The 113156-nt window shown below is 71.2% G+C and carries 104 protein-coding genes, 5 tRNA genes and 1 pseudogene (1 of these 110 running past the window's edge); 75 read left to right on the forward strand and 35 right to left on the reverse strand.

The genetic code is table 11. The annotated features are described in order from the left end of the window. From ACZ4Z1_RS33265 to ACZ4Z1_RS33280, 4 genes and pseudogenes are all read right to left on the reverse strand, one after another. A pseudogene (locus ACZ4Z1_RS33265) lies at positions 1-158 on the reverse strand (ATP-binding protein); the annotation flags it as partial. Further along, on the reverse strand, positions 139-549 hold the full coding sequence (locus tag ACZ4Z1_RS33270; protein WP_003986417.1) for a DUF742 domain-containing protein: 411 nt from the start codon (positions 547-549) through the stop codon (positions 139-141). The pseudogene ACZ4Z1_RS33265 and the gene ACZ4Z1_RS33270, both read right to left, overlap by 20 nt. 97 nt (positions 550-646) lie before the next feature. Continuing rightward, positions 647-1060 (reverse strand): roadblock/LC7 domain-containing protein, encoded by a 414-nt coding sequence (locus tag ACZ4Z1_RS33275; protein ID WP_468490490.1) that lies wholly within the window; start codon positions 1058-1060, stop codon positions 647-649. 9 nt (positions 1061-1069) lie between these two features. Next, positions 1070-4849 carry a sensor histidine kinase gene (locus ACZ4Z1_RS33280; RefSeq protein WP_468490392.1) on the reverse strand — a complete coding sequence of 1260 codons (3780 nt, stop codon included), beginning with the start codon at positions 4847-4849 and terminating at the stop codon, positions 1070-1072. Between the two features lie 639 nt (positions 4850-5488). Here ACZ4Z1_RS33280 and ACZ4Z1_RS33285 point away from each other — a divergent pair. From ACZ4Z1_RS33285 to ACZ4Z1_RS33300, 4 genes are all read left to right on the forward strand, one after another. Then, positions 5489-5710 (forward strand): hypothetical protein, encoded by a 222-nt coding sequence (locus ACZ4Z1_RS33285; protein WP_468490393.1) that lies wholly within the window; start codon positions 5489-5491, stop codon positions 5708-5710. An 85-nt stretch (positions 5711-5795) separates the two neighbouring features. Next, positions 5796-6557 (forward strand): fumarylacetoacetate hydrolase family protein, encoded by a 762-nt coding sequence (locus ACZ4Z1_RS33290; RefSeq protein WP_468490394.1) that lies wholly within the window; start codon positions 5796-5798, stop codon positions 6555-6557. Next, positions 6550-8028 carry a glutamate--tRNA ligase gene (gene gltX, locus ACZ4Z1_RS33295; RefSeq protein ID WP_468490395.1) on the forward strand — a complete coding sequence of 493 codons (1479 nt, stop codon included), beginning with the start codon at positions 6550-6552 and terminating at the stop codon, positions 8026-8028. The genes ACZ4Z1_RS33290 and gltX overlap by 8 nt, the downstream gene beginning before the upstream one ends. Before the next feature lie 245 nt (positions 8029-8273). After that, positions 8274-8423: a hypothetical protein gene (locus ACZ4Z1_RS33300; protein ID WP_468490396.1), complete on the forward strand. Its 150-nt coding sequence runs from the start codon at positions 8274-8276 to the stop codon at positions 8421-8423. Positions 8424-8579: 156 nt separating this feature from the next. Here the strand turns inward: ACZ4Z1_RS33300 and ACZ4Z1_RS33305 are convergent, their stop codons facing one another. Next, positions 8580-8879 (reverse strand): hypothetical protein, encoded by a 300-nt coding sequence (locus tag ACZ4Z1_RS33305; protein WP_468490397.1) that lies wholly within the window; start codon positions 8877-8879, stop codon positions 8580-8582. A gap of 131 nt (positions 8880-9010) precedes the next feature. Between ACZ4Z1_RS33305 and ACZ4Z1_RS33310 the strand changes: the two genes are divergently transcribed. The 8 genes from ACZ4Z1_RS33310 to ACZ4Z1_RS33345 all read left to right on the forward strand — a co-directional run bounded on the left by ACZ4Z1_RS33310 (position 9011) and on the right by ACZ4Z1_RS33345 (position 11731). Beyond that, positions 9011-9865 carry a helix-turn-helix domain-containing protein gene (locus ACZ4Z1_RS33310; RefSeq protein ID WP_468490398.1) on the forward strand — a complete coding sequence of 285 codons (855 nt, stop codon included), beginning with the start codon at positions 9011-9013 and terminating at the stop codon, positions 9863-9865. Positions 9866-9875: 10 nt separating this feature from the next. After that, positions 9876-10079 (forward strand): DUF397 domain-containing protein, encoded by a 204-nt coding sequence (locus tag ACZ4Z1_RS33315; RefSeq protein WP_468490491.1) that lies wholly within the window; start codon positions 9876-9878, stop codon positions 10077-10079. Positions 10080-10393: 314 nt separating this feature from the next. Further along, complete coding sequence (locus tag ACZ4Z1_RS33320) at positions 10394-11125, forward strand: HAD family hydrolase (RefSeq protein WP_468490399.1); 732 nt, start codon at positions 10394-10396, stop codon at positions 11123-11125. Between the two features lie 87 nt (positions 11126-11212). Beyond that, a tRNA-Gln gene (locus tag ACZ4Z1_RS33325) sits at positions 11213-11284 on the forward strand. Positions 11285-11324: 40 nt separating this feature from the next. Continuing rightward, positions 11325-11397 (forward strand) — tRNA-Glu (locus ACZ4Z1_RS33330). 63 nt (positions 11398-11460) lie between these two features. Further along, positions 11461-11533 (forward strand) — tRNA-Glu (locus ACZ4Z1_RS33335). A gap of 16 nt (positions 11534-11549) precedes the next feature. Next, a tRNA-Gln gene (locus tag ACZ4Z1_RS33340) sits at positions 11550-11621 on the forward strand. A 37-nt stretch (positions 11622-11658) separates the two neighbouring features. Continuing rightward, positions 11659-11731 (forward strand) — tRNA-Glu (locus ACZ4Z1_RS33345). 86 nt (positions 11732-11817) lie between these two features. Here the strand turns inward: ACZ4Z1_RS33345 and ACZ4Z1_RS33350 are convergent. Then, complete coding sequence (locus tag ACZ4Z1_RS33350; RefSeq protein WP_468490400.1) at positions 11818-12465, reverse strand: MerR family transcriptional regulator; 648 nt, start codon at positions 12463-12465, stop codon at positions 11818-11820. A gap of 85 nt (positions 12466-12550) precedes the next feature. Between ACZ4Z1_RS33350 and ACZ4Z1_RS33355 the strand changes: the two genes are divergently transcribed. After that, positions 12551-13033 (forward strand): DUF4188 domain-containing protein, encoded by a 483-nt coding sequence (locus ACZ4Z1_RS33355; RefSeq protein ID WP_468490401.1) that lies wholly within the window; start codon positions 12551-12553, stop codon positions 13031-13033. A gap of 72 nt (positions 13034-13105) precedes the next feature. Here the strand turns inward: ACZ4Z1_RS33355 and ndgR are convergent, their stop codons facing one another. Continuing rightward, the gene (ndgR, locus tag ACZ4Z1_RS33360; RefSeq protein ID WP_003984709.1) at positions 13106-13822 is read right to left on the reverse strand and encodes an IclR family transcriptional regulator NdgR; all 717 of its coding nucleotides are present in this window, start codon (positions 13820-13822) and stop codon (positions 13106-13108) included. A gap of 172 nt (positions 13823-13994) precedes the next feature. Between ndgR and leuC the strand changes: the two genes are divergently transcribed. The 5 genes from leuC to ACZ4Z1_RS33385 all read left to right on the forward strand — a co-directional run bounded on the left by leuC (position 13995) and on the right by ACZ4Z1_RS33385 (position 17588). Beyond that, positions 13995-15425, forward strand: coding sequence for a 3-isopropylmalate dehydratase large subunit (leuC, locus tag ACZ4Z1_RS33365; protein ID WP_468490402.1), 1431 nt, complete (start codon positions 13995-13997; stop codon positions 15423-15425). A 6-nt stretch (positions 15426-15431) separates the two neighbouring features. Next, the gene (gene leuD, locus ACZ4Z1_RS33370; RefSeq protein ID WP_468490403.1) at positions 15432-16025 is read left to right on the forward strand and encodes a 3-isopropylmalate dehydratase small subunit; all 594 of its coding nucleotides are present in this window, start codon (positions 15432-15434) and stop codon (positions 16023-16025) included. A 135-nt stretch (positions 16026-16160) separates the two neighbouring features. Next, positions 16161-16406, forward strand: a complete 246-nt coding sequence (locus ACZ4Z1_RS33375) for an SCO5555 family protein (protein ID WP_468490404.1) — start codon at positions 16161-16163, stop codon at positions 16404-16406. A 125-nt stretch (positions 16407-16531) separates the two neighbouring features. Continuing rightward, positions 16532-17242 (forward strand): HU family DNA-binding protein, encoded by a 711-nt coding sequence (locus ACZ4Z1_RS33380; RefSeq protein WP_468490405.1) that lies wholly within the window; start codon positions 16532-16534, stop codon positions 17240-17242. Between the two features lie 124 nt (positions 17243-17366). Beyond that, positions 17367-17588: a hypothetical protein gene (locus ACZ4Z1_RS33385; RefSeq protein WP_468490406.1), complete on the forward strand. Its 222-nt coding sequence runs from the start codon at positions 17367-17369 to the stop codon at positions 17586-17588. Between the two features lie 69 nt (positions 17589-17657). Here ACZ4Z1_RS33385 and cofC read toward each other — a convergent pair whose 3' ends face one another. Further along, positions 17658-18344 (reverse strand): 2-phospho-L-lactate guanylyltransferase, encoded by a 687-nt coding sequence (gene cofC, locus ACZ4Z1_RS33390; protein WP_468490407.1) that lies wholly within the window; start codon positions 18342-18344, stop codon positions 17658-17660. Positions 18345-18484: 140 nt separating this feature from the next. On the opposite strand from cofC, the gene ACZ4Z1_RS33395 reads away from it, so the two are divergent. From ACZ4Z1_RS33395 to ACZ4Z1_RS33405, 3 genes are all read left to right on the forward strand, one after another. Beyond that, entirely contained in the window at positions 18485-19321 is an 837-nt protein-coding gene (locus ACZ4Z1_RS33395) for a lysophospholipid acyltransferase family protein (RefSeq protein WP_468490408.1), read from the forward strand. Continuing rightward, the gene (locus tag ACZ4Z1_RS33400; protein ID WP_468490409.1) at positions 19318-20319 is read left to right on the forward strand and encodes an NAD(P)H-dependent glycerol-3-phosphate dehydrogenase; all 1002 of its coding nucleotides are present in this window, start codon (positions 19318-19320) and stop codon (positions 20317-20319) included. Before ACZ4Z1_RS33395 ends, ACZ4Z1_RS33400 begins: the two co-directional genes overlap by 4 nt. A 146-nt stretch (positions 20320-20465) precedes the next feature. Further along, positions 20466-21602 (forward strand): D-alanine--D-alanine ligase family protein, encoded by a 1137-nt coding sequence (locus ACZ4Z1_RS33405; RefSeq protein WP_468490410.1) that lies wholly within the window; start codon positions 20466-20468, stop codon positions 21600-21602. An 18-nt stretch (positions 21603-21620) separates the two neighbouring features. On the opposite strand, the gene ACZ4Z1_RS33410 is transcribed toward ACZ4Z1_RS33405, so the two are convergent. Continuing rightward, positions 21621-22112: a DUF3515 domain-containing protein gene (locus tag ACZ4Z1_RS33410; RefSeq protein WP_468490411.1), complete on the reverse strand. Its 492-nt coding sequence runs from the start codon at positions 22110-22112 to the stop codon at positions 21621-21623. 8 nt (positions 22113-22120) lie between these two features. After that, positions 22121-22354, reverse strand: a complete 234-nt coding sequence (locus tag ACZ4Z1_RS33415; RefSeq protein ID WP_030018372.1) for an Lrp/AsnC family transcriptional regulator — start codon at positions 22352-22354, stop codon at positions 22121-22123. 209 nt (positions 22355-22563) lie between these two features. Here ACZ4Z1_RS33415 and ACZ4Z1_RS33420 point away from each other — a divergent pair, with 209 nt between their 5' ends. After that, on the forward strand, positions 22564-23544 hold the full coding sequence (locus tag ACZ4Z1_RS33420) for a thiamine-phosphate kinase (protein ID WP_468490412.1): 981 nt from the start codon (positions 22564-22566) through the stop codon (positions 23542-23544). 46 nt (positions 23545-23590) lie between these two features. Then, positions 23591-24382: a bifunctional hydroxymethylpyrimidine kinase/phosphomethylpyrimidine kinase gene (gene thiD / locus ACZ4Z1_RS33425; protein ID WP_468490413.1), complete on the forward strand. Its 792-nt coding sequence runs from the start codon at positions 23591-23593 to the stop codon at positions 24380-24382. Between the two features lie 118 nt (positions 24383-24500). Here the strand turns inward: thiD and rpmB are convergent, their stop codons facing one another. Beyond that, the gene (rpmB, locus tag ACZ4Z1_RS33430; protein ID WP_003984695.1) at positions 24501-24686 is read right to left on the reverse strand and encodes a 50S ribosomal protein L28; all 186 of its coding nucleotides are present in this window, start codon (positions 24684-24686) and stop codon (positions 24501-24503) included. Between the two features lie 261 nt (positions 24687-24947). Here rpmB and ACZ4Z1_RS33435 point away from each other — a divergent pair, with 261 nt between their 5' ends. The 10 genes from ACZ4Z1_RS33435 (at position 24948) to ACZ4Z1_RS33480 (ending at position 34948) form a co-directional block, all read left to right on the forward strand. Then, positions 24948-26684 carry a DAK2 domain-containing protein gene (locus ACZ4Z1_RS33435; protein ID WP_468490414.1) on the forward strand — a complete coding sequence of 579 codons (1737 nt, stop codon included), beginning with the start codon at positions 24948-24950 and terminating at the stop codon, positions 26682-26684. Between the two features lie 82 nt (positions 26685-26766). Further along, positions 26767-29037: an ATP-dependent DNA helicase RecG gene (recG, locus tag ACZ4Z1_RS33440; protein WP_468490415.1), complete on the forward strand. Its 2271-nt coding sequence runs from the start codon at positions 26767-26769 to the stop codon at positions 29035-29037. 166 nt (positions 29038-29203) lie between these two features. Next, positions 29204-29788: a 16S rRNA (guanine(966)-N(2))-methyltransferase RsmD gene (gene rsmD / locus ACZ4Z1_RS33445; protein WP_468490416.1), complete on the forward strand. Its 585-nt coding sequence runs from the start codon at positions 29204-29206 to the stop codon at positions 29786-29788. Positions 29789-29814: 26 nt separating this feature from the next. Further along, positions 29815-30294, forward strand: coding sequence for a pantetheine-phosphate adenylyltransferase (coaD, locus tag ACZ4Z1_RS33450; RefSeq protein WP_468490417.1), 480 nt, complete (start codon positions 29815-29817; stop codon positions 30292-30294). A 97-nt stretch (positions 30295-30391) separates the two neighbouring features. Then, positions 30392-31489, forward strand: a complete 1098-nt coding sequence (locus ACZ4Z1_RS33455; protein ID WP_468490492.1) for a cell division initiation protein — start codon at positions 30392-30394, stop codon at positions 31487-31489. Positions 31490-31575: 86 nt separating this feature from the next. After that, the gene (locus tag ACZ4Z1_RS33460) at positions 31576-32259 is read left to right on the forward strand and encodes a YceD family protein (protein ID WP_468490418.1); all 684 of its coding nucleotides are present in this window, start codon (positions 31576-31578) and stop codon (positions 32257-32259) included. Between the two features lie 2 nt (positions 32260-32261). Next, a complete protein-coding gene (rpmF, locus tag ACZ4Z1_RS33465) occupies positions 32262-32435 on the forward strand; it encodes a 50S ribosomal protein L32 (protein WP_003951102.1) in 174 nt (57 codons plus the stop codon). A 19-nt stretch (positions 32436-32454) separates the two neighbouring features. Continuing rightward, positions 32455-33315 carry a ribonuclease III gene (rnc, locus tag ACZ4Z1_RS33470; protein ID WP_468490419.1) on the forward strand — a complete coding sequence of 287 codons (861 nt, stop codon included), beginning with the start codon at positions 32455-32457 and terminating at the stop codon, positions 33313-33315. A gap of 210 nt (positions 33316-33525) precedes the next feature. Further along, on the forward strand, positions 33526-34386 hold the full coding sequence (mutM, locus tag ACZ4Z1_RS33475) for a bifunctional DNA-formamidopyrimidine glycosylase/DNA-(apurinic or apyrimidinic site) lyase (protein ID WP_468490493.1): 861 nt from the start codon (positions 33526-33528) through the stop codon (positions 34384-34386). A gap of 322 nt (positions 34387-34708) precedes the next feature. Then, positions 34709-34948: a hypothetical protein gene (locus ACZ4Z1_RS33480; RefSeq protein WP_468490420.1), complete on the forward strand. Its 240-nt coding sequence runs from the start codon at positions 34709-34711 to the stop codon at positions 34946-34948. 22 nt (positions 34949-34970) lie between these two features. Here the strand turns inward: ACZ4Z1_RS33480 and ACZ4Z1_RS33485 are convergent, their stop codons facing one another. Continuing rightward, positions 34971-35927, reverse strand: coding sequence for a CAP domain-containing protein (locus ACZ4Z1_RS33485; RefSeq protein ID WP_468490421.1), 957 nt, complete (start codon positions 35925-35927; stop codon positions 34971-34973). Positions 35928-36062: 135 nt separating this feature from the next. Here ACZ4Z1_RS33485 and ACZ4Z1_RS33490 point away from each other — a divergent pair, with 135 nt between their 5' ends. The 4 genes from ACZ4Z1_RS33490 (at position 36063) to ACZ4Z1_RS33505 (ending at position 42467) form a co-directional block, all read left to right on the forward strand. Then, entirely contained in the window at positions 36063-36344 is a 282-nt protein-coding gene (locus ACZ4Z1_RS33490) for an acylphosphatase (RefSeq protein ID WP_468490422.1), read from the forward strand. Between the two features lie 381 nt (positions 36345-36725). Then, on the forward strand, positions 36726-36932 hold the full coding sequence (locus ACZ4Z1_RS33495; protein WP_361145746.1) for a hypothetical protein: 207 nt from the start codon (positions 36726-36728) through the stop codon (positions 36930-36932). Between the two features lie 285 nt (positions 36933-37217). Beyond that, positions 37218-40769, forward strand: a complete 3552-nt coding sequence (gene smc / locus ACZ4Z1_RS33500) for a chromosome segregation protein SMC (RefSeq protein ID WP_468490423.1) — start codon at positions 37218-37220, stop codon at positions 40767-40769. Between the two features lie 279 nt (positions 40770-41048). After that, positions 41049-42467, forward strand: a complete 1419-nt coding sequence (locus tag ACZ4Z1_RS33505) for a sugar porter family MFS transporter (protein ID WP_468490424.1) — start codon at positions 41049-41051, stop codon at positions 42465-42467. Positions 42468-42653: 186 nt separating this feature from the next. Here ACZ4Z1_RS33505 and ACZ4Z1_RS33510 read toward each other — a convergent pair whose 3' ends face one another. Beyond that, positions 42654-43643, reverse strand: a complete 990-nt coding sequence (locus ACZ4Z1_RS33510) for an LLM class flavin-dependent oxidoreductase (RefSeq protein WP_468490425.1) — start codon at positions 43641-43643, stop codon at positions 42654-42656. Positions 43644-43735: 92 nt separating this feature from the next. Then, positions 43736-45217: a purine-cytosine permease family protein gene (locus ACZ4Z1_RS33515; RefSeq protein ID WP_468490426.1), complete on the reverse strand. Its 1482-nt coding sequence runs from the start codon at positions 45215-45217 to the stop codon at positions 43736-43738. Positions 45218-45709: 492 nt separating this feature from the next. On the opposite strand from ACZ4Z1_RS33515, the gene ftsY reads away from it, so the two are divergent. Further along, entirely contained in the window at positions 45710-46954 is a 1245-nt protein-coding gene (gene ftsY / locus ACZ4Z1_RS33520) for a signal recognition particle-docking protein FtsY (RefSeq protein ID WP_468490427.1), read from the forward strand. Between the two features lie 262 nt (positions 46955-47216). Here ftsY and ACZ4Z1_RS33525 read toward each other — a convergent pair whose 3' ends face one another. Beyond that, entirely contained in the window at positions 47217-47885 is a 669-nt protein-coding gene (locus ACZ4Z1_RS33525) for a bifunctional DNA primase/polymerase (RefSeq protein WP_468490428.1), read from the reverse strand. Between the two features lie 1100 nt (positions 47886-48985). Between ACZ4Z1_RS33525 and nsdA the strand changes: the two genes are divergently transcribed. The 5 genes from nsdA to ffh all read left to right on the forward strand — a co-directional run bounded on the left by nsdA (position 48986) and on the right by ffh (position 58008). After that, positions 48986-50461, forward strand: coding sequence for a transcriptional repressor NsdA (nsdA, locus tag ACZ4Z1_RS33530; protein WP_468490429.1), 1476 nt, complete (start codon positions 48986-48988; stop codon positions 50459-50461). A gap of 430 nt (positions 50462-50891) precedes the next feature. Next, positions 50892-52340 (forward strand): ammonium transporter, encoded by a 1449-nt coding sequence (locus ACZ4Z1_RS33535; protein ID WP_468490430.1) that lies wholly within the window; start codon positions 50892-50894, stop codon positions 52338-52340. Further along, positions 52337-52675 carry a P-II family nitrogen regulator gene (locus ACZ4Z1_RS33540; RefSeq protein ID WP_365844729.1) on the forward strand — a complete coding sequence of 113 codons (339 nt, stop codon included), beginning with the start codon at positions 52337-52339 and terminating at the stop codon, positions 52673-52675. Before ACZ4Z1_RS33535 ends, ACZ4Z1_RS33540 begins: the two co-directional genes overlap by 4 nt. A 647-nt stretch (positions 52676-53322) precedes the next feature. Next, positions 53323-55848, forward strand: coding sequence for a [protein-PII] uridylyltransferase (locus tag ACZ4Z1_RS33545; RefSeq protein ID WP_468490494.1), 2526 nt, complete (start codon positions 53323-53325; stop codon positions 55846-55848). A 603-nt stretch (positions 55849-56451) separates the two neighbouring features. Then, positions 56452-58008 (forward strand): signal recognition particle protein, encoded by a 1557-nt coding sequence (gene ffh / locus ACZ4Z1_RS33550; RefSeq protein ID WP_468490431.1) that lies wholly within the window; start codon positions 56452-56454, stop codon positions 58006-58008. Between the two features lie 110 nt (positions 58009-58118). Here ffh and ACZ4Z1_RS33555 read toward each other — a convergent pair whose 3' ends face one another. From ACZ4Z1_RS33555 to ACZ4Z1_RS33595, 9 genes are all read right to left on the reverse strand, one after another. Next, positions 58119-59369: a phosphopentomutase gene (locus ACZ4Z1_RS33555; protein WP_468490432.1), complete on the reverse strand. Its 1251-nt coding sequence runs from the start codon at positions 59367-59369 to the stop codon at positions 58119-58121. Continuing rightward, entirely contained in the window at positions 59366-60562 is a 1197-nt protein-coding gene (locus ACZ4Z1_RS33560; RefSeq protein WP_468490433.1) for an alanine racemase, read from the reverse strand. Before ACZ4Z1_RS33560 ends, ACZ4Z1_RS33555 begins: the two co-directional genes overlap by 4 nt. A gap of 6 nt (positions 60563-60568) precedes the next feature. Then, on the reverse strand, positions 60569-61714 hold the full coding sequence (locus ACZ4Z1_RS33565; protein WP_468490434.1) for an aminotransferase class V-fold PLP-dependent enzyme: 1146 nt from the start codon (positions 61712-61714) through the stop codon (positions 60569-60571). Then, on the reverse strand, positions 61711-62775 hold the full coding sequence (locus ACZ4Z1_RS33570) for a phosphotriesterase family protein (RefSeq protein ID WP_468490435.1): 1065 nt from the start codon (positions 62773-62775) through the stop codon (positions 61711-61713). Before ACZ4Z1_RS33570 ends, ACZ4Z1_RS33565 begins: the two co-directional genes overlap by 4 nt. A 36-nt stretch (positions 62776-62811) precedes the next feature. Further along, positions 62812-64194, reverse strand: coding sequence for a YhfT family protein (locus ACZ4Z1_RS33575; protein ID WP_468490436.1), 1383 nt, complete (start codon positions 64192-64194; stop codon positions 62812-62814). Positions 64195-64283: 89 nt separating this feature from the next. Continuing rightward, positions 64284-64640, reverse strand: coding sequence for a DUF2620 family protein (locus ACZ4Z1_RS33580; RefSeq protein WP_468490437.1), 357 nt, complete (start codon positions 64638-64640; stop codon positions 64284-64286). Continuing rightward, entirely contained in the window at positions 64637-65008 is a 372-nt protein-coding gene (locus ACZ4Z1_RS33585; RefSeq protein WP_468490438.1) for a PRD domain-containing protein, read from the reverse strand. Before ACZ4Z1_RS33585 ends, ACZ4Z1_RS33580 begins: the two co-directional genes overlap by 4 nt. Positions 65009-65155: 147 nt before the next feature. Beyond that, entirely contained in the window at positions 65156-66103 is a 948-nt protein-coding gene (yhfZ, locus tag ACZ4Z1_RS33590; RefSeq protein WP_468490439.1) for a GntR family transcriptional regulator YhfZ, read from the reverse strand. Positions 66104-66406: 303 nt separating this feature from the next. Next, the gene (locus ACZ4Z1_RS33595; RefSeq protein WP_468490440.1) at positions 66407-67279 is read right to left on the reverse strand and encodes a methyltransferase domain-containing protein; all 873 of its coding nucleotides are present in this window, start codon (positions 67277-67279) and stop codon (positions 66407-66409) included. A 219-nt stretch (positions 67280-67498) separates the two neighbouring features. Between ACZ4Z1_RS33595 and ACZ4Z1_RS33600 the strand changes: the two genes are divergently transcribed. The 18 genes from ACZ4Z1_RS33600 (at position 67499) to ACZ4Z1_RS33685 (ending at position 85061) form a co-directional block, all read left to right on the forward strand. Further along, positions 67499-68746 (forward strand): His/Gly/Thr/Pro-type tRNA ligase C-terminal domain-containing protein, encoded by a 1248-nt coding sequence (locus tag ACZ4Z1_RS33600; RefSeq protein WP_468490441.1) that lies wholly within the window; start codon positions 67499-67501, stop codon positions 68744-68746. 248 nt (positions 68747-68994) lie between these two features. After that, positions 68995-69585 carry a hypothetical protein gene (locus tag ACZ4Z1_RS33605; protein WP_468490442.1) on the forward strand — a complete coding sequence of 197 codons (591 nt, stop codon included), beginning with the start codon at positions 68995-68997 and terminating at the stop codon, positions 69583-69585. A 155-nt stretch (positions 69586-69740) separates the two neighbouring features. Next, the gene (gene rpsP, locus ACZ4Z1_RS33610) at positions 69741-70178 is read left to right on the forward strand and encodes a 30S ribosomal protein S16 (RefSeq protein ID WP_030018410.1); all 438 of its coding nucleotides are present in this window, start codon (positions 69741-69743) and stop codon (positions 70176-70178) included. A gap of 2 nt (positions 70179-70180) precedes the next feature. Next, positions 70181-70420 carry an RNA-binding protein gene (locus ACZ4Z1_RS33615; RefSeq protein WP_003980229.1) on the forward strand — a complete coding sequence of 80 codons (240 nt, stop codon included), beginning with the start codon at positions 70181-70183 and terminating at the stop codon, positions 70418-70420. 195 nt (positions 70421-70615) lie between these two features. Further along, complete coding sequence (gene rimM / locus ACZ4Z1_RS33620) at positions 70616-71224, forward strand: ribosome maturation factor RimM (RefSeq protein WP_468490443.1); 609 nt, start codon at positions 70616-70618, stop codon at positions 71222-71224. Further along, positions 71224-72033, forward strand: coding sequence for a tRNA (guanosine(37)-N1)-methyltransferase TrmD (trmD, locus tag ACZ4Z1_RS33625; RefSeq protein WP_468490444.1), 810 nt, complete (start codon positions 71224-71226; stop codon positions 72031-72033). Before rimM ends, trmD begins: the two co-directional genes overlap by 1 nt. Positions 72034-72165: 132 nt before the next feature. Further along, positions 72166-72513, forward strand: a complete 348-nt coding sequence (gene rplS, locus ACZ4Z1_RS33630) for a 50S ribosomal protein L19 (RefSeq protein WP_003980226.1) — start codon at positions 72166-72168, stop codon at positions 72511-72513. 360 nt (positions 72514-72873) lie between these two features. Next, complete coding sequence (gene lepB / locus ACZ4Z1_RS33635) at positions 72874-73542, forward strand: signal peptidase I (protein WP_468490445.1); 669 nt, start codon at positions 72874-72876, stop codon at positions 73540-73542. Then, entirely contained in the window at positions 73535-74794 is a 1260-nt protein-coding gene (lepB, locus tag ACZ4Z1_RS33640; protein ID WP_468490495.1) for a signal peptidase I, read from the forward strand. The genes lepB (ACZ4Z1_RS33635) and lepB (ACZ4Z1_RS33640) overlap by 8 nt, the downstream gene beginning before the upstream one ends. Beyond that, positions 74736-75740: a signal peptidase I gene (lepB, locus tag ACZ4Z1_RS33645; protein ID WP_468490496.1), complete on the forward strand. Its 1005-nt coding sequence runs from the start codon at positions 74736-74738 to the stop codon at positions 75738-75740. Before lepB (ACZ4Z1_RS33640) ends, lepB (ACZ4Z1_RS33645) begins: the two co-directional genes overlap by 59 nt. Positions 75741-76071: 331 nt before the next feature. After that, positions 76072-76800 (forward strand): signal peptidase I, encoded by a 729-nt coding sequence (lepB, locus tag ACZ4Z1_RS33650; RefSeq protein ID WP_468490446.1) that lies wholly within the window; start codon positions 76072-76074, stop codon positions 76798-76800. A 49-nt stretch (positions 76801-76849) separates the two neighbouring features. Further along, entirely contained in the window at positions 76850-77338 is a 489-nt protein-coding gene (locus tag ACZ4Z1_RS33655) for an NUDIX hydrolase (protein WP_468490497.1), read from the forward strand. 38 nt (positions 77339-77376) lie between these two features. Then, complete coding sequence (locus tag ACZ4Z1_RS33660; RefSeq protein ID WP_003980220.1) at positions 77377-77685, forward strand: DUF2469 domain-containing protein; 309 nt, start codon at positions 77377-77379, stop codon at positions 77683-77685. A gap of 528 nt (positions 77686-78213) precedes the next feature. Next, on the forward strand, positions 78214-78534 hold the full coding sequence (locus ACZ4Z1_RS33665; RefSeq protein ID WP_468490498.1) for a YraN family protein: 321 nt from the start codon (positions 78214-78216) through the stop codon (positions 78532-78534). 1 nt (position 78535) lies between these two features. Further along, positions 78536-80152, forward strand: coding sequence for a YifB family Mg chelatase-like AAA ATPase (locus ACZ4Z1_RS33670; protein WP_468490447.1), 1617 nt, complete (start codon positions 78536-78538; stop codon positions 80150-80152). Between the two features lie 897 nt (positions 80153-81049). Beyond that, positions 81050-82213, forward strand: a complete 1164-nt coding sequence (dprA, locus tag ACZ4Z1_RS33675; protein ID WP_468490448.1) for a DNA-processing protein DprA — start codon at positions 81050-81052, stop codon at positions 82211-82213. A gap of 365 nt (positions 82214-82578) precedes the next feature. Continuing rightward, positions 82579-83415 (forward strand): RNA polymerase sigma factor WhiG, encoded by an 837-nt coding sequence (whiG, locus tag ACZ4Z1_RS33680; protein ID WP_468490449.1) that lies wholly within the window; start codon positions 82579-82581, stop codon positions 83413-83415. A 1106-nt stretch (positions 83416-84521) separates the two neighbouring features. Further along, positions 84522-85061: a TetR/AcrR family transcriptional regulator gene (locus ACZ4Z1_RS33685; protein ID WP_468490499.1), complete on the forward strand. Its 540-nt coding sequence runs from the start codon at positions 84522-84524 to the stop codon at positions 85059-85061. Here the strand turns inward: ACZ4Z1_RS33685 and ACZ4Z1_RS33690 are convergent. Further along, positions 85015-86415, reverse strand: a complete 1401-nt coding sequence (locus ACZ4Z1_RS33690; protein WP_468490450.1) for a M23 family metallopeptidase — start codon at positions 86413-86415, stop codon at positions 85015-85017. The two genes, ACZ4Z1_RS33685 and ACZ4Z1_RS33690, sit on opposite strands and share 47 nt — an antisense overlap. A 440-nt stretch (positions 86416-86855) precedes the next feature. Here ACZ4Z1_RS33690 and rpsB point away from each other — a divergent pair, with 440 nt between their 5' ends. The 9 genes from rpsB (at position 86856) to ACZ4Z1_RS33735 (ending at position 96836) form a co-directional block, all read left to right on the forward strand. Beyond that, the gene (rpsB, locus tag ACZ4Z1_RS33695; protein ID WP_468490451.1) at positions 86856-87758 is read left to right on the forward strand and encodes a 30S ribosomal protein S2; all 903 of its coding nucleotides are present in this window, start codon (positions 86856-86858) and stop codon (positions 87756-87758) included. Between the two features lie 109 nt (positions 87759-87867). Beyond that, entirely contained in the window at positions 87868-88704 is an 837-nt protein-coding gene (gene tsf / locus ACZ4Z1_RS33700) for a translation elongation factor Ts (RefSeq protein ID WP_468490452.1), read from the forward strand. 176 nt (positions 88705-88880) lie between these two features. Continuing rightward, entirely contained in the window at positions 88881-89654 is a 774-nt protein-coding gene (gene pyrH, locus ACZ4Z1_RS33705) for a UMP kinase (RefSeq protein WP_030017377.1), read from the forward strand. A gap of 175 nt (positions 89655-89829) precedes the next feature. Continuing rightward, positions 89830-90387 (forward strand): ribosome recycling factor, encoded by a 558-nt coding sequence (frr, locus tag ACZ4Z1_RS33710; RefSeq protein WP_030017375.1) that lies wholly within the window; start codon positions 89830-89832, stop codon positions 90385-90387. Beyond that, positions 90387-91526, forward strand: a complete 1140-nt coding sequence (locus tag ACZ4Z1_RS33715; protein WP_468490453.1) for a phosphatidate cytidylyltransferase — start codon at positions 90387-90389, stop codon at positions 91524-91526. Before frr ends, ACZ4Z1_RS33715 begins: the two co-directional genes overlap by 1 nt. A 125-nt stretch (positions 91527-91651) precedes the next feature. Then, on the forward strand, positions 91652-92758 hold the full coding sequence (rlmN, locus tag ACZ4Z1_RS33720) for a dual-specificity RNA methyltransferase RlmN (protein ID WP_468490454.1): 1107 nt from the start codon (positions 91652-91654) through the stop codon (positions 92756-92758). A gap of 245 nt (positions 92759-93003) precedes the next feature. Then, complete coding sequence (locus ACZ4Z1_RS33725; RefSeq protein WP_468490455.1) at positions 93004-94083, forward strand: thiamine ABC transporter substrate-binding protein; 1080 nt, start codon at positions 93004-93006, stop codon at positions 94081-94083. Between the two features lie 56 nt (positions 94084-94139). Further along, complete coding sequence (locus ACZ4Z1_RS33730) at positions 94140-95753, forward strand: ABC transporter permease (protein WP_468490500.1); 1614 nt, start codon at positions 94140-94142, stop codon at positions 95751-95753. Continuing rightward, positions 95754-96836 (forward strand): ABC transporter ATP-binding protein, encoded by a 1083-nt coding sequence (locus tag ACZ4Z1_RS33735; RefSeq protein ID WP_468490456.1) that lies wholly within the window; start codon positions 95754-95756, stop codon positions 96834-96836. It abuts the gene before it with no gap. A 206-nt stretch (positions 96837-97042) separates the two neighbouring features. Here the strand turns inward: ACZ4Z1_RS33735 and ACZ4Z1_RS33740 are convergent, their stop codons facing one another. From ACZ4Z1_RS33740 to ACZ4Z1_RS33765, 6 genes are all read right to left on the reverse strand, one after another. After that, positions 97043-98128, reverse strand: coding sequence for a DMT family protein (locus ACZ4Z1_RS33740; RefSeq protein WP_468490457.1), 1086 nt, complete (start codon positions 98126-98128; stop codon positions 97043-97045). Between the two features lie 132 nt (positions 98129-98260). Continuing rightward, positions 98261-99412 carry an LOG family protein gene (locus ACZ4Z1_RS33745; RefSeq protein WP_468490501.1) on the reverse strand — a complete coding sequence of 384 codons (1152 nt, stop codon included), beginning with the start codon at positions 99410-99412 and terminating at the stop codon, positions 98261-98263. 192 nt (positions 99413-99604) lie between these two features. Next, complete coding sequence (locus ACZ4Z1_RS33750) at positions 99605-100816, reverse strand: hypothetical protein (protein WP_468490458.1); 1212 nt, start codon at positions 100814-100816, stop codon at positions 99605-99607. Next, positions 100798-101529 (reverse strand): ABC transporter ATP-binding protein, encoded by a 732-nt coding sequence (locus tag ACZ4Z1_RS33755; RefSeq protein ID WP_468490459.1) that lies wholly within the window; start codon positions 101527-101529, stop codon positions 100798-100800. Before ACZ4Z1_RS33755 ends, ACZ4Z1_RS33750 begins: the two co-directional genes overlap by 19 nt. 410 nt (positions 101530-101939) lie before the next feature. Then, positions 101940-103301 carry an aspartate aminotransferase family protein gene (locus tag ACZ4Z1_RS33760; RefSeq protein WP_468490460.1) on the reverse strand — a complete coding sequence of 454 codons (1362 nt, stop codon included), beginning with the start codon at positions 103299-103301 and terminating at the stop codon, positions 101940-101942. A 2-nt stretch (positions 103302-103303) separates the two neighbouring features. Further along, a complete protein-coding gene (locus tag ACZ4Z1_RS33765) occupies positions 103304-103777 on the reverse strand; it encodes an Lrp/AsnC family transcriptional regulator (protein ID WP_003980199.1) in 474 nt (157 codons plus the stop codon). A gap of 179 nt (positions 103778-103956) precedes the next feature. On the opposite strand from ACZ4Z1_RS33765, the gene ACZ4Z1_RS33770 reads away from it, so the two are divergent. Together ACZ4Z1_RS33770 and ACZ4Z1_RS33775 are read left to right on the forward strand one after the other, a co-directional pair. Further along, a complete protein-coding gene (locus ACZ4Z1_RS33770; RefSeq protein WP_468490461.1) occupies positions 103957-105411 on the forward strand; it encodes a gamma-aminobutyraldehyde dehydrogenase in 1455 nt (484 codons plus the stop codon). A 132-nt stretch (positions 105412-105543) separates the two neighbouring features. After that, positions 105544-106728: a polyamine ABC transporter substrate-binding protein gene (locus ACZ4Z1_RS33775; RefSeq protein WP_468490462.1), complete on the forward strand. Its 1185-nt coding sequence runs from the start codon at positions 105544-105546 to the stop codon at positions 106726-106728. Between the two features lie 21 nt (positions 106729-106749). Here ACZ4Z1_RS33775 and ACZ4Z1_RS33780 read toward each other — a convergent pair whose 3' ends face one another. After that, a complete protein-coding gene (locus tag ACZ4Z1_RS33780) occupies positions 106750-107700 on the reverse strand; it encodes a hypothetical protein (protein ID WP_468490463.1) in 951 nt (316 codons plus the stop codon). 136 nt (positions 107701-107836) lie between these two features. Between ACZ4Z1_RS33780 and ACZ4Z1_RS33785 the strand changes: the two genes are divergently transcribed. Then, positions 107837-108373 (forward strand): HXXEE domain-containing protein, encoded by a 537-nt coding sequence (locus ACZ4Z1_RS33785; RefSeq protein ID WP_468490464.1) that lies wholly within the window; start codon positions 107837-107839, stop codon positions 108371-108373. A gap of 21 nt (positions 108374-108394) precedes the next feature. Here the strand turns inward: ACZ4Z1_RS33785 and ACZ4Z1_RS33790 are convergent, their stop codons facing one another. Together ACZ4Z1_RS33790 and ACZ4Z1_RS33795 are read right to left on the reverse strand one after the other, a co-directional pair. Beyond that, a complete protein-coding gene (locus ACZ4Z1_RS33790) occupies positions 108395-109111 on the reverse strand; it encodes a glycerophosphodiester phosphodiesterase (RefSeq protein ID WP_468490502.1) in 717 nt (238 codons plus the stop codon). Then, the gene (locus ACZ4Z1_RS33795) at positions 109108-110244 is read right to left on the reverse strand and encodes an adenosine deaminase (RefSeq protein ID WP_468490465.1); all 1137 of its coding nucleotides are present in this window, start codon (positions 110242-110244) and stop codon (positions 109108-109110) included. The genes ACZ4Z1_RS33790 and ACZ4Z1_RS33795 overlap by 4 nt, the downstream gene beginning before the upstream one ends. Positions 110245-110282: 38 nt before the next feature. On the opposite strand from ACZ4Z1_RS33795, the gene ACZ4Z1_RS33800 reads away from it, so the two are divergent. Beyond that, entirely contained in the window at positions 110283-111254 is a 972-nt protein-coding gene (locus tag ACZ4Z1_RS33800; RefSeq protein WP_468490466.1) for a DUF4190 domain-containing protein, read from the forward strand. A gap of 18 nt (positions 111255-111272) precedes the next feature. On the opposite strand, the gene ACZ4Z1_RS33805 is transcribed toward ACZ4Z1_RS33800, so the two are convergent. Further along, on the reverse strand, positions 111273-111920 hold the full coding sequence (locus ACZ4Z1_RS33805; RefSeq protein WP_468490467.1) for an NADAR family protein: 648 nt from the start codon (positions 111918-111920) through the stop codon (positions 111273-111275). Between the two features lie 231 nt (positions 111921-112151). On the opposite strand from ACZ4Z1_RS33805, the gene ACZ4Z1_RS33810 reads away from it, so the two are divergent. Continuing rightward, positions 112152-113156 carry the 5' portion of a gamma-aminobutyraldehyde dehydrogenase gene (locus tag ACZ4Z1_RS33810; protein WP_468490468.1) on the forward strand. The gene runs 513 nt beyond the window's last position, so only the first 1005 of its 1518 coding nucleotides appear in the window; its start codon is at positions 112152-112154; the stop codon falls past the right edge of the window.

The raw sequence follows: 113156 nt of genomic DNA on the forward strand, positions 1-113156 counted from the left end.
ACGGCTTCGGTGCGCAGCGGGTTGATCTCTGAGACGGCCCCGACGAACGTGGTCTTGCCCACGCCGAAGCCGCCCGCCACCACGATCTTCGCGGACGTGGTGGACCCGCCGCCCTGACCCGCGGCGGGCCCGGCGCCGTCAGAGCTTGCGAAGTCCACTGAGCACCCTTTCCAGCAGCGTCACATCGGGCGTACCCCCGGCCTCGGTGCTGCCGCCCGGCTGGTGGATCGCCACCATGCCGGCCTCCGCCAGGTCCGCGACCAGGATCCGGGCCACACCCAGCGGGATGTGCAGCAGCGCCGAGACCTCGGCGACCGACTTCACCTCGCGGGTCAGGTGGCAGATGCGCTGGTGCTCCGGCAGCAGACCGGGCAGCTGGGACGGGTCGGCGGTCGTGCTGACCAGCGCCTCGATGGCGAGCTGGTAGCGCGGCCGGGTCCGTCCCCCGGTCATGGCGTACGGGCGGACCAGCGGCTGGTCACCTTCGCCCCCGTACGGCGCTTGGCTGTAGGCGCCGTACGGGCCGGGCGAGGCAGGTGGCGGGGTCATGGGGTCCTCCGGACGGGACAACTGACTGTCGTCGGGTTGGGCCGGTGGGGGGTGCGGCACGGTGGTCGGTGGGTCGGGTCGTGACGTTCGGCGGGACTCAGTGCAGCAGGCTGCCCTGGAGCTCGGCGCGCAGGTCGGGCGTCAGCACGGTGCCCGCGCGGTCGACCAGCAGGGCCATCTCGTAACCGACGAGGCCGATGTCGCACTCGGGGTGCGCCAGTACGGCCAGCGACGATCCGTCGGAGACGGACATGATGAAGAGGAAGCCGCGCTCCATCTCCACCACGGTCTGGTTGACCATGCCGCCCTCGAAGATGCGCGAGGCACCCGAGGTCAGCGAGGTCAGCCCCGACGCCACCGCTGCCAGCTGATCGGCACGGTCGCGCGGGAAGCCCTCGGACATGGCGAGGAGCAGTCCGTCCGCGGAGACCACCACCGTGTGGGACACACCGGGTGTGTTGTCCACGAAGTTGGTGATCAACCAGTTCAGATTCTGCGCCGCCTGGCTCATCGGACTCAACTAACGCTCCTGCTGGTGAGTGGGGTCGACAATGCCGTGGTTGCCGGTGGAGGCGTTCTCCTCGGCCCGGTAACGGCCTTGCTGGATACCCCGACGAAGATTGGTCAGACGGCCGCGCACGTCATCGGGCGCACGCGAGACCTGCGGACCGGTCTGGTGGGACTGCTGCTGCGCGGTGCCGGCGACCAGATTGGCGCGCGGCACCCGGCGGGGCAGTCCGGAAGTGGTGACGCCGCCCGCGGCGGGCTGGCGGATCTGCTCCGCCTGCCGCCAGCGCTCGTCGTTGGGCGAGGCCCGCCACTGGCCCTGCTGGCTCTGGGCACCGCCGTCGGCGGCGGCGCCGTTCAGACCCGCGCCGGACGTACCGCCCGTGGCGGCGCCGGGCTCGCGGCGCGGCAGCGGCGGCGCCTCGGAGCGCTCCGCCGACGGGGCCGGGGGCTCGTCGGCGGCCTGCTGTGGCACGGAGCCCGCGCCGGACGCCGGGTGGCTGAACCAGTTGGACTCGATCGTGTCGAAGATCGGCGTACGGCCGTCACCGGGGCCGGCCGGCGAACCGCCGCCGAGCAGGTCCTCGGAGCCGCCGTCCTGGCGCTGCCGGTCCTGCGCCGGCAGCGCGAACTCGCCGGTGCCCTGCTGCGACCCGTTCTTCAGGTCGGCGGGCAGCGCGAACTCGCCGGTGGTGCCTGCACCCTGCTGCGGCGCGCCGCCGCCGAAGACGCTGCCGCCCTCGAAGGCGCTGCCCGCGTTCGCGTCGTAGCCGTTGCTCTCGTACGCCGTGTCGCCGTACTCGCCGAAGCCGCCGTGCTCGGTGGCCGGACGGGCGAACTGCCCGGTGTCACCGGGGCCCTGCGACGGCTCACCGCGCAGGTCGGCGGGCAGCTCGTACTGGCCGGTGGCCTGGTCGTCGCGCTGCGGCGCGCCGGCACCGAAGGCGTCCGGGCGGGCGAACTCGCCGGTGTCGCCGGGGCCGCCGGCCTGGGCGCGGTCCGCGCCGGGCGGCGGGGCGTCGAAGTCGGGACGGGCGAACTCGGCCGTGTCACCGGGGCCGCCGGCCGCCGGAGCGGCGAAGGTGCCGGTGGTCTCCGGCTCCTCGTGGCCGCGCGGCCGGTCCTGCGCCTGGCGGGGCGTCATCGGCCAGTCGTCCGAGGCGCCGCGCTCACGGCGGGCACCCCAGCTCGTGGTGCCGGGCTGCGACGGGCCGCCGGCGGCGTCCGCGCCGCCGGTCAGCTCACCGGCCGGGCCGCGCTGCGAAAGCTGCGGGCGCTCCTCACGGCGGGGCGCGCCCGTCGGGGGCGCGACCGTCGGCATCTGCGAGGTGTCACCGGCACCGGCGCCCGTACCGGGACCCGTGTCCGCACCGGCCGGCCCGCCACGGGTCGGCAGCGCCGGACGCCCGTCGCTCAGCTGACCGGCACCGGGACCACCGCTCCTCGCGGGCGGCCCGGCGGGCGCGTTGCCCGAACGGCCGCCCGGCACGCCGAACGCACCGGCACCCGGACCGCCCTGGCTGCCCGGACCACCGCGGCCCGGCAGCGCCGGACGCCCGCCGCCCGCGCCGACCTGGCCGCGCGGCTGCAGGCCGGCGAGGCGGTTGGCGGAGGCGTTCGGGGTGTGGGGTGCGGGGGCGCCCTCGACGGGGCCGGCGCCCGGCCCGCCCTTGCCGCCCGGCTGGGGCTTCTTGCCGCCCTGGGCGACGTCGACCGGCAGCATGACCAGCGCCGTCGTACCGCCCGAGTCGGACGGCCGCAGCTGGATACGGATGCCGTGCCGCAGCGACAGGCGGCCGACCACGAACAGACCCATGCGGCGGGAGACCGAGACGTCCACCGTCGGCGGGCTGGCCAGCCGCTCGTTGATCGCGGACAGGTCCTCGGGCGACAGGCCGATTCCGGTGTCGTGGATCTCGACCAGCACGCGGCCGTCGGGCAGCGCGTGACCGGTCACCTTGACCTTGGTCTGCGGGGAGGAGAACGAGGTGGCGTTCTCCAGCAGCTCGGCGAGCAGGTGCACGAGGTCGTTGACGACGCGGCCGGCGACCTCGGTCTGCGGGACGGCGCTCAGTTCGATGCGCTCGTACTGCTCCACCTCGGAGGCGGCGGCGCGCAGCACGTCGACCAGCGGCACCGGGCGCGTCCAGCGGCGGCCCGGCTCCTCGCCCGCGAGGACGAGGAGGTTCTCACCGTTACGGCGCATACGGGTCGCGAGGTGGTCCAGCTTGAACAGCGAGGACAGCTGGTCCGGGTCGGCCTCGCGGGACTCCAGCTCGGAGATGAGCGAGAGCTGACGCTGGATGAGGCCCTGGCTGCGGCGCGAGAGGTTGGTGAACATCGCGTTGACGTTGCCCCGCAGCAGCGCCTGCTCGGACGCCAGCCGGACGGCTTCGCGGTGCACGTCGTCGAAGGCCGCGGCCACCTTGCCGATCTCGTCCCGGCTGTGCACGCCGACGGACTCCACGGAGGTGTCCACGTCCTGCGGGTCCGCCTCGGACAGCTGCTTGACCAGCTCGGGCAGGCGCTCCTGGGAGACCTTCTGCGCGGTGTCCTGCAGACGGCGCAGCGAACGCACCATGGACCGGGAGACGACGAACGCGCCGACCAGCGAGATGCCGAGGACCAGCAGGATCAGCGCACCGCTGAGGATCGCTTCCTGGGTCGCCTCGTTGCGCAGCTCGCGGGACTTCTGCTCCATCTGCGAGAGCAGCGAGCTCTCGATACGGCCCATCTCGTCGATCTTGACGGTGTCGGTGTCGTACCAGTCGAGGTACTTGTAGTCCTCGCTGTGGATACCGCCGTCGCTGGCGAAGGCCCGGTGCGCGAAGGCGACGGCCGCCTTGATGTCGTCGTTGTTGCCGTCCAGACCCTTGGTCAGGTCGGTGGCGCCGGTGTAGATCTGCGAGAAGCGGTCGCGGGCCGCCTTCTCGCTGTCCTCGGCGGTACGGCCGGACTGCCGGTCGTTGGCGGACAGCTGCGGGCCGCCCTTGTGCGCGAGGCCGGCGCTGACCAGCGCCCGCTGCATGGACGCGAACTCCTTGGCGGAGGAGAACGCCGCCAGCGCACGGGTGCTGCGGATCATCTCCGGGTTGCTGGTCGCCTGCGCCATGTCCTGGGACAGCGCGAGCAGCGACTTGATCAGCTCGTTGTAGCTGCTGACCGTACGGCTGGCGTTGTCGGGGTCCTTGTACGCGTTGTTGCGGATCTCGTTGAGCGTGTTGAGCTGACGCCCGATGTCCAGCAGGGTCGCCTGCACACCGGCCATCGTCGGGTCGTCGCGCTGGACGTCACCGGTGGCCTTGTTGAACGCCTGCTTGGCCCGGTCGGTCGCCTCACGGGGCGCGACGACACTGGCGTCGTCCTTGACGTTGCCGGTGCCGGCGATCGGGCCCGCCGACTTGTCCCGCTCGACCTGGAGCGCGTCGGCCAGCTCGGTGGCCTGCCGCGTCATCTCGGTGAGCAGCTGCATCTTGTCGAGCTGGTCGATGTTCTCCAGCGACGTGTTGATGCGCATGCCGCCCAGCGTGGTCGCGGCGATGACGGGGAGCGCCAGCAGGGAGACCAGGCGGGTGCTGATGCGCCAGTTGCGCATGGCTATTCGCGCGCCGGGGCCGCTCGGCTCCTTGGCGCCCTTCGACGGCTTGGGCGAGGCGCCGTCGGCGGAGTCACCCCCGGCCGCCGGGCCGGAGCCCGGGCCATGCTGGGGCGAGGAGGCGCGGTCGCTCCCGCCGCGCAGCTCCGGGTCCGCCGTAGCTTCCCCTTGGCCCTGGCGGGCCTGGGGAGACCCCATGCCATCCCTCTTGAAACGTCCCTGCACTAGCGTCGCAACCTCTGGACCAGGCGTCCCTCCGCGTGAACGGGGGGACGGTTGTCGAGTCGTAGGGGACCGGGGCCCCCGTGTGGCGGTCGTGAGTGACCGGCGAGCTGCTCTCTCTGGCCGAGAGAGCGGCACCACCGCGCGGCGCTTCGCTGCGCCCTCTGCGCGCCGTCCGGCTGAAACCTGCGGCGGTCCGTGGAATTCCAGCACAGTGCCGGATCTCCAACAAGGGCGGTGCCGCCCCCTGTGACATGCGTGACGCAATGTACGGAACGCGTCACAAAGCGTAGAGAGTGGCGCTGACGATAACGGACTTATACCCGCGAGTCGCTCGCGCGTGCCCCCTGTCCCAGGTGCGGTGATCGGGAGCGGAACATGGGCTTCGATCCAGCAATGTCCGTTTCGCCCTTGGATGTTGATCATGGGAAATGCGGCATTTGTCACACACTTCGTGAGCAAACTCACAGGCTCCCGGTCGACTTTCCCGAAGCCGCGCGGGGAATAGCGCGCATAGCCTGACGCTTTACACAGTTGCCCGAAATGACAAGACCGCAATCCCGCGCGTGCGGGAAGCGGCCTTGTTTTCCGACGTCCTTACGCGAGGCACAAGCAGTGAAGACCACGATGATGTTCCGCAACATAGCCAACCCGCGCCGCACCACCCTCGCGCACCTCAAGGATGCCGAAGACCTCCAGAACGCCGCGGCCGAGGCACCGGAGCACGCCGTCGAGCTGCCCACCCAGACCGCCAACCCCCGCCGCACCGTCCTGATGGACGCCCCCGCGCCGCAGACCGTTCCGGCGCAGGCCGACGCCACGGACGCGGCCGTATAAGCAAGGGGAAGCGGGCCGGCCGCGCCCCCGCGATAGCCTGGAGTGTCAACTCCGGCCAGTGATCAATGAGGGGCAGCGGCAACCCGTGCGCATCGCCAGATTCTCCATCGACGGCAACGTCGGCTTCGGCGTCCTCGACGGCGACGACATCGACGTCATCAAGGGACACCCCTTCGCGGAATTCGAGCGCTCGGGTCACAAGGTCCCCCTCGACAAGGTCCGCCTGCTGCCCCCGGTCCTGCCCAACAAGGTCGTCGCGGTCGGCCGCAACTACACCGAACACGCGCGCGAGCTGGGCAACGAGGTCCCGGACGTGCCGGTCACCTTCTTCAAGCCCTCCACCTCGGTGGTCGGCCCCGGCGACCCCGTCCTGTACCCCTCCTTCTCCCAGGAGGTCCACCACGAGGCGGAGCTCGCCGTCGTCATCGGCCGCATGTGCCGCGAGGTCCCCCGCGAGCGCGTCAAGGACGTCGTCCTCGGCTACACCTGCGCCAACGACATCACCGCGCGCGACGTGCAGCAGCGCGAGACGCAGTGGGCGCGGGCCAAGGGCTTCGACACCTCCTGCCCGCTCGGCCCCTGGGTCGAGACCGAGCTGGACCCGGGCGACCTGACGATCATGTGCACCGTCAACGGCGAACAGCGCCAGCTCGGCCGCACGAGCGAGATGATCCGCTCCGTCGAGGACCTGATCGTGCACATCACCGAGGCGATGACGCTGCTCCCCGGCGACGTCGTCCTCACGGGCACCCCGGCCGGGGTCGGCCCCCTCCATGACGGCGACGAGGTCTCCGTCATCATCGAAGGCATCGGCACTCTCACCAACAAGGTGATCAAGCGTGGCTAACGCGACCCCCGTCCGCGTCCGTTTCTGTCCCTCCCCGACCGGCAACCCCCACGTGGGCCTGGTCCGCACCGCCCTGTTCAACTGGGCCTTCGCCCGGCACACCCAGGGCACCATGGTCTTCCGCATCGAGGACACCGACGCGGCCCGCGACTCCGAGGAGTCCTACAACCAGCTGCTCGACTCGATGCGCTGGCTGGGCCTGGACTGGGACGAGGGCCCCGAGATCGGCGGCCCCCACGCGCCGTACCGGCAGTCCCAGCGCATGGACCTCTACAAGGAGATCGCCCAGAAGCTGCTCGACGCCGGCCACGCCTACAAGTGCTACTGCTCCACCGAGGAGCTGGACGCCCGCCGCGAGGCCGCCCGCGCCGCCGGCAAGCCCTCCGGCTACGACGGCAAGTGCCGCGTCCTGACGGCCGACGAGATCACCGCGTACGAGGCCGAGGGCCGCGAGCCGATCGTCCGCTTCCGGATGCCCGACGAGCCGATCACCTTCACCGACCTGGTCCGCGGCGAACTGACCTTCACCCCGGAGAACGTGCCCGACTACGGCATCCTCCGCGCCAACGGAGCCCCCCTCTACACGCTCGTCAACCCGGTCGACGACGCCCTGATGGAGATCACCCACGTCCTGCGCGGCGAGGACCTGCTCTCCTCCACCCCCCGCCAGGTGGCCCTCTACAAGGCCCTGATCGACCTGGGCGTGGCCAAGGCCATCCCCGCCTTCGGCCACCTCCCCTACGTCATGGGCGAGGGCAACAAGAAGCTCTCCAAGCGCGACCCGCAGGCGTCCCTCAACCTCTACCGCGAGCGCGGTTTCCTCCCCGAGGGCCTCCTGAACTACCTCTCCCTCCTCGGCTGGTCCTTCTCCGCCGACCAGGACGTCTTCTCCATCGAGGAGATGGTCGCGGCCTTCGACATCGCGGATGTCAACGCCAACCCGGCCCGCTTCGACCTGAAGAAGGCCGAGGCGATCAACGCCGACCACATCCGCCGCCTGGACCCCAAGGCCTTCGCAGAAGCCTGCCGCCCCTGGCTCCAGGCCCCGCACGCCAACTGGGACCCGGCCGACTTCGACGAGGCGGCCTGGCAGGCCATCGCCCCCCACGCCCAGACCCGCCTGACGGTCCTCTCCGACATCACCGCCAACGTCGACTTCCTCTTCCGCAAGGAGCCGGTCGAGGACGAGGCGTCCTGGACCAAGGCGATGAAGGGCGACCCGGTGGCCCTGCTCACCACCGCCCGCGAGAAGCTGACCGGCGCCGACTGGTCCAGCGCCGACTCCCTCAAGGAAGCCGTCCTGGCCGCCGGCGAGGCCCACGGCCTCAAGCTCGGCAAGGCCCAGGCCCCGGTCCGCGTCGCCGTGACCGGCCGCACGGTCGGCCTGCCCCTCTTCGAGTCCCTGGAAATCCTGGGCAAGGAGCGGACCCTGGCCCGCATCGACGCGGCGCTGGCGAAGCTGGGCGCGTAACGAGAAGGCTTGACGCCGTACGCCGAAGGGGCTGCCACCGGGTGCCGGTGGCCGCCCCTTCGTGCATGCCGGGCCCGGGCCAGGCAGTCGCCGGATCGACGGGAATGTTCTCGGCGTCGTACGCATTGCCCGCGGCGTCCCGGAAGACCATGCCCTCCGTGTCCCCCTCCGCCAGGCGCTTGGCCAGCCGCTCCACGTGATCCAGGTAGCCGGGCGTCGCGCACGCACAGGCGAAGGGGAACCACTTGTCGACCACCCGGTCCAGCTCCGCCCGGTCGAACTCCGCCGCCGCGCTGAGCCAGTCCTGCTCGAAGTACCGCAACCAGTCCGGGCGCCGCTGCAACGCCGTACGGATCGCGTCCGGAGGCCGCTCGCAGGCGTCCCGATCCACTTGATCTCTCTGTCCACGGCCGGCGACCTCCGGTACGTGTAGGCAGGGCGGGGCCCACCGTAGGCGGCGGTGGGGCACGCATCCAGGAGATCCGGGCTTCTGCGCTCCGGCGGACGCGTCATGTCCGCCGACGGTCGAATCGGTTCGTTCTGCCCGGCCCTCATCCCGACGGCCAGACGACGCTCCCCAGAACGCCCGGCCGCAACGAGACGAACCGGGCCGCGCGCTCCGGCGCCGTCACCGACATACGGAAGCCGCCCTCCACGGCGGCGACATCCGCCCGCCCGTCCTCGTAGGCGAGCCCCCAGGCGGCGACCTGCGCGTCCCGCAGCCCGCCGACGGCGTACTCCTCGACGACGGCGAAGAGGCGGGGCGCGGTGGCGTCGACCAGCTCCTGGATCTCTTGGGCGAAGCCGTCGGGAGGGTCGGGGAGGGGTGGGGGTGGGGATACGGTGGCCATGTGAAGTCTCCTGCCTGTAGCCCAAGTTGAGGGGGCTGATGGTGAGGAGGCTAGGGCGGTTGCTGGTATGTAGGCCAACGTTTGGCTAGATTCCGTACCGCTTCCACTCCTGTGAGTGAAAGGCAGATGACATGGCCCGTGCAAAGTTTCCACCGACGGTCAGGCAACGGCGTCTGGGGGCCGAGCTGCGCCGCCTTCGGGAACGTGCGGACCTGTCCGCGACGCGCGCCGGGGAACTGTTCGGTGCGCCGCAGTCGCGCATCAGCAACATCGAGGCGGGCAACTACGCGGTCAGCGCGGACCGTGTCAGGGCGCTGGCCCGGCTCTACGAGTGCTCGGACGAGGTCCTCGTCCAGGCGCTGACCGCGATGACCGGTGGCCGTACGCGTGGCTGGTGGGACGAGTATCGCGAGTTGCTGCCTACGCCGATGGTAGAGGTCGCCGAGTTCGAACACGAGGCCACGGCGCTGCGGGTCGCTGTGCTCGTGGCCATGCCCGGTCTTCTACAGACCCCTGAACACATCCGCGCCGCGTACAACCAGAGCGTGCCTGCGCTTCGCCCGTTCGAGGTCGAACACCGCACGGCGTTCCGCATCAGGCGCCAAGGCGTCCTGTACAGGGAAGCACCGTTGCCCTACACAGCGATCATCCACGAAGCTGCGCTACGGATGGGGATCGGCGGGAGGGCCGTCGTGCGCACGCAGCTTCGGCACCTCGTGGAGATGAGCGAGCACGAGCACGTCACGATCCAGGTCGTCCCGTTCGGGCGGGCGGATTTTCCCGCAGCAGGCCAGCCGATCACCTACACGTGTGGACCCCTGCCGCAGCTTGACACCGTGCTGTTGGACACCGACCACGGCTGCGAAATCTTCTACGCGGAGGCCCATCTGGTGCGCTACCGGGCGGTGCTGGACCGTATGCAGCGGTGCGCACTCGATCCCGCCGAGAGCCGTGACTTCATCCACAAGATCGCGAAGAGCCTGTGAGGCATTGACGATGCACGACTACCAGTGGCAGAAGTCCTCGTACAGCAACGAGGGCGTGAACTGCGTGAACGTCGCCGCCGCCCCCGACGGCACCCTCCACATCCGCGAGAGCGACGTCCCCGAGGCAACCCTCACGGCCACCCGCGACGGCCTCGCCGCGTTCCTCGCCGCGATCAAAGGGCACGGGGCACACCCGCCCGTACGTAACCGCTAAGCGCGCGGGCCCGGCGGGCCGAACCCCGGCCCCCGAACCCCCACGTCACCTTCGGCGCGCGAGCGCGCCTCAGCAGACCTCGACGCGCGCTTCCCGGTAGCGTTGGCGGACGCCGATGCGGCGGTCACCAGGCTTCCGAGCCCTAGCCCGGCCACGGCCAGGCCCACCACGACGGCACGCTTCATGGCGTTCAACTCCCCGTTGGATTACGGCCGGGGCGCGGAGGGCGCCCCGGCAGGGCGACAGCATGGACCTTGACGTGCGCAGGGCAAAACCCTGGGCCCTCGGGCGGCCCACCCGGGTACGGTCGGTCCGTGACCATAGACGCCGTCCTCTGGGACGTGGACGACACCCTCTTCGACTACACGGGGTCCGACCGTGCGGGAGCGCTGCGGCATATCGAGGCCGAGGGGCTGCTCGCGCGGTACGGGGACGCCGAGTGTGCGCTCGGGCGGTGGCGGGAGTGCATGGAGGCCGCCTTCGGCCGGTTTCTGGCCGGGGAGGTGGGTTTCCTGGAGCACCGTAGGGAGCGGGCGCGGTCCTTCCTCGGGACGGTGCTGAGTGATGACGAGGCGGACGCCTGGTTCGGGCGGTACGTCGCGCACTACGAGGCGGCCTGGACACTCTTTCCGGACTCCGTCCAGGCGCTCACAGACCTGGCGCCGCTGGCCCGGCAGGGTGTGTTGTCGAACTCGTCCGTCCGTAATCAGGACCGCAAGCTGCGGGCGCTGGGTATACGCGAGCACTTCGAGGTGGTGCTCTGTGCCGACGAGGTGGGGCACGCGAAGCCGGCGGCGGAGGCGTTCTTGGCGGCCTGTGACGCCATGGGGCTGGCGCCTGAGCGGGTCGTCTACGTCGGGGACAAGCTGGACGTGGACGCGATCGGCGCGCGGGACGCCGGGCTGGGGGCGGTGTGGGTGGACCGGGCCGGGACCGGCGCGCGGGGCGCGGTGCCGGACGGGGTGACGCGGATCGGTGGGCTCGCCGAGCTGCCCGGGCTGGTGCGTGGCCTTATCGGTTTTGGAGCGTCGTCCACCTTCGGGTAATGTTCTTTCTGCGCCGCCCGGGCGGGCCGAAAGGCCGGGCCGGGAAGCGCAAGCCGAACAAGACTCCGGCAAGGGGTTGCGTTCTGGTGGGCTATGGTGTAATTGGCAGCACGACTGATTCTGGTTCAGTTAGTCTAGGTTCGAGTCCTGGTAGCCCAGCAAGAGATCTTCTGAAGCTCTCTTGATCAAGCAGTACCAGGCCCCCGTTGTGTAGCGGCCTAGCACGCCGCCCTCTCAAGGCGGTAGCGCCGGTTCGAATCCGGTCGGGGGTACAGATCCTTTCTCACCGTCACCTTCGGGTCGCTCCCGGATGCGACGACGCAAGGATCGCTAGGGCCCCCGTTGTGTAGCGGCCTAGCACGCCGCCCTCTCAAGGCGGTAGCGCCGGTTCGAATCCGGTCGGGGGTACTGGTCTATACCACCATGGGCTATGGTGTAATTGGCAGCACGAGTGATTCTGGTTCATTTAGTCTAGGTTCGAGTCCTGGTAGCCCAGCGCGAAATCGCAGGTCAACTGCGGTTCTGCAGAGCAAGCCCCCGTTGTGTAGCGGCCTAGCACGCCGCCCTCTCAAGGCGGTAGCGCCGGTTCGAATCCGGTCGGGGGTACGCGACGAAGAGGCCCTTCCCCAATGGGGGAGGGCCTCTTCGCATGGCGGACGGGCCCGCGCCGCGAGGTGCGGGCCACCGGGCCCTCAGGCGCCGCCCTGGAACCGGCGGTGCGACTCCTCGGCCTCCGCGAGCCGCCGCAGGCTCAGCAGGACCGGTTCGAGCAGTACGGTCAGCGCCACCGCGGCCTCCACCTGTTCGGCGGGCGTCTCGAACCCCTCCACCAAGTCCAGGTCGGCGACGGCCAGTTCACCGGCGAGCCGGGCGTACGGCAGCACGTTCTCGACGGCGTGCGGATAGCCGAGCCGGGCGAGCGCGGCCAGGGCGTTCACCAGCATGCCGTAAGCGGGGGAGGCCGGCCCCAGCTCCAGCCCGTACTGCCAGTCCAGGCGGCGCAGCAGTTCGTCGGCCGTCCGGCGCGCGGCGGTGGTCTCCGGGGTGTCCTCCTCGGGCCCGGGGTCGTGGGGCAGGGCCCACACGGCCGCGCCGAGGCGCATGTGGTGATCCAGTGAATCGTCCTCGACGGCGGCCAGTACCTCGCGCGCGGTGGCCACCGGCATCTTTCCGACCTGGACCAGCGCCCGCACCAGGCGCAGCCGGCGCAGGTGGGCGGCGCTGTATTCGGCGGTGGTGGTGGTGATCCGTTCGCCGGGCGGCAGCAGTCGCTCCCGGAGGTAGTACTTGATCGTGGCGGTGGGGACTCCGCTGCGTTCACTCAGTTCCGCCAGTCGCATACCGCTTGCGCCCTTCCTTGGAGAGTGCCACTATCCAAGCATGGATAGTGGCGCTATCCAAAGACTGGAGAGGTGGGAGACTGTCATGGGGGAGAAAGTCGTACCGGGGCGCATGGTGGCGGACACCGACGGGGAAGTGGTCGTCTTTCTGATCGGGATGCGCGTCAACCGGCTTCTGGCGGTGCGCAGTTGGCTGCCGGTGCTGCTCGCGATGCCGCGAATGATCAAGGAGTTGGCGCGCGAGCGGGACGCGGGAATGCTCGGCTACCGGGTGCTGAACGGCGGGCCGCGCCACTTCACCGTCGTCCAATACTGGGAGTCGCGGGAGAAGTTGTACGCCTACGCGGCCAACCCGGACATGCGGCACCGCCCCGCGTGGACGGCGTTCAACCGCCGCGCGCGGAGCGGCGCAGGGGGAGTGGGGATCTGGCACGAGACGTACGTCGTACCGGCGGGCGCGTGCAGCACGTTCTACAGCTCGATGCCGCCGACCGGGCTCGGCGCCGCGTACGGCCTCGGGGAGTCCGGCCGGCGTGGCGCGCGGAGTGCGCCCGTGAGTGCGGCGTAGGACGCGCCCTGGTACGGCCGACCGGTCGGTGCGGGCGTCGGTGCCGCCCCGGCCGGTCGGCGTTCTCGCTGGTCAGCCAGTACGCCGCAGTGCCTCGCTGAGCCGGGCGGCCGCGTCGATGACCGCCTGGGCGTGCATCCGGCCCGGGTGGCGGGTCAGCCGCTCGATCGGTCCGGAGACCGAGACGGCGGCGACCACACGGTTCGAGGGGCCGCGTACGGGGGCCGAGACCGAGGCCACGCCCGGCTCCCGCTCGCCGATCGACTGCGCCCAGCCCCGGCGCCGTACGCCGGACAGCGCGGTGGCCGTGAAGCGGGCGCCCTGGAGGCCGCGGTGCAGGCGCTCCGGCTCCTCCCAGGCCATCAGGATCTGGGCGGCCGAGCCGGCCTTCATGGGGAGCGTGGAGCCGACCGGCACGGTGTCCCGCAGTCCGGACAGCCGTTCCGCCGCGGCCACGCAGATCCGCATGTCGCCCTGGCGCCGGTAGAGCTGCGCGCTCTCGCCCGTCACGTCGCGCAGATGCGTGAGCACCGGTCCGGCCGTGGCCAGCAGGCGGTCCTCGCCGGCCGCCGCGGCCAGTTCCGACAGCCGCGGGCCGAGGATGAACCGGCCCTGCATGTCCCTCGCCACCATCCGGTGGTGTTCCAGTGCCACGGCCAGCCGGTGGGCCGTGGGCCGTGCGAGCCCGGTCGCCGTGACCAGCCCGGCGAGGGTGGCCGGACCGGACTCCAGAGCGCTCAGTACCAGAGCTGCCTTGTCGAGAACGCCGACGCCGCTAGAGTTGTCCATGCAACGATACTCACGTCTCACAGTGTGAAACGCAAGTTCAATTTTCCGGGGAAGCCGCCAATCTGTAGGCACGGCCCCCGACCAGGGCCCGGCAGGACGCCCGGAACCGGGGGACGGGCGCTGCGCACACAGTCGAGTTGGGCCGGCAATGCGGCCGGCCGGAGGGAAAGCGATGGGACGGACACTCGCGGAGAAGGTCTGGGACGACCACGTCGTCCGGCGCGCCGAAGGCGAGCCCGACCTCCTCTTCATCGACCTGCACCTGCTGCACGAGGTGACCAGCCCGCAGGCGTTCGACGGTCTGCGCAAGGCCGGCCGACAGGTGCGGCGCACCGACCTCACCATCGCCACCGAGGACCACAACACCCCCACCCTCGACATCGACAAGCCCATCGCCGACCCCGTCTCGCGCACCCAGCTGGAGACGCTGCGCAAGAACTGCGCGGAGTTCGGCGTCCGGCTGCACCCGCTGGGCGACGTCGAGCAGGGAGTCGTCCACGTGGTGGGACCCCAGTTGGGACTGACCCAGCCGGGCACCACCGTGGTCTGCGGTGACAGCCACACCTCCACCCACGGCGCCTTCGGCGCGCTGGCCTTCGGCATCGGCACCAGCCAGGTCGAGCACGTGCTGGCCACCCAGACGCTGCCGATGGCGCCCTTCCGGACCATGGCCGTGACCGTCGAGGGCGAGCTGCCCGACGGCGTCACCGCCAAGGACCTGATCCTCGCCGTCATCGCCCGGATCGGCACCGGCGGCGGCCAGGGCTACGTCATCGAGTACCGCGGCCCGGCCATCGAGAAGCTCTCGATGGAGGCCCGGATGACCATCTGCAACATGTCCATCGAGGCGGGTGCCCGGGCCGGCATGATCGCCCCCGACGCGACCACCTTCGCCTACCTCCAGGGCCGCGACCACGCGCCCCAGGGCGACGACTGGGACGCCGCCGTCGCGTACTGGAAGACGCTGCGCACCGACGACGACGCGGTCTTCGACCACGAGGTCGTCGTCGACGCCTCCGAGCTGGCCCCGTTCGTCACCTGGGGCACCAACCCGGGCCAGGGTGCGCCGCTTTCGTCGGCCGTCCCCGACCCCGCTTCGTACGAAGACGCATCGGAGCGCTTCGCCGCCGAAAAGGCCCTGGAATACATGGGGTTGACGGCCGGTCAGCCGCTGCGCGACATCCGTGTGGACACCGTCTTCGTAGGTTCGTGCACCAACGGGCGGATCGAGGATCTGCGCTCGGCCGCCGAGGTCGTACGGGGCCGCCGGATCGCCGACGGCGTACGCATGCTCGTCGTGCCGGGCTCCGTGCGGGTCGCCCTCCAGGCGGTCGAAGAGGGGCTCGACAAGGTGTTCACCGGCGCCGGTGCCGAGTGGCGGCACGCCGGCTGCTCGATGTGCCTGGGCATGAACCCGGACCAGCTGGCCCCCGGCGAGCGCTCCGCCTCCACCTCCAACCGCAATTTCGAGGGACGGCAGGGCAAGGGCGGCCGCACCCACCTGGTCTCGCCCCAGGTCGCCGCCGCAACGGCGGTTCTCGGCCACCTGGCATCACCGGCCGACCTGTCCGACGCCGACGTTCGCACGCCCGCGGGAGTCTGAACCACCATGGAAGCTTTCACCACGCACACCGGCCGGGCCGTCCCGCTGCGCCGCAGCAACGTCGACACCGACCAGATCATCCCGGCCCACTGGCTCAAGAAGGTCACCCGCGACGGCTTCGAGGACGGACTCTTCGAGGCCTGGCGCAAGGATCCGCGGTTCGTCCTGAACCAGGAGGCCTACCGGGGAGCGACCGTTCTGGTGGCCGGACCGGACTTCGGCACCGGCTCCTCGCGCGAGCACGCGGTGTGGGCCCTGCAGAACTACGGCTTCAAAGCCGTCATCTCCTCGCGTTTCGCCGACATCTTCCGGGGCAACTCGCTGAAGAACGGACTGCTGACCGTGGTGCTCCCGCAGGAGACCGTCGAGGCGCTGCAGCAGCTCGCCGAGGCGGACCCCGCGGCCGAGGTCACCGTCGACCTCGTCGGCCGGCAGGTCCGGGCACCGGGCATCACCGCCGGGTTCGAGCTGGACGAGAACGCGCGTTGGCGGCTGCTGGAGGGTCTGGACGACATCAGCCTCACTCTTCGGGAGGAGGAGGCCATCGCCACGTACGAGGCGAACAGGCCGTCGTTCAAACCGCGTACGGTAGTAGTCTGACCTCGGGTTTTTTGGCTCAAAGCCTTATTGCGTACGATGCGCCCCTTGCTAGTTGGCAGGGGGCGCATCGGCGTGTGAAGGCTGCTGTTGAGGCCCCGTGAAGCGACAACTCGCCGCAGATGGCACAATTAGCGCATGGAACGCGACGACCAACTCGAGCTCTACGGTCTCGTCGCCGACCGACTCAAGGACGCACACACACGAGTGCGGACACTGCAAGTCCCGGAGGGCGTACGCATGGCGCTGACCCGGAAGCTGCTCGTCATCACGGCGGCGGCGAAACACGATCTGGCGGACGCGGCAAGGCGTCTGGAGCGGTTCACGAACGACCTCGACGAGGGTCGTTTTCCCGAAGACGTGCACGCCGACGGAACTCCGTGAAGGTCGAGTTCGTTGCGGCACAAGGGTGATTAGCCCGTTTCGTGTTTGATTTGCGGTATATATCTGCCTAACGTGCGAAAAGGCTTGAACACTTTCGTTCCAGCAATGTCTCCGAAGGGGAAGACGTGAACAAGGCGCAGCTCGTAGAAGCCATTGCCGACAAGCTCGGCGGCCGTCAGAACGCCGCGGACGCGGTGGACGCGGTACTGGACGCAATCGTCCGTGCAGTTGTCTCCGGCGACCGCGTATCGGTCACCGGATTCGGTTCGTTCGAGAAGGTGGACCGTCCGGCCCGCTACGCCCGCAACCCGCAGACGGGTGAGCGGGTCCGGGTCAAGAAGACCTCGGTGCCCCGTTTCCGCGCCGGTCAGGGCTTCAAGGACCTGGTCAGCGGCTCGAAGAAGCTCCCGAAGAACGACGTGGCGGTCAAGAAGGCACCCAAGGGCAGCCTTTCGGGCGGATCCACCCGTACGACGGCCAAGGCCGCCGCCAAGAAGGCCACCGCCAAGAAGTCGTCGGCCGCGAAGAAGACCACGGCCACCGCCAAGAAGGCGACCCCGGCGAAGAAGACCACCACGGCCAAGAAGACCACGGCCGCGGCGAAGAAGGCCACGCCGGCGAAGAAGACCACCGCCACGGCGAAGAAGTCGGCGGCCAAGAAGACCACGGCCACCGCCAAGAAGGCGACCCCGGCGAAGAAGACCGCCACCACCGCCAAGAAGGCGACGGCCAAGAAGACCGCGCCCGCGACCAAGGCGACGGCCAAGAAGGCCCCGGCCAAGAAGACCACGGCCCGCAAGACCACCGCCAAGAAGACCACCGCCCGCAAGCGGTAATCAGCAGCGGCGACGCCACGCGTCGGGCCGGACTCCCCCCGGGGAGCCCGGCCCGCGGTGCGTCGCGCGCCGTCCGCCCGGTGTCCGGCGCGGCCCGGCCCCGGCCCCGTCTAGGCTGGTCGCCATGCAGGCCACCGCGTACACCTACGACGCCCAGACCCGTTCCGGCAGCGTGCTGCTCGACGACGGCACGCCGCTGCCCTTCGACGCGGCGGCCTTCGACGCGGGCGGCCTGCGGCTGCTGCGGCCCGGCCAGCGGGTCCGTATCGACGTCGAGGGCGAGGCCGGCAGCGGCCAGGAGACGGACGGGCGCCGCATCGTGCTCGTCACTCTTCAGACATTCTGACGGCTCTGCGGCACTTTCCTGGCGTTCCGGCGGCTTTTCGCCGCTCTCCAGAGGGTCCGGCGCCTTTCGTCACCCTCCGGGCGCCGTGACGCCTTCCGCCGCCGCGCGGTCCCGTATCCGCGGCACACAGCGGGCGGTGTGCTGCCCCACACCCAGTGCCAGCGCGGCCCGCAGATCCTCCCCGGTGTCCACGTCCCGGCGTACGGATTCGGTGTCCGCCAGCACGATCTCGTGCGCCCCCGATTCGCGGTGACGCGCCCGGGACGGCCCCCCGAAAGCGGGTGCCAATTCCACTCCCGGAGCCGCGCACAGCAGCGTCGTCCCGATTTCCGCCGCATCCGCGAGAAATGCCCGGGGAAATGCGGCGGCCGTCGACAGCACCCGCCCCAGTTCCGCGGGCCGCAACGCCGGGAGATCCGCGTTGAGCGCCGCCACGGCCGCGGCGGCGCGCCGCTGCCGTACCAGCCCCGCTCCGTACGCCAGCGCCGCGTTGAGACCACGGGCCGGCAGGTCCGCGACGATGCGCGCTCCGAGGGCCGCCAACCGCTCCCCGGCCACCGGGTCGTCCGTGACAACCGCCACATCCAGGACGTCTTCGCAGGCCAGCGCGGCCGTCACGGTGTCCAGCGCGAACGCCAGTGCCAACTGGGGCCGGAGCTGTTCCCCCGCCGCCCGGGACAGCCTGCTCTTCGCCCGTACCAGGGGTTTCAGCGGTACGACCAGGCTCCAGCCCACGTCCGATCCGTCTCTTCGCATCGCCCTCATTCTCACCTGCCGTCACCGCCATCCGTGAGCGGCGGGGTTACGGTGTTCTCGACATAGCGGGTACCTGGGGCGACACTTGTGCGGCTGCCGGGTCGCAGCAGCTCAGCAGATCCCACAAGGAGGGTGTCCCAGTGTCCCGCCGCAGAATCGGCTTCTGGTACCGCTTGGCCGCGGTCATCTGCAAACCGCCGCTCCTGGTTCTGTTCAAGCGGGACTGGCAGGGAATGGAGCACATTCCCGCCGACGGCGGATTTATCACCGCGGTCAACCACAACTCGTATCTGGACCCGCTCTCGTACGCGCACTACCAGTACAACACCGGACGGGTCCCGCGATTCCTCGCCAAGTCCGGGCTCTTCAAGGGCGGCTTCGTCGGCCTGATGATGCGCGGTACCGGCCAGATCCCGGTCTACCGGGAATCCGCCGACGCCGCGGTGGCCTTCCGCGCCGCCGTGGCCGCCATCAACAAGGGCGAATGCGTCGCCTTCTACCCGGAGGGCACCCTCACCCGGGACCCCGACATGTGGCCCATGCAGGGCAAGACCGGGGCCGCCCGCGTGGCGTTGCTCACCAAGGCACCGGTCATCCCGGTGGCGCAGTGGGGCGCCAACGAGGTGATGCCGCCGTACGCCAAGGAGAAGAAGCTGCGCCTGTTCCCGCGCAAGACCCTGCGGGTCAAGGCGGGGCCGCCGGTCGACCTGAGCGAGTTCTACGGCAAGGAGCCGACCGCCGAGGTGTTGCGCGAGGTGACCGACAAGGTCATGGCCGCCGTCACCCAGATCCTCGCCGAGGTACGCGACGAGCCGGTGCCCGCCGAGCCGTACGACCACAAGAAGGCCGTCGCCGCCCGGCGCGCCCGGAACCGGCAGACCGCCGACGCGGCCGGGGAGCGGGTGCGGAAACTGGACGAGCAGGGCGTGAAACTGGACGACCAGGCACCGAAGACACAGGAGGATGAAGGCAAGTGACGCGCTGCGCCGTCTACGGCACGGGGTCCTGGGGTACCGCATTCGCGATGGTGCTCGGTGACGCGGGCTGCGAGGTGACGATGTGGGGCCGCAGAGCGGGCCTGGTCGACGCCATCAACACCGGCCGGACCAACCCCGACTACCTGCCGGACGCTCAGCTGCCGGAGTCGGTACGGGCCACCACCGACCCCGCCGAAGCCGCACACGGCGCCGATTTCACCGTCCTGGCCGTCCCCTCGCAGACGCTGCGCGACAACCTCGCCACCTGGGCGCCGCTGCTGCCCGCCGACACCGTCCTGGTCTCCCTGATGAAGGGCGTCGAACTGGGCACCGCCAAGCGGATGAGCGAGGTCATCGAAGAGGTCGCCAAGGCCTCCGCCGAGCGTGTCGCGGTGCTCACCGGCCCCAACCTGGCCAAGGAGATCGCCGCCCGGCAGCCCGCCGCCGCGGTCGTCGCCTGCGCGGACGAAACCGTGGCCCGGCGCCTCCAGACCGCCTGCCACACCCCGTACTTCCGCCCGTACACCAACACCGACGTGGTCGGCGCGGAGCTGGGCGGCGCGGTCAAGAACGTCATCGCGCTGGCGGTCGGCATGGCCGGCGGCATGGGCCTGGGCGACAACGCCAAGGCCTCCCTGATCACCCGCGGCCTCGCCGAAACCACCCGGCTGGGCCTGGCGATGGGCGCCGACGAGCACACCTTCGCCGGCCTCGCCGGAATGGGTGACCTGGTCGCCACCTGCTCCTCGCCGCTCTCCCGCAACAACACCTTCGGCGCCAACCTCGGCCGCGGCATGACGCTGGAGGAGACCATCGCGGTCACCAAGCAGACCGCGGAGGGCGTCAAGTCCTGCGAGTCGGTACTGGATCTCGCCCGCCGGCACGGCGTCGACATGCCGATCACCGAGACGGTCGTGGACATCGTCCACGAGGGCAAGCCCCCGCTGGTGGCCCTCAAGGAGCTGATGTCGCGCAGCGCCAAGCCCGAGCGGCACTGACGGCACCGGGGCGCGCCCGGGAGGCGTACGGGCAGCCGCCCCCGGGGCCGGTCGCGCCCCCGGGCCCCGCCCGGCCCCGGGCCCGCGCCCGCTCCCGGGGCCGCGGCACCGACTCCTCCTGGGGCAGCAGGTACGCTCAACGCGATATGAGCAGTGAGACTCCTTCCCAGAAGCCCCGCGTCGCCGTCGTGTTCGGCGGGCGCAGCTCCGAGCACGCCATCTCCGTGGTCACCGCGGGCGCTGTGCTGGCCGCCATCGACCGTGAGAAGTACGACGTGCTGCCCATCGGCATCACGGCCGACGGCCGGTGGGCGCTGACCGCCGACGCCCCGGAGCGGATGGCCATCACGGACCGGAAGCTGCCGAGCGTGGCGGAGCTGAGCGAGTCCGCCGACGGCGCCGTCGTCCTGCCGGTGGACCCGACCAGCCGCGAGGTCGTCTACAGCGAGCCGGGCTCGGCGCCCAAGGCGCTCGGCGAGGTCGACGTCGTCTTCCCGGTGCTGCACGGCCCGTACGGTGAGGACGGCACCCTCCAGGGCCTCCTGGAGCTGTCCGGCGTGCCCTATGTGGGCTCCGGGGTGCTCGCCTCGGCCGTCGGCCAGGACAAGGACTACATGAAGCGGGTGTTCGCCTCCTTCGGGCTGCCGGTCGGTCCGTACGAGGTCATCCGCCCCCGCGAGTGGGAGCAGGACCCCGCAGCTGCCCGCAAGAGGATCGTGGATTTCGCCGGCGAGCACGGCTGGCCGCTGTTCGTGAAGCCCGCCAGGGCCGGCTCCTCCATGGGCATCTCCAAGGTGGACGACCTTCACGGACTGGACGCGGCCGTCGAGGAGGCACGCCGCCACGACCCCAAGATCATTGTGGAGTCGCTGCTGAGCGGCCGGGAGATCGAGTGCGGCGTCCTGGAGTTCGAGGACGGTCCGCGTGCCAGCGTCCCGGCCGAGATCCCGCCGGTCACCGCGCACGACTTCTACGACTTCGAGGCCAAGTACATCGACTCGGCCACCGGCCTGGTGCCCGCGCCGCTCACCGCGGAGCAGACCGCACGCGTCCAGGAGCTGGCTGTGGCGGCCTTCGAGGCGGCTTCCTGCGAGGGTCTGGTGCGTGCCGACTTCTTCCTGCAGGAGAACGGCGAGTTCGTGATCAACGAGATCAACACGATGCCCGGCTTCACGCCCATCTCGATGTACCCGCGGATGTGGCAGGAGAGCGGCGTGAGCTACCCGGAGCTGATCGACCGGCTCATCCAGGCGGCGCTGCGGCGCTCCACCGGACTGCGCTGAGGCGGCCGGCCGGCGTTCTCAGATCCCGGCCGGCACCGTCTTCCTGACGGCGTTCGCGAGGTCGGTGAGCACATCGACCTCCGGGGCGTACTTCCCCGGCACGCTCACCTCGACGTACGTCTTGCGCAGCACGGTCGTGAAGCGGTACCCGTCGTCCTGCTTCTCGAAGAGCCACTCGACACCGTTGACTTCCGCCGCGTCCGCACCGGGGTTGTAATGTTCACTCCCAGGCGTCAGCACGGCGGGCTTGCGTACCCCGCAGCGCAACCGGACGGCGGGATCGCCCCAGACGGCGGTGAAGTCCGAGACCGGGTCGGCGGTGCCCCGCTCCAGCCCGTCCACGGTCCGCGGCAACTCCTCGTGGAGCGACCGGCACTGCCGCGCGGAGTCGCCCTCGGGCGAGGGAGCGGAGACGGGGACCGAGGACGAGCAGCCCACCGCGGCGAACGCCACGGTGAGCAGGGCCGGAGCCAGCAGCCGGCGCGACGAGGAGATCACCCGGCCGAGCATACGGGGAGCTAGAGATGGACCACCGGGCAGGTCAGGGTGCGGGTGATGCCGTCCACCTGCTGGACCTTGGCGACCACCATGCGGCCGAGCTCGTCGACCGTGTCGGCCTGGGCCCGCACGATCACGTCGTACGGGCCGGTGACGTCCTCGGCCTGGATCACGCCGGGGATCTTGGCGATCACTTCCGCCACGGCCGACGCCTTGCCCACCTCGGTCTGGATCAGGATGTACGCCTGTACCACGGGACCTCCAGGGCGGCTTCGAGGATCATGTGGGAAGAAGGGACGCCACGGTACCGCGTCGGTGCGCGCGCCGGGGAGACCCGCGCGGGGAACGCGACGCGCGGCGCGGGGGCCGGCCACTCCGGGGGAGCGGGGGCCGGGCGCGCGGTGGCGCAGTACGGATCGGCAGCGCAGTACGGATCGTCCGTACGCATCGGAAGGGCAGCAGCATGAAGGGCACCGTGGGCGAGCTGGGAGAGTTCGGGCTGATCAGGGAGCTGACCTCCCGGCTCACCGCCACCCCGGCCGTACGGATCGGTCCGGGCGACGACGCCGCGGTGGTCACCGCGCCGGACCGCAGGGTCGTGGCCAGCACCGACGTACTCCTCGAAGGGCGGCACTTCCGCCGCGACTGGTCCACCGCCTACGACGTGGGCCGCAAGGCCGCCGCGCAGAACCTGGCCGACATCGCCGCCATGGGCGCGGTGCCCACCGCCATCCTGCTGGGCTTGGTCGTGCCCGCCGAACTGCCCGCGACCTGGGCCACCGAGCTGATGGACGGGCTGCGCGACGAGTGCCACGTGGCGGGCGCCGCCGTGGTCGGCGGCGACGTCGTACGCGGCGACACCATCACCGTCGCGATCACCGCACTGGGTGACCTGCGCAACCAGGAACCGGTCACCCGATCCGGTGCCCAGCCCGGCGACGTCGTCGCCGTCACCGGCTGGCTGGGCTGGTCGGCGGCCGGCCACGCGGTCCTCTCCCGCGGCTTCCGCTCCCCGCGTGCCTTCGTGGAGGCGCACCGCCGCCCCGAACCCCCGTACCACGCGGGCCCGGCGGCGGCCGGTCTCGGCGCCACCGCCATGACGGACGTCAGCGACGGCCTGGTCGCCGACCTCGGCCACATCGCCGAGGCCAGCAAGGTCCGGATCGACCTGCGCTCGGGCCAGATCGACATCCCCTCGCAGATGTCCGACATCGGTACGGCGGTCGGCGTGGACCCGATGCAGTGGGTGCTCAACGGGGGCGAGGACCACGCCATCGTGGCGACGTTCCCGCCGGACGTGAAGCTGCCCGCCCGCTGGAAGGTGATCGGCGAGGTGCTGAACCCGTCGGCGCTGCCGCAGGTCACGGTGGACGGGGCGCCGTGGGCGCACGCGGGCTGGGACCACTTCGGCGAGGACCCGGACGGCGATCCGGCCGGCGCCTGAGGGACCGCGGGCGGGGCCCGGGAGGGGCCCCGGTAGATTCGCCGGTATGCGCACACCTCCACGCGTCCTGACCGTCGCCGGGTCCGATTCCGGCGGCGGCGCGGGCATCCAGGCCGACCTGAAGACGATGCTGGCGCTCGGCACGCACGGCATGAGCGTGCTGACCGCCGTCACCGCGCAGAACTCGCTGGGCGTCCAGGGCGCGTGGGAGCTGCCCGCCGAGGCCGTACGGGCCCAGTTCCGCAGCGTCGTGGACGACATCGGCGTCCAGGCCGTCAAGACCGGGATGCTCTCCTCACCGGAACTGGTCGAGACCGTCGCCGGCCTGCTCGCCGGCGTGTCCGCGCCGGTCGTGATCGACCCGGTGGGCGTCTCCAAGCACGGCGACGCGCTGCTCGCCGCCTCCGCGCTGGACGCGGTCCGTACGAAGCTGCTGCCCACGGCCACCCTCGCCACCCCCAACCTCGACGAGGTCGCCCAGCTCACGGGCGTACGGGTACGGGAGGAGGCCGACATGCACCGTGCTGCCGCCGCGGTCCTCGGCCTCGGGCCGCGATGGGCACTGATCAAGGGCGGCCACCTGGCGGGCGACGCCGTCGACCTGCTCACCGACGGCACCGAGGAACACTGGCTCCGCGCGCCTCGGCACGACAACCGGCACACCCACGGCACCGGCTGCACCCTCGCCAGCGCCGTCGCCGCCCGGCTCGCGCTGGGGGACACCGTCCCGGAGGCCGTGGCGGCGGCCAAGGAGTACGTCACCGGCGCCATCGCGGGTGGATTCCGGCTGGGGGCGGGGATCGGGCCGGTGGATCACGGGTGGCGGATGCGGGGGTAGGGCGAGGAGGCCCGGTGCCTGTCGCCCGGGGCGTCGCGCGCCGCGTACGGCAAAAAGCCGGTCCACCGAAGTGGACCGGCTTTCAGGCAACCGGCGGGGCGGCGCTACGACTAGGACGTCAGCGCGAGACCTTGCCGGCCTTGATGCACGAGGTGCAGACGTTGAGCCGCTTCGGCGTGCGCCCGATGACCGCGCGCACCGTCTGGATGTTGGGGTTCCAACGACGGTTGGTACGGCGGTGCGAGTGGGAAACGCTCTTGCCGAAGCCCGGCCCCTTGCCGCAGACGTCGCAGTTGGCAGCCACGGGTCACTCCAAAGACTTCAGATGCACTTACGGTGAATCCCGACGAGCGGAGTGCATTGAACCGACCCGATTCGTCAGGAGAGGAATGGCCCGATTCGCATCGGGCAACCGGAGCAGCATACAACGACCGCTCCCGTAGAACGAAACTACCATGAGCGCCCCGGCCCCCGCCCCGGCCGCCGGGCCCCCGCGCGACTACTGTGCGGTGGATCGCAGACCGAGCCGAGCCCGCGACGGGCCGCTGGCCGAGGAGGACGAACGGTGCCGCACCCGCTCGACGCCGATGCGGTACGTACCTGGTGCGCCCTCGCGCTGACGGCCCTGGGCCGCGATCGCGAGCGGATCGACGCGATCAACGTCTACCCGGTGGCCGACGGGGACACCGGCACCAACCTCTACCTGACCGTGGAGTCCGCGGCCCGCGCGGTCGAGGCCGCCTTCGACGGCCACGGCGCCTCGGGCACCGCACCGGGCCTGGCTGACGCCGTCGGCGCCATGGCGCACGGGGCCCTGATCGGCGCACGCGGCAATTCCGGGACGATCCTCGCGCAGCTGCTGCGCGGCATGGCGGAGGTCCTGGGGGGCGACGGGAGCGGGGACGGAGCCGGGGCCGGGGACGCGTACGAGGCTGAGCCCGGCGGCCCGGCGACGGACGGCGCCCCTGGCTCGGCGGCGGCGCTGAAGCGGGCACTGCGGCGGGCGGCCGAGTCGACGTACGAGGCGGTGGCACACCCCGTGGAGGGCACGGTGCTCACGGTCGCCACCGTGGCCGCACAGGCGGCGGAGCGGGCGGACGGGACCCCGGCGGCAGTCGCACGGGCCGCGTACGAAGGCGCACGAGCCGCCCTGGAGGCGACACCGGGGCAGCTGGCGGTACTGGGCCGGGCGGGCGTCGTGGACGCGGGAGGCTGCGGCCTGGTCGCCCTGCTGGGGGCGCTGGCCGGGGCCCTCTCCGGGGAGGTGCCGACGACGGCGATCACTGTACGGCCGGACGCCCCCGCCCCGGCGGCAGGCGGCTGCCCGGCGGCGGACGGGCAGGCCCCCGAAGGGCAGCACCCGGGCGACGCGGACCCGGACGGACCGGCCTTCGAAGTGATCTACCTCCTGGAGGCCGACGACGCCGCCGTGGCCCGGCTGCGCACCCGGCTGGACGGCCTCGGCGACTCCCTGGTCGTCGTCGGCGGGGACGGGCTGTGGAACGTTCACGTCCACGTGGACGACGCGGGCGCCGCCGTCGAGGCGGGCATCGAGGCGGGCCGCCCGTACCGCATCCGCATCACCCACTTCGGGGCGGCCGAAGGCGGCCGGGCCCCCCTCCGCCGCGAGCCGGAGCCGGCGGCGCGCGCCGTGGTGGCCGTGGTGCCCGGCGACGGGCTCGCCGGACTGTGTACGGAGGCCGGCGCGACCGCGGTGACCGTACGCCCCGGAGAGCCGCCCGCCAGCGGCGAGCTGGTGCAGGCCATCCGGCAGGCGAACGCCCGCGAGGTGATGCTGCTGCCCAACGACCCCGATCTGCGGCACACCGCGGCGGCCGCGGCCGAGCAGGCCCGCACCGAAGGCGTACGGGTCGCCCTCATCCCCACCCGCGCCGCCGTCCAGGGCATCGCCGCGCTGGCCGTGCACGAGCCCGCCCGCAGCTTCGACGAGGACGTGGTGGCCATGACCTCGGCCGCGGGCGCCACCCGCTACGCGGAGCTGGCCGTCGCCGAACGGCAGTCCTGGACGATGGCCGGCGTCTGCCAGGCCGGGGACGTCCTCGGCCTGATCGACGGCGACGTGGTGGTGATCGGCTCCGGCCTGGCCGCGACCGCGGTGACCGTACTGGACCGGATGCTCTCCGCCGGCGGGGAAATGGTGACGCTCGTCCTGGGCGCGGATTTCCCCGATTCCGTCGCGGAGCGCCTGGAAAAGCACGTACGGGAGCACCATCTGGCCGTGGACACCGTCGTCTACGAAGGCGGGCAGCGCGGCGCCCCCCTGCTCATCGGCGTCGAATAGCGATGCCGGGGCGGCGCGGAAAGCCGTACCGCACCGGCGGAATTCCGGGGCCTGCCGCCGGTTGTCAGTGGCGTGGTGTGCAATGGTCTGCGTGTCCGCGCTCGACGAACCCCTGAAGAAGATCCTCGGTGGCACCACCGCCAAGGTGATGGCCGAGCATCTCGGTCTGCACACGGTCGGCGACCTGCTCCACCACTATCCGCGCAAATACGCGGAGCGCGGTGAGCTGACCCGGCTCTCCGACCTGCCGCTGGACGAACACGTCACGGTCGTCGCGCGGGTCGCGGACGCCCGCGTACTGAAGTTCAACAACGGCCGCGGCCAGCGCCTGGAAGTGACCCTCACCGACGGCAGCGGCCGGCTCCAGCTCGTCTTCTTCGGCAAGGGAATCCACAAACCGCACAAGGACCTGCTGCCCGGCCGCCGCGCGATGTTCGCGGGCAAGGTCTCGGTCTTCAACCGCAAGCTCCAGCTGGCCCACCCCGAATACGCCCTGCTGGACGGCGAGGACGGCGAGGAGGCCGTGGACGCCTTCGCGGGCCGCCTCATGCCGATCTACCCGGCCTGCCAGCAGATGGCCTCCTGGAAGATCGCCAAGGCCGTCGACGCGGTGCTGCCCAGCGCCCGTGAGGCGCTCGACCCGCTGCCGGAGGCGCTGCGTGAGGGCCGCGCCCTGCTGCCCCTCCCGGACGCCCTGGAGAAGGTCCACCGCCCGCGCACGAAGGCCGACATCGAGGACGCCCGCTCCCGCCTGAAGTGGGACGAGGCGTTCGTCCTCCAGGTCGCCCTGGCCCGCCGCCGCATGGCGGAAACCCAACTCCCCGCCACCCCGCGCCCGTTGACCCCCGGCGGCCTGCTCGACGCCTTCGACGCGAAACTCCCCTTCACCCTCACCGAAGGCCAGCAGAAGGTCAGCCGCGAAATCTTCGACGACCTGGCCACCGACCACCCGATGCACCGGCTCCTTCAGGGGGAAGTGGGCAGCGGGAAGACCATGGTCGCCCTGCGCGCCATGCTCGCCGTCGTGGACACCGGCGGTCAGGCGGCGATGCTCGCGCCGACCGAAGTGCTGGCTCAACAGCACCACCGGTCCATCACCGAAATGATGGGGGAGCTGGCCGATCAATGGGGCCTGCGCGAAGCGCAGTCCACCAAGGGCGGTGGTGGGCGACGGGAGGGCGGAATGCTCGGCGGTGCCGAGCACGGCACGAAGGTGGTGCTGCTGACGGGGTCGATGGGTGCCGCGGCCCGCCGCCAGGCCCTGCTGGACCTCGTCACGGGCGAGGCCGGCATCGTCATCGGCACCCACGCGCTGATCGAGGACAAGGTCCGGTTCCACGACCTGGGCCTGGTCGTCGTCGACGAACAGCACCGCTTCGGCGTGGAGCAGCGCGACGCCCTGCGCGGCAAGGGCAAGCAGCCGCCGCACCTCCTCGTCATGACGGCGACCCCCATTCCCCGTACGGTCGCGATGACCGTCTTCGGCGACCTGGAGACCTCCGTACTGGACCAACTCCCCGCCGGGCGCTCGCCGATCGCCAGCCATGTCGTGCCCGCCAAGGACAAGCCGCACTTCCTCGCGCGGGCCTGGGAGCGGGTGCGCGAGGAGGTCGAGTCCGGCCACCAGGCGTACGTGGTCTGCCCCCGCATCGGCGACGAGGAGGACGCGCCGAAAGGCAAGGGAGCGAAGAAGAAGGACGGGGAGGAGGCCGCCGAGGGTGCCGCGGGTGAGGACAAGCGGCCGCCGCTGGCCGTTCTGGAGGTCGCCGACCAGCTCGCCAAGGGCCCGCTCGCCGGACTGCGCGTCGAGGCGCTGCACGGCCGGATGCATCCGGACGACAAGGACGCGGTGATGCGCCGGTTCGCGGCCGGCGCGGTGGACGCGCTGGTGGCGACCACCGTCATCGAGGTCGGGGTGAACGTGCCCAACGCCACCGCCATGGTGATCATGGACGCGGACCGGTTCGGCGTCTCCCAGCTGCACCAGCTGCGCGGCCGCGTCGGCCGCGGCTCCGCCCCGGGCCTGTGCCTGCTGGTCAGCGAGATGCCCGAAGCCAGCCCCGCGCGGGCCCGGCTCGCCGCGGTGGCCGGCACCCTCGACGGCTTCGAGCTGTCCCGTATCGACCTGGAGCAGCGCCGCGAGGGCGACGTCCTCGGCCAGGCCCAGTCCGGCGCCCGTACGTCCCTGCGGATGCTCGCCGTCATCGAGGACGAGCAGGTCATCGAGGCCGCCCGGGAGGAGGCCACCTCGGTGGTCGCCGCCGACCCGGAGCTGACCGGCTATCCGGAGCTGCGGATCGCCCTCCAGGCGCTGCTGGACGCGGAGCGCGAGCAGTACCTCGACAAGGGTTGACGAGGGCGACGAGGGCGACGAGGGCTGACAAGGACTGGTAAGGGCTGACGAGGGCCGGACGGGAGGCGGGGCCGGGCCGCGCGGCCCCGTGCCGCCCGACGCCATATCGTGGGGAGTGGTCCGCGCAGGCGGGCCGCCCCATCCGCAGCGCGAAGGACCGAGACCCATGACCCGCGTGATCGCCGGCACGGCCGGCGGCCGGCGCCTGGCCGTGCCCCCCGGCAACGGCACCCGCCCGACCTCCGACCGGGCGCGCGAGGGCCTGTTCTCCACCTGGGAGTCGCTGGACGGCCCGCTGGCCGGCGCCCGGGTGCTCGACCTGTACGGCGGCTCCGGCGCCGTGGGCCTGGAGGCGCTGTCCCGCGGCGCCGCGCACGTCCTGCTGGTCGAGGCGGACGCCCGCGCCGTCCGCACCATCCGCGACAACGTCCGCACCCTCGGCCTGCCGGGCGCCGAGGTGCGCGCCGGCAAGGCCGAGCAGGTGGTCGCGGGCCCGGCCCCGGACGAGCCGTACGACGTGCTCTTCCTCGACCCGCCGTACGCCGTCACCGATGGCGATCTTGGGGAGATCCTGCTCACACTCCGCGGACGGGGCTGGTGTGCCGAGGGGGCACTCGTCACCGTGGAGCGGAGCACCAGAGGCGGTCCGTTCCCCTGGCCTGCCGGGTTCGAGGCCGTCCGGTCCCGGCGCTACGGCGAGGGAACGCTTTGGTACGGTCGCGCCGCTTCGACGTGCGACAACGCGTCATGACCGGACCGGAGAGCGAGGAACCTCAGTTGCGCCGCGCAGTCTGTCCGGGGTCGTTCGACCCCATCACCAACGGGCACCTGGACATCATTGCCCGGGCCTCCCGGCTCTACGACGTCGTCCACGTCACCGTGATGATCAACCAGGCCAAGAAGGGCCTGTTCTCGGTCGACGAGCGGATCGACCTGATCCGCCAGGCCACCGCCGAGTACGGCAACGTCCAGGTCGAGTCCTTCCACGGCCTGCTCGTCGACTTCTGCAAGCAACGCGACATCCCCGCCATCGTCAAGGGGCTGCGGGCGGTCAGCGACTTCGACTACGAGCTGCAGATGGCCCAGATGAACAACGGTCTCTCCGGCATCGAGACCCTCTTCATCCCCACCAGCCCCACCTACAGCTTCCTCTCGTCCAGCCTGGTCAAGGAGGTCGCGGCCTGGGGCGGCGACGTCTCCCACCTCGTCCCGCCCTTCGTCCTGGAAGAGCTGACGAAACGACTCGGCACCAAGTGACCTGCTGACCACCCGTCAGCAGGTGTCGGTGCCGGGCTCTGTGGACGTACAGTCGTCCCCGTTCCGTCGTACCGACCCGGAAAGTGGCGAGTCCAAGGTGGACGTGCAGAAGAAGCTCGACGAGATCGTCCGGACCGTCGGCAGCGCCCGGTCCATGCCCATGTCGGCCTCGTGCGTGGTCAACCGCGCCGAGCTGCTCGCCATGCTGGAGGAGGTGCGCGCCGCCCTGCCCGGGTCGCTCGCGCAGGCCCAGGAGGTGCTCGGCGACCGGGCGCAGATGGTCGAGGAGGCCCGTGCCGAGGCAGAGCGGATCATCAAGTCCGCCAACGCCCACCGCGGCTCGCTGATCTCCGACACCGAGGTCGCCCGGCAGTCCCAGGCCGAGGCCGACCGGATCCTGGCCGAGGCCCGCCGCGAGGCCGAGGAGATCCGCGCCGAGGCCGACGACTACGTCGACAGCAAACTGGCCAACTTCGAGGTCGTCCTCACCAAGACCATCGGCTCGGTCGACCGCGGCCGCGAGAAGCTGCTCGGCCGCGCGCCGGGCGAGGACGGCCACGCGGACGAGGACGGCGTCCAGGCCCCCGAGCGCAGCGCCGACCCGCAGACGCTCAAGGAGCGCGCCGACCGGTACGTGGACGCCAAGTTCGGCGCCTTCGAGGCCGTGCTGACCAAGACGCTGGAGGCCGTCGGCCGCGGGCGGCAGAAACTCCAGGGGGTCCGCCCGACGGACGAGCTGGGCGGCCTCGCCGAGCAGCCGGACGGCCGCCACCCGGTGCACACCGGCGACGCCGAGTACCTCGCGGGCCTCGCCGAGCTGGCCGACCCCGTACCGCCGCAGCCGCAGACCCCGCCGCAGCCCACCGTGCCGCCCCAGGCGCAGCCCGAGGTCCACCAGGACTACTACACCGCCCCGGCCTACCAGCAGCAGGACGCCTACGGCTACCCGCAGGCCCCGTACCCGCAGCAGGACCCGTACGGCTACGGCTGGCAGGACCCGCAGGCGCAGCAGCACCCGCACCAGCAGCCCTACGACCCGAACGCGGCCTACCTCCCACCGCAGCAGGCCCAGCTCCCCGGACAGGACCCCGCCGGGCGGGCGGCGCAGCCCGCCGCGCTGGACGAGACCAGCCTCTTCGACACGAGCATGATCGACCTGGAGCGGCTGCGGCAGTACGAGGAGGGGCGCCAGTAGCGGATTGGGCCTATCGGGACCGTTCCAGTATCCTGGCTCTTCGGTCGCGTGTACGTCCGCGATCTCTGCTGCCCGGTCGCCTGTCGGTGACGGGGCGGCTCGTACGTCAGCGTAGAAAGCAGGAAGCCATCAACGCCCGCCTCGACCACCGTTCCCCGCTCGTGTTCGACACGCGCGATCTGGGACGTCGTCCCGGCGCGCTGCAGCGGCTCTCCCGCACCGTCGAGGCCCCCCGGGACCTCGGCAACGAGGTCATCGGCGTGCCCGAGGGCGCGCCGGTGGAACTCGACTTCCGCCTGGAGTCCGTCATGGACGGGGTGCTTGTCACCGGTACCGCCCGTGCATCGCTCCAGGGGGAGTGCGTAAGGTGTCTGGAGCCGCTGAAGCGTGAGCTCGCAGCGGACTTCCAGGAGATGTTCGCCTACCCCGACGCCGACGCCAGGAACCGCACCGCGGAGCCCGGCGACGACGCCGAGGAAGAGGAGGACACTCTCTTCCTCGAGGACGACCTGTTCGACCTCGAACCCGTGCTGCGGGATGCGGTGGTGCTCGCACTGCCGATGCAGCCGGTGTGCCAGGACGACTGCCCGGGCCTGTGCTCCCAGTGCGGAGAGCGGCTCGCGGACGACCCGGACCACCACCACGACGCCGTCGACATCCGTTGGGCGGCACTGCAGGGACTCGCCACCGACCTGGACGGCGAGAAGGACGAAAACATGAGCGGCGACGGGCCTGAATCAGCGCGCGCCGCCGAGAAGCAGGAGAAGTAGCCGTGGCTGTTCCGAAGCGGAAGATGTCGCGCAGCAACACGCGCCACCGCCGGTCGCAGTGGAAGGCTGCGGTCCCCACCCTGGTGGCGTGCGAGCGCTGCCACGAGCCGAAGCAGCAGCACATCGCGTGCCCGAGCTGCGGCACCTACAACAAGCGACAGGTCCTCGAGGTCTGATCGGCTGGTGACAGGCTCTATGTCAGACGCCCCTACGTCACCCCGCAAGCGCGGGGCCGACACGGCAACGGCGGACACGGCCTCGTCCCACACGCTTCTGGAAGGGCGGCTCGGGTACCACCTCGAGTCCGCCCTTCTGGTGCGTGCGCTGACGCACCGCTCGTACGCGTACGAGAACGGCGGCCTGCCCACCAACGAGCGGCTGGAGTTCCTCGGGGACTCGGTGCTCGGCCTGGTGGTCACGGACACGCTGTACCGCACCCACCCCGACCTGCCCGAAGGCCAGCTGGCCAAGCTGCGGGCCGCGGTGGTCAACTCGCGCGCGCTCGCCGAGGTGGGCCGCGGCCTCGACCTCGGCGCCTTCATCCGCCTCGGCCGGGGCGAAGAAGGCACCGGCGGCCGGAACAAGGCCTCCATCCTGGCCGACACCCTGGAAGCGGTGATCGGCGCGGTCTATCTCGACCAGGGCCTCGACGCGGCGGGCGAGCTGGTGCACCGGCTCTTCGACCCGCTCATCGAGAAGTCCGCCGGCCTGGGCGCCGGCCTGGACTGGAAGACCAGCCTCCAGGAACTGACCGCGACCGAAGGTCTCGGCGTCCCGGAGTACCTGGTCAGCGAGACCGGTCCGGACCACGAGAAGACCTTCACTGCTGCTGCCCGCGTCGGTGGTGTCTCGTACGGCACCGGCACCGGCCGCAGCAAGAAGGAAGCCGAGCAGCAGGCGGCGGAGTCCGCCTGGCGGGCGATCCGCGCGGCGGCGGACGAAGCGGCCGAGCGGGCCGCGGACGCGCCGCCGGCCGGGGAGCCCGTGGTTCCCCCGGCCTCGCCGGCCGGGGAGCCCGTGGTTCCCCCGGCCGGGGAGCCGCCCGTCTCCGGCTGAGCTGCCGAGCTCGTCACTCCCGGCCGTCCGCCCCGCACAGGGGAGGGCGGCCGGGCAGTGCTTTGCGGGGGAGTGCCGCGTGCGAGGCCCGCTGTGCCGTCCCGTACCGCGTGCGGCCTGCTCCATCCCGTACCGCGCGTCCCGTCCGCACCATCCGTACCGCGTCCCCCGCCCCCCCCTCGCGGCGGACGTCCCATGACGAGGAGAGCCGTGCCCGAGCTGCCCGAGGTCGAGGTCGTACGCCGCGGACTTCAGCGGTGGGTACGGGGCCGTACCGTCGCCGCCGTCGAGGTCCTGCACCCCCGGGCGGTCCGCCGGCACACCGCCGGAGCCGTCGACTTCGCCACGCGCCTGAAGGGACAGCGCGTCGGCGAGGCCCGGCGCCGCGGCAAGTACCTGTGGCTCCCGGTCACCGACGGCCTGTCCGTCCTCGCCCACCTGGGCATGAGCGGGCAGCTCCTGGTCCAGCCGCAGGACGCCCCCGACGAGAAGCACCTGCGGGTCCGCTTCACCTTCGCCGACGAGGCCGGCACCGAACTGCGCTTCGTCGACCAGCGCACCTTCGGCGGGCTGTCGCTGCACGACGCTGTGCCCGGCGACCTCGAAGGGCTCCCCGACGTCATCGCACACATCGCCCGCGACCCGCTCGACCCGGCCTTCGACGACGCCGCCTTCCACGACGCGCTGCGTCGCCGCCGCACCACCGTCAAGCGCGCCCTGCTGGACCAGTCGCTGATCAGCGGCGTCGGCAACATCTACGCCGACGAGGCGCTGTGGCGCTCCCGGCTGCACTACGACCGCCCGACCGCCACCCTGACCCGCCCCCGCACCGCCGAACTCCTCGGCCACATCCGCGACGTGATGACCGCCGCGCTCGCCGTCGGCGGCACCAGCTTCGACAGCCTCTACGTCAACGTCAACGGCGAGTCGGGCTACTTCGAGCGGTCCCTGGACGCGTACGGGCGCGAGGACGAGCCGTGCCGGCGGTGCGGTACGGCCATGCGCCGCCGCCCCTGGATGAACCGTTCCAGCTACTTCTGCCCGCGCTGCCAGCGGCCGCCGCGACCGTGATCCTGGCCGGCCGGCTTCCGCGCGCGCCGCGTCGTAGCGCTCCTGGGGCGCCAGGTCCCGGACCCGCCGGACACCTCGGTCGCCGCGTCGCGGAACAGGCCGCGGTCTTCGCCGCCGGCCGCGCCACCGTCGGCGCCTGACCGGGCTCTCGGAGCCGGGCGCTCGCAGGTGCGGCGCGCGCCCGCCCCGCGCGCCCTGTCCCGGGCCTGGCGTCCGTACGCGGGGACACGTACACGCCGACCCACCCGCATACGCGTGCTTTCGTACGGATGGAGATGCGACCCTGTAGCCAGGGGGCCATACCTTCGGAGGTTGGGATCCGATGGCGACGAGTATGCATCTGGTCTGGAGCTCGGCGGCGCCCGGCAGCGTCGTGTACGAGACACACGCGATCGAGGTGGTCGAAGAGGGCGGCGTACACGGCGAGGTCGTCAGCGAGCGGCACGAGGTCACGGTCCGCAGCCGCGCCCACGCGGAGGAGATCGCCGCCGAGCACGACTACGAGCTCTACCGCGACGGCGAGGAGTGGGACAGCCTCCCGGAGGAGAACGGGGAAGGCTGAGCCGGTGGTGGCGCGGTCCGGTTCAGAACCCGAAGTCCTGCGTCCACCAGGGGCCGCCCGGGCCGAAGTGCGCTCCGACCCCCAGGGTCTTGTACTCGCAGTTGAGGATGTTGGCGCGGTGCCCGGGGCTGTGCATCCAGGTCTCCATCACGGCTCGGGCGTCGGCCTGGCCACGGGCTATGTTCTCGCCGCCGAGGTTGTCCATGCCCGCTTCCTCGGCCCGGTCCCAGGGGCTGCGGCCGTCCGGGTCGGTGTGGTCGAAGAAGCCGCGGCGCGCCATGTCGTCGCTGAAGTCCCGGGCCAGCCCGCCCAGTTCGCGATCGGCGGTCACCGGTGAGCAGCCCGCCTTCGAGCGTTCCTGGTTGACCAGGGTCACCACCTGCGCCTCGGCGTCCGAGGGCGCGGTGTCCGCGGGTGCGGCGGAGGCGGCCGGCGTGCTCTTCGGGGGCGCGGGGGTGGTGGTCGTACGGTCCGGCCGCTGCGTACGGTCCCGGTCGGGGCCGGCGTCGGAGCCGGTGCCGGTGTCGCCTGCGGGCGTGGACGGCTGCCGGGGGACCGGCGTGGCCGAAGGGGCCGCGGACGACGTGGGGCGCGACCGGTCCGGAATGCCCGGCCGGGTCTCGCCGCGGCTGGCCTGGCCGGTGCCGCGGTCCGTGGGCGTCACGGAGGCCGCGTCCCGCGCCGGCGTGCGGGGCAGGGAGTCGGCGCGTACCCGCTCGCCGGAGCCGCCGCTGCCGCCCCAGTCGTACTGGCCGCCGCCGGGCAGCAGGCCCGAGGCGACGGCGACCGCGCCCATCGCCACGGCGGCCGAAGCGCCGAGCAGTCCGGTGCGGACCGGTGCGTTGCGGCGTTCGCGCGCGGGGCGGTGGCCGCGGTGGCGGCCGGAGTGCGCGGGAGGTGCGGGGGCCGGGTTTCCGGCCTGGTCCGTGGCTCCGGCGGCTGCGGGCGATGCGGGAGCGGAGCGTCGATGGCGGCCCATCCACTGCCTTCCTTCTGTCCACACGAGCGTCAACGTGCCTCACTCGTAAGGGTGAGTCTCGTTGCCGGGCGACTGTACGCCATGACGTGTGGGGCCGATGTGCCCGACGAGCAATTGGCCGGTTAGCGTGCAGACATGAATGAAGATGTCCGCCTGACCGCCTGGGTGCGCGGCCGGGTCCAAGGGGTCGGCTTCCGGTGGTTCACGCGGGCCAACGCCCTGCGGATCGGCGGCCTCGTGGGTTTCGCCCTCAATCTGGAGGACGGCCGTGTCCAGGTCGTCGCCGAGGGGCCCCGCGACCGGTGCGAGGAGCTGCTGGAGTGGCTGCGTACCGGCGACACGCCCGGACGGGTCGAGGGTGTGGGTGAGATCTGGGACACTCCGCGCGGCGGTTACGACGGGTTCGCGATCCGCTGACCCGTGCGGTGGGCGGCATCCGGGAACCGGACGGCGGGCCGGTTCCGCGTGTCCTCGTCAGATGCACAGTGCAGTCATGACCTGGTGGTTGCCAACTCGGCCGACCCGTGGAAGGCTGCCGCTGTAGGGATGATCTCCACGCCCCCGAGGCGCTTTTCTGGGGAGCCGGTCCGGCGTTGCCGCGGCCTTGGGCTCCTGGGCGCCCTAAGGATACGGGGCGTGATCGTGTTGACCCTCAAACCTTTTGGTGAGACTCTGGAAGCCCCGCGCACCTTAGCTGTTTGGCATTGAGTTCGCAGGACAATGGCAAGCACCGCGGGTGCGAATCCCTCACGACCCACACCGCTTCGGTCGGTCACTCAGTGTGGAGGACCATCCATCATGGCAAAGGCGCTTCTCGGTTACGTCGGCGGCTCCGACCCCCGAGTCCTCTCCGAGATGCGACGGCTTCAGCAGCGCGTCCAGGACCTCGAATCCGAACTCATCCGGATGCAGGCCGAAAACGACATGCTGTCCGCTGCCGCACGTCACGACGACTCGATGCTTGAGGGCATCGACGTACCCCAGGCGGAGCCCGCGCTCACCTGACCCCATCCCCCGGGGCCGACGGGCTGTATCGCCAGCCGCTTGAGGCACCGCTAGCAAGATCTTCAAGGGACGCTTCGGCGTCCCTTCGTCGTTTCCGTCGCTTTTCTCTTCGGTCCCCGGGTGTCCCTCACCGTCTGATGTGCCCTGCACCTTCAGCCACGAAACCGAAATCGTCCGGCCGCCAGGGGAGCGGACGACGGGGACACGGCCGTCCCGCCCGCACCCGGCCGGGCCTCTCGTGCCGGGGCGGTCCCCGGCGGGGGCCGGGCGGTAGAGTCCAACGGCGTGCATCTCAAGAGCCTGACACTGCGAGGATTCAAATCCTTCGCCTCCGCCACGACACTGCGCTTCGAACCCGGCATCACCTGTGTCGTGGGCCCCAACGGGTCGGGCAAGTCCAACGTCGTCGACGCCCTGTCCTGGGTCATGGGCGAGCAGGGCGCCAAGTCGCTGCGCGGCGGCAAGATGGAGGACGTGATCTTCGCCGGGACGACCGGCCGGCCGCCACTGGGCCGGGCCGAGGTCTCGCTGACCATCGACAACACCGACGGCGCGCTGCCCATCGAGTACGCCGAGGTCACCATCACGCGGACGATGTTCCGCAACGGCGGCAGCGAGTACCAGCTCAACGGTGACACCTGCCGCCTCCTGGACATCCAGGAACTGCTGTCGGACTCCGGCATCGGCCGGGAGATGCACGTCATCGTCGGGCAGGGCCAGCTCGACTCCGTCCTGCACGCCGACCCCATGGGGCGCCGCGCCTTCATCGAGGAGGCCGCCGGCGTCCTCAAGCACCGCAAGCGCAAGGAGAAGGCGCTGCGGAAGCTGGAGGCGATGAAGGCGAACCTGGCGCGCGTCCAGGACCTCACCGACGAGCTGCGGCGGCAGCTCAAGCCGCTGGGCCGGCAGGCCGCCGTCGCCCGCCGGGCCGCCGTCATCCAGGCCGACCTGCGCGACGCCCGGCTGCGGCTGCTCGCCGACGACCTCGTGGCGCTGCGCGCGGCGCTGCGTGCGGAGATCGCCGACGAGGCGGCGCTCAAGCAGCGCAAGGAGACCGCCGAGCAGCGCCTGAAGGAGGCGACCCGGCGCGAGGCAGCCCTGGAGGAAGAGGTACGGACGCTGACGCCACGCCTCCAGCGGGTCCAGCAGACGTACTACGAGCTGTCACAGCTCGCCGAGCGGGTGCGCGGCACGATTTCGCTGGCCGACGCGCGCGTCAAGAGCGCGACGGCCGCCCCGCCGGAGGAGCGCCGCGGCCGCGACCCGGAGGACCTGGAACGGGAGGCGGCCCGGGTCCGTGAGCAGGAGGCCGAGCTGGAAGCCGCGCTGGAGGCGGCGAGCCGGGCGCTGGAGGACACCGCCGAACACCGCGCCGAACTGGAACGCCGGTTGGCGGACGAGGAGCGGCGGTTGCGGGACGCGGCGCGCGCCATGGCGGACCGGCGGGAGGGCCTGGCCCGGCTGCACGGGCAGGTCACCGCCGCGCGCGGCCGGGCGGCGTCGGCCCAGGCCGAGATCGGGCGGCTGGCCGTGGCCAGGGACGAGGCGCGGCAGCGCGCGGCCGACGCCCAGGAGCAGTACGAAACGCTCAAGGCCGAGGTGGACGGGCTGGACGCGGACGACGTCGACCTGGCGCGGCAGCACGAGACCGCGAAGCAGGATCTGGCCGACGCGGAGGCCGCGCTGAGCGCCGCGCGCGACGCGCTGACGGCCGCGGAACGGCAGCGCGCGGCGGTCTCCGCCCGCCACGAAGCGCTCGCCCTCGGGCTGCGCCGCAAGGACGGGACCGACGCACTGCTCGGCGCGGCCGACCGGCTGACCGGCCTCCTCGGCCCGGCCGCCGAAGTGCTGACCGTCGCCCCGGGCCACGAGGTGCCGGTGGCGGCGGCGCTCGGCGCGGCGGCGGACGCCGTGGCGGTGGCCGACCCGGCCACCGCCGCCGAAGCGATTCGCCTCTTGCGCAAGGAGGACGCGGGGCGTGCGGCGATGGTGCTGGGCGCGGGCCCGGAGCCGGCCCGCGCCGTGGACTCCGCGGGTTTGCCGCTCGCGGCCGAACTGGTCCAGGGCCCGGACGAGTTGATGCGCTCCGTGCGGTGGCTGCTGCGCGGCGTCGTGGTCGTCGGCACGTTGGAGGACGCCGAGGAACTGGTGGCGTCCCGGCCGGAGCTGACGGCGGTGACCGCCGAAGGCGACGTCCTCGGGGCGCACTTCGCGCAGGGCGGTTCGGCCGGCGCGCCGAGCCTGCTGGAGGTGCAGGCGTCCGTCGACCAGGCCGCGGCCGAAGCCGCCGAACTGGGCGAACGCTGCGAGCAGCTGACCGCCGCTCAAGAGGCCGCGCGCCAACGGCGGGACACCTGCGCACGCCTGGCCGAGGAGGCGGGGGAGCGGCGGCGCGCCGCCGACCGCGAGAAGTCCCGTGTCGCGGGGGACCTGGGCCGCCTCGGTGGCCAGGCACGCGGCGCCGCCGACGAGGCGGAGCGCTCGGCAGCCGCCGCCGCGAAGGCCGAGGAAGCACTCGAACGGGCGACCGAGGAGGCCGAGGAGCTGGCCGCGCGGCTGGCGGTGGCAGAGGAGGAGCCGGGCGACGAGGAGCCCGACACCTCCGTACGGGACCGGCTGGCCGCGGACGGCGCCAACGCGCGCCAGACGGAGATGGAGGCCCGCCTCCAGGTCCGTACGCACGAGGAGCGGGTCAAGGGGCTCGCGGGCCGGGCCGACGGTCTGGACCGCGCGGCGCGGGCCGAACGCGAGGCGCGGGCCCGCGCCGAGCAGCGCCGCGCCCGGGCCCGTCACGAGGCGGCGGTGGCGTCCGCGGTGGCCTCCGGGGCGCGGCAGCTGCTGGCGCACGTCGAGGTCTCGGTCGTCCGGGCCGAGGAGGAGCGGCTCGCTGCCGAGCTGGCCAAGCAGGAGCGCGAGCAGGCGCTGGTGGCCGAGCGCAACGCGAGCCGGGAGCTGAAGGGCGAGCTGGACAAGCTGACGGACTCGGTGCACCGCGGTGAGGTGCTGGGCGCCGAGAAGCGGCTGCGTATCGAGCAGCTGGAGGCCAAGGCCCTGGAGGAGCTGGGCGTCGAGCCCGCGGCCCTGGTGGCCGAGTACGGCCCCGACCAGCCCGTACCGCCGTCCCCCGCCGCGCAGGGCGAGGAGCTGCCGCAGGACCCGGAGCACCCGCGCAACCGGCCGGTGGCCTACGTACGGGCCGAGCAGGAGAAGCGGCTCAAGGCCGCCGAGCGGGCGTATCAGCAGCTCGGGAAGGTGAACCCGCTGGCGCTGGAGGAGTTCGCCGCGCTGGAGGAGCGGCACCAGTTCCTCAGCGAGCAGCTTGAAGACTTGAAGAAGACCCGGTCCGACCTGCTGCGGGTGGTCAAGGAGGTCGACGAGCGCGTGGAGCAGGTCTTCACCGAGGCGTTCCACGACACCGCCAGGGAGTTCGAGGGCGTCTTCGCGCGGCTGTTCCCCGGCGGTGAGGGGCGGCTGGTGCTGACCGACCCGGACAACATGCTCACCACGGGTCTGGACGTGGAGGCCCGCCCGCCGGGCAAGAAGGTCAAGCGGCTGTCGCTGCTGTCGGGCGGTGAGCGTTCGCTGACCGCGGTCGCCCTGCTGGTCTCGATCTTCAAGGCGCGCCCCAGCCCGTTCTACGTGATGGACGAGGTCGAGGCGGCGCTGGACGACACCAACCTGCAGCGGCTGATCGGGATCATGGAAGAGCTCCAGGAGAGCTCCCAGCTGATCGTGATCACGCACCAGAAGCGGACGATGGAGGTCGCGGACGCGCTGTACGGGGTGTCGATGCAGGGCGACGGCGTCTCGAAGGTCATCAGCCAGCGGCTTCACTGACTGCGAACGGGGTACCGGTGTGCCGTACACCCTTCCCGACGGCACCGGGCGAGGCGGTGGCGTGGTCCCGGCACACCACCGGCACGGTTCATAACTTGAACGCATTGCCCGCGAAGCTCCGCCGAAACAAATTCATCACGACCTATTGACTTCGAAACTTGAAGGCATAGGGTCTGCAACGTTGCTTTTACCTTCAAGTGGTGGGTACCCCCAACCTATGCGCCACTGGAAGGGCCAGCCCCCTACGCCCGGCAGCGCAGCCGGGCACTGGAGTACACGTTGACCAGCACCGCGCAGCCGACGATGCCGGAGGGCCGCAAGGCCCAGCCGGACCACCTCGGCCATGTCATCTTCATCACCGCGGCTGCCGCGATGGGCGGCTTCCTCTTCGGCTACGACAGTTCCGTGATCAACGGCGCCGTCGAGGCGATCCGCGGCCGCTACGAGGTGGGCTCCGCGGGGCTCGCCCAGGTGATCGCCATCGCGCTGATCGGCTGCGCCATCGGAGCCGCCACGGCCGGCCGGATCGCCGACCGCATCGGCCGCATCCGCGTCATGCAGATCGCCGCGGCGCTCTTCACGATCAGCGCGGTCGGCTCGGCACTGCCGTTCGCCCTGTGGGACCTGGCCATGTGGCGCGTCCTGGGCGGCATCGCGATCGGTATGGCCTCGGTCATCGGCCCGGCCTACATCGCCGAGGTCGCGCCGCCCGCGTACCGGGGGCGCCTGGGCTCCTTCCAGCAGGCCGCCATCGTCATCGGCATCGCGATCTCGCAGCTGGTGAACTGGGGCATCCTCAACCTCGCCGGCGGCGACCAGCGCGGCAAGCTGGCGGGCCTGGAGGCCTGGCAGTGGATGCTCGGCGTGATGGTCGTCCCGGCCGTGCTCTACGGCCTGCTCTCCTTCGCGATCCCCGAGTCGCCCCGCTTCCTGATCTCCGTCGGCAAGACCGACAAGGCCAAGGAGGTGCTGGCCGAGGTCGAGGGACAGGGTGTCGACCTGGACACGCGCGTCTCGGAGATCAAGGAGGCGATGCGCCGGGAGCACAAGTCCAGCTTCAAGGACCTGCTGGGCGGCAAGGCCGGCTTCCTGCCGATCGTGTGGATCGGCATCGGCCTGTCGGTCTTCCAGCAGCTCGTCGGCATCAACGTGGCGTTCTACTACTCCTCGACGCTGTGGCAGTCCGTCGGCATCGACCCGAGCAGCTCGTTCTTCTACAGCTTCACCACGTCGATCATCAACATCATCGGCACCGTGATCGCGATGGTCTTCGTGGACCGGATCGGCCGCCGGCCGCTGGCGCTGATCGGCTCCGCCGGTATGGCCGTCGCCCTCGCCCTGGAGGCGTGGGCCTTCGCCTCCAAGACCTCGGCCGGCACGCTGCCGACCGCCGAGGGCACGGTCGCCCTGGTCGCGGCCCACGGCTTCGTGCTCTTCTTCGCGCTGTCCTGGGGCGTCGTGGTCTGGGTCTTCCTCGGTGAGATGTTCCCGAACAAGATCCGTGCCGCTGCGCTCGGTGTCGCGGCGTGTGCGCAGTGGATCGCCAACTGGGCCATCACGGCCAGCTTCCCGAGCCTTTCCGACTGGAACCTTTCGGGTACCTACGTGATCTATATGATCTTCGCTCTGCTCTCGATCCCCTTCGTGCTGAAATTCGTGAAGGAGACCAAGGGCAAGGCGTTGGAGGAGATGGGCTAACACCCCCCCGCCAGCTCTTCTCCTCAGTTGTGGGCAGCTGCCCCGGCCCGTCGGACGGACCGGGGCAGCTCCTGCATTCCGGGCCGGAAGTCGGGGCAGTTCCTTTCCTCGCGAATGGTTTTCCGTTGAAGCAAAGGAGCGGGCCGGGGGTTCGGGCCTCCCGGAGATGCGGAGCGGGCCGACGCCTCACGCCTCCTTGAGGTGCGGAACGACCCGCTCCGCGAACAGATGTACGGAACGCCAGCCTTCGTCCACCGGCATCCCGCCGCACAGCGGATGCAGGATCAGCGACCCCGCGGGCCCCGCCTCCCCGGCCAGCCGCACACACTCCTCGGGCGTCACGATCCGGTAGACCCCCTCCCGGCGCAGCGCCCCGACGTCGTCGGCGGCGGACCGTACGGCCGACTCCACACCGGGGGACTGCCACGACGCGTACGTACGCGCCTCATGCAGCAGATGCCCGCCGTACTCGGCCCAGGCCCGGTCCGGATCCTCTGACACATGCAGCAGACAGGTACGGGCAGCGGGCTGGAGCACCCATCCCTCGGTCCCGTACTCGGCGCGCCGCGCGTGGTAGTACGCCTCCAGCCCGGGCAGATGCGCGCTGGGGAACAGCGGCAGCCCCAGCCGAGCGGCCCGGCGCGCGGCGGCCCGGGAACTCCCGCCGACCAGCAGCAGCGGATGGGGCTGCGTGTACGGGCGCGGGGTGATCCGCACCGTACGGCCCCGGTAGCGGAACGGTTCGCCCTTCCAGGCGGCGAGCAGCGTCTCCAGCGCCTCGTCCTGGAGCTTGCCGCGCCAGTGCCAGTCCCGGCCGTGGGCCGCGTACTCCTCGGGCCGGTAGCCGATGCCCGCCACCGTGACCAGCCGGCCGCCGCTCAGCAGATCCAGTACGGCGATCTCCTCGGCCAGCCGCAGCGGGTCGTGCAGCGGAGTGATCAGCGCGGAGACGGTGACCGTGATCCGCCGGGTGGCGCCCAGCACGGCGCCGGCGAAGGCCAGCGGCGCGGGCATCCAGCCGTTGTCCGTGGCGTGGTGCTCCTCGGTCTGGACCGTGGTCAGGCCCCTGTCGTCGGCGAAGGCCGCCATCTCGACGGCCGCCCGGTAGCGCGCGCTGAGCGGGGCGGGGGCGGGGGAGGGGTCGGCGAGGTTGAAGCGCAGGACCGTTACGGGCATGGCGAACGTCCCCTTCACCGAGGCGGTGGGCCCGGTTGGCGAAGGGGACGCTAGCTGACGTCACATCAGGTGAGAAGGGTGCGGGAGTCGAATCAGCCGACCGGCGCCGGCTTCTCGGCGGGGGCGGCGGCACCCGCGGGCACCGTCTCCTTCGGCTTCGGCAGCACCGCGAAGACCACCGCGGCGATCAGGATCGTGGCCGCCCAGCCCAGGCCGTGCCGGCCCGGCCAGGTCTCGGCCAGCGGGCCGGTGAACCAGGTGACCTTGGTCAGGCACAGCCCCACCACCAGCGCCGCGGCCCAGGCCGTCAGCGCCTGCCAGCAGAAGCCGCCCGCGTACCAGTAGCGGCTGGTGCGTCCGGTGTTCATCAGGCTGTCGCCGTCGTAGCGGACCGCCATGTTCCGGCGGCGCGCCATGTCGACGGCGTACACACCGATCCAGGCGGAGAAGGACACCGCCAGCAGGGTCAGGAAGGTGATGAACTGGCCGATGAAGTCCTTGGCCACCAACATCATGAACGCGCCGCCGACCAGGCTGATGATCGCGTTGATGCTCACCGCCAGGGCACGCGGCAGCTTGACGCCCATGGTCTGCGCCGTGAAGCCGGCCGAGTACATCGACAGGCTGTTGATCAGCAGCATCCCGACCAGCGCGGTGATCAGGTACGGCACCGCCAGCCAGGTCGGCAGCACCGAGCCGAGGAACGACATCGGGTCGGTGTTCTGGTTGGCCAGGTCCGGCTTGGAGACGGCCATGATGCCGCCCATCAGCACCATCGGTACGAGCACCAGGGCCGCGCCGGAGATGGTGGTACCGACGATCTTCTTGCCGGAGGCGGAGTGCGGCAGGTAGCGCGCGAAGTCCGGACCGGTGGGCACCCAGCTGATGCCGCCCGCCGCGATGGTGCCGATACCGGCGATCATCAGCGCGGTGCTGCCCGCCGACTGGGAGAAGATCTTCCCCCACGGCATCTCGGCGACCAGGTACACCAGCACCATGACGCTGAAAACGCTGAACAGGTACGTCGAGTACTTGTTGCAGACGTTGAGGGCTTTCCGGCCCATGCCGCTGACCAGGAACGTCGTCGCGACGAAGAGCAGCAGCGTGATGACGGTGAGGACGTTGTTGGCCTCGATGCCGAACAGCAGCTTCAGCACGGTGAGCACCGCGTACGCGCCGCTGACCGCGTTGATCGTCTCCCAGCCGAACCGGGCCACCCACAGGATCGCGCCGGGGAAGTAGTTGCCCCGCACGCCGAAGGCGGCGCGGGAGAGCATCGCGCCGGGCGCGCCGCCCCACTTGCCGGAGACCGACAGCACGCCGACCATGCCGAAGGAGACGACGGAGGCGATGGCGGCCACGATCAGGACCTGCCAGAAGTTCAGGCCGTTGGTGATCACCAGGGAGGCACCCATGGTGAGCAGCAGCACGCTGATGTTGGCGGCGACCCAGGTCGGGAAGAGTTCGCGGACGCGGCCGTGGCGTTCGTGGTCGGGGACGGGCTCGATGCCTCGTTGCTCGACGGCGCCTTCGGTTTCAGGAGCGGACATGGTGTCCGTGGACGTGGTGCCCATGGTGCAGGTGTCTCCGTGCGGGTTCAGGCAGCGGCTGTGATGCCTGGCGAAGGGGAGGGGGTTGCCAGGACTCTACGCGCGTTGCGCAGCCGAGAGCTATCGTACTTTGATCCAACTTCGGTTCATGCGCCTTGTTGTGTCCAACGACGACCGGTGAGGGCCTTCGAACTCGTCCGAGCCTCCCGCCCGGTCGGTTGAGGTGCAGGTCAGACGGGGCGCCGGAGGAGCGGCGCGGCGGTGTTCGGCGCCCGGCCGACGCGGGGAAATCCGGAGGCGCGGTCGGTGTGGAGGCGTATGCAGGGTGCCGTCGGGTGGCGCCGGGCGGCCTTCCTGCGCCGGTGACCCCGTGCTCCGGGCCGTGATGCGCGATGTCCGGACTTTTCCCCCGGCGGATCGTGAGCGGGACCCGCACCGGGTGAACCCGGACAGGCGAGGTCCAGGTTCGGCGTGTGCGGTCCCGCACGGCGGGGCGTGACCGATACTGGGTGAGTTATGGAAATCGTCATCCTTGCTGTAGTCATCGCTGTGGTCGCGCTCGGCGCGATCAGCGGGCTCGTCGTCAGCAGCCGCAGGAAGAAGCAGCAGCTGCCGCCGGCCCCGCCGACCACCCCGTCCGTCACCGCGCCCCCTGCGGAGCCGCAGGTCGGTGAGGACGCCGAGACCCCCCGCGACGAAACCCGTCGCACCATAGAAGAAGTCGACCTGCCGCCGGCCGAGGCCGCGCCGGCCGAAGCCCCCGCCGAAGAGCCGGTGGCCGAGGCGCCGCCCGCCCCCGCCGCCCCCGAGGTCGAGGTCCCCGAGCCGACCGCCGGCCGGCTCGTGCGGCTGCGCGCCCGCCTCTCCCGCTCCCAGAACTCGCTGGGCAAGGGCCTGCTCACGCTGCTCTCCCGCGAGCACCTCGACGAGGACACCTGGGAGGAGATCGAGGACACGCTGCTCACCGCCGACGTGGGCGTCGCGCCCACGCAGGAGCTGGTGGAGCGGCTGCGCGAGCGCGTGAAGGTGCTCGGCACCCGCACCCCCGAAGAGCTGCGCGGCCTGCTGCGCGAGGAACTGCTCAAGCTGATCGGTACGGACCAGGAGCGCGCGGTCGCCACCGACAACGCCGTGGGCAAGGACGGCCAGGAGATCCCCGGCGTCGTCATGGTCGTCGGCGTCAACGGCACCGGCAAGACCACCACCACCGGCAAGCTGGCCCGCGTCCTGGTCGCCGACGGCAAGTCGGTCGTCCTGGGCGCCGCCGACACCTTCCGCGCCGCCGCCGCCGACCAGCTCCAGACCTGGGGCGAGCGGGTCGGTGCCCGTACGGTCCGCGGTCCGGAGGGCGGTGACCCGGCCTCGATCGCCTTCGACGCGGTGAAGGAAGGTATCGCCGAGAGCGCCGACGTGGTCCTCATCGACACCGCGGGCCGGCTGCACACCAAGACCGGCCTGATGGACGAGCTCGGCAAGGTCAAGCGCGTCGTGGAGAAGCACGGCCCGGTCGGCGAGGTCCTCCTCGTCCTGGACGCCACCACCGGCCAGAACGGCCTGGTGCAGGCCCGCGTCTTCGCGGAGGTCGTGGACATCACCGGCGTCGTGCTGACCAAGCTGGACGGCACGGCCAAGGGCGGCATCATCGTCGCGGTCCAGCGCGAGCTGGGCGTACCGGTCAAGCTCGTCGGCCTCGGCGAGGGCGCGGACGACCTGGCGCCGTTCGAGCCGGAGGCCTTCGTGGACGCCCTGATCGGCGACTAGGACACGGACATGGCCTTACGGGCACGGACGGTGCGAAGAGCCCCGCAGCGGATGGACACGCTGCGGGGCTTTTTGGTGGGTGGGGCGGTGAGGGGCTGATGAGAGGGGTGAGGGGTGATCGACGGGGCGCTGGGTGCGGTGGGTGCGGCGGAGTTCCGTGCGCGTCCTCGGTTACGTGTCTCGGCACGTCTCCCGGTTACGCGTCCCGGGTTACGTCTCCGGTTACGCGTCCCGGTCTTGCGTTCCGGTCATGGGCTCCCGGTCACGCCGCCGACCGGTGGCACACGTACGCGAGTGTGCCCAGCAGCAGCCGGGCCTGCGGGGGCTGCCCGGCCGTGTCCAGGGTGGGCGGCCGCAGCCACCGCATCGGGCCGAGCCCGCCGAGGTCGCAGGGCGGGGCCGTGACGTGGTCGCCGGGGCCGCGGGAACGCAGGTCGAGGGCGGCGTCGTCCCAGCCCATCCGGTAGAGCAGGCCGGGCAGCCCGGCGGCGGCGCCGGGCGCCACGAAGAACAGGGCGCGGCCCGTCGGCGTGGCGGCCACCGGACCGAGCGGCAGGCCCATCCGTTCCAGCCGTACGAGCGCGCTGCGCCCCGCCGCCTCCGGCACGTCGAGGACGTCGAAGGTGCGGCCCACCGGGAGCAGGACGGCCGCGCCGGGCGTCCTGGCCCACGTGTCGGCGGCGTCCTCCAGCGTCGCGCCGGCCGTCAGCCCGTCCGCGAAGGCCAGCGGATGGGCGCCGGGGGAGGCGCAGTCGTCCGCGCCGCACGAGCAGACCGTGCGTCCGTTCCCGCCGCGGGCCGCGCGGGCGCCGGGCACCACGTCCCAGCCCCACAGTCCCGTGTACTCCGCCACCGCCGTGATCTCGGTCGAGCGGGCGCGACGCCGTGAAACGGACCGGATGTCGCGGATGCCGCCGATCGTGAAGCCCATGCCTCCTCCAACGGGTGGTGTGTGCCAGTGGTTACGTGCCGGAACGCGCTTGTGACACTGCGTCAGGAGGAGTCGGTGTCCGTGGTGCGTCGTGGTGCGGGGGGTGGTGCGTCGCGTGGCGCGCGCCCATGCGCACTCCTTTCCGTCCGTCTCCTCTCGACCTGTGTCAAGTCAATCGCGAGGACCGGTCGGGGAGTTCATTCAAAGGGGTGGCGAATGGTGGCGTTTAGCGGATCGCTCTCCCCGCGGGCGTGATCGTAGGATTACTTTCGGTGCACTACCTGAGGTGAAGCGCCACGGGCCTGGGTATGCCGGAGGCAACGCACCGGCGGGTGAACCCTCCCGAATCGGGTTGGCCGGATTCCGCGGCCGGGTAGGTCCACCCCGTACCGGTCGTCGCAACAGACGGCATCCTGTGGGAGGTTCACGGGGGCGGCCGCGACGCACAGCGGCAGGATGGCGGTGCGGAGCGGTGCGGCGGCCCGGTGCGCGAAAAGCACGGCGGCGCGGTGCCGGCGCGAAATGGCGACGAGAACAGCGGACGCGAAGAGAAGCGGCGGCAGGACGAGCGGTACGGAACATGCAGGCCCGACCGGACGAGCGGGACCGGGAGCGCGAGGGGCAGGACACGCGGCACCAGAAGTGCAGGAAGCAGCAGAACGCGAAGTACCGGACCCGAAGCACCGGCGGGCAGGGACGAACTGGCGCAACCCGCAGGACCGGGAGTGCACCCCGCAGGACCGGAAGTTCCGTGCAGCGAGCGGTCCCGCAGGGCGAGCGGTCCCTCAGGGCCGGCAGATGAAGCAGTACCGCAATACCGCAGGGAAAAACAACAGCATCACGACACGGGCGCCGCGGCAGCAGCAGGCCGCAGCGACCACAGCGCGGCCGGGCACCGAGCGGGGCGGCACATCACGTACCGCACCGGACAGGAACGGCGGCCGCGGCAGATACCACGCCGGCGCAGTGAGGCGCCGGGGCGGTCCGGACCGTATGTAGCGGACGTATGGAAAAGAAACTCGGAAGCGGCGAAGAGCGGCGATGCGAAGCGATGGCGCGGCGCGGTGAAGCAAGGCAGCAATCGGAATGGGGGCGTTCCAGTGGGCGGCAGTGGCGGCACCGGCGCCGACAAGCGCCCCAACGAACCGTTGGGCTCATGGTTCGTGCGCAGCGGCTGGTCGAAAGGCGAGCTGGCACGACAGGTCAACCGGCGCGCACGCCAGATGGGCGCGCACCACATCAGCACCGACACCTCGCGAGTACGGCGCTGGCTCGACGGCGAGCAGCCGCGCGAGCCCATCCCGCGCATCCTCTCCGAGCTGTTCTCGGAGCGGTTCGGGTGTGTGGTCGGCATCGAGGACCTCGGCCTGCGTTCCGCGCACCAGTCCCCGTCCGTGTCCGGCGTCGACCTGCCCTGGGCCGGTCCCCAGACCGTCTCGCTGATCAGTGAGTTCTCCCGCAGCGACCTGATGCTGGCGCGCCGTGGCTTCCTCGGCACCTCCCTGGCGCTGGCCGCCGGGCCCGCTCTCATCGAGCCGATGCAGCGCTGGCTGGTGCCGGTCTCACCGGGCCAGGCGACCGCCGCCCAACAGGCGTCCCAGGAACGTGCGCGGCGCTCCAACCGGCTGTCCGCGCCCGAGCTGGACCTGCTGGAGTCGACGACCGTGATGTTCCGCCAGTGGGACGCCCAGTGCGGTGGCGGACTGCGCCGCAAGGCGGTGGTCGGCCAGCTCCACGAGGTCACCGACCTGCTGCAGGAACCGCAGAGCGAAGAGGTCGCCAAGCGGCTGTTCAAGGTCGCCGCGGAACTCGCCGAGCTGGCCGGGTGGATGAGCTACGACATCGGCCTGCAGCCCACCGCGCAGAAGTACTTCGTGCTCGCCCTGCACGCCTCCAAGGAGGCCGGCGACCGCCCGCTGGGCTCGTACATCCTCTCCAGCATGAGCCGCCAGATGATCCACCTGGACCGCCCGGACGACGCGCTGGAACTCATCCACCTCGCGCAGTACGGCAGCCGCGAATCGGCTACGGCCCGTACGCAGGCGATGTTGTATGCGATGGAGGCGCGGGCGTACGCCAGCATGGGCCAGCCGAGCAAGGTCAAGCGCGCCGTGCGGATGGCCGAGGACACCTTCAGCGACGTGTCGGCCGGCGACCCCGAGCCGGACTGGATCCGCTTCTTCTCGGAGGCCGAGCTGAACGCGGAGAACGCCCACTCCTACCGCGACCTCGCCTACGTGGCCGGGCGCAGCCCGACGTACGCCTCCCTCGCCAACCCCGTGATGCAGCGGGCGGTCGAACTCTTCTCGCAGGACGCGGAGCACCAGCGTTCGTACGCGCTGAACCTGATCGGGATGGCGACGGTGCACCTGCTCCAGAAGGAGCCGGAGCAGTGCGCCGTACTGGCGCACCAGGCCATACCGCTGGCGAAGAAGGTCCGCTCGGAGCGGGTCAACACCCGGCTGCGCAAGACCGTGGACACCGCGGCGCGTACCTTCGAGGGCGTCGCCGACGTGATCCAGCTCAGCGACGAACTGGCCCAGCAACTGCCGGAGACCGGCGCGGAGGCCGTCTGACCCACTTCCTGACAGCGCTTCCGACGGCACTGCCCGATTGGCAGGTCCCCATAGGCCCCGGCCGCGGCCCGTCACCCCGTACAGCTCGACTCGGCTCCCCCACGCCAGGTCATACGGGTGACAGCCGCGGTCGGCTTTGTGTGCGGGGCCCGCGGGGGAGCCTGGCGGGGGTGGTGCGGGTGTGGCGTCCGGGAGTGGTGGGGGCGCCGTGGGCACGGTGTGGGCGTGGTCGTTTCGGTGGGTTGCGGCAGGTACCGGGCGTGGCGGGCTGATCCCGGAGTTCATAGGGGCGTAACACTGACGAGGGCTTCGTCACCGTGGGGAAACACCGACGGGTCATGGCCGAAACGGTACTGCGACAACCTCGTGGCGAAAGTCGGCCCACCCGGAACCACGCCCGCACGGGCCGCATCGACGACAGGAGACGCCGATGCCCCCAGGCATCATGACGCTCGCGGCAGACGAGGCCACATTGAGCCCGGCCAATACCGGTTTCATGCTGATCTGCACCGCTCTGGTGATGCTCATGACCCCCGCACTCGCCTTCTTCTACGGCGGCATGGTCCGGGTCAAGAGCGTGCTGAACATGCTGATGATGAGCTTCATCAGCCTGGGGATCGTCACCGTCCTGTGGGTGCTGTACGGCTTCGGGATCGCCTTCGGCCAGGACAGCGGCGGCTTCCTCGGCCGGCCCGGCGACTTCGCCGGCCTCAGCGGCATCGGCCTGACCGAACTGTGGGGCACCACCTCCATCCCGGTCTACGTCTTCGCGGCCTTCCAGCTGATGTTCGCGGTGATCACACCCGCGCTGATCAGTGGCGCCCTCGCGGACCGGGTGAAGTTCACCGCGTGGGCCCTGTTCATCGCCCTGTGGGCCACCGTCGTCTACTTCCCCGTCGCGCACTGGGTGTGGGCCGAGGGCGGCTGGCTCTTCGACCTGGGGGTCATCGACTTCGCCGGCGGTACGGCCGTGCACATCAACGCGGGCGCCGCGGCCCTCGGCGTGATCTTCGTCGTCGGCAAGCGCATCGGCTTCAAGAAGGACCCGATGCGGCCGCACAGCCTGCCGCTGGTGATGCTCGGCGCCGGGCTGCTGTGGTTCGGCTGGTTCGGCTTCAACGCGGGCTCCTGGCTGAACAACGACGACGGGGTGGGCGCCGTCGCCTTCGTCAACACCCAGGTCGCCACGGCCGCCGCGATGCTCGGCTGGCTCGCGTACGAGAAGATCCGGCACGGCTCCTTCACCACCCTGGGCGCGGCCTCCGGCGCGGTGGCCGGCCTGGTCGCGATCACCCCGGCGTGCGGCGCGGTCAGCCCGCTGGGCGCGATCGCGGTGGGCGTCATCGCCGGCGTGCTGTGTGCGATGGCGGTCGGGCTGAAGTACCGGTTCGGGTACGACGACTCCCTCGACGTGGTCGGTGTCCACCTCGTCGGCGGCATCGCCGGATCCCTGCTGGTGGGCCTGTTCGCCACCGGCGGCGTCCAGAGCGACGCCAAGGGCCTCTTCTACGGCGGCGGCCTGGAACAGCTCGGCAAGCAGGCCGTCGGTGTCGTGTGTGTGCTCCTGTACTCCCTGGTCGTCTCCTTCCTCCTTGCCAAGGTCATCGACGTGCTGATGGGCTTCCGGGTCTCCGAGGACGAAGAGGTCGCGGGCGTCGACCAGGCCGCGCACGCGGAGACGGCGTACGACTTCGGCGGTGCGGGCGGGGGCGTGGTGGCACGGACCGGGGCGGGCGCGGGGGCGGCCTCGGCCGCCGTACCGGCTCGTGGCGACGGTCCGTCGCCGGAAAAGGGCCAGGGGAAGGGCCGAGGAGAGGGCCGAGGGAAGGGCCAGGGCGCGGCCCCGGCTTCCGGCAGTGAGAAGAAGGTGGACGCGTGAAGCTCATCACGGCAGTGATCAAGCCGTACCGGCTCGACGAGGTGAAGGAGGCCCTCCAGTCGTTCGGCGTACACGGCCTGACCGTCACCGAGGCCAGCGGATACGGCAGGCAGCGCGGGCACACGGAGGTGTACCGGGGCGCGGAGTACACCGTCGACCTGGTGCCGAAGGTCCGCATCGAGGTGCTCGTGGACGACGCGGACGCCGCGGAGCTGATCGACATCGTGGTGAAGGCGGCCCGCACCGGCAAGATCGGCGACGGCAAGGTCTGGAGCCTCCCGGTCGAGGAGGCGGTGCGCGTCCGCACGGGTGAGCGGGGACCGGACGCGTTGTAGGCGCGGGGTGGGGCCGGGGCGCGGCGGCGTTCGGCCGGCCGGCGGTACGGCGTCGTCCGGGCCGAGGGCGCAGCGCCGTCCGGTCCGGCGGGTCCTGCTTGTACGGATGCGGATGTGGAGGCCCGGAGCGGTACCCGGGGCCGGAGGCTTTCGTCTCCCGGTCCGGTTTCTGCTCCAGGCACGGCTTCTGTTCCCGGTCCAGCTTCTGCTCCAGGTTCGGCTTCTGCTTCCGGTCCCGCTCCAGCTCCCGCTCCAGGTACGGAGCGGGCTCCTGAACGGGACCGGAGTGAGAGCCCGAGTGAGGGCCGGAGCGGTACGGCGGCGACGGTGTGGAGCCACCACTTCCGCAGGTGACGCAGCCCGACCCGCCGCAGGCGACGGAGCGCGAGGGCGGGGCCTCGCCAGGACCGGTACCTGGGGGCCGACATGACCAAGGAGCACCTGAGGTGACCGAGAGCGTGCGGAAGACGGCGGAGGACGGCGACCAGGAGGCGGCCGGGGCGAACGCTGCCGCGAGCCGGGCGGCGGATGTGACCGGTGCCGCCCGTACGGGAGCCGCGGACACCCTCGCCACTCCCGACACTCCGGTCACTCCGGAGGAGCCACCTCCGACCTCCGCGGCCGAAGATCGCTACGCCGCGGACCGGCTGCGGCTCCTGCAAGACACGGGCCAGGACGGACCCGCGCGCCGGGCCGGCCTCGCCCGTCTCACCGACGCCTGGCTGGCCGATCTGTTCGAGCGTGCCACCGGTGGAGTCGGCTCCGGCTCCGGCGTCGCGCTTGTCGCCGTCGGCGGTTACGGCCGCGGCGAACTCTCCCCCCGCAGTGACCTGGACCTGCTCCTGCTCCACAACGGCAAAGCCGGCGCCCGTACGGTCGCCGAGCTCGCCGATCAGCTCTGGTACCCGGTCTGGGATCTGGGCCTCGCCCTGGACCACTCGGTGCGGACACCCGCCGAGGCACGCAAAGCCGCTCGCGAGGACCTCAAGGTCCAGCTCGGTCTTCTGGACGCGCGCCATCTGGCCGGCGACCCGGGACTGACGGGCGCCCTGCGCGGCACCGCGCTCGCCGACTGGCGCGAACAGGCCCCCAAGCGCCTGCCCGAGCTGCACGAGACCTGCCGTGAACGCGCTGCGCGGCAGGGCGAGTTGCAGTATCTCCTGGAGCCGGACCTGAAGGAGGCCAGGGGCGGGCTGCGGGACGCCACCGCACTGCGGGCGGTCGCCGCCTCCTGGCTGGCCGACGCACCGCGCGAGGGGCTGGACGCAGCCCGTACCCGCCTGCTGGACGTACGCGACGCACTCCACCTGACGACCGGCCGCACCACCGACCGGCTCTCCCTCCAGGAGCAGGACCAGGTGGCCGAGGCACTCGGCGTGCTGGACGCGGACGTACTGCTGCGGCAGGTCTACGAAGACGCGCGCACCATCTCGTACGCGAGCGACGTCACCTGGCGCGAAGTCGGGCGGGTGTTGCGATCCCGGTCCGTACGGCCCGTACTGCGGGGGCTGCTGAGGGGCCGTACGGCCGGAGGCGGACCGGGGCGGGGAGAACGGTCTCCGCTCGCCGAGGGCGTGGTCGAGCTGGACGGTGAAGCCGTCCTGGCCCGGACGGCCCGGCCGGATCGCGACCCGGTGCTTCCGCTGCGCGCCGCTGCTGCCGCCGCCCAGGCCGGACTGCCGCTGTCCCCGCACGCCGTACGCCGGCTGCGCGCGACCGCCGCCACCCGGCCCCTGCCCACCCCGTGGCCGGCCGAGGCGCGTGAACAACTGGTCACGCTGCTGGGCGCGGGCGCGCAGACCGTACCCGTATGGGAGGCGCTGGAAGCGGAAGGGATCACCACCTGGCTGCTGCCCGACTGGGAGCGGGTGCGCTGCCGTCCGCAGCGCAACGCCGTGCACCGCTGGACCGTCGACCGGCACCTGATCGAGACGGCCGTCCGCGCCTCGGCGCTCACCCGGCGCGTGCACCGCCCCGACCTGCTGCTCATCGCGGCCCTGCTGCACGACATCGGCAAGGGCTGGCCCGGCGACCACTCCGTCTCCGGCGAGACCATCGCCCGGGACATGGCGGCCCGGATCGGGTTCGACGCCCGGGACGTGACGGTGATCGCCACACTCGTACGGCACCACCTGCTGCTCATCGACACGGCCACCCGCCGGGACCTCGATGATCCGGCGACGGTCGACGCGGTCGCGGACACGGTGGGCGACACCGGGACGCTGGAACTGCTGCACGCCCTCACCGAGGCCGACGCGCTGGCGACCGGCCCCGCGGCCTGGAGTGCCTGGCGTGGTTCGCTCGTCGCCGACCTGGTGAAACGCGTCACGGCGCGGCTGGCGGGGGAGACCGCACCGGAAGGACGTCCGGCGGACGAGCCGACTGCCGAGCAGGAGCGCCTGGCCGTCGAGGCGTGGCGTACGGGCGGTCCGGTGCTCGCCCTGCACACCCGGGCGGAGGGCCACGGCGAAACGGCCCCCGCCTCCGGCCCCACCGGCGCGGGGCCGGATGTGGATACGCGTAAGGGCACGGAGGCGGGTACGGGCTCGGGCGCCGAGCCGGAGCCGGAACCGGTGGGCGTCGAGCTGCTGATGGCCGTACCGGAACAGCCCGGCGTGCTGCCCGCCGCGGCAGGCGTCCTCGCCATGCACCGCCTGACCGTCCGCGCCGCCGACCTGCGCAGTATCGACCCCGCTGGCGAGGGGCCGGTGCTGCTGCTGAGCTGGCGGGTGGCCGCCGAGTACGGCTCCCTCCCGCAGACCGTACGGCTCCGGGCTGACCTCGTGCGGGCCCTGGACGGTTCGCTGGACGTGCCGGCGAGGCTTGCGGAGCGCGAGCAGGCGTACGCGCGCCGCTCGCGAGGGGTGCAGGCCCCGCCGCCCCGGGTGACGGTCGTCTCCGGGATTTCGCAGCTGGCGACCGTCATCGAGGTACGCGCCCAGGACGCCCAAGGGCTGCTGCACCGGATCGGCCGCGCGCTGGAGTCCGCGCGGGTCACCGTACGCAGCGCCCACGTCAGCACGCTGGGATCGAACGCGGTGGATGCGTTCTACGTCACGGACGAAAAGGGCGGACCCCTGCCGGACGCGGCGGCCGCCGAGGTGGCACGGACAGTGGAGAGCGCCTTGAAACAGCCACGCCCACATGCGGGCCCACGCCGACCGGCGAGCTGATGGGGTCCTTGCCCTCGAAACAGATCCCGACCGCGGCGTGGCTCCTTGGCGAGGAGCCGGCTGAGCAGGCTCGGGGGCCGGGGCGGGGGCGGGTGCGGGTGCGGAGCCCGGCGCCGGGCCGGGGTTCGAGGCCGGAGAGAGCCGCGGCGCGGACGCCGCCGCCCCAGCCGGAACTGCCCTGACCAAGATCACCACAGTCATGATCGTCCCAGCCACGGCCGTCCCATCCCTGACCGTCCCGGACGAGGACGTCCCGGGCGAGGATGTCGCCGACGGGCACGTCACGAGCAGGACCGCCGCAGTCCGGCCCCTCTCCCTGAACCCGTACGTCTCCCCAGCCCGGCCCCTCACCTCGATCCGGGCCCTCACCCCAGTCCGAACCGTCCCCACCCACAGCACTGGCTCCCCGGGAGCCGCGCCTCCGTGAGACGGTGGGGGTGGGATGCGCAGCGGGCGTCCGCGCTGGGTGCGCGCCGCGCCCGCAGCAGTACGGAGCCCCTTCCCGTGGGCTCTCCCAGGCGGGCAGGGACACGTTGCCTGCCCGTGCGGATACCCTAGAAGCCGACTTGACCCTGCCCCCGACCCCGAGGATCGACGACCGCCGTGTTCGATACGCTTTCCGACCGCTTGGCGAGTACTTTCAAAAACCTCCGGGGCAAAGGCCGCTTGAGCGAGGCGGACATCGACGCCACGGCGCGCGAGATCCGGATCGCCCTGCTGGAGGCCGACGTCGCGCTGCCCGTCGTCCGGGCCTTCATCAAGCAGGTCAAGGAGCGGGCGACCGGCGTCGAGGTCTCCCAGGCGCTGAACCCCGCCCAGCAGGTCATCAAGATCGTCAACGAGGAGCTCATCGGCATCCTCGGCGGCGAGACCCGTCGGCTGCGCTTCGCCAAGAACCCGCCGACCGTCATCATGCTGGCCGGTCTGCAGGGTGCCGGTAAGACGACCCTCGCCGGAAAGCTCGGCAACTGGCTCAAGCAGCAGGGCCACGCGCCGCTGCTCGTCGCCTGTGACCTGCAGCGCCCCAACGCCGTCAACCAGCTCTCGGTCGTCGCCGAGCGCGCCGGGGTCGCCATCTACGCGCCCGAGCCGGGCAACGGCGTCGGCGACCCGGTCAAGGTCGCTCAGGACTCGATCGAGTTCGCCCGCTCCAAGCAGCACGACGTGGTCATCGTCGACACCGCCGGCCGCCTCGGCATCGACCAGGAACTGATGCAGCAGGCCGCGGACATCCGTGACGCGGTCAAGCCGGACGAGGTCCTCTTCGTCGTCGACGCGATGATCGGCCAGGACGCGGTCAACACCGCTGAGGCGTTCCGCGACGGCGTCGGCTTCGACGGCGTGGTGCTCTCCAAGCTGGACGGTGACGCCCGCGGTGGTGCCGCGCTGTCCATCGCGCACGTCACCGGCAAGCAGATCATGTTCGCCTCCAACGGCGAGAAGCTGGACGACTTCGACGCGTTCCACCCGGACCGCATGGCGTCCCGCATCCTGGGCATGGGCGACATGCTCACGCTGATCGAGAAGGCCGAGCAGACCTTCAGCCAGCAAGAGGCCGAGAAGATGGCCTCCAAGCTGGCGAGCAGCAAGGGCAAGGACTTCACGCTCGACGACTTCCTGGCCCAGATGGAGCAGGTCCGCAAGATGGGCTCCATCTCCAAGCTCCTCGGGATGCTGCCCGGTATGGGGCAGATGAAGGAGCAGATCAACAACCTCGACGAGCGCGAGGTCGACCGTACTGCCGCGATCATCAAGTCGATGACGCCCGGCGAACGCCAGGACCCGACCATCATCAACGGCTCGCGCCGTGCCCGTATCGCCAAGGGCTCCGGTGTCGATGTCAGCGCGGTCAAGAACCTCGTCGAGCGGTTCTTCGACGCCCGCAAGATGATGTCGAAGATGGCCCAGGGCGGCGGCATGCCGGGGATGCCCGGCATGCCGGGGATGCCTGGCATGGGTGGCGGCGCCAAGAAGAAGAAGCAGCAGAAGCAGGCCAAGGGCAAGCGCAAGAGCGGCAACCCCATGAAGCGGAAGGCCGAGGAGGAGGCCGCTGCCGCCCGCCGCGAGGCCGCACAGTCCGGCAACCCGCTGGGTCTGCCGCAGGGTGATGACGCGAAGAAATTTGAACTCCCCGACGAGTTCAAGAAGTTCATGGGCTGACACCGGCCTCCTCCCCCGGACGGCACGCGCCGTTCCCGGGGGCGTGTACGGCGCGTAGGCGTGTGAGCGAGCCCCTGGCCGGAGCCCCGGTCGGGGGCTCTTGCATGTGGTCATCGCGGTACACCTGCCGATCCGGCCGCCGGCCGCAGCAACGGGGTGCCGCTGCCGAGCGCACGTGCACTCAGTCCGAGTGCGACCGCCGCCGTGGCCCCTACGTCCGCGAGGGTGCGAGCTGGTTGCAGACGGTCGGGGCGGGTGGCCTCGGGGCGGTGGATCAGCAACGGGACGTACTCCCGCGTATGCCAGGCATGGCCGATCACCGGGTCATTGCCGTGGTCGCCGGTGACGATCAGACGGTCGCCGGGGGAGGAGAGCAGCGGCAGCAGCGTGCTCAAACCCGTATCGGTCTGCTGGAGCACGGAGGCGTACCGTGCGGCGTCCTGCTGGTGCCCCGCCAGGTCGGTCTCCTGGACATTGCTGACGATCAGCGCCGTATCCCGGGCCCGGCGGAGGGCGTCGCGGGTGAGCGCGAAGACCTCGGTGGTGGCGACGGCGGTGCGGCACACCGCCGCGTCGCAAGCCAGCACATCCGCGGCCTTGCCCACGAGGGTGACGGGGACACCCGCGCCCGCCGCCAGCTCCGGCAGCCGGCGGGCCCGGTCCAACGGTGCGCCGAGATGCCGCACCGCCAGCCCGCCGTTCCGGTAGAAGCCGCTCGCCGGGGTGTCCAGACCGACCGTGCCGAGGGCGCCTTCCCGCACGAACGTGTGCAGCGGAGCATCGGCATGGCCGACCACGGCGATCACCCGGGCGACGGGCGCCACCGAACGCACCACCCGGGCAACGCGGAGGACATTCGTGAACGAGACGTCTTCCAAGCGGCCGGAGACATTCCAGTTGACGCCCGGGTCCGCCTCCAGGTTGTCGTGGACGAGGATCCGCCCGTCCACCACCAGCACCGGCCGCCCGTCAAGAAGGCCTGTGGCGTGCCCGTTCTCCCGTAGCGCCGCGGCGGCCTCGTCGAGATGCCCGGCGAGCCGGGCCACCGTCACCTGACTGAAGTCGGACCCCATCATGGTCTGGTGCCCGGCGTACGTGTCGGCGCCCGGATAGCCCAGAGCCGCGCGGCCCGCGGCCACCGGGAGGGCCGGGGCCCGTGAGAGGTCCGGATGTGGGTGGACGAAACCGAGACCGAGCGCCTCCAGAGTCGGCAGCGCAAGGCGGTGGCCCGTGGCCGCACGGTGACGGTCGAGGAGATGGCCGAGCGTGTCGGCGGCGGCGTCGCCGGGGCGCTGCGCGTCCGCGTCAGGCATCGCGCCGATGCCGAAACCGTCGATGACGACGATGACGATCCTGCTCATGGCCCACCTGCGCCTTCCCTGCCCATGCCGTCCGCGCTCTCCGGAAGCGGACGGCCGAGCGCGTCGTGGCAGCCGATCAGCCGCGGCGAGCCGGAGGCGAGGCCGGCGACGACGGCGACGGTGCTGCGGGTGACGAAGATCTGCGTACGGAACGCGAGGACGGCGGTGTCGCCGGGCCGGGCGTCGCCGGGAGCCAGCAAGCGGTAGTAATCGATGTTCTCGGCAGGGGCTCGCTGGACGGCGAGCCGGGCACCGGTACGGGGAATCAGCGCCGACTCGACCCTGGACCTGGGGTAGAAGCCGCCGCCGTGCAGGGCGGGCCGCCCATCGGCGAGGACGTGCGCGACCTCGGTGACATAGACGTAGGCGGGCTGTTCCGGCTGACCTCGGTCGACGGCATGGAGAGGAGTGGTGCCGGTGAGAGCATGGCCGGGCTCGCCGTGCGTGGCACCCAGACCGGCGATCAGCGGCAGCGTGGCCGCGCAGGTCGCGCCCGGAGCACTGAGCACCAGGTCCGCGTGCCCGCGCGCGGCCAGCACCGCACGGGCCTCGCGGACGAGTGCGAACGTGGCAGTGGGGCGCGGCTGCCCTGAACCAGGAACACACTGGACGCAGGGAAAACCGGTGACCCCGGCAATGCGGACCCCGGGCAACTGCTCCACCTCGGCCGCGAACTCCGCCAGGCCACCGAGTGGTACACCGCCCTCCTGCCCCGGATACACCAATCCGGGCGCACCCTCGATCCGTACGAGAAGGTCCTGGACGCAGCCCAGTCGGCGCGCGGCATCGGAGACGGCCCGGGCGTTGGCCGCATCGAAGACGGTGACGGCCCCGGGACGCCGGGCCAGGACCTCGGGAAGCGCACGGTGCGGAACCTGCACCAGGTGGCCCACGTTCCCGGCCCGCACACCCGCCACGTAGAGGGCACGGGCTTCCGGCGCGTCGATGGCGGCGAAGAGGGGCAGGTGCCGGGCCACGGCGCGGATCAGTTCGGGATTGCGGCCGACCTGTTTGACCACGGGCCAGAGGCCGAGGTCCCACCGTCTCGCTTCTCCCGCCAGCAGCGCGGCATTGGCCTCGACGGCATCCAGATCCACGACGTACGTGTCCGGCTGCACCTCACCGGTGCGGTGCAGCTCGGCGGCGTAGTCGATCAGCTGCGGATTACGCGCGAGAACGGTGTCGAGGAACATGGCGGTTCAGCCCCCTTCCCCGTGCCCGGGAACGCCGTAACCGGTGCGGACGACGCCCAGGTCGCGCAGCGCGCGGCGAAGGATGTCGATGACCAGGTCCGCACCGGCCCGCATCGGATTGACCCGTACCGTCCAGTCGGCGAGCTCCGGTGCGTCCTCCAAGGTGGAGCCGGACATCCGGTAGACGAGCGGAGCGATCTCGTACCGGGAGTTGGCACCGACCGGGTACGGTGCGGCGCCGTACCGGGCCGCGGCAGCCGGTAACGCCTCGGCCACGGGCCGATCCAGCCTCACCAGCACACAACGGTCCTGGACATTGGCGATCCGCACCTCGGCAACACCGGGCACCTCCCCGGCCGCCAGCCGCTCGGCGACCTCCGTAGCCGTTCTGGACTGCACCGCCCACATCACCGGGACATGGCTGAGCGCGCGCAGCGCATCCAACGCCTGATGCCCCTGCACCTGGCCGCCGCCCGAGTAGTTGTCGTCGTGCACCCGCTCCACGAGATCGCGCGCCCCGACGACCGCTCCCACCCCCTCCGGACCGTGCAGCTTGAACAGTGAGAAGCAGGAAGCACTGGCGCCCAGTTCCACGCCGCACGCCGGGACACGGAAGACCGCGTAGTTGTCGTCCACGATGGTGCGCACGCCGGCGGCGCGGCAGGCGGCGAGCACCTCGCCCGGGTCGTGGGAATCCGCCGCCCGCTGCCGGGTGTGCTGAACGAAGGCCCACCGGAACCGGCCGGAGGACAACGCCCGGTCCAGCGCGGCGGGGTCGTCGAGGTCCGCTTCGACGGTCTCCACGCCCAGCCTGCGCAAGGTGACACCGGTGGTGCGGTAGACCGGTGCGCGGTGCACGAGCAGCGGATCGCCCGCTCTGAGCACGGCGCCGAGCGCGGCCCGGATGGAGCCCGTTCCGGCGCCCTGCACCAGGGCCGCGGTGGGAGCCCCGAAGAAGTCCGCGAGGACGGCCTCGACCCGCGAGGTGGTACGTGGACGGCCCAGGCCCGGCACCACTCCAGCGTCCGCCTCGAAGAGCTGCCGGCCCTCGAAGTGCCGGGCCACGCACTCCACCAGCCGGAACTGGTTCGCCACCGCGTCCTCCACCGAGACCGTCGGCAACGGGAACGTCCTGGGCAGCCGCACACTCATGTCAGCGCCTCCCGTCCCGACCGGCCTTCGGTGCCGGGAGTCAGGCCGTGTCTTGGCGCGGGCCCAGGGGCCGACATCGATACGGTGTCCGGCTGCCCGGCCGACTCCCGCGCCGTCCCCTGCCCGGCTGCTCCGTCCCCGCTCGTGAGAAAACGCAGCGGGTTACGGCGGGTCAGCAGGTCGATCAGTTCCTCGTCGGCTCCTGCCGCCCGCACGCGCGGCAGAAACGACCGGAACAGGTGCCCGTACCCCTGGCCGCCCTCACCGACCAGGTAGCCATGCCGGGAGATGTCGCAGCTGAGCAGTACGCGGTCGGCGTGCCCGGCCTCAAGCAGCGCGAGCAGTAACCGCAGCCGGGTGGCATCGCTCTGGTAGCGCTCCTTTCCGACGGTGTCGAACGCGACGTACGCGCCCGCCGCCGTCAGCTCCCGATGGACCACGGGATCGTCGAGCAGATCCTGGTGCCCGATGCTGATCCGGTGCGGCGCCAGGCCTGCCGCGGTCAGCAACTCCAACTGGGCGCAACCGCCACGCCCCAGCTGCGCATGTGTCGCCAGCGACAGCCCGGTCGCCACGGCGGCACGGGCGGCCGCGGTGAGCGTACGGGCCTCCGGCCCGCTCGGCACACGGCCATGGCTGCCGACTTCCCCGATGACGCCGGGAAGGACCCCGCCGCTCCCCGGCCTGCCGGTGATCTCTTCGATCAGGACATGCGTCAGTTCCTCGACGCCCGCGCCCTCCACCTCGTCCGGATGGAACGCCTCGTGATACCAGCCGGTACCCGCGACAACCGCCACCCCCGAAGCCCGGGAGATTCGGGCCAGTGCCGCGAGATCCCGGCCCATGCCACGGCAGGTCAGCTCGACGACGAGCGACAACCCGAACCGCTCCCGAAGCCCGGTCAGTTCACCGGCCACCGCAGTGGCGTGCTCGGTTCCCAACGAGGCCGCGCGGTCGGTGGCCCGCGTGAGGTCGAGGGCCAGGTGCTCGTGCGCGAGCACGGGGCCCCGCACGGCGCTCACGGGCAGCGGTCCGGTGACGGTCCGCAATGGAGAGATCATGACGCACTGCCTTCCTGGCGTCCCACGTACGCCGGCTCAGCTCTTGACCGGGGTGAAAAGGTGCAGCCAATGGAGGAGATTGAGGACGATGCCGGTGACGACGACCGCGGCGGGAGCGGCGGCCATCCGTACCACCACCCGGCCCACTGACTCGTTCAGCAGGTAGAGGCCGCCGGCTATCAGGATCCCCACCCCGCCACCCATGGCGTTCGCCGCCATCAAGGAGCCGAAGAGGATGGCCAGTTGCAGGGTGTCGCCGATGGCGCCGCGCAGGTGCTCGGAGCAGTCGCGCACCGAAGGCAGCCCGCTCAGCACCTTCCCGATCCAGCTCAGGGCCAGCACCTCGGCGGCGAAGACCAGCGCCCCGCAGACCACCGCCAGCCAGGGGTTCGGCAGCAGATATCCGACCGGATAGACGAGGGTGAACCCGACGATGCCGTACGCGCCCGAGGCCAGAGCCGTGGTGGCGATCAGTGGGATGAATCCGAGGGCCCGGTAGAAGTCGACCTGCGCCGCTTCCGCGTACTGCCCCTTGGCGATCAGGAAGCTGGTCGCCTCCCCGCCACCGAACACATGCAGCTGGGCCAGCAGACAGACACCGGAACCCAGCACCATGAACAACGGCAGATGCCGCCGCAACCGGGCCGCACTGGCACCGAACAGGGACGCCAACGGATCCACTTCGCCCGGCACCCCACCGGCGGCCGGGTCGCCCGGGCCCGCCCCCTCCGCGGCCGTCACCGTGCCCGCCGTGGCTCGCTCCGTCCGGCGCTGCCGTACGTCCTTGGCCACCGCGAACCCGATGAGGAGCAGCACACCGACCGCCATGGCCGGCGCCCCCGCGAACACATCGGGCCACACCTTCATCGTCAGCACCACGAGCGCCAGCTCCACCCCGCCGGCCAGAGCACCGCGCAGCCTCCCGAACTGCTGGGTGATCGCCAGCACCGGGAACAGCGTGAAGAGGAAGAGAATCGGCGTCGCCATCTGCTGCATGGCCGTCAGGAAGTCGACCGGCAGATCGTGCGCGAGGTCGTTGGCCCCGGCGAGACCGAACACGACCACCGCGCCCCACGCGCCGCCGAGCAGCGGCGCCAGCCACTTCTTCGGCGCGAGGATGCCCAGGACGTCGGTGGGCAGGAACACCAGCCAGGGATTGAGCACCCCGGAGGAGAGCGCCATCGGTGCCCCCAGCCCGAAGATGAACCCGGCGGAGAGCCCGAAGGACACCGCCGTGGTGGCGCTCCGGGTCGTACGGCCCTGGATGAAGTCGAGCATGAAGGGGCGTACACCGTCGTTGAAGACGGCCAATGCCAGGTGCGAGAGGACGGCGGTCAGCGCGCACAGGGCCACGACGGTCAGTTGCTGCGCGAGCGGGAAGTCGAGACCGGTGCTCGCGGTGGAGACGGTGCTGCTCACGGGGCCACTCCTTTGCGCCCTGGCACGTCATCGGATGGCACGGCCCACGGGGGCCGGGGCATCGGGCCCGGTCGCGGGCCCGGCACGGGTCAGTTACGGGCGGCTATGGCTCCTGCCAGCGCGGGCGTGATCACGTCGATCTGGTCCACGGCGAAACCGAACACCTTCTTGCCCTGGTCCAGCAGGGCGTCGATCTCGCCCTCCGACGGGACCGAACGGCCGAAGGTGTGGCAGACGGCGGAGCCCATGAGCCCGACCAGCACGCCCAGCGACGCCCCGGCCCCGGTCTGGCAGGTGCCGAGGAAGTAGTCCGCCCGGCCGGCCCGCAGTCGAGCGGCCGCGTCCATGTCGTTGCTGACCACGACCTCGACGCCGTCCAGCGCCAGCCGCTTCACCATGTCCGTGACCTTGGCCTTGCCGACACCGCCGGTCAGGATGATCGTCATGATGTGTCCCTTCTCAGGAGGGCGAAATGCATCGCCAGGAAGCTGATCTCGGACGCGGGGAGCGGAGAGCCGAGGGCGCTCTCGGCCCGTACGGAGACGGCGCGGGCCCGCCGGGCGGCCTGCGGGTGGTCGGCCAGTTCGGCGGCCGCTATGTCGTCGGCGCGGAACTCCTCGACCGGCTCGCCGTTCTGCAACCGGGTCAGCGCCATCAGCAGATGGCTGGTGAGCATCCCCGCGGACTCCTCGGTGACCACGCACCCTTCGGCGGCCAGCGCGTCCAGTTCGGCCCGTACGAACTCGGCGATCCCGGACTGCACCTGACCGCTCTCCACGAAGATCCGGATCCGTTGCGCGAGCAGAGTGTCCATGCCCGTCCCCCTGGTCGTCGGTAGACGAAAACTGGTGTCTTGCGCATACACGTGAAGCCTCGGAGGAGGGCCTGCGCACAGCACTCCCGATGACACGTTCGGAGCGGCGCTCCAACTCGCCGCCCTTCGCCGGCCGCCACACCCGGCTCAGTAGGAAGGAACGCGCTCCCCTCGCAGCACCTCGGCCTGCAGGCTCGTGACGGCTTCCAGATCGAGCGCCCCGCTCACTGCTGCCAGCGCTTCGCTGCCCTCTCTGCGGGCTATCAGTGCCGCACTGGAATTGCGCAGCGACAGATCGTCGGAGTCCCCGTCACCGAGCGGCAGCACCTCCACCTCGTCACCCAGCTGCCCCTGCACCTCGTCGAGGCTCCATACGGTGGCGTCGGCCCGGTCGTGTGCGAACAGGTCGTGGAGCCGTATGAACGAGCTCTCCAGCCAGGTGACGTCCTGTCGGTCGGCGAATGCCCGCTCAGCCAGGGCACGTTGGTCCTCCGACGTGGGATCCACGGCTACCCGCAGGCCGTCGGTGTCGAGTTGGGCCCCGTGCCGTAGCAGCAGCCCGTGCTCGCCGGCGTAGGTGGCCGGCCCCAGGTCGGCGATCAGGTCGACGGGATGCCGCTCCATCAGCCGGTCGGCCGCGAAGCGGGACAGCACCGCCAGATCGACCTTGCCGTCCAGCAGGGCGGACACCCGCGAGGCGGAACCGCGCATGAAGGTGATCGCGAACGGTGCGCCGGCCTCCTCGAAGGCGGTCCGCAGCCCGGTGGCCAGGCCTTCGTAACGGCGCGAGTGGGGCAGCGGCATCGCGGCGAGGACGGTGCCCAGCCCGGCGAGGCGCCACAGTATGGTGCGGTCCGCGCGCACCAGGAAGGTGCCGAGATGCCCGCGCGCCACGGTCTCTATCGCGCCCGACTCCTCCAGCAACTGGAGCGCCGCCTGCACCGTCCCGTTGCCCACTCCGAGCTCCGAGGCGAGGTCGCGGACCCGGGGGAGTCGCGCGGCGTCGCCCTCGGTGGGCCGGTTGATCAGAAGGGCGGAGAGCCGCCGGGCGGCGTGTCCGTTGCGGGTCAGGAACCGTTCGTCGATGCTGTTCATGGAAACGACAGTAAACAGAATTCTGGATATTGGGTATACCTCGCACGGGTGAACACCTGGAGCCTCGACGTTGACGCGCGCGCCCGGCTCCGGCGAGCGGCGGGTGGAATGCGAAACGGGCGATTGCCCGATCCAGTTGCTGATCGGCACCCGGCCCAGGCGCGCACCGCAGTGACAGCGCCCCGGAGCAAGCCGGGTGGTGAACGATCGGAGCCGGCGGTCAGGGCGCCGGATGGGACAAAGGAGCAGGGGATCGAGGCAGTGGAAGAGCGGAGGGCCGAAGCAGCGAACGGTCGGAAAAAATCACGTGCGGGCGATGAGATAGCGGAACACGTTCGCCATCCAGACCGTGCCGTCCGGACGCTGGTGCGGGTGCAGCGCCTCGCTGAGTTCCTTCTCCACCTGCGCCGGTTCGGTGACCTCCAGTGCCGCGTCGAACAGGCCCGTGGACAGCAGCCCGCGCACCGCGCTCGGCAGGTCGCCGTATCCGAACGGGCAGGCCACACGCCCCGACCCGTCGGGCCCCAGCCCTGCGCGGTCGGCCAGGTCCTCAAGGTCGTCCCGGCCGCTGGGCCGCCAACCGCCCGTCGTACGCAACGGGTCCGCCAGCCGCTGGGCCACCCGCAGCACACTCGCCGTGGCGCACCGCTCCACCGGCCCCCAGCCGCCCAGCACCACAGGGCTGCCGCGCTCCGCGAGTCCAGCGGCCGTCGCCAGTGAAGCCGTCAGCCCCTCGATGCTGCTGACGCAGCCCACTGGGTGAAAGGCCGTCACCAGGTTGAACGTGCCCTCCGGAGCGACCGCCCGCTCAGGACCGCCGCACGCCAGCATCGTGTCGCTGGCCACACCGTCCCGGGCCTCGCGTGCGTGGTCGGGAGTCAGTCGTTCCCGCGCGAGGCCCAGCCGTTCTTCGTCCGCGTCCACGCCGCAGACCTGCGCGCCGCGGGCCGCCGCGATCAGCAGCGCGAGCCCGGAACCGCAGCCCAGGCCCAGCAGCCGGGTGTGTGGCCCGACGCCCACCCGGTCGTACACGGCCTCGTACAGCGGCACCAGCATCCGTTCCTGGATCTCGGCCCAGTCGCGGGCGCGCCCACAGGAGTCGGCCGGCGCGGAAGGGCCGTGAGAACCGGGCGAGCCGGACTGCCGGAGGTGATGCCGTACGAGCGTGGGTGTCATCGAAAGCGCCCCAATCCGCCGAGAACCCGAAGCTGTCAGTGGTCGATCTCCCCCGTGTCCCGCCCCTGTGTTCGCGTCGTGCGCCCCCGCATTCCAGACAACCCCCCATCCGGCCCGGAGTCCAGGGGTGCGCCGGGGTTGTCTCCCGCGCGCCCCTCGGTGCGCCGGGGTGCAATTCCGTTTGCCGACGCCGGGTGTCGCGCCCCAACCATGCGCGCCATGACGAAGGCCCCCGTTCTCACGCCCCAGGCGGACGACTTTCCCCGCTGGTACCAGGATCTGGTCAGCAAGGCCGAGCTGGCCGACAACGGGCCGGTGCGCGGCACCATGGCCATCCGGCCGTACGGATATGGGCTCTGGGAACGGATGCGGCGGGAGATGGGCGCGCGCATCAAGGAGACCGGTGCCCGGAACGCCTACTTTCCGCTCCTCATCCCGCAGTCGTACCTGACCAGGGAGGCCGGGCACGTCGAGGGCTTCGCGCCGGAACTGGCGGTGGTCACCCATGGTGGCGGCAAGGAACTGGAGGAGCCGGCCGTCATCAGGCTCACCTCCCAGTCCATCGTCAACGAGCACTTCTCCAAGTGGGTGCAGAGCTACCGCGACGTCTACGCCGACGTCCTGGCCGTCGATGCGGTGGCCGGGCGCAAGACCCCGGCGGAACGCTTCGCCGGGGCCGTCAACACCCTCACCCTCGAAGCGATGATGGGCGACGGCAAGGCCCTGCAGATGGGCGCCAGCCACGAACTCGGCCAGAACTTCGCGCGCGCCTTCGACACGCGGTACCTCTCCAAGGAAGGCAAGCAGGAACTGGTCTGGCAGACCTCCTGGGGCAGTACCACCCGCATGATCGGCGCGCTGGTCATGGCGCACGGCGACGATCACGGCCTGCGTGTGCCGCCCCGGCCGGCCCCGGTCCAGGCCGAAGTCCTGGCGGTCAAGGGCGACGACGGCGTACTGGCCGAGGGCCGGCGGATCGGCGACGCGCTGAGGGCCGCGGGCGTACGCGTCCAGGTCGACGAGCGCACGGACATCCCCTTCGGGCGCCGCGCGGTGGACTGGGAACTGACGGGCGTGCCGCTGCGGGTCGAGGTCGGCCCGCGTGATCTGGAGAATGGCACCGCGATGCTGGTCCGCCGCACCCTCGGAGGCAAGCAGCCGGTCCGGGTCGACGTGCTCGCCTCTCTTCTCCCCGCGCTCCTGGAGGAGGACCAGGCGCTGCTCCTGCGGCGGTCCCGTGAACGCCGGCAGACGCGCACCTCGGACGTGACGTCCCTGGGGGAGGCCGTCGAGGCGGCGACCGCGGGCGGCTGGGTCCGCATCCCGGGGGCGGTGCTCGGTTCGGAGGGGGAGGCCCGGCTCGCCGAGCGGTCGGTGACCGTACGGTGTCTGGTGGCCGAGGACGGGTCGGTGCCCGACGCGGACGACGCCCCCGGTAGCATCGCGGTCGTCGCGCGCTCCTACTGAGCCCCACCGGGCTCCACCGGTGTCACGTCGTGACTCAAGGGCAACGGTTGCCCCGGCGCGTACCCATCTCTTACGCGCCGGGGCGTACGCGCGGGTACGCCCCGGCTTGCCACCCGACGCGCGCCTTCTCCGCAGTTCTGCGCACACGCCGTCCTCGAAACCCATGACCACAAACTGACCGGTACGTGCAAATTATTTGAGATGCCCCGTAATCGGAACACTGGGCGGGCCCGGCTCGTTGTCACGACGTGAGCACGACACCGCCTGTTCTCGCCGCCGAGCTGGCGCTCGCGTGGGCCGACATTCAACGGCACCACCCCGAGCTGCCGGACCTGGCCGCGCCCGAGTCCCTGATCGGAGAGTCCTCGTCCGCCTGTGGGGCCGAGCTCTCCTTCGAACGGCTGCTGCACGAGGCAGTCCACGGCATCGCCGCCGCCCGCGGCGTCCGCGACACCTCGCGCGCCGGCCGCTACCACAACCGTCGATTCCTCGCGATCGCCGAGGAGTTGGGCCTCGACCACGTCGACGAGCCGCACCCGAGCAGCGGCTTCTCGCTGGTCACACTCAACCCCGAGGCCAGAAGGCGCTACCGCCCCACCATCGAGCGACTCGCCAGAGCCCTCAAGGCGCACTCCGCCGCGACCACGACCGACAGTGCCCGCAGCTTCCGGGGCCCGGCCGCCCGGCACGGCTCGTCCGGTGGTGGTGTGCGCGTCAAGGCTGTCTGTGATTGCGGCAGGAATGTCCGGGTTGTTCCGTCCGTGCTGGCCCAGGCGCCCATCGTCTGCGGCGGCTGCGGCAAGCCGTTCCAGATCCCCGAGGTGGCCGCGGTCGGCTGACCTGGAGTGGTGTGGCACAATGGTCAGCTGTACTCGACAGTCGCACAGGACCCCTCTCTCCTCCGGCTGGCGCGTCCATCGGGCACCCGAGTACCGCAACCCCACGTGGCATCCCGTTGTGCCCAACCACGTCAAGACCAGGAGACACCACTCCCGTGGCAGTCAAGATCAAGCTGAAGCGTCTGGGCAAGATCCGCGCGCCTCACTACCGCATCATCATCGCCGACTCCCGCACCCGCCGTGACGGCCGGGCCATCGAGGAGATCGGCCTGTACCACCCGGTACAGAACCCGTCGCGCATCGAGGTCGACTCCGAGCGTGTCCAGTACTGGCTGGGTGTCGGCGCGCAGCCGACCGAGCCCGTCATGGCCATCCTCAAGGTCACCGGCGACTGGCAGAAGTTCAAGGGCCTGCCCGCCCCGGCGCCGATGAAGGTCGCCGAGCCGAAGGCCGACAAGAGCGCCCTGTTCGAGGCTCTGGCCAAGGACGGCGACGAGCCGAAGGGTGAGGCGATCACCCCGAAGGCGAAGAAGGCTGACAAGAAGGCGGACGAGGCCGAGGCCGAGTCCACCTCCGAGTCGACCGAGTCCTGATCATGCTCGAGGAGGCCCTCGAGCACCTCGTAAAGGGCATCGTCGACAACCCCGACGACGTGCAGGTCGCCTCGCGCACCCTGCGTCGCGGGCGCGTTCTGGAGGTCCGGGTCCACCCCGACGACCTCGGGAAGGTGATCGGCCGCAACGGCCGCACCGCGCGTGCCCTGCGGACGGTCGTAGGCGCCATCGGCGGCCGTGGCATCCGGGTCGACCTCGTCGACGTGGACCAGGTCCGCTGAGCAGAACCGGGGCACCGGGTACTCCCCGGACCAGGCAGTACCGGCACGGGCCGGGGCGGGCTACGGCTCGCCCCGGCCCGTTGTCGTAGGCATCTGCGACGATGCACGCATGACCGTTATCACCGATTAACGAAACACGAGGCGAGGACCGCCACCGCCGAGAGCGGCGGGCGGCCGGCCGCGAAGAGGGGCACTGTGCAGCTGGTAGTCGCGCGGATCGGCCGCGCCCACGGCATCAAGGGCGAGGTCACCGTCGAGGTGCGTACCGACGAGCCGGAGCTGCGGCTCGCACCCGGCGCCGTACTGGCCACGGACCCGCCCGCCGTCGGCCCGCTGACCATCGAGACAGGCCGGGTGCACAGCGGACGCCTGCTGCTGCGCTTCGAGGGCGTCCGGGACCGTACGGGCGCCGAAGCGCTGCGCAACACGCTGCTGATCGCGGAGGTCGACCCCGAAGAGGTCCCCGAGGACCCCGAGGAGTTCTACGATCACCAGCTCATCGACCTCGACGTGGTCACCCGCGACGGCACCGAGGTCGGCCGCGTCACCGAGATCTCCCACCTGCCCTACCAGGACCTGCTGATCGTCCGCCGCCCGGACGGCAGCGAGATCATGATCCCGTTCGTCTCCGAGATCGTGCCGGAGATCGATCTGGCCGAGCAGAAGGCGGTCGTCGACCCGCCGCCCGGCCTGCTCGACGACAGCCAGGCCGAGGTGGCCTCCGCCCGCGACGCGTCCGGTGAGGCCGCGTCTCCGAAGGTCGAGGGTGCTGCCCCGGTTCGTGACGCGGGCGAGGACGCGTAATGCGGCTCGACGTCGTCACGATCTTCCCGGAGTACCTGGAACCGCTGAACGTCTCCCTGGTCGGCAAGGCCCGGGCCCGCGGGCAGCTGGACGTACGCATCCACGACCTGCGGGAATGGACCCACGACAAGCACAACACCGTCGATGACACGCCGTACGGCGGCGGCCCCGGCATGGTCATGAAGCCCGAGCCGTGGGGTGAGGCGCTGGACTCGGTCCTCGCCTCCCAGGAGGGCGACCCGGTCATCGTCGTCCCCACGCCGAGCGGCAGGCCCTTCACCCAGCAGCTCGCCGTGGAGCTCTCCGAGAAGCCCTGGCTGATCTTCACACCGGCCCGGTACGAGGGCATCGACCGCCGCGTCATCGAGGAGTACGGCGACCGCGTGGACGTACGCGAGGTCTCCATCGGCGACTACGTCCTGGCCGGCGGCGAGGCTCCCGTCCTGGTGATGGTCGAGGCCATCGCGCGGCTGCTGCCCGGCGTGCTGGGCAACTCGGCTTCCCACCAGGACGACTCCTTCGCCCCCGGTGCGATGGCGGACCTTCTGGAGGGGCCCGTCTACACGAAGCCTCCCGAGTGGCGCGGCCGCGGCATCCCCGAGGTGCTGCTCAGCGGCCACCACGGCAAGATCGCCCGTTGGCGCCGGGACGAGGCGTTCCGCCGTACCGACCGCAACCGCCCCGACCTGATCGAGCGCGCCGACCCGGCCGCCTTCGACAAAAAGGACCGCGAGACCCTCTCGATCCTCGGATGGGCCGAGGGAACGGACGGTCGATTTGGGCGTACGAGCGACGGCGTGGAAGAATAGGCCGCTGCTGTGTGCGTCCGGCGCGCGCCCCTGCCACAGGGGGAACGACGCCCGCCCGACGGAACGGCAACCTCAACGCAATTCTCCAGTTCCGTTGATGACCTGTGGCATCAGCGAAGAAAGCAGTGGGTCATGAACCTTCTCGACTCCGTCGACTCCGCGTCGCTGCGCAGCGACATCCCGGCCTTCCGCCCGGGTGACACCGTCAACGTCCACGTGCGCGTCATCGAGGGCAACCGCTCCCGTGTGCAGCAGTTCAAGGGCGTCGTCATCCGCCGCCAGGGCGCGGGCGTCCGCGAGACCTTCACGGTCCGCAAGGTCAGCTTCTCCGTCGGCGTCGAGCGCACCTTCCCCGTGCACACCCCGATCGTCGAGAAGATCGAGCTGGTGACCCGCGGTGACGTGCGTCGCGCCAAGCTGTACTACCTCCGTGAGCTGCGCGGCAAGGCCGCGAAGATCAAGGAGAAGCGCGACAGCTGAACAGACGTCCGGCGTCCTGGACCGGCCGGATAGGCTCAGGGTCCGATGGACACCGACGCACAGCTTTCGGAGCGCGACCGCTCTCCCGCCCCCGAGCAGGGGCCGGAGCAGGGGTCGCGCTCCGCGTGTTTTTCCGGGCGGGTCCCCTCCGGGGCAGAGGCGGAAGCCGAGCGGCTCGGACCTGAGCAGGTCGGGACCGAGGAGTTCGGGCCTGTGGAGCGGGCGGAGCGGAGCCTACGGTCCCCGGAAGCACCAAAGGGACCGGATGACCTCCAGGACCAGTGCGCGCGGTCCCAAGAGGCGACACCGCGGCGGCAGCCGTCCCGCCTCCGGCGGTTCGGGTCCTGGCTGGGAGCAGGCGTGTCCGCCCTGTGGCACCGCCCTGTCCTGCTGCTCGCGACCTGCCTGGCCTTCGTCCTGCTGCTCAGCGCCTTCGTCGTCCAGCCGTTCCTGATCCCCAGCTCCTCCATGGAGAACACCCTGCGGATCGGTGACCGGGTGCTGGTCAACAAGCTGGCGTACCGCTTCGGCGGCGCACCACGCCGGGGCGACGTGATCGTCTTCGACGGCACCGGTTCGTTCCTGCAGAGCGAACCGAGCGAGAACCCGGTGACGGGACTGATCAGGGGAGCGGGCGCGGCGCTGGGGCTGGCCGAGCCCCCGGCCACCGACTACATCAAGCGCGTGATCGGCGTCGGCGGCGACCGGGTGACCTGCTGCGACAAACGGGGGCGGATCAAGGTGAACGGCGAGCCGGTGGACGAGGGCTACCTGTTTCCGGGGGACGCACCCTCCTCCGACACGTTCGACATCGTGGTGCCGGAGGGGAAGCTGTGGGTCATGGGAGACCACCGCGGCAGATCACGTGACTCACGGGACCACCTCGGCGAACCGGGCGGCGGCACCGTCCCGGTCGGCAAGGTGATCGGCCGCGCCGACTGGATCGCCTGGCCGGTGGGCCACTGGACGGCCCTGCACCGTCCGCGTGGCTTCGACGGCATACCGGGCGCGGCAGGCAGCCATGGGTAACCGAGGGCGGCCCAGGCGCGGGCACCAGGGGGTCGCAGGGGCGGGCGCGGGTGAGGCGGACGCGGAAGAGGCTTACGGGGGAGGTACGTACGGGGCTGACTCGTACGGAGGGTACGGGGGCAGCCCGTATGAGAGCGCGGGACATGGGGACGGATCGTACGGTAGCGCTGGGTACAGGGGCAGATCGCACGAAAGCGCGGTATATGGGGATGGGTCGCACGGAAGCTCGGGACACGGGAATGGGCCGTACGGCGAAGACCCCAGAGCCGACGGCAGCGCGCCCGTCAGTACGCGGACGATCAGGCCCGCCACCGGAGGGCGCGCCGAACGGCGGCGCCAGGCGCGCCGCATCAAACGTCGCAGGCGTCGCTCCTACCTCAAAGAGATACCGATCCTCATCGGTGTGGCCCTGGCCATCGCGCTGGTGCTCAAGACCTTCCTCGTCCAGGCCTTCGTGATCCCCTCCGGCTCCATGGAGCAGACCATCCGGATCGGAGACCGCGTCCTGGTCGACAAGTTCACCCCCTGGTTCGGTTCGGAACCGGAGCGCGGTGACGTGGTTGTCTTCAAGGACCCCGGAGGCTGGCTCAAGGGCGAGCAGGTCAAGCCCGCCGACGACCCGGTCGTGGTCAAACAGGTAAAAGAGTTCATGACCTTCATCGGGCTGCTCCCGTCGGCCGACGAGCAGGACCTGATCAAGCGAGTGGTGGGGGTCGGGGGCGATACCGTCAAATGCTGCGACAAGCAGGGGCATGTCACGGTCAACGGAACGCCCCTGAATGAGCCGTACATACATCCGGGCAATCCGCCCTCACAGTTCGCGTTCGAAGTCAAGGTTCCGGTCGGCCGGATCTTCGTGATGGGCGACCACCGCTCCAATTCGGCGGATTCGCGGTATCACCTGGACGAGCCGTACCGTGGGACGATCTCGGTGGACAGCGTGGTCGGCCGGGCCGTGGTCATCGCCTGGCCGGTGGGACACTGGCGCCGCTTGGAGGAGCCTGACACCTATGCGACCGTGCGCGACGCGCCGGGCGCGAGGGCGACGGCGGGGCAGGCTCCGCATAGTGTGTCCTCCGACGGTTTGTCCGAACTCCCGACCCCTGCGGAACTCCCGCTCGTTATGGGAGTGGTGGGCCTGCACCGGCTATCGGGCAGGCAGTGGCGTGGCGTAAGGAGTGGATGTGGGGGACTTGGCGGTCGGCGCGCGGTCCGGAACCGAAGAGCCCGAAGAGCCGGCGGGAAACGGTGAGTCCTCACAGCCCGCCGCATCCGGAGTACCGGGAGGACCGGCGGACCCGGCGCGGGCGACGGACCCGGGACAGCCGGCCGGCCCCGGGCGACCGACGGGCCCGGGCGTGTCGATGGACAAGGAACAGCCGGTGGACGAGGAGGAGAGCGGCAGCGTGAAGAAGGGCAAGAAGCCGCGTGCCTTCTGGAAAGAGCTGCCGATCCTCATCGGGATCGCGCTGGTCCTCGCGCTGATCATCAAGACATTCCTGGTGCAGGCGTTCTCCATCCCGTCCGACTCGATGCAGGACACCCTGCAGCGCGGGGACCGGGTGCTGGTGGACAAGCTCACCCCCTGGTTCGGCTCCGAACCGGAACGTGGCGAGGTCGTCGTCTTCCACGACCCGGGCGGCTGGCTGAACGAGGTGCCCACCCCCGAGCCCAACGCGATCCAGCAGGTCCTCAGCTTCATCGGCCTGATGCCGTCGGCCGAGGAGAAGGACCTGATCAAGCGGGTCATCGCCGTCGGCGGCGACACCGTGGAGTGCCAGGGCACCGGACCGGTCAAGGTCAACGGCACCGCCCTGAAGGAGGACTCGTACCTCTTCCCCGGCAACACGCCGTGCGGCGACAAGCCGTTCGGACCGATCAAGGTCCCCAAGGGCAGCATCTGGGTCATGGGTGACCACCGCCAGGACTCCCTCGACTCGCGCTACCACACCAACCTCAAGGGCAACGGCACGGTCGAGGTCAAGCAGGTCGTGGGGCGCGCCTTCACGATCGCCTGGCCGGTCAACCGCTGGTCGTGGCTGTCGGTGCCGGACACCTTCGACCAGCCCGCGCTGAACAAGGCCATGGCGGCGACGCCGGCGGCCCTCGGCCTCGCGGGCGCGGTACCGGTCGTTCTGTGGCGGCGCCGCAGGCGGGCCGCGCGGGTCGCGCAGCCGGTGGAGCGGGCGTCGGACTGAGCGGGTGATGGCGTGGGGACCTGTACGGGGCCGCGCCCTGTAGGGGGTCGGGCCGCGTACGGGGCGGGATGCTCACGGGGCCGGGGCACGTACGGGGCACGCGGCCCGGCGGGTACGGGTGTCGGAGGCCTGGGAGCCGGAAGGTCCGGGCCGCCGCGCCGTCCGGTGGCCCGTAGGCCGACGACGTCAGATGCCCACCCGATGAGCACCAGGTGCGTACCTACGCCGTGTCCCGTTCTCCCGGCTCATGGTGCTGACTGGGGACGTACCCCCGGGTAGGGTGCCGTCCCAGATCTTCGACGCGGGTCGTTCGCGGGGCGGGAGCGCTGGGATGAGCAGCAGCAAGACACGTACGGGCGACGGCCGCGGACGGACGACGGGCAGTGTGCTGTCCGGTCTGGTCGTGGCCGTCGGCTGTGTGCTCTTCCTGGGCGGCTTCGTATGGGGAGCGCTGACCTACCGCCCCTATACGGTGCCGACCGACTCGATGGCCCCGACGATCGGGGTGGGGGACCGGGTACTGGCCGAGCGGGTGGACGGCTCCGAGGTACGGCGCGGTGACGTGGTGGTCTTCCGGGACGCGGTGTGGGGCGATGTGCCGATGATCAAGCGGGTCGTCGGAGTGGGCGGCGACACGGTCGCCTGCTGCAGCAAGGACGGCCGGCTGACGATCAACGGCAAGCCCGTCGAAGAACCGTATCTCCATGCCACGGGCCCGGCCTCGCCGACCGGCTTCAACTCGAAGGTACCGGTGGGCCAGCTCTTTCTCCTCGGCGATCACCGCAACGACTCCCTGGACTCCCGGACGCACCTCAAGGACGCTGACCACGGCTCCGTGTCGCGCACTGCCGTGGACGCGCGGGTGGACGCCAGGGCGTGGCCGATCGGCAACATGGGTGTGGTGGAACGGCCGGAGAGCTTTGCGGCGATGCCCGGCGGAACGTCGCAGCCCGGCCCGGTACGCGTCATCGTCATCGCGGTCGTCGCCGGAGCGGTGATGATCCTCGGCGGTGCGGCGTACGGGCCGCTGGCACGACGCAGGAGGCACAGGAGTGGCTGACGGAACGGGTGCCGACACAACGGACGAGGCGTGTGAGGCGCTTCACGACCTGCCGGTGGAGGTGCGGCAGGTCTCACGGGTGGTGCTCCTGGACCCGGACGACCGGGTCCTGCTGCTGCACGGCTACGAACCGGGCGATCCGACCCGCACCTGGTGGTTCACGCCGGGCGGTGGCCTGGAGGGCGCGGAGACCCGCGAGGAGGCCGCACACAGGGAGCTGGTCGAGGAGACGGGCATCACCGACGTACGGCTGGGGCCGCTGCTGTGGAAACGGTGCTGCTCCTTCCCCTTCGACGGTCGGCGCTGGGACCAGGACGAGTGGTACTACCTGGCCCGTACGGACCGGACTGCGACCGCGATGTCGGGGCAGACAGATCTTGAGCGGCGCAGCGTGTCGGGACTGAGGTGGTGGACTTCGGAAGATCTTTCCGCGTCGCATGAGACGGTGTATCCGACGGGATTCGCCGAGCTGCTGCGCAGGCTGCTCGACGAAGGGCCCCCTGACGCGCCGGTGCTGCTGGCTACCGAGAGCGCCTGACGCACAATAGGGGGACGCACGGCTGAAGGGGATCTGCCATGAGCGCCGAGGACCTCGAAAAGTACGAGACCGAGATGGAGCTGAAGCTCTACCGGGAGTACCGCGACGTCGTCGGGCTGTTCAAGTATGTGATCGAGACTGAGCGCCGTTTCTACCTCACGAATGACTACGAGATGCAGGTGCACTCCGTGCAGGGTGAGGTCTTCTTCGAGGTCTCAATGGCCGATGCCTGGGTCTGGGACATGTACCGGCCGGCTCGCTTCGTGAAGCAGGTAAGAGTGTTGACGTTCAAGGACGTGAACATCGAGGAGCTGAACAAGAGCGATCTGGATCTTCCGGGGAGCTGAGGGCGCTGGGGTGAGGGCGCCGAGCGAGGTGCCGCACCGGGGCCGAGGTGCGCTGGGGCCGGTGCTGGACTCGCGGGGGCGTGGGCTGTCGCCGGTCACCGGGCCGAGTGACGAAGTTGTCCACAACCACTCGGTTGTCCACCAAGATCCAACAGTTGGTGGCTGAAGCGTCACAGTCGGTGCCGGAGGTGGTGCCGAGTGAACGCCACGAACGAGAAGAATCGCCGGCCGGAGCCGTGCGAGAAGGATCCTCAGGAGAACCCGGGCGCGGAACGCCGGGGCGGCCGAACGATCACCAGCAGCCGGAGCGGCCTGCCCGTCCCCCGGGGTGGGCCTCGAAGCGGCTCCCGGCGAGCCAGATCCCGCCGCCTCCGCAATCCCTCCGGACAGACCGCCGCTCCCGGTGACGCGCCCGGCATGCCCATTACGCCTGTCACGTCTGTTGCATCCGTCACGTCCGCAACATCCGCCACGTCCGCAACATCCGTCACCGGTGCACGACGAGCACTCGGACGATACGGGGAAGACCTGGCGGCACGGCACCTGATCTCCGTCGGTATGCGCATCCTGGACCGGAACTGGCGATGTCAGGACGGCGAGGTCGACATCGTGGCCGCCGACGGCGATGCCCTGGTGCTCTGCGAGGTCAAGGCCCGCCGCGCCGGCTCGTACGAACACCCGATGGCAGCCGTACGGCCCGAGAAAGCCGCCCGCCTTCTTCGCCTGGCGGAACGCTGGCTTGAGGAACACGGCGGCCCGCCGCCCGGCGGAGTGCGCATCGACGTGGTCGGAGTGCTGCTGCCCTCACGCGGCGCGCCGCTCCTTGAGCACGTGCGGGGGGTGACCTGACATGGGATTCGCCCGTACGTGCTCGGTCGCGCTGGTCGGGGTCGAGGGCGTGGTCGTCGAGGTCCAGGCGGACCTGGAACCGGGAGTGGCAGCCTTCGCGCTGGTCGGCCTCCCTGACAAGAGCCTGATCGAATCGCGGGACAGGGTGCGAGCAGCCGTCGTGAACTCCGGCGGCGAATGGCCGCAGAAGAAGCTCACCGTCGGCCTCAGCCCGGCCTCCGTTCCCAAGGGCGGCAGTGGTTTCGATCTCGCCGTGGCTTGCGCGGTGCTCGGCGCGGCGGAACGGATCGATCCGCGCGAGCTGTCCGATCTCGTCATGATCGGTGAGCTGGGGCTGGACGGCCGCGTCCGCCCGGTACGCGGGGTCCTCCCGGCTGTCCTGGCCGCGGCCGACGCCGGCTACCGCCAGGTCGTAGTACCGGAGAAGACCGTGGCCGAAGCATCTCTCGTCCCGGGAGTCTCTGTCCTCGGCGTACGCAGCCTCCGACAGCTGATCGCTGTGCTCACCGACGAGCCGGTGCCGGAAGAGGAGGACGACAGTGCGGTTGCCGAAGGACGCCCGGATTCGCTGCTGGCGGGGCTCGCCGTGCCGGGCAGCGGACTCGACGCCGAGCGTGTACACGGCGACCGGCTGCCCGACCTGTCGGAGGTCGCCGGACAGCACAGCGCACGGAGAGCCCTGGAGGTGGCGGCAGCCGGACGCCATCACATCTTCTTCCTGGGCCCTCCCGGAGCGGGGAAAACCCTCCTGGCGGAACGCTTGCCCGGCCTATTGCCCAGACTCTCCCCCAAAGAGTCCCTGGAGGTGACGGCGGTGCACTCGGTGGCCGGCGCCCTGCCACCGGGACAGCCATTGGTGGACCGTCCGCCGTACTGCGCTCCCCACCACAGCGCGACGATGGCCTCGCTCGTGGGCGGCGGCAGCGGCCTGCCCCGGCCGGGAGCCGTGTCGCTGGCCCACCACGGCGTCCTGTTCATCGACGAAGCCGCTGAATGCAATGCCCGTGTACTGGACGCACTACGGCAACCACTGGAATCCGGATATGTCGTGGTCGCACGAGCCGCCGGAATGATGCGAATGCCGGCGAAGTTCCTCCTCGCCCTGGCCGCCAACCCCTGCCCGTGCGGCCGCCACGGCACACTCGGAGGCGGCTGCGAATGCCGCCCGTCCACCATCCGGCGCTACCGCGCCCGGTTGTCGGGTCCGCTGATGGACCGCGTCGACCTGCGGGTGGGGGTGGAGCCCGTCGCGCGTTCCGAATTGCTGTCGCTCGCCCAGGGCGTCGAAACCACCGCCGAAGTAGCTGAACGGGTACGAGCCGCCCGCGACCGCGCCGCCGCCCGCCTCGTGGGCACGCCATGGAGCACAAACAGCGAGGTCCCGGGCCACGAATTGCGTACGCGCTGGCAAGTAGCACCAGGAGCGCTGGCACAAGCGGAACGCGACTTGGAAACCGGCCTCCTGACAGCCCGCGGCATGGACCGCGTACTCAGGGTCGCCTGGACCTCAGCCGATCTCGCAGGCCACGACCGTCCGACGTCCGAGGACATCAACTGGGCCTTGGAGCTACGTACAGGCATCAGGCGGGGTGTGCCTCTCACGACGGGAGTGAGGTGAGGTTGGGGGAAGAGAGTGGGCCTGGGCTGAGCTGGGGAAATGCTGGTTTGGCCTAGGCGGTCGGGCGTGGAACGGGGAGGGAGGTGTGGGGCGGGTGGGCCGGTCGGGCGTGGATTGGAGTGAGGTGTGATGGAGCGGCAGGGCGTGGTCGGCCCGGGCGGGGGCGCGGGGCGGGCGCGGTAGGCCATGGTGACCCGCGCCTGGCGGTGTCTCGCAGCTGGTCGGACTGTGAGCCGACGGGGCGTCCCTGCGGTAGGGCGTGGCGTGGTGCCGTCAGTACGACGGCCGCGGCGCCGTTGTGGTGCAAGGCGCAGGGGCGCTGCGTGCGGAGGGGACGTAGTGGCGCGGTGCCCGCGATCGCGGTGCGGCGTGGTGAGGCGAGGCGGCGTGGTGAGGCGAGGGGGGTGCGGCCCGGTGTCCGCGGTGTGGCGGCACAGCGTGGCCTGCGGCGTTGCGGCATGACGGCGCGCTGGTGTGGCGACGGGGAGGCACGTGGGTGCGGGCGCGAAGGGGGACGCGGTGGGCGCAGATGCGCGCGGGCGAAGGCGTGCACGGGAGGAGGCGGCGGGTGGGTGGGGGAGGGGAAGGGAGACATACGAGCGCCGTTCGGCGTAATACGAACGGGCGGCGGCTAGAGAGCCGAACTGTGCCCGGGGCCCAGCCATACCCCGGGCGAATGAGAACGCCCGCGACCTGAGCCGTAGGGCCAAACGGCTGAAACGCGGTGCGCCGTGAGAGCCGGCCGCGGCCATCGGTCTGACAGGCCGGTGCCTGGAGCCCCGTCTAACACTTTCGGCTACACCGCGCTGCCCGACTGCCGAGGAAGCACGAACGAGAAGGAGAGGGACATGCGGGGGACCAAGGGCTTTTCTGTGACAAGCGCCAGGGAGCCAGCACATGAGTGAGATGGGAGAGGAGGAGAGGACAGCGCGCGCGGCATTGACGCGCATCGTGGAGCCCGGTGACGAGACGGTAGGGCGTTGGCTGCGGCAGACGAGACCGGCTCACCTCGTACAGGCTCTGTTCGGTGAGCGGGACATGCCGCCCGGAGTGTCGAAGGAGAAGTTCAAAAGCCTGCGCCTGCGAGCGGCCCGGACAGACGTCGATAGATCAGCTGCCGACCTTGCGGCCGTCGTCGCACTCGGCGGCCGGTTCATCTGCCCCGGAGACGACGAGTGGCCGCAGCAATTGAACGATCTGGGGGACGGGAGGCCCATCGGTCTATGGGTGCGCGGGAGTGCGAACCTGCGCATGTGGGCCTTGAGGTCCGTCGCGGTTGTCGGCGCTCGCGCCTGCACCGAGTACGGCGCTCATTTGGCGGCAACCCTCGGCGCAGGACTGGCCGACCGCGGCTGGACGGTCGTGTCCGGGGCTGCTTACGGAGTGGACGGCGCGGCTCATCGGGGTGCCCTGGCAGCAGAGGGAGCCTCCGTCGCCGTGCTGGCCTCCGGCGTGGACCACGCCTACCCGCGGGGGCACACCGAGTTGATCCATCGGCTGGCGGAACAGGGGCTCGTGATCGCGGAGTTGCCGCCGGGTGATCACCCGACCCGCAGTCGTTTCATCCTGCGGAACCGAGTCATCGCGGCGCTCACCCGCGGAACGGTGGTGGTGGAGGCCGAACTGCGCAGCGGATCGCTGGTCACCGCTCGGCGGGCGACGGAGCTGGGCCGGTTCACCATGGGGATGCCGGGGCCGGTCACCAGCGGACTGTCGGCCGGCGTGCACCAACTTCTACGCGGCGAGGCCATGGTGGTCACCGATGCCGCCGAAGTCATCGAGCTGGTCGGCAGTATCGGCGACCTGGCTCCCGCACAGCGCGGGCCGGTTCTCGCACGTGACCTTCTTGATCCGGTGGCATCCCGGGTGCTCGAAGCGGTCCCCGCGCGGGGTGGCGCGGACTCGCGGCGGCTGGCGCGGGACTCGGGCACGGCAGAGGAAGTCGCGCAGGGCAAGCTCTTCGAGCTGCAGTCGCTGGGATTCGTTCAAAGGTGTGGTGCTGTCTGGGGGTTGGCGCGACGTTCGGCAGCCGCTACGGGTTCCCGGCGAGGCAGTGCTTGACCTGCGGCGAACGGGTGAAAAGGTGAGGAGAATGACCGCAGGATCCAGGTTTGCCGCGCTTCAGCCCGTAGGGTCCCGCCGTCGCTGGACGGCGGCAGGGCGTCTCGGCCGCTGTCGTGGCGGCCGGTGGTGAAGCCGCGTACGGCGGAGCGTGCGCCGGGCGCCCGTGACGACGCTTCCATCCCCCTGCGAGTGGAATTGGTGTCGCCTCCTGTAACCCGGGGGTGCGGGCAGCGGAACGTATCTGCGCACTCCCGGTCGACCCTTCATCGCGCATCGCGACACTGCAGTCACGCTACGCTCACGAGTAATTGAACCTCACGCACGTGTTCCCAGTGTTTCGGCAGAACGGCTCAAGGCAACGAATGCCCCAGCACACCTCCGGATCCGACCGCGCGGCCGCGCCCCCCGCCGCGCGCGGTAGCGTGCGCCCCACCGCGCCCACCTCGTTGGAGGAGCTGTGGCGCGCCTACAAGGCTTCGGGCGACGGACGGCTGCGTGAGCAGCTGATCCTGCACTACTCGCCCCTGGTGAAGTACGTTGCCGGCCGGGTCAGCGTCGGCCTGCCGCCCAACGTCGAGCAGGCCGACTTCGTCTCCTCCGGGGTCTTCGGGCTCATCGACGCCATCGAGAAGTTCGACCCCGAGCGGTCGATCAAGTTCGAGACGTACGCCATCACCCGCATCCGGGGCGCGATGATCGACGAGCTGCGGGCACTGGACTGGATCCCGCGGTCGGTACGGCAGAAGGCCAGGGCGGTCGAGCGGGCGTACGCCACGCTGGAGGCCCAGCTACGGCGCACCCCGTCCGAAGCGGAGGTGGCCTCGGAGATGGGCATCGCGCTGGAGGAACTGCACGGGGTCTTCAGCCAATTGTCCCTGGCCAACGTCGTCGCCCTGGAGGAGCTGCTGCACGTCGGTGGCGAGGGCGGCGACCGGCTGAGTCTCATGGACACCCTGGAGGACCCGGCTGCCGACAATCCGGTCGAGGTGGCCGAGGACCGCGAGCTGCGGCGGCTGCTCGCCCGGGCCATCAACACGCTCCCCGAGCGTGAGAAGACCGTCGTCACGCTCTACTACTACGAGGGCCTCACGCTCGCCGAAATCGGCAACGTCCTCGGGGTCACCGAGAGCCGGGTCAGCCAGATCCACACCAAGTCCGTACTCCAGCTCCGCGCCAAACTGGCAGACGTGGGGCGGTGAGCCGGGAGCGGGGATGGGCCCGCCGGTGTCCTGTGCCCGAGGACGCGCCTTCGCGTGCACGAGGGCGCTCTCGTCGCCAGTCGCCAATGGCGAGCAGGGGAAGGGGGCCGCCGGGGCCGGGCTGTGCGCGTGGGTGCTGGTGAACGGGCTCGCGACTGAGAACGTGCAGCCTTGACGTCCACGTCTCGCTGAGCTCGCTTTGCGCCGCGGTCTGCCGATTGACCTTTTGTGCATTCTTGTCCCTCCTCGGAGTCCCGGTCCGTCCGGGCCTTCCGTGACTCGCGCTCGCTCTCCCGGCTTCTCCCCCTCCCCCCCGCCCACCCACCTCCACCGCCTCCGACGCCCGCCTCTGCCGCTCTGCCTCCACGGGCTCCGCCACCCGCCTTCTGCCGCTGCGGCCTCCGCCACCTACCGCCTCAGCCGCCCGCCTTCGTCACTCCGCCAGCGTGGTCTCCGCCTTCGCCGGCGCGGCCTCCGCCACTCGCCTCCGTCACTCCGCCAGTGTGGTCTCCGCCTCGGTTCCAGGCGCAGTCTGCTTCTCGGAGGTGTTCGCATCTGGGATTGCGCGAGAGATCGTGGTGGTCCTGGCCGCCTTTTCGTGAGCCCGGGGCGCCAAGTCCGGTCGCCCCCTCCCAGCGTCGGCGCAGGCCTGACTCGGCGCGGAGGGAGCAGTGCGCTCCGTCGCGCCGTCAGGACGCAGCGGATTACCAGGTCTGTCGCGAGTGCTTGAGCCGTAGCGCAACCGCCGCTGGTCCACCATCAGCGTCAGCGCTCGCCCACACAGCGGCACCCGCGACGAGCGCCCACACCTTGGCCTCGCGTGCCACCTCGTCCCTCGCCCACGTGTTCGCTTCGGCCGGGTGCGTTCACCTGCGCAGTCGATCTACGGCCGCCGCCACCGACACGTTCGCCTGGAGCCGGTCTGGCCTCGGTTCTTCCCGTCATTGGCTTGCCGCGGTTTCCTCCTCTTCTCGGCGTCGTTCGCTGTCGTTCTCTCGGGTGTCGGCATGGACACATCGTGATGCGGAGTGCCGTGCCCGGCGTGCCATCCGTAGAGTGGTGACGTGCCCAGGATTCGAGCGGCCTCTGTGGCCGAGCACCGGACGATGCAGCGTGGCGCCCTTCTGGACGCCGCCCGCACCCTGCTGTCCGAAGGCGGGACCGAGGCGTTGACCTTCCCCGCCCTCGCTGAGCGAACGGGTCTCGCGCGCTCCTCCGTCTACGAGTACTTCCGTTCCCGCGCGGCTGTCGTCGAAGAGCTCTGCGCTGTCGACTTCCCCGTGTGGGCGGCTGAGGTCGAGGCGGCGATAGAGCGGGTCGAGACGCCCGAGGCCAAGATCGAGGCGTACGTGCGCCAACAGCTCGCGCTGGTCGGCGACCGCCGTCACCGGGCCGTCGTCGCGATCTCGGCAGGCGAGCTGGACGCAGGCGCGCGGGAGAAGATCCGTGCCGCGCACGGTGGACTGATCGCGATGATCGTGGAGGCCCTGGCCTGCCTCGGTCACGAGCAGCCGCGACTCGCCGCCATGCTGCTTCAGGGAATCGTCGACGCCGCTGTCCGCCGCATCGAGCTCGGGGCCGCGGAAGACCCGACGCAGATCACGGAGGCCGCGGTCGCCATGGTTCTGGGCGGCGTAAGAGGCTGATCGGTCGAGCCGTCCCCCTTTTCGGTGGGTGGCGAATGGGTGGGGTGGACGTGCGCCGCCGCTGGTCGGCGTTCGGAGGTACGGGAGAAGGCGGAGCCCGCTTCTGAGCCCGGCCCGGACCAGCGGCCCCCGCACGTCGTGACTGAGGTGAACGCGGCTGGCCGCGGCGGCCTGGTTCGCCACTCGGCTCAGGTACGCCGATGACCGGAAGCAGCCGTGACGGGACCGGGTGCAGCATCGCGGCGGGGAGCAGGGACAGCGGGTCCAAGTAGGTCTTGCCGCGGAGCAGGCCCCAGTGCAGGCACGGGCCGGAGCAGTGGAAAGGGCCCGGGCCGAGCGTGGCTACCGGCTGGCCTGCGGTGACGTGATCGTCCTTGCGGACCGTCGGGTGGACCGGTTCGTACGTGGTGCGTAGCGGCGGGTGGCCGGACTCCGAGACCTCGATCGACAGGACGCCTCGGCCCGCCACCTGGCCGGCGAAGAGCACGCGCCCGGGGGCAGCGGCTCGTACCGTCGCGTCCTTGGCCGCGAGGAGATCCACCCCCCGATGGCCGGGCGCCCAGGGGGCGGGCGGGGGCTCCCACCCGCGCGCGACAGTGGGCCGCGCGCCGGCCGGTCCGGTGACCGGCCAGGCCCGGTCGCCGGTGGTCGCCGGCGCGGGGACGCCCGGGCCGGTGGCGAGCGGTCGGCCGGGCGGCGGAGGCAGATGACGCTCCGGTGACCTCGCGAGCTTCGCGGAGCCGGCTGATGGAGCTTCCTCGGCGAACGCCACGCCGGCCGCTGTGGCTCCGGCCAGCAGCACGGCTGACGCGGTGCTCATCGCGCAGAGGGCCAGGAGGCGGACGGCTGGGGGAGTGGTGCGCCGGACGCCCGCCACCGGCCGGACACGGGCAGCGGGCGAAGCAGGGATTGGCCACCGGGCTCGACCGCCATGGCAATCATGGCCGCCGTGACCAGCGCGGTCGGCGCGTTCGGGAGCAGGCCCGGCGCACCCGGCACGCGCGACGCCCACGGCGTGCACGCCACGCCCAGCGCATATGGCCCGGACGCCACGCCCGGCCGGTACGGCCCGCACGCCACGCCCGGCCGGTACGGCCCACACGTCACGCCCGGCCGGTACGGCCCACACGCCACGTGCGGCATCGGCAGGACCTACCGGGCGGATCCCCCCAAGCGCCCCCCGAGCTCGGCAGCCATCGCTGGTACCCACAGCCCGCTCAGCCCGCTCAGCCCGTGCAGTCCGTGCAGTCCGTTCAGCAAGTCCAGCAAGTCCAGCAAGTCCAGCACGTAAAGCCCGCCCCGGATGCCAGTCGATTACCGCGCGTACGGTCTCGAAAACAGTTCGTTGTCGCATGTCACGACGATGACCTGTCCGGCCGCGGCTTGGGGATCTTGAGCCGGATCGGTGGATTACCGGCGGGTTGTGTACAACCGCGTCACCCGTGCGATACCTCGGATCCGGGCACTGACCTCAAATCCCGGCACCGGAACGCTCCCGCACGCCCCTCCGACCCCGCCCCCACACCACCCCCACCCCACTCCAACCCTGGCCGAAAGGAGCGTGTCGCCCGTCCCTTCGGCGGTCCCGTACACTTCTTGTGGCGATCCGGGTCACCGGGTCGACTTCGCACGCCCCGCCACCAGCGCAACAGTTCCCATTCGGGCAGCGCGGTGGCCGCGCCCCTCGGTCCTCGGAAGGCTCCGCAAGGTTCCTTCCCCGGCAGAGCGCGCCGGGGCGTCAGGCACTGCGGCCGCCCGGCCGCAGTGGAACCGAGTAACACGAGGAGTACGGCCATGGCCGTCGTCACGATGCGGGAGCTGCTGGAGAGCGGCGTCCACTTCGGGCACCAGACCCGCCGTTGGAACCCGAAGATGAAGCGCTTCATCTTCACGGAGCGCAACGGTATCTACATCATCGACCTGCTCCAGTCGCTGTCGTACATCGACCGCGCCTACGAGTTCGTCAAGGAGACCGTCGCCCACGGTGGCTCGGTCATGTTCGTCGGCACCAAGAAGCAGGCCCAGGAGGCCATTGCCGAGCAGGCGACCCGCGTGGGCATGCCCTACGTGAACCAGCGCTGGCTCGGCGGCATGCTGACCAACTTCTCGACCGTCTACAAGCGCCTGCAGCGCCTGAAGGAGCTCGAGCAGATCGACTTCGAGGATGTGGCCGCCTCCGGCCTCACCAAGAAGGAGCTGCTGGTCCTCTCTCGCGAGAAGGCCAAGCTGGAGAAGACCCTCGGCGGTATCCGCGAGATGCAGAAGGTGCCCAGCGCCGTCTGGATCGTGGACACCAAGAAGGAGCACATCGCCGTCGGCGAGGCGCGCAAGCTCAACATCCCGGTCGTGGCGATCCTCGACACGAACTGCGACCCGGACGAGGTCGACTACAAGATCCCGGGTAACGACGACGCGATCCGCTCCGTCACCCTCCTCACCCGCGTGATCGCCGACGCCGTCGCCGAGGGCCTCATCGCCCGCTCCGGCGTCGCCACCGGCGACCAGAAGCCGGGCGAGAAGGCCGGCGAGCCGCTCGCCGAGTGGGAGCGCGACCTGCTCGAGGGCGACAAGAAGGCCGACTCCGAGGACGCCGCCAAGGCCGAGGACAAGCCCGCCGAGGCCCCCGCCGCCGAGGCGCCTGCCGCTGAGGCCCCTGCCGCCGCCGAGGCCGAGAAGCCGGCCGCCGAGCAGGCCTGACGCCGCACGACCGGTTGACGACGGCGGGGGAGAGCGCCACGAGCGCTGCCCCCGCCGTCCACCCGTAGATCTTTCGACTGTCGAGATTTCGAGAAGAGATTCACAGACCATGGCGAACTACACCGCCGCGGACGTCAAGAAGCTCCGTGAGCTGACCGGCGCCGGCATGATGGACTGCAAGAAGGCCCTGGACGAGGCCGAGGGCAACGTCGACAAGGCCGTGGAGATCCTCCGCGTCAAGGGCCAGAAGGGCGTCGCCAAGCGCGAGAGCCGTTCGGCCGAGAACGGCGCCGTCGTCTCCCTCATCTCCGAGGACAAGACCTCCGGTGTCCTGCTCGAGCTGAAGTGCGAGACGGACTTCGTCGCCAAGGGCGAGAAGTTCCTGGCCGTCGCCAACGCGCTGGCCGCGCATGTCGCCAAGACCTCCCCGGCCGACATCGAGGCGCTGCTCGCCTCCGAGATCGAGGCCGGCAAGACCGTCCAGGCGTACGTCGACGAGGCCAACGCCACGCTCGGCGAGAAGATCGTCCTGGACCGCTTCGCGCAGTTCTCCGGTGGCTACGTCGCGGCCTACATGCACCGCACCATGCCCGACCTCCCGCCGCAGGTCGGCGTCCTGGTCGAGCTGGACAAGGAGAACGCCGAGACCGCCAAGGACGTCGCGCAGCACATCGCCGCGTTCGCGCCGAAGTACCTCACCCGTGAGGACGTTCCGGCCGACGTCGTCGAGAACGAGCGTCGCGTGGCCGAGGCCACCTCGCGCGAGGAGGGCAAGCCCGAGGCCGCCCTCCCGAAGATCGTCGAGGGTCGCGTCAACGGCTTCTTCAAGGAGAACACGCTGCTGGCGCAGCCCTTCGCGAAGGACAACAAGAAGTCCGTCGAGAAGGTCCTGGAAGAGGCCGGTGTCTCGCTGAAGCGCTTCGCGCGCATCCGCGTCGGCGCCTGAGCCCAGCCGTGAGCCTTGTCGCCAAGGCCAGCGAATGACCTGCGGCCCCGCTAGGGTCGTACGCAGTCGGCCGCGTACCGGCCGGCCGCAGATGTGACGAGGAGGCCATTGCCGTACAGGGATCTGAACCAGACCCCCGGCAATGGCCTTCTTCGTATGTGCACGAGGAGAGCGTGATGAATCAGGGTGCCGACGGCGCGGACACAGCCCACAAAGCCGACAGTGACGGGAAGGGACGCTTCCTGCTGAAGCTGTCGGGCGAAGCGTTCGCCGGCGGCGGCGGACTGGGCGTCGACCCCGATGTCGTGCACGCCATCGCCCGCGAGATCGCAGCCGTGGTCCGCGACGGCTACGAGATCGCCATCGTGATCGGCGGCGGCAACTTCTTCCGTGGTGCCGAACTGCAGCAGCGCGGCATGGACCGCGCCCGCTCGGACTACATGGGCATGCTCGGCACGGTCATGAACTGCCTGGCCCTCCAGGACTTCCTGGAGAAGGAGGGCATCGACTGCCGGGTCCAGACCGCCATCACCATGGGACAGGTCGCGGAGCCGTACATTCCGCTGCGCGCCGTGCGCCACATGGAGAAGGGCCGCGTGGTCATCTTCGGGGCGGGCATGGGCATGCCGTACTTCTCCACCGACACCACCGCGGCCCAGCGCGCCCTGGAGGTCGGCGCCGAGGCCATGCTGATGGGCAAGAACGGGGTGGACGGGGTCTACGACGCCGACCCCAAGAAGTTCCCGGACGCGGTGAAGTTCGACGCCCTGGAGTACGGCGAGGTCATCACCCGCGACCTCAAGGTCGCCGACGCCACCGCCATCACGCTCTGCCGTGACAACAAGCTTCCGATCCTCGTCTTCGAGCTGCTCGCCGAGGGCAACATCGCGCGCGCGGTGAAGGGTGAGAAGATCGGCACGCTCGTCAGCGATCAGGGCACCCGGGCCTGACGGCCCCAACTGCCGTATTGCCGTACGGGCAAGGCTCCGTACGGGCGGCAACCCCGTGCCGTGGGAAGACCTCGGCACGGGGATGGACAATGGCCTGCCGGTCGGACACCGTGCAGGAGAAGACGCGCGGCAGGGGCGAGGCTCTGCTTCTTACCGAAAAGACCAGGAGCAAGTGGTGATCGAAGAGATCCTCCTCGAGGCCGAGGAGAAGATGGAGAAGGCCGTCGTGGTCGCCAAGGAGGACTTCGCCGCGATTCGCACCGGACGTGCGCACCCGGCGATGTTCAACAAGATCGTGGCGGACTACTACGGTGCCATGACGCCGATCAACCAGCTGGCGTCGTTCTCGGTACCCGAACCGCGGATGGCCGTGGTGACCCCGTTCGACAAGAGCGCGCTGCGCAACATCGAGCAGGCCATCCGGGACTCCGACCTGGGCGTCAACCCGAGCAACGACGGCCATATCATTCGCGTGAACTTCCCGGAGCTCACCGAGGAGCGCCGCCGGGAGTTCATCAAGGTCGCCAAGAACAAGGCCGAGGACTCGAAGATCTCGATCCGCAGCATCCGGCGCAAGGCCAAGGAAACCCTCGACAAGCTCGTCAAGGACAAGGAGTCCGGCGAGGACGAGGTGCGCCGGGCGGAGAAGGAGCTCGACGACACCACCGCGAAGTACGTCGCGCAGGTGGACGAGCTCCTCAAGCACAAGGAATCCGAGCTCCTCGAGGTCTGATGAACGAGTCATCCTGGGGGGCCCCGCCTGGCGTCGGCCAAGCCGGTCAATGGGGACCACCCGACCAGGGACCCGCCGGTTCGGCGGGTCCCGCGCACGACTGGGGCGCGGCGGCGCAGACTCGCCCCATGCCCATCGTGCCCGACGCAGGCGGACACCAGGACGACGACCGGAAACCTCTGGACGACGACCGGGACCACAGGGACGACCGGGGGGCCGCTCGGCTGAGCGGCCCCCTGTTCCGCGACGAACAGCCGCAGGAGCCCATGCCCACCTCTTTGCCGGGGCCCGACAGCTCACAGCAACCCCCCAAGCCGCAGAAGAAGAGCGCGGGACGCAACCTCCGGGCCGCCATAGGGGTCGGCGTCGGCCTCGGCGCGGTCATCCTCTTCTCGCTCTTCGTCTACAAGCCGCTGTTCGTGGGCGTCATAGTGATCGCGGTCGTCGTGGGCCTGTGGGAGCTGACCTCGCGGCTGGCGGAGCGCAAGGACGTCAAGGTCCCCCTGGTCCCGCTCGCGCTCGGCGGTACGGCGATGGTGGTCGCCGGCTACGTGCGCGGCGCGGAGGGCGCCTGGGTGGCGATGGCGCTCACCGCCCTCGCCGCCCTGGTATGGCGCATGACGGAGGCGCCCGAGAACTACCTCAGGGACGTCACGGCAGGCGTCTTCGCGGCGTTCTACGTGCCGTTCCTGGCGACGTTCGTGGCGATGATGCTCGCCGCCGACGACGGGCCGCAGCGCGTCCTGACGTTCCTGCTGCTGACCGTCGTCAGCGACACGGGCGCGTACGCGGTGGGCTGGCGCTTCGGCAAGAACAAGCTCGCGCCGCGCATCAGCCCCGGCAAGACCCGCGAGGGGCTGCTGGGCGCGGTGCTGTTCGCCATGGTCGCGGGCGCGCTGTGCATGCAGTTGATCATCACGGACGGCGCCTGGTGGCAGGGGCTCGTCCTGGGCATCGCCGTCGCGGCCAGCGCGACGCTCGGTGACCTCGGCGAGTCCATGATCAAGCGGGACCTCGGCATCAAGGACATGGGCACCCTGCTGCCCGGCCACGGCGGGATCATGGACCGCCTGGACTCCCTCCTGCCGACCGCCCCGATCGTCTGGCTGCTGTATGTGATCTTCGTCGGATCCGGCTGACCAGCGGTTTCCCCGTACGAACGCAGGGCCCGCCACACTTGCGTGGCGGGCCCTGCGCACGTCGGAAGCCCCCTCGGATCGCGTCGGCGATCGTCACTTCGTACGTCTGCGACACTGGAAGAACCATGCCTAAGCCCGGAGAACTCACTTTCGTCGCGCCGCGCGGAGCCAAGAAGCCCCCGCGGCACCTTGCCGATCTCACCCCCGCCGAGCGGCGCGAAGCCGTGGCCGCGGCCGGTGAGAAGCCGTTCCGCGCCAAGCAGCTGTCGCAGCACTACTTCGCGCGGTACGCGCACGACCCGGCGGAGTGGACGGACATCCCGGCCGCGGCGCGGGAGAAGCTGGCGACGGAGCTGCTGCCCGAGCTGATGAGTGTGGTGCGGCACATCTCCTGTGACGACGACACGACCCGCAAGACGCTGTGGAGGCTCCACGACGGCACCCTCGTGGAGTCCGTGCTGATGCGCTACCCGGACCGGGTCACCATGTGCATCTCGTCGCAGGCCGGGTGCGGCATGAACTGTCCGTTCTGCGCGACGGGACAGGCCGGCCTGGACCGGAACCTCTCCACCGCCGAGATCGTTCATCAGATCGTCGACGGCATGCGGGCGCTGCGCGACGGTGAGGTGCCGGGTGGGCCGGCCCGGCTGTCCAACATCGTCTTCATGGGCATGGGCGAGCCGCTGGCGAACTACAACCGGGTCGTGGGCGCGATCCGGCGGCTGACCGACCCCGAACCCGACGGGGTGGGCCTGTCCCAGCGGGGCATCACGGTGTCCACGGTCGGTCTCGTCCCGGCGATGCTGCGGTTCGCGGACGAAGGCCTGAAGTGCCGGCTCGCGGTGTCGCTGCACGCGCCCGACGACGAGCTGCGCGACACCCTCGTACCGGTCAACACGCGCTGGAAGGTGCGTGAGGTGCTGGACGCGGCCTGGGAGTACGCGGAGAAGTCCGGCCGGCGGATCTCGATCGAGTACGCCCTGATCCGGGACATCAACGACCAGGCCTGGCGGGGCGACCTCCTGGGCCGCCTGCTCAAGGGCAAGCGCGTCCATGTCAACCTGATTCCGCTGAACCCGACGCCCGGCTCGAAGTGGACCGCTTCGCGCCCCGAGGACGAGAAGGCGTTCGTCGAGGCCATCGCCGCGCACGGCGTGCCGGTGACCGTCCGCGACACGCGCGGGCAGGAGATCGACGGTGCCTGCGGACAGCTCGCTGCCTCGGAGCGCTGACCGCCCGCTGGTACTGTGTGATCGAACAAATGCACATTCCGACAGGGGAGCGCCACAGCGCTGAGAGTGCGGCAGTGTCACGGACCGAGCGTCACGGACACCGAGGTGCCGCAGACCCTTGAACCTCGCCCGGGTCATTCCGGGTAGGAAGTTCGGTCGTCACTCATGCTGTTGCGCCCCATCCGGGCTTCCCACGAAGCGCCGGGTGGGGCCGCGTCTCTTCCTGGCCAGCCAGGAGGAATTCAGTGAGCACCACCACAAGGATCACCGTCACGGCGCTGGCCGTCGCGGCCGGCATGACGGCGCTCGCCGCGTGCGGCTCGGGCGGCAGCGGCGGCGGCAAGGATCCGAAGACGGTCACGCTCGTCAGCCACGACTCCTTCAACGTCTCCAAGTCCGTGCTGGCGGAGTTCACCGAGCGGACCGGCTACAAGGTCGACGTGCTCAAGGGCGGGGACGCGGGCAAGGCCGTCAACCAGGCGGTCCTCTCGAAGAGCAACCCCCAGGGGGACGTCTTCTTCGGCATCGACAACACGCTGCTGTCGCGCGGCCTGAAGGAGGGGCTCTTCAGCCCGTACCAGGCCAAGGGGCTGGCGAGCGTCCCCGAGGAACTGCAGCTCGACAAGGAGGAGCACCGGGTGACGCCGGTCGATTACGGCGACACCTGCGTCAACTACGACCGGGCCTACTTCGCCGAGCACAAGATCGCGCCGCCGAAGACCTTCGACGACCTGCTCAAGCCCGAGTACAAGGGGCTGCTGGTCACCGAGAACTCCGCCACGTCGTCGCCGGGGCTCGCCTTCCAGCTCGGCACCATCGCCGAGTACGGCGAGTCCGGCTGGCAGGACTACTGGAAGAAGCTCAAGGACAACGGCGTGGAGGTCGTCGACGGCTGGGAGCAGGCCTACAACGAGCGGTTCTCCGGCTCGGCGGCCGGCAAGGGCAAAGGTGACAAGCCCCTGGTCGTCTCCTACGCGTCCAGCCCGCCGGTGGAGGTGCTCGGCAAGAAGCCGGCCCCCAAGGAGGCGCCGACCGGCGTCGCGACGGGTACGTGCTTCCGGCAGATCGAGTTCGCGGGCCTGCTCAAGGGCGCCGGGAACGAGAAGGGCGGCAAGGCGCTGCTGGACTTCCTGCTGAGCAAGGAGTTCCAGGAGGACGTGCCGCTCCAGATGTTCGTCAACCCGGCGCGTACGGACGCGAAGGTGCCGGAGCTTTTCACCAAGTACGGCGAGAAGATCGACAAGCCGAGGACGGTGGCCCCGGAGGACATCACCGAGAACCGCGAACAGTGGATCAAGCAGTGGTCCTCGCTCGTCCTGAAGTGACCGGCCGCGAGAGGCGGGCGCGCCGCTCACGGGGAACGGCCGTGCGGCTCTCCCTGATGGCCCTGCCGCTCGCCTTTTTCGCGCTGTTCTTCGCCTACCCGGTCGCCGCGATCGTCGGGCGCGGGCTGAAGGACGGCGGACGGTGGCAGCTGAGCCGGGCCGGGGAGGTGCTCCGCGACCCGGACGTCCTGCACGTCCTGTGGTTCACCGTCTGGCAGGCGGCGGCCTCGACCGGGCTCACGCTGCTGATCGCGCTCCCCGGCGCGTATGTCTTCGCGCGCTTCGAATTCCCCGGAAAGCAGCTGCTGCGGTCCGTCGTCGCGGTGCCATTCGTCCTGCCGACGGTGGTGGTGGGCTCGGCGTTCCTGGCCCTGGTCGGGCGCGGCGGGGTGCTGGACGACCTGTGGGGCGTACGGCTGGACACGTCGGTGTGGGCGATCCTGCTGGCGCACGTGTTCTTCAACTACGCCGTGGTCGTCCGGACCGTCGCCGGCCTCTGGGGGCAGCTCGACCCGCGGCAGGAGGAAGCGGCCCGGGTGCTCGGCGCCTCCCGCTGGGGCGCCTGGCGGCGGGTGACGCTGCCCGCCCTGGCGCCGGCCGTCGCGGCCGCCGCACTGATGGTCTTCCTCTTCACCTTCACCTCCTTCGGGGTGGTGCAGATCCTGGGCGGACCGCAGTTCTCCACGCTGGAGGTGGAGATCTACCGGCAGACCGCCGACTTCCTGGACCTCCCTACGGCCGCCGTCCTCACCTTGCTGCAGTTCGCCGCCGTACTGGCACTGCTGGCCCTGCACGCCTGGACCGTACGGCGGCGGGAGTCCACCCTCACGCTCGTCGGCCCGGCGCAGACGGTGCGGCGGCCGCGCGGGGCCGGGCAGTGGGCGCTGCTGTGGGGGACGCTCGTCGTGATCGCGCTGCTGTTGGTGGTGCCGCTGGTGGTGCTGATCGAGCGGTCCTTCGCCAGTGCGGACGGTTACGGGCTCGTCTTCTACCGGGCGCTGCGGTCCGCCGCCTCGATGGACAGCACGTTCGCCGTCGCCCCGCTGAACGCCCTGCGGAACTCGCTCGCCTACGGGGCGGCCGCCACGCTGATCGCCCTGGTGGTGGGCGGGCTGGCGGCGGCCGCGCTGACGAAGCGGGGCGGCAGGCTGGTGCGGGGTTTCGACGCGTTGCTGATGCTGCCCCTCGGCGTTTCGGCCGTGACCGTCGGCTTCGGTTTTCTGATCACTCTCGACGAGCCGCCGCTCGATCTGCGGTCCTCGTGGTGGCTGGTACCGCTGGCACAGGCGCTGGTCGGGGTGCCCTTCGTCGTACGGACCATGCTGCCCGTGCTGCGCGCGGTGGACGAGCGGCTGCGGGAGGCGGCGGCGGTGCTCGGGGCTTCGCCCTGGCGGGTGTGGCGCGAGGTCGACCTGCCGCTCGTACGGCGGGCGCTGCTGATCGCCGCGGGGTTCGCCTTCGCCGTGTCGCTGGGCGAGTTCGGCGCGACGGTCTTCATCGCACGGCCGGACAACCCGACGCTGCCGGTGGCCGTCGCGCGGCTGCTGGGACGCGCCGGAGAACTCAACTACGGACAGGCCATGGCGCTGTCCACGATCTTGATGGTGGTGTGCGCGGGCGCGCTGCTGGCGCTGGAGCGCGTCCGTACCGATCAGGCCGGAGAGTTTTAGATGGCGGAACACGCTGACACAGCCACGGAGCACGCCGGCACGGCGACGGGCCGGGCGCTGCTGCGGCTGGAGGACGTCACCGTCCGCTTCCGTGACGGGCAGCCGCCCGCGCTGGACGCGGTGGACCTGGACGTCGCCGCGCAGGAGATCGTCTGCGTGCTGGGGCCCAGCGGCAGCGGGAAGTCCACCCTTCTGCGGGTCGTGGCGGGGCTGCGGGACGCCGACGCGGGCCGCGTGTTGCTGGAGGGCCGCGACCAGTCGGGCGTACCGACGCACCGACGTGGTGTCGGGCTGATGTTCCAGGACCACCAGCTCTTCCCGCAGCGGGACGTGGGCGGCAACGTGGCCTTCGGCCTGCGCATGCGCGGTGTCTCCCGCACCGAGCAGGAGCGCACGGTGGCCGGGCTCCTGGACCTCGTCGGCCTGCCGGGCGCGCAGCGACGCGCCGTCGCGGCGCTGTCCGGAGGCGAGCAGCAGCGGGTCGCGCTGGCCCGGGCGCTCGCGCCGCGGCCCCGGCTGCTGATGCTGGACGAACCGCTCGGCCAGCTCGACCGCGGCCTGCGTGAGCGCCTGGTCGTCGAACTGCGGCGGGTGTTCGGGGAGGTGGGTACGACCGTGCTGGCGGTGACCCACGACCAGGGCGAGGCGTTCGCGCTGGCCGACCGGGTGGTGGTCATGCAGGAGGGGCGCATCGCGCAGAGCGGCACGCCGCTGGAGGTCTGGCAGCGCCCCGCCACCGAGTTCGTCGCCCGCTTCCTCGGCTTCGACAACGTGGTGGAGGCGACGGTACGCGGCGGGTCCGCCGGCACCCCCTGGGGCAAGCTCCCCGTGCCGGAAGGGACGGCGGACGGGCCGTGCCGTCTGCTCGTCCGCCCGGCCGGCGTACGGATCACGACCGCCACGGACGGCCTTCCGTGCACCGTCACGGCCCGCACCTTCCGCGGCACCCACGTCACGCTCCTCCTCCAGCCGGCGGCCGGCCCGCAGCTGGAGGCGGCCTGCGCGCTGCGCGACGCCCCGGAGGACGGGGAGCGGGTGGGCGTCCTCTTCACGGCGGATGACATCGTGGTGCTGGACCGCTGAAGGGCGCCGTCGGGCGGGTGGGTGCCCCCCGGTGACCGGACTGTTCGCGGGGCCGGCAGCAGACCACCGGGGACACGTCGGGGCGCCTGCCACCGGGCACCACCAAGTCCATTGCGTACGTGGGAATCACGGCCTGCGCCCGGTCGTGCGGGCCATGGGACGAGGCGGCGGTCGCGGGCCCGGACGGCGTGGGGCCGGGACCGTTCCTACGACGAGCTGGTGCGGCTGCTCGTCGGCTGAGTCCGCCCGGCACTTCCGGCACCGGACCGGTCGTCGCCTTTCGCCGGCTGCCCGACCAGCGCCTTCGCGTCCTGCCCGGACGTGGCCGCGGTACCGGACCCGTGCGAACGGCCGCCCGGGGCCACACCCGAGTCGCCCGCCGCACCTGACACGGCGGCGTCGGGTGTTCCGGCCGCGGAGCCGTCCTCCGGCTCGCCGAACCAGGCGACAGCAACGGCGCCGGCCACGGCGACGACGAAGCCGAGTACGGCGACCCAGGCGAAGCCGGGCCGGGAGGAGTCACCGAGCCAGAGCACCCCGAGGATGCCCGGCACCACCGTTTCACCCACCACCAGCGCCGCCGTGGCGCCGTTGACCGAACCGATCTGGAGGGCCACCGTGTGCAGGTACATACCGCCGATCCCGGCGACGAGAATCGCGTAGAGCGCCGGGTCGGCCAGGAGCGTCGGCAGGTTGAACGGGTCGACGCCGTTCAGGACACGCACACCGACACCGAGCGCGCCGAAGCCCAGACCGGACAGCAGACCGGCGAGGATCGCGGCGCGGCTGCCGAGCAGCCGGACGGCCAGCGTCCCCCCGCCGATCAGCGCCACCGAGGCGATCAGCAGCCACCAGTGCGTGGTCGTCGAAGCGTCACCGCCGCCCTCCGGGCCGGCAGCCGTGGCCAGCAGGACCAGCGCCGAGCAGACCACGGCGATGGAGGCCCATTCGGGGCGGTTCAGCCGGATGCCGAGCAGCTTGATGCTGAGAACGGCGGTGATCACGAGGTTGGCGCTGATGACGGTCTGCGAGAGGAAGAGCGGCAGCAGCCGGGCAGCCAGCGCGCCGAGACCGAACCCCACGAAGTCCAGCACCGTACCGACCATGAACTCCCACGTCACGGCAGCCTTGGCGGTGGAGGAGAGGCTGGGCCCGCCGTGCTGGGTGACGCCGGTCGTGGACGCGGCGGCCGCCTCCCGGCGCGCGGACTTGCGCGATCCCACCGCTTGCAGGACCGACCCCGTGCCGTAGCAGGCCGAGGCCGCTACCGCCGTCAGAAGACCGATGACCACCAAGAACTCCGTTCGCGCACTGCATGGATTTACCTGTGCATTACCTGGCTAGCCAGACGTGGAATCGGGGACGGGAGTTGCCTCGGACGGTCAAACAGATACGCCGGGGCCGAAGGTGCCCGCCTCGTCCGGTCACGTCGTCGGTTTCGTCCCGGCGGCGGGAGCAGGGGTGCCTGTGAGGTGGACCAGTGCTTCCGGAGCCTCCTCCACCGAGTCGACCAGGGCGATCCTGTCGGCCATGGCACGCTCCGCGGCGAGCGCTTGCAGCAGAGGCCAAGCGGGCAGCCGCTCGGTCCAGTGGGTTCGGTCGACGAGCACCATCGGGGTCGGCTCGCCCCGCGAGCCGTAGTAGTTCGGAGTCGCGTTGTCGAAGATCTCCTGCACGGTGCCCGCCGCGCCCGGCAGGAAGACGACCCCGGCGTTCGAACGTGCCAGGAGGCCGTCCTCGCGGACCGCGTTGACGAAGTACTTGGCGATGTGGGCCGCGAAGGCGTTCGGCGGCTCGTGCCCGTAGAACCAGGTGGGGATGCCGACCGAGTCGCCGCCGCCCGGCCAGCGGCCGCGTACCTCGAAAGCGGCCCGCGCCCAGTCCGTCACCGAGGGGCTGAAGTGCGGGACCTTGGCGAGCAGGGCGAGACTCTCGTCGAGCATGGCGTCGTCGAAGGGCGCGGCGTAGGCGCCGAGGTTCACGGCTTCCATCGCGCCCGGGCCGCCGCCCGTGGCGACCGTCAGGCCGGTACGGGCGAGCTGCCGGCCGAGCCGGGCCGCGCCTGCGTACGCGTCGGATCCGCGTTCCAGCGCGTGCCCGCCCATGATGCCGACGACGCGGGTGCCGGCGAGGTGCTCGTCCAGCGCGTCCGAGACGGCGTCGTCGTGGATGCTGCGCAGCATCGAGGCGAAGACGTCGCCGTCGGACATGGTCCGCCGGTACCAGTCGTAGGCCTGGGCGTCGGGGGTCGCCGCGTAGCCGGCTTCGGTGGCGAGGGCCTCGAAGAGTTCGTCGGGCGAGTAGAGGCTGCCGCGGTACGGGTCGAAGGGCAGGTCCGGTATCGGGGGGAAGACCAGAGCGCCGCCCGCTCGCACGCTCGCGGCGGCCTCCGGCTCCATCCGGCAGCCGAGGAAGACGGCGTCGGAGGCCGGTGTGCCGAGCAGGGCCGATGTGCGACCGGTCAGGTCGACGGACTGGACGCGGCAACCGCGGAGGCCGCCCGAGGCCAGGACGCGGTCGAATTCCGCGAGCGTCTCGATCTCGCGGTCGCTGCCGCGGCGTTGCGACCGCTCGATGGGGCGATGGGGTACGGGGGACTCGGAGTTCGGCTGCACGCCCGACATCGTAAGCGGGCGGGGGTGAGGGCGGGGTGGGTGCCCGGTGCCGGCCTCGGGGGCCGCCTGTGGGAGGCGGGCTGTGGGGCTCGGGACCGGTGGGCAGGTGAGCTGTCGGCGACGACGGCTGCGGAAGAGGGCGTGGCGAGGGCCTCAGTGGAGGAGGGGAAGGGCGGCGAGTTCGGCGATGGCCCAGGTCAGAGGGGCCAGGACGAGAAGGAGGGCCAGGATGCGCAGGGCGGAGGCGCGGTGGAGGAGCGAGCGGGGAGTGCCGAGACGGCGGAGGGCGGCGGTGGTGTGCGTACGGGCCCAGCGGGCTTCCAGGGCCGCCGTGAGGGCGCTGGCGGTGACGCAGGCCAGGACGAGCGCCGCGCCCAGCCCCGTGAGGGGGCCGAAAGGCCGGGTGGGGGCGGCTTCGTAGACCTTCGCCGCCGCGTACGTACCGGAGGCGACCGCGCAGAGGACGCCGAGCGGGCGGCCGATGCGCCGGGACTCCTCCTGGAGGACGCGGCCCGCGAGGAGGCGGACGGCGCCCGGGCGGCCGGCGGCGAGCAGGCGGCCGGACAGCTGTGTCAGGCCCGGCCCTGCCAGGACCAGGCCGAGGGTGGACAGCGCCCAGCCCGCCAGGACGCCCGGCGGGCTGCCGATGAGGCGCTCGGGCAACGGGAGGAGGGTCTCGGCGTCGGCGGCGCCCCGGCTGACGTAGGTCTCCAGGGCGAGGCCGGCTGCCGTCAGCGTGATCCCCCACGGGAGTGCGGCGGGCATGGACGAGCCGGTGCTGTTGGTGTCCATGGCGGTGAGGGGCTCGCCGGCCCCGGCGGCCGCCTTGGCTCCGCGCCGGTCACCGTGGGCGTCCTTGCGGGGGCGTAGGACGACGGCGGTGGCGGTGGCGGCCGTCAGCGGGACGACGGCGAGCAGCAACAGCGTGCCGGCCGGCGGAAGCGGGTGGCCCGCGCCGAGGAGCCGGGTGGCGGAATCGGCGGCGGTCGCGCCGCCCAGGTCGCCACGGAGCGAGAGGAAGACGAGCAGCGCGAGGAAGCTGCCCAGGACGCAGGAGACGGCGGTGGTGGTAGCGGCGATCAAGGTCAGCCGGACGGGGCCCAACCCGGCGGCGGACATGCCCCGTTGCGGGCGGGAGGCGGGGTCGGTGCGGGCCGCGGACACGGCGAGCTGGGTGGTGGCCGCGACCGGAACGGCGCACCACAGCAGGCGTACGAAGGAGTCCGTGGCCGTTGCCGGGTGGGCGGCGGCGTGGCCGAGTGCGGCCAGCAGGAGGAAGCCGGTGCCGGCGGAGGCGGCGGCCACGAGCAGGCGGCGCAGCAGGACGAGGGGGTGGGCCCCGCGGGCTAGACGGAGAGCGAGCACTCTGCCCTGCTTTCCTTGTCGGGAGCGGGGGCCTTGGGGCCGACGCGACGGCCGTCGAGGAGGGACACGGTGCGGTCCGCGAGCGTGTCGGCCTCGGGTTCGTGGGTGGCGAGGACGACCGTGATGTCGTGGGAGCGGGCGGCCGTGGTGATGGCGCGCAGTACCTGGGCGGCGTCGGCGCGGTGCAGGGGCGCGGTGGGCTCGTCGGCGAACAGGACCTGGGGCGCGCAGGCCAGGGCGCGGGCGATGGCGATGCGCTGGCGCTGCGACTGGTCGAGGCGGCCGGGGCGTTGGCGGGCGCACATGCCCACGTCCAGCCGGTCCAGCCATTCGCCGGCGGTCTGCTTGGCGGTGCGGTGTCCGATGCCGCGCAGCAGCAGGGGGAGGGCGGCGTTCTCCCAGGCGGTCAGTTCGGGAACGAGGTGCGGTTCGGTGTCCACCCAGCCGAACCGGTCCAGGCGCAGCCGTTCACGGCTGAGGGGGGAGAGGGTGTGCACGGGTGAACTGTTGAACCAGATCTCGCCGTCGTCCGGGACAAGTTGGCCGGAAAGGCACCGCAGGAGTGTCGTCTTGCCGCAGCCGCGAGGCCCGGTGACAGCGAGGATCTCGCCCTCGCGGACACCGACGGATACGCCCGCGAGCGCGGGGGAGCCGGCGTGTGTGTGGTGCAGGCCGCGCGCCCAGAGAACGTCGTTGTCAGGTGGGGCCACCATCTGCGCACCTCATGCTCGTCGCGTCCGATCGTTCCCCCAACCGGGTGAACGACCATGGAGGGTATCGGTCACTGGCACGGTAAGGAGTGGCGACCCTCGGTATTCGGCGCTCGCCGCGCACCACGGCTGAGGTTCACTCAAATGGCGGCTTATATGAAAAATCTGGATGGAGGGGGCGGTGGCGGCGGAGTGCCGGGAGCGGTCGGGCGGGCGGGGCCCGCGCTCGTCCGGGGTCCGCGCCCGCTCGACGGGCGTGCGGGTCCGCTGGTCCGCGGTGCCGCGCGCATCGCGGGCGGGCGCGTGAGCCTGCAAAAACGCTCGTGTGGTCGGCTGCGGGTGCGGACCCGCGACGGGCGCGGGGCGGGGGCGCGAACAACCCGCCCCCGCCCCGGCCTCGTGCCGCCCGTGCCTCAGAGCTTGCTCCAGGCCTCCGTGAGCGTGCCCCGCAGGATCTGTTCGATCTCGTCGAAGACCGGCTGGTCGGCGATGAGGGGCGGGGCGAGCTGGACGACCGGGTCGCCGCGGTCGTCGGCGCGGCAGTAGAGGCCGTTGTCGAAGAGGGCCTTGGAGAGGAAGCCGTACAGGACGCGTTCGGTCTCCTCGTCGTTGAAGGACTCCTTGGTGGTCTTGTCCTTGACGAGTTCGATGCCGTAGAAGAAGCCGTTGCCGCGGACGTCGCCGACGATCGGCAGGTCGTGGAGCTTCTTCAAGGTGCCGAAGAACGCTTCTTCCTTGTCCAGCACGTGCTGGTTGAGGCTCTCGCGCTCGAAGATGTCGAGGTTGGCGCAGGCGACGGCGGCGGAGACCGGGTGGCCGCCGAAGGTGTAGCCGTGCAGGAAGGTGTTGTCGCCCTTGTAGAACGGCTCGGCCAGCCGGTCGGAGATGATGCAGGCGCCGATCGGTGAGTAGCCCGAGGTCATGCCCTTGGCGCAGGTGATCATGTCGGGCACGTAGTCGAACTTGTCGCAGGCGAACATCGTGCCGAGGCGGCCGAAGGCGCAGATGACCTCGTCGGAGACGAGCAGTACGTCGTGGCGGTCGCAGATCTCGCGGACCCGCTGGAAGTAGCCGGGCGGGGGCGGGAAGCAGCCGCCCGCGTTCTGCACCGGCTCCAGGAAGACGGCGGCGACGGTGTCCGGGCCCTCGAAGAGGATCTGTTGCTCGATCTGGTCGGCGGCCCAGCGGCCGAACGCCTCCGGGTCGTCGCCGAACAGCGGCGCCCGGTAGATGTTGGTGTTGGGGACCTTGTGCGCGCCGGGGACCAGCGGCTCGAACGGGGCCTTGAGGCCCGGCAGGCCGGTGATGGACAGGGCACCCTGCGGTGTGCCGTGGTAGGCCACGGCGCGCGATATCACCTTGTGCTTGGTGGGCTTGCCGGTGAGCTTGAAGTACTGCTTGGCCAGCTTCCACGCGGTCTCGACGGCCTCGCCGCCGCCGGTGGTGAAGAAGACCTTGTTCAGATCGCCGGGCGCGTAGTGGGCCAGCCGCTCGGCCAGCTCGACGGCCTTGGGGTGGGCGTACGACCAGATGGGGAAGAACGCCAGCTCCTGGGCCTGCTTGAGCGCGGTCTCGGCGAGTTCGGCGCGGCCGTGCCCGGCCTGGACGACGAAGAGGCCAGCCAGGCCGTCGATGTAGCGCTTGCCCTTGTCGTCGTAGATGTTCGTGCCCTCGCCGCGCACGATCGTCGGCACGGGGGCGTTCTCGTACGACGACATGCGGGTGAAGTGCATCCACAGGTGGTCGTAGGCCGTCTTCGAGAGGTCAGCAGTCATGGCTATCTGGTTCCCCAGGTGTAGGTCTGCTTACGGAGCTTGAGGTAGACGAAGCTCTCGGTGGTCCGGACGCCGGGCAGCGTGCGGATCCGCTTGTTGATCATTTCCAGGAGGTGGTCGTCGTCCTCGCAGACGATCTCGATGAGGAGATCGAAGGAGCCCGCGGTCATGACGACGTACTCGACCTCTTCCATGGCCGTCAGGGCGTCGGCCACCGGGTCGAGGTCACCTTCGACGTTGATCCCGACCATCGCCTGCCGCCGGAAGCCGACCGTGAGGGGGTCGGTGACCGCGACGATCTGCATCACGCCTTGGTCGAGCAGTTTCTGTACGCGTTGCCGCACCGCCGCCTCGGACAGGCCCACGGCCTTGCCGATCGCGGCGTACGGACGGCGGCCGTCCTCCTGGAGCTGCTCGATGATCGCCAGGGAGACGGAGTCGATCGACTGGGTGCCGTTTCTGTCACGAGTGGCCACAGCCCTCACTGTGCACGAGCCTCGTCAGTCCCGCAACCCCGATTCGATGAAATCGGTTGCGTGAGGGGTGCGACGCCACTGATTTCGTTGTTCATCCTTTGTGGGTATGTCGAAAACGTGGCCTACCTGGCTAGGGTGGGCATCTCAAGCACTGGACACCTGACTAGGAGGGGTCGCTCGTGACCACCGAACTGCGTCGGCTGCGCAACTACATCGACGGGGAGTTCCGGGACGCCGCCGACGGGCGGACCACGGAGGTGGTCAACCCGGCCACGGGTGAGGCGTACGCCACCGCTCCGCTGTCCGCCGCCGCGGACGTCGACGCCGCGATGGCCGCCGCCGAGGCCGCCTTCCCCGCCTGGCGCGACCTGGTGCCGGCCGAGCGCCAGAAGGTCCTGCTCAAGATCGCCGACCGCTTCGAGGAGCGGGCCGAGGAGCTGATCGCCGCCGAGTCGGAGAACTGCGGCAAGCCGGTCGCGCTGGTGCGCTCCGAGGAGATCCCGCCGATGGTGGACCAGATCCGCTTCTTCGCGGGGGCAGCGCGGATGCTGGAGGGCCGCGCGGCGGGCGAGTACATGGACGGCTTCACGTCCATCATCCGCCGCGAGCCGGTCGGCGTCTGCGCGCAGGTCGCGCCGTGGAACTACCCGATGATGATGGCGGTGTGGAAGTTCGCCCCGGCGCTGGCCGCGGGCAACACCGTCGTCCTCAAGCCCTCCGACACCACGCCCGCCTCGACCGTGCTGATCGCCGAGATCATCGGTGGCGTGCTGGACGAGCTGGGCCACAGCCGCGGCGTCTTCAACGTCATCTGCGGCGACCGCGACACCGGCCGTCTGATGGTCGAGCACAAGACCCCCGCGATGGCCTCGATCACCGGCTCCGTACGGGCCGGCATGCAGGTCGCCGAGTCGGCGTCCAAGGACCTCAAGCGGGTCCACCTGGAGCTGGGCGGCAAGGCCCCGGTCGTGGTCTTCGAGGACACCGACATCGCCAAGGCCGTCGAGGACATCTCGGTGGCGGGCTACTTCAACGCCGGCCAGGACTGTACGGCCGCGACCCGGGTGCTGGTCCACGAGTCCATCCACGACGAGTTCGTGACCGCGCTCGCCAAGGCGGCGGCCGACACCAAGACCGGCCCGGTGGACGACGAGGACGTGCTCTACGGCCCGCTGAACAACGCCAACCAGCTCGCGCAGGTCAAGCGCTTCATCGACGGCCTGCCCGCGCACGCCAAGATCGAGGCGGGCGGCCACCAGGTCGGCGAGAAGGGCTACTTCTACGCGCCGACCGTCGTCTCCGGCCTCCAGCAGGACGACGAGATCATCCAGCAGGAGGTCTTCGGGCCGGTCATCACCGTCCAGTCCTTCCGGGACGAGGACCAGGCCGTCGAGTGGTCCAACGGCGTCGAGTACGCGCTGGCGTCGTCGGTGTGGACCAAGGACCACGCGCGGGCGATGCGGATGTCCAAGAAGCTGGACTTCGGGTGCGTGTGGATCAACACCCACATCCCGCTGGTCGCCGAGATGCCGCACGGCGGGTTCAAGAAGTCCGGTTACGGCAAGGACCTGTCGGGCTACGGCTTCGAGGACTACACGCGCATCAAGCACGTGATGACGTCGCTGGACGGCTGAGCCCGTCCGGCTGTGGGGCGGGAGCCGCGTACTCCCGCCGCCGCTCGCTCGGCACACCGTCGTGGGCGGCGCCCCGGCAGTCGACGTTCTGTCGCTTGCCGCCGCTGCCCACGACGCGTGAAAGTGCTCGCCATGGCTGAACTTTCGCGGCGTTCGCTGCTACGGAGCACGGTCGGTACGGGAGCGGCCGGGGCGCTGGCCCTGCTGGCGGCCGGATGCGGGGTGCCGGCGGCGTACGTCGCGCCGGCCGACCGTGCAGCGCCCGACCGCTCGGCCCGGGACAAGCGCCTGACCTTCGCCAACTGGCCGCTCTACATCGACGTGGACGAGCGCGACAAGCAGCGGCGGCCGACGCTGGAGGCGTTCGAGCGGCGTACCGGCATCTCGGTGACGTACACCGAGGAGATCAACGACAACGACGAGTTCTTCGGGAAGATCAGCCCCGCGCTGATGAACCACCAGCCGACCGGCCGCGACCTGATCGTCATCAGCGACTGGATGTGCGGCCGCTTCGTCCGCCTCGGCTGGGTGCAGGAGATGGACCGGGCCCGGCAGCCGAACGTCGCGCGGTACCTCGACCCGCTGCTGCGCGACCCGCACTTCGACCCGGGACGCAGGCACAGCGTCCCCTGGCAGTCGGGCATCACCGGCATCGCGTACAACCGCCGGAAGCTCGGCCGGGAGATCCAGCACACCGCGGACCTGTGGAAGGACGACCTGCGCGGGCGGGTGACGCTGCTGTCCGGGCTCGACGAGTCCTTCGCCATGCTCATGCAGGGCGACGGCGTGGACATCACCCGCTGGACGGAGGACGACTTCTACCGGATGACGGGCCGGATCCGCCGCCTCGTGGACAGGAAGCACATCCGGCGCTTCACCGGCAACGACTACATCAAGGACCTCGCCTCGGGGGACGTGCTCGCGGCGCAGGCGTATTCGGGCGACGTCATCCAGCTCAAGGAGGACAACCCCGACATCGAGTTCGTGGTGCCGCAAGAGGGCGCCGAACTGTGGGCGGAGAGCCTGATGATCCCCGGCCGCGCGGAGCACAAGCGCAACGCGGAACGGCTGATCGACTACTACTACGAGCCGGAGACGGCCGCCGAACTGGCGGTGTGGGTCAACTACGTCTGCCCGGTGCCGGCCGCGCGGGACGTCCTCGCCTCCTCCAAGGACGAGGAACGCGCCGCGCTGGCCGAGGACCCGCTCGTCTTCCCGGACGACGCCCTGCGCAAGCGGCTGGCCATCGCCCGCGACATCACCTCCAAGGAACGGCCGGCGTTCGCCAAGGAGTGGAACGGCATCGTGGGACTGTGAGACGGCAAGCCGCCGCGCCGTTCAGCGGGGAGCGTCCTGCACGAGGGCTTCCTCCAGGGCCGTACGCAGTCGCTCGTACGTAGGGGCGAGCCGCCGCAGTCCCGCTTCCAGCGCTTGGTCGTCCCCGGAGACGACGGGGTGTTGCAAGCTGCCGACCATGCGGGACTGTTCGGCCAGGAGGGCCGCCGGGGCGGTCAGGCCCAGCGGGACCAGGCATGCCGCCGCGTCGTTGAGGCGGCGGGCGCCGACCCGGATGGCGAAGGAACCGAGCAGGCCGCGGGTCTCCGACGGCAGGTCCCCCTTCGCGACCTGATCCGCCAGCGCCTCGGCCGCGGCGGCTCCGCCCAGCGAGCCGGGCCGCACGGGCAGGTCGTCGCGGCCGGCCAGCCACCGTACGGCGCCGGGCAGCGACTGCCGCAGGGCGTCCACCGGATCGACGGCCCGCTCCCGTACGAAGGCGGAGCGCATCACGTACGGGGCGTCGGCGTACGTCACCGACTCCGCGCGCCAGGCGGCGGCGAACTCCGCGGCGGGCAGCGTCGCGTACGGGTGGCCGTGCGGGTCGTGGAGGAGGACGGTGCCGTTCTCGACCGCGAGGACCACCACGTAGTGGTCGGCGCCGATTGCGGTGCCCGAGCCGGTCTGGTACAGCAGCAGGCCCATCTCCAGCGGGCCGGCCAGGACGGGCCCTTCGGCGCAGACGGCGCCCAGCCGGGCCAGCGCCTCGTCCTGGGTGCCGCCGGCGTCGCGTACACAGCGCAGACCGAGTGCCGGCACGGCGGCGTCCAGGCCGACTTCCGGGTTCCAGCCGTACGGGTCGAACAGCGGCAGCGTGCCGCCGATGAACTGGAAGCCGAACGGCGAGCCGGTGAGGGTCTCGATGACGGCGGTCGACGGGGCGGTGGCCGGGCCGAGCACCGTCGCGAGGGCGTTGCTGTAGCAGTACGGGCCGGAGCCGGTGTAGGTGAGCATGGGTGTCCTTGGTGGGAGAGGGACGGCGGTTGCCGAGGTGACTCCCAGTGGACGGGTTGACACGGGGACAAGGTCAAGGGGGTTCGTAAGTGGCCGGATGCGTGTGGGAACTGGCCGCGTGCCAGACTCGGCGCTCATGTCGAAGAAGACCACGCAGGACCTGAGCCCCGCCGTCACGTTCGGACTGCTCGCCGCCTGGGCGTTGCACGACGCGGAGGAGGTGGCCTTCGGGCCGCGCTGGATCCGTAAGAGCCTGCCGGAGCTGCGGGAACGTTTCCCCGGGGCGCCGGAACGGCTCTGGAAGGCGCTGGAGGGCGTCGACCAGCGGGAGTTCACGGTCGCGGTGGGCGCCATGGCGATGATCGTGGCCGCCGCCTCGGCGCAGGGCCACCGCACCGGCGGCCGCTCGGCGTTCTTCCAGGGCGCGGTGGACGGGTTCGGGCTGCACGGCCTGGTGCACCTCGCGCAGGCCGCCGCCGTACGCGGCTACACCCCCGGCTCGGTCACCTCACCGCTGATCGTCGTCCCGTACGCCGTGTGGGCGCGCGGCCGGCTGCGGCGCGCGGGGCGCCTGCGGCCCACGGACCTGCGCGGCACGGTCAGCGGACTGGCCGCGGCCGGAGCGGCCACGGCCCTGTCCCACTTCGTGGCGCGGCGGCTGGTGAAACGCTGAGCCGGACGGAGCCGGTACGCCTCAGAGCGCCGCGCGTACGGCGGTGACCCGGTTGGTCGTGACGGCATCGACGCCCGCGCGCCCGAGGCGGCGCGCGGCGCGCGGCGTGTCGGTGGTCCAGGCGGCGCACAAGTAACCGTCGCCGTGAGCCCGTTCGACCAGGTCACGGGTGACCAGGCCGAAGTGGTAGTTCAGCCAGCGGGGACGGACCCGGGCCAGCAGCTCGGGGCGGGGCGGGGCCGTCCGGCACCAGGACAGGGCGAGTTCGGCGGCCGGGTCGGCGGCACGGACGGCCAGCATGGACAGCCCGCCGCCGCAGTAGTACACGCGGTCCGCGGCACCGGACTCGCGGACCTCACCGACGGCGGCCTGCGCGGCCGCCGGGTCGGGAAGATCGACGAGGGTACGGGCGGACGGGTACTCGGCCGTGAGCGCGAGGGCGTCGCGCAGCGTGGGCACACCGCCCGCCGTCACCTCGTCCACCTGGGCGTACGTGAGCGAGGAGAGCCGGCGGTCATGGCCCCACAGGCGTTCCAGCGTCGGGTCGTGCAACAGGACCGGTACGCGGTCGGCGGTCAGCCGTACGTCGACCTCGACCGCGTCGGCGCCCGCTTCGAGCGCGGTGCGGAGCGAGGGCAGGGTGTTCTCACGGTGGTCGTACGGGGCGCCGCGATGGCCGATGACCGCGACCCGCCCGGACGCGGCCGCCGGGCCCGGAGTGCGGCCTGCCGCCCTCACCGCGGCCACGCCGCGGTGTAGTCGTCGATCTCCGCGGCCAAGGCCGCCTTGGCGGAAGCGTCCATGAACGACGCCTCGACGGCGTTCTTGGCCAGCGCGGCGACCCCGGCGGCGTCGAGGTCCAGCAGACGGGCGGCGACGCCGTACTCCAGGCACAGGTCGGTGCCGAACATCGGCGGGTCGTCGCTGTTGACCGTCACCAGGACACCCGCGTCGGCCATCTCCTTGATCGGGTGCTCGTCGAGGGTGCGCACGGCGCGGGTGGCGATGTTCGAGGTCGGGCAGACCTCCAGCGGGATGCGGTGCTCGGCGAGATGGGCCAGCAGCTTCGGGTCCCGGACGGAGCTGGTGCCGTGGCCGATCCGCTCGGCGCGCAGGTCGGTGAGCGCGTCCCAGACGGTCTGCGGGCCGGTGGTCTCGCCGGCGTGCGGGACCGAGCGCAGGCCCGCGGCGATGGCGCGGTCGAAGTACGGCTTGAACTGCGAGCGCGGCACCCCGATCTCCGGGCCGCCGAGCCCGAACGAGACCAGGCCCTCCGGCCGCAGGTCACAGGCGATCCGCGCGGTCTCCTCGGCCGCTTCCAGCCCGGCCTCGCCGGGAATGTCGAAGCACCAGCGCAGCACCACGCCCAGCTCGGTCTCCGCCGCCCGGCGCGCGTCCTCGATGGCCTCGACGAAGGCCTCGTCGGGAATGCCGCGGCGGACCGAGCTGTACGGGGTGACGGTCAGCTCGGCGTAGCGGATGTTCTGCCGCGCCATGTCGCGGGCGACTTCGTACGTCAGCAGCCGGACGTCGGTGGCGTCCCGGATGAGGTCCACGACGGAGAGGTAGACCTGGATGAAGTGGGCGAAGTCGCGGAAGGTGAAGTAGTCGGTGAGCGCTTCGGGATCGGTGGGGACCGCGGAGTCCGGGTGGCGGGCGGCGAGCTGGGAGACGATACGGGGCGACGCCGATCCGACGTGGTGAACGTGCAGCTCCGCCTTGGGGAGTCCGGCGATGAAGGCGTCAAGATCGGACAACGGTTCCTCCTGGGCGGCGATGGGCTGGGCGTGGTGCGGACGGTGGCCATCGTATGCGGGGCCCGACTGCCCCGAACGGTGCAGGTCCGGGCGGAACAGTGCAGGTCTTAGCATGGTCGGACAGCGATTGCGGGGGGAATGTGGGGGTCTCGATGTCCGACAGTCAGCAGCCCGAGCCGCGCGACCCGTGGGCGCCGCCGGAGGACCGGGCGCCGCTGGCCGCGCCGTCGGCGGAGGCGCCGGCGGACGTGCCGGCGGCAGGCGCGCCGGCGAAGGCCGGGCCCGGCGGCCCGGAGGTATCGGACGGGGCGAGCGTCCCGAGCACTACGGATGCCCTGGGCAAGCCGGATGACCCGAGCGGGCCGGCGGCCCCGAGCAAGCCGGACGCTCCGGCCGGCCGGTACGACGTTCCGCCGCCGCCTCCCGCTCCGGACCTGGCGGGCGCGTTCGCGTCGCCCGGTTCCGGAGCGCCGCCGATACCCGGTGCCGGGGCGGCCCCGTACGGCACCCCCGCTCCCGGCGGCTGGGGCGGTGCCCCGTACCCGGGCGGCCGCCCGGGGGAGCAGCTGACGCCGGGCTACCAGCCCTACTGGATGCCTGCCGCGCCGAACAACGGGTTCGGCACGGCCGCTCTCGTCCTCGGCATCATCGGCGCCACGCTCTGCTTCACCATCGTCCTCGGCTTCCTCCTCGGTGCGCTCGCGATCGCTTTCGGCGCTGTCGGGCGGGTGAAGGTGACCAAGGGCGAGGCGGACAACGGGGGGAGTGCGCTGGCCGGGATCGTCCTGGGCGGCGTGGCGATCCTGCTGAGCATGCTCATGGTCGGTTACGTCGTGGTGGCGAGCGCGACCTACGAGGAAGACGACGACCCGTGGAACCCCGGCTACTCCGACGATTCGGGCTCCGGCGGCTCCACCTCCGGCGGCGCGGGCGGCTCCGGCTCCGGTGGTTCCGGTTCCGACGACGAGCCGGACACGTACGAGGCCGCGCCCGCCCCAGGCCCGCACACGTACGCCCCCGCAGCCGTCACCGCATCCGGCCCGACCGCTGTCCCCGGCCTCCCGGCGCCCGCCCGCGGTCAGCTCGTCGTCCTCGCCCAGCCCCTCGCCGGCTCCCCTCGGTAGCCCCCCGCCGGCGCCCCGTCAGCCCTCCGCGGCAACCACCTCCGCCGCCAGCCGCTGCCGGGCCTCCATCAGGGCGAAGCCGAGGAGGTTCAGCCCGCGCCAACGTGCCGGGTCCTGGGCGCGCTCGTCGTCGGCGGCCAGTCCGATGCCCCATATGCGGTCCAAGGGGCTGGCCTCGACGAGTACGCGGGAGCCCGTGCCGAGGAGGTAGGCGCGCAGGGCGGGGTCCTGGCCGAACTTGTGGACGTTGCCGTCGGTCACGTACCCGAAGCGGTGGCGCTCCCACTCGGCGGCGTCGAAGCCGCGGACCGAGCGGCCGGCGTCCTTCGCCTGCTTGGGGTGGGTGGCGGACATCGCCCGCCGCTCCGCCTCCGGGTCGCCGAACAGCCGGGCCTTGCAGGCCATCATCCAGTGCTCGGCGGTGGCGTACCGTACGCCGTCGACCGTGAACGGCGCGGGCCACCACTGGCTGAAGCAGCTCGCGCCGAGCTGCCCGTCGCGGCGTGGCGCGTGGCCCCAGAAGTAGACGTACTTGTATCGCTCGCCGGCGGCCGTCGCCGCGGTCAGCTCCGCCACCGACCGCGGCCCGTCGGCACCGGCGGTCGCCGCCGCCTCCGCCCCGGCCTCCACAGCGCCCACCGGCGTCCCGTTCCGTGGCTCGTTCATCCCCGTACCCCCGTGCTGTCGTGCATCATGCCGGGATTCTGTCAGTGGGCTCTGACAACGTGTCGGGGCGCCCCGCGACGGAAATCGCAGAATCCGTCGCGTAACCAAAAGGCAACAACGGAATCCCTTGTTGGGGCCCTGCCCCTCTGTCAAGATCAGCCATCGATTCCGGAAAGAGCTACGCCTGGGTGTGCCGCCGAGCGGCCCCGGCGCCCGGCGGAGGAGAGCACCATGATGCAGCGATTCGACGTGCACGAACGATTCGCCGAGGGCGCGCAGTACCTCGCCGGCGAGCTCCGGGAGGGCACTTCCGGCCGGACCCAGCAGGTGGTCGACCCGGCCACCGGCGAGCAGGTGTACGGCTACCGGCTGGCCTCGACGGCGGACGTGGACGCCGCCGTACGGGCCGCCCGGGACGCCTTCCCCGGGTGGGCGGGCGCGACCCCGGGCGAGCGCTCCGACGCCCTGCACCGCTTCGCCGCCGTGCTCGGCGAGCGGGCCGGTGAGCTGGCGTACGCCGAGTCGCTCCAGTGCGGCAAGCCGGTCAAGCTCAGCGCGGAGTTCGACGTACCGGGCTCGGTCGACAACGCGGCCTTCTTCGCGGGCGCCGCGCGGCACCTGGAGGGCAGGTCGGCGGGGGAGTACAGCCCCGACCACACCTCGGTGATCCGCCGCGAGCCCATCGGTGTCGTCGGCTCCATCGCGCCGTGGAACTACCCGCTGCAGATGGCGGCCTGGAAGGTGCTGCCGGCCATCGCGGCAGGCAACACGATCGTGCTGAAACCTGCCGAGATCACGCCGCTGACCTCGGTGATGTTCGCGCAGGCGGCGACCGAGGCAGGCATCCCGGACGGCGTGCTCAACATCGTCTCCGGCGCGGGCCGGGAGGCCGGCGAGCACCTGGTCGCCCATCCCGGCGTCGCCATGACCTCCTTCACCGGCTCCACGGCGGTCGGCAAGCGGGTCGCCGAGATCGCCACCAGCACCGTCAAGCGGCTGCACCTGGAACTCGGCGGCAAGGCACCCTTCCTGGTCTTCGACGACGCGGACCTGGAGGCGGCGGTGCACGGCGCGGTGGCCGGCGCCCTGATCAACTCAGGGCAGGACTGCACCGCCGCCACCCGCGCCTATGTGCAGCGCCCGCTGTACGACGCGTTCGTCAGCGGCGTCGCCGACCTGATGGCGACGGTACGGCTCGGCGACCCGTTCGACCCCACCACCGACCTCGGGCCCCTC

The organism is Streptomyces sp. NPDC030165 (assembly GCF_055573595.1).

Coding starts and splice junctions, on each gene's coding strand:
- rsmD (WP_468490416.1), top strand. CDS start 29,204: ATGACCCGCGTGATCGCCGGCACGGCCGGCGGCCGGCGCCTGGCCGTG.
- trmD (WP_468490444.1), top strand. CDS start 71,224: ATGCGGCTCGACGTCGTCACGATCTTCCCGGAGTACCTGGAACCGCTG.
- ACZ4Z1_RS33420 (WP_468490412.1), top strand. CDS start 22,564: ATGAAGGGCACCGTGGGCGAGCTGGGAGAGTTCGGGCTGATCAGGGAG.
- ACZ4Z1_RS33560 (WP_468490433.1), bottom strand. CDS start 60,562: ATGTTCCTCGACACCGTTCTCGCGCGTAATCCGCAGCTGATCGACTAC.
- thiD (WP_468490413.1), top strand. CDS start 23,591: ATGCGCACACCTCCACGCGTCCTGACCGTCGCCGGGTCCGATTCCGGC.
- ACZ4Z1_RS33525 (WP_468490428.1), bottom strand. CDS start 47,885: ATGGGCTTCACGATCGGCGGCATCCGCGACATCCGGTCCGTTTCACGG.
- ACZ4Z1_RS33730 (WP_468490500.1), top strand. CDS start 94,140: ATGGCCCTGCCGCTCGCCTTTTTCGCGCTGTTCTTCGCCTACCCGGTC.
- ACZ4Z1_RS33780 (WP_468490463.1), bottom strand. CDS start 107,700: ATGCTCACCTACACCGGCTCCGGCCCGTACTGCTACAGCAACGCCCTC.
- rpsB (WP_468490451.1), top strand. CDS start 86,856: ATGGCCGTCGTCACGATGCGGGAGCTGCTGGAGAGCGGCGTCCACTTC.
- ACZ4Z1_RS33485 (WP_468490421.1), bottom strand. CDS start 35,927: ATGGGCCGCCATCGACGCTCCGCTCCCGCATCGCCCGCAGCCGCCGGA.
- lepB (WP_468490446.1), top strand. CDS start 76,072: ATGAGCAGCAGCAAGACACGTACGGGCGACGGCCGCGGACGGACGACG.
- ACZ4Z1_RS33735 (WP_468490456.1), top strand. CDS start 95,754: ATGGCGGAACACGCTGACACAGCCACGGAGCACGCCGGCACGGCGACG.
- ftsY (WP_468490427.1), top strand. CDS start 45,710: ATGGAAATCGTCATCCTTGCTGTAGTCATCGCTGTGGTCGCGCTCGGC.
- ACZ4Z1_RS33585 (WP_468490438.1), bottom strand. CDS start 65,008: ATGGACACTCTGCTCGCGCAACGGATCCGGATCTTCGTGGAGAGCGGT.
- ACZ4Z1_RS33515 (WP_468490426.1), bottom strand. CDS start 45,217: ATGGGCACCACGTCCACGGACACCATGTCCGCTCCTGAAACCGAAGGC.
- leuC (WP_468490402.1), top strand. CDS start 13,995: ATGGGACGGACACTCGCGGAGAAGGTCTGGGACGACCACGTCGTCCGG.
- yhfZ (WP_468490439.1), bottom strand. CDS start 66,103: ATGAACAGCATCGACGAACGGTTCCTGACCCGCAACGGACACGCCGCC.
- rplS (WP_003980226.1), top strand. CDS start 72,166: ATGAACCTTCTCGACTCCGTCGACTCCGCGTCGCTGCGCAGCGACATC.
- ACZ4Z1_RS33795 (WP_468490465.1), bottom strand. CDS start 110,244: ATGCTAAGACCTGCACTGTTCCGCCCGGACCTGCACCGTTCGGGGCAG.
- ACZ4Z1_RS33305 (WP_468490397.1), bottom strand. CDS start 8,879: ATGGCCACCGTATCCCCACCCCCACCCCTCCCCGACCCTCCCGACGGC.
- ACZ4Z1_RS33405 (WP_468490410.1), top strand. CDS start 20,466: ATGAGCAGTGAGACTCCTTCCCAGAAGCCCCGCGTCGCCGTCGTGTTC.
- ACZ4Z1_RS33805 (WP_468490467.1), bottom strand. CDS start 111,920: ATGAACGAGCCACGGAACGGGACGCCGGTGGGCGCTGTGGAGGCCGGG.
- rlmN (WP_468490454.1), top strand. CDS start 91,652: ATGCCTAAGCCCGGAGAACTCACTTTCGTCGCGCCGCGCGGAGCCAAG.
- ACZ4Z1_RS33600 (WP_468490441.1), top strand. CDS start 67,499: ATGACGAAGGCCCCCGTTCTCACGCCCCAGGCGGACGACTTTCCCCGC.
- ACZ4Z1_RS33595 (WP_468490440.1), bottom strand. CDS start 67,279: ATGACACCCACGCTCGTACGGCATCACCTCCGGCAGTCCGGCTCGCCC.
- ACZ4Z1_RS33760 (WP_468490460.1), bottom strand. CDS start 103,301: ATGACTGCTGACCTCTCGAAGACGGCCTACGACCACCTGTGGATGCAC.
- ACZ4Z1_RS33615 (WP_003980229.1), top strand. CDS start 70,181: ATGCTCGAGGAGGCCCTCGAGCACCTCGTAAAGGGCATCGTCGACAAC.
- ACZ4Z1_RS33785 (WP_468490464.1), top strand. CDS start 107,837: ATGTCGAAGAAGACCACGCAGGACCTGAGCCCCGCCGTCACGTTCGGA.
- ACZ4Z1_RS33670 (WP_468490447.1), top strand. CDS start 78,536: ATGGGATTCGCCCGTACGTGCTCGGTCGCGCTGGTCGGGGTCGAGGGC.
- ndgR (WP_003984709.1), bottom strand. CDS start 13,822: ATGGACAACTCTAGCGGCGTCGGCGTTCTCGACAAGGCAGCTCTGGTA.
- ACZ4Z1_RS33690 (WP_468490450.1), bottom strand. CDS start 86,415: ATGCGACAACGAACTGTTTTCGAGACCGTACGCGCGGTAATCGACTGG.
- pyrH (WP_030017377.1), top strand. CDS start 88,881: ATGAATCAGGGTGCCGACGGCGCGGACACAGCCCACAAAGCCGACAGT.
- tsf (WP_468490452.1), top strand. CDS start 87,868: ATGGCGAACTACACCGCCGCGGACGTCAAGAAGCTCCGTGAGCTGACC.
- ACZ4Z1_RS33715 (WP_468490453.1), top strand. CDS start 90,387: ATGAACGAGTCATCCTGGGGGGCCCCGCCTGGCGTCGGCCAAGCCGGT.
- ACZ4Z1_RS33355 (WP_468490401.1), top strand. CDS start 12,551: ATGGGGGAGAAAGTCGTACCGGGGCGCATGGTGGCGGACACCGACGGG.
- lepB (WP_468490495.1), top strand. CDS start 73,535: ATGGGTAACCGAGGGCGGCCCAGGCGCGGGCACCAGGGGGTCGCAGGG.
- ACZ4Z1_RS33660 (WP_003980220.1), top strand. CDS start 77,377: ATGAGCGCCGAGGACCTCGAAAAGTACGAGACCGAGATGGAGCTGAAG.
- ACZ4Z1_RS33565 (WP_468490434.1), bottom strand. CDS start 61,714: ATGAGTGTGCGGCTGCCCAGGACGTTCCCGTTGCCGACGGTCTCGGTG.
- ACZ4Z1_RS33685 (WP_468490499.1), top strand. CDS start 84,522: ATGCAGCGTGGCGCCCTTCTGGACGCCGCCCGCACCCTGCTGTCCGAA.
- ACZ4Z1_RS33280 (WP_468490392.1), bottom strand. CDS start 4,849: ATGGGGTCTCCCCAGGCCCGCCAGGGCCAAGGGGAAGCTACGGCGGAC.
- ACZ4Z1_RS33490 (WP_468490422.1), top strand. CDS start 36,063: ATGAATGAAGATGTCCGCCTGACCGCCTGGGTGCGCGGCCGGGTCCAA.
- rnc (WP_468490419.1), top strand. CDS start 32,455: ATGTCAGACGCCCCTACGTCACCCCGCAAGCGCGGGGCCGACACGGCA.
- ACZ4Z1_RS33535 (WP_468490430.1), top strand. CDS start 50,892: ATGCCCCCAGGCATCATGACGCTCGCGGCAGACGAGGCCACATTGAGC.
- ACZ4Z1_RS33375 (WP_468490404.1), top strand. CDS start 16,161: ATGGAACGCGACGACCAACTCGAGCTCTACGGTCTCGTCGCCGACCGA.
- ACZ4Z1_RS33775 (WP_468490462.1), top strand. CDS start 105,544: ATGGCTGAACTTTCGCGGCGTTCGCTGCTACGGAGCACGGTCGGTACG.
- cofC (WP_468490407.1), bottom strand. CDS start 18,344: ATGCGAAGAGACGGATCGGACGTGGGCTGGAGCCTGGTCGTACCGCTG.
- ACZ4Z1_RS33480 (WP_468490420.1), top strand. CDS start 34,709: ATGGCGACGAGTATGCATCTGGTCTGGAGCTCGGCGGCGCCCGGCAGC.
- ACZ4Z1_RS33570 (WP_468490435.1), bottom strand. CDS start 62,775: ATGATCTCTCCATTGCGGACCGTCACCGGACCGCTGCCCGTGAGCGCC.
- recG (WP_468490415.1), top strand. CDS start 26,767: ATGGTCTGCGTGTCCGCGCTCGACGAACCCCTGAAGAAGATCCTCGGT.
- ACZ4Z1_RS33495 (WP_361145746.1), top strand. CDS start 36,726: ATGGCAAAGGCGCTTCTCGGTTACGTCGGCGGCTCCGACCCCCGAGTC.
- ACZ4Z1_RS33510 (WP_468490425.1), bottom strand. CDS start 43,643: ATGCCCGTAACGGTCCTGCGCTTCAACCTCGCCGACCCCTCCCCCGCC.
- ACZ4Z1_RS33755 (WP_468490459.1), bottom strand. CDS start 101,529: ATGGTGGCCCCACCTGACAACGACGTTCTCTGGGCGCGCGGCCTGCAC.
- ACZ4Z1_RS33270 (WP_003986417.1), bottom strand. CDS start 549: ATGACCCCGCCACCTGCCTCGCCCGGCCCGTACGGCGCCTACAGCCAA.
- ACZ4Z1_RS33580 (WP_468490437.1), bottom strand. CDS start 64,640: ATGACGATCATCCTGACCGGCGGTGTCGGCAAGGCCAAGGTCACGGAC.
- leuD (WP_468490403.1), top strand. CDS start 15,432: ATGGAAGCTTTCACCACGCACACCGGCCGGGCCGTCCCGCTGCGCCGC.
- ACZ4Z1_RS33410 (WP_468490411.1), bottom strand. CDS start 22,112: ATGCTCGGCCGGGTGATCTCCTCGTCGCGCCGGCTGCTGGCTCCGGCC.
- whiG (WP_468490449.1), top strand. CDS start 82,579: ATGCCCCAGCACACCTCCGGATCCGACCGCGCGGCCGCGCCCCCCGCC.
- ACZ4Z1_RS33315 (WP_468490491.1), top strand. CDS start 9,876: ATGCACGACTACCAGTGGCAGAAGTCCTCGTACAGCAACGAGGGCGTG.
- ACZ4Z1_RS33385 (WP_468490406.1), top strand. CDS start 17,367: ATGCAGGCCACCGCGTACACCTACGACGCCCAGACCCGTTCCGGCAGC.
- ACZ4Z1_RS33800 (WP_468490466.1), top strand. CDS start 110,283: ATGTCCGACAGTCAGCAGCCCGAGCCGCGCGACCCGTGGGCGCCGCCG.
- ACZ4Z1_RS33555 (WP_468490432.1), bottom strand. CDS start 59,369: ATGAGCAGGATCGTCATCGTCGTCATCGACGGTTTCGGCATCGGCGCG.
- ACZ4Z1_RS33350 (WP_468490400.1), bottom strand. CDS start 12,465: ATGCGACTGGCGGAACTGAGTGAACGCAGCGGAGTCCCCACCGCCACG.
- ACZ4Z1_RS33275 (WP_468490490.1), bottom strand. CDS start 1,060: ATGAGCCAGGCGGCGCAGAATCTGAACTGGTTGATCACCAACTTCGTG.
- dprA (WP_468490448.1), top strand. CDS start 81,050: ATGAGTGAGATGGGAGAGGAGGAGAGGACAGCGCGCGCGGCATTGACG.
- ACZ4Z1_RS33310 (WP_468490398.1), top strand. CDS start 9,011: ATGGCCCGTGCAAAGTTTCCACCGACGGTCAGGCAACGGCGTCTGGGG.